82 protein-coding genes, 1 tRNA gene and 1 pseudogene are annotated in these 88110 nt (G+C 65.3%); 35 read left to right on the top strand and 49 right to left on the bottom strand.

Translation table 11 applies throughout. The annotated features are described in order from the left end of the window. Positions 1–182 precede the first annotated feature (182 nt). From GH664_RS17255 to GH664_RS17245, 3 genes and pseudogenes are all read right to left on the bottom strand, one after another. Positions 183–1244: pseudogene (locus tag GH664_RS17255) on the bottom strand (type I restriction-modification system subunit M); the annotation flags it as partial. After that, positions 1241–2992, bottom strand: a complete 1752-nt coding sequence (locus GH664_RS17250) for a DUF262 domain-containing protein (protein ID WP_153169301.1) — start codon at positions 2990–2992, stop codon at positions 1241–1243. The pseudogene GH664_RS17255 and the gene GH664_RS17250, both read right to left, overlap by 4 nt. Before the next feature lie 15 nt (positions 2993–3007). Then, positions 3008–3910, bottom strand: a complete 903-nt coding sequence (locus tag GH664_RS17245) for a WYL domain-containing protein (RefSeq protein ID WP_153169300.1) — start codon at positions 3908–3910, stop codon at positions 3008–3010. Positions 3911–4067: 157 nt separating this feature from the next. Here GH664_RS17245 and GH664_RS17240 point away from each other — a divergent pair, with 157 nt between their 5' ends. From GH664_RS17240 to GH664_RS17225, 4 genes are read left to right on the top strand one after another with little or no spacing between them, the layout of a single operon-like run. Further along, a complete protein-coding gene (locus GH664_RS17240) occupies positions 4068–5528 on the top strand; it encodes a DUF3375 domain-containing protein (RefSeq protein WP_153169299.1) in 1461 nt (486 codons plus the stop codon). After that, the gene (locus GH664_RS17235; protein ID WP_153169298.1) at positions 5515–6234 is read left to right on the top strand and encodes a DUF4194 domain-containing protein; all 720 of its coding nucleotides are present in this window, start codon (positions 5515–5517) and stop codon (positions 6232–6234) included. The genes GH664_RS17240 and GH664_RS17235 overlap by 14 nt, the downstream gene beginning before the upstream one ends. Next, positions 6231–9605, top strand: coding sequence for an ATP-binding protein (locus GH664_RS17230; RefSeq protein WP_153169297.1), 3375 nt, complete (start codon positions 6231–6233; stop codon positions 9603–9605). Before GH664_RS17235 ends, GH664_RS17230 begins: the two co-directional genes overlap by 4 nt. Beyond that, complete coding sequence (locus GH664_RS17225) at positions 9592–10761, top strand: Wadjet anti-phage system protein JetD domain-containing protein (protein WP_153169296.1); 1170 nt, start codon at positions 9592–9594, stop codon at positions 10759–10761. Before GH664_RS17230 ends, GH664_RS17225 begins: the two co-directional genes overlap by 14 nt. A gap of 344 nt (positions 10762–11105) precedes the next feature. Here GH664_RS17225 and GH664_RS17220 read toward each other — a convergent pair whose 3' ends face one another. From GH664_RS17220 to GH664_RS17195, 6 genes are all read right to left on the bottom strand, one after another. Next, positions 11106–11984 (bottom strand): plasmid partitioning protein RepB C-terminal domain-containing protein, encoded by an 879-nt coding sequence (locus tag GH664_RS17220; protein WP_153169295.1) that lies wholly within the window; start codon positions 11982–11984, stop codon positions 11106–11108. Next, the gene (locus tag GH664_RS17215) at positions 11981–12892 is read right to left on the bottom strand and encodes a ParB/RepB/Spo0J family partition protein (protein WP_150427978.1); all 912 of its coding nucleotides are present in this window, start codon (positions 12890–12892) and stop codon (positions 11981–11983) included. Before GH664_RS17215 ends, GH664_RS17220 begins: the two co-directional genes overlap by 4 nt. After that, positions 12889–14520: a recombinase family protein gene (locus GH664_RS17210; protein ID WP_228111589.1), complete on the bottom strand. Its 1632-nt coding sequence runs from the start codon at positions 14518–14520 to the stop codon at positions 12889–12891. Before GH664_RS17210 ends, GH664_RS17215 begins: the two co-directional genes overlap by 4 nt. Positions 14521–14602: 82 nt before the next feature. Continuing rightward, a complete protein-coding gene (locus GH664_RS17205) occupies positions 14603–15070 on the bottom strand; it encodes a hypothetical protein (RefSeq protein WP_153169294.1) in 468 nt (155 codons plus the stop codon). 82 nt (positions 15071–15152) lie between these two features. Continuing rightward, positions 15153–16016 carry a nucleotidyl transferase AbiEii/AbiGii toxin family protein gene (locus GH664_RS17200; protein WP_153169293.1) on the bottom strand — a complete coding sequence of 288 codons (864 nt, stop codon included), beginning with the start codon at positions 16014–16016 and terminating at the stop codon, positions 15153–15155. Then, positions 16013–16618: a type IV toxin-antitoxin system AbiEi family antitoxin domain-containing protein gene (locus GH664_RS17195; protein ID WP_062794306.1), complete on the bottom strand. Its 606-nt coding sequence runs from the start codon at positions 16616–16618 to the stop codon at positions 16013–16015. Before GH664_RS17195 ends, GH664_RS17200 begins: the two co-directional genes overlap by 4 nt. A 225-nt stretch (positions 16619–16843) precedes the next feature. On the opposite strand from GH664_RS17195, the gene GH664_RS17190 reads away from it, so the two are divergent. The 10 genes from GH664_RS17190 to grxD all read left to right on the top strand — a co-directional run bounded on the left by GH664_RS17190 (position 16844) and on the right by grxD (position 24121). After that, positions 16844–17500, top strand: a complete 657-nt coding sequence (locus tag GH664_RS17190) for an alpha/beta hydrolase (RefSeq protein WP_153169292.1) — start codon at positions 16844–16846, stop codon at positions 17498–17500. Next, the gene (locus tag GH664_RS17185; RefSeq protein ID WP_153169291.1) at positions 17497–18705 is read left to right on the top strand and encodes an XRE family transcriptional regulator; all 1209 of its coding nucleotides are present in this window, start codon (positions 17497–17499) and stop codon (positions 18703–18705) included. The genes GH664_RS17190 and GH664_RS17185 overlap by 4 nt, the downstream gene beginning before the upstream one ends. A 16-nt stretch (positions 18706–18721) precedes the next feature. Further along, positions 18722–18970, top strand: a complete 249-nt coding sequence (locus GH664_RS17180) for a hypothetical protein (protein WP_020200504.1) — start codon at positions 18722–18724, stop codon at positions 18968–18970. Between the two features lie 20 nt (positions 18971–18990). After that, complete coding sequence (locus GH664_RS17175) at positions 18991–19194, top strand: hypothetical protein (protein WP_228111588.1); 204 nt, start codon at positions 18991–18993, stop codon at positions 19192–19194. Between the two features lie 116 nt (positions 19195–19310). Further along, a complete protein-coding gene (locus tag GH664_RS17170) occupies positions 19311–19439 on the top strand; it encodes a hypothetical protein (protein ID WP_255424949.1) in 129 nt (42 codons plus the stop codon). 247 nt (positions 19440–19686) lie between these two features. Next, positions 19687–20160: a hypothetical protein gene (locus tag GH664_RS17165; protein ID WP_153169290.1), complete on the top strand. Its 474-nt coding sequence runs from the start codon at positions 19687–19689 to the stop codon at positions 20158–20160. A 276-nt stretch (positions 20161–20436) separates the two neighbouring features. Then, entirely contained in the window at positions 20437–21690 is a 1254-nt protein-coding gene (hemA, locus tag GH664_RS17160; protein ID WP_153169289.1) for a glutamyl-tRNA reductase, read from the top strand. A gap of 74 nt (positions 21691–21764) precedes the next feature. Then, entirely contained in the window at positions 21765–22844 is a 1080-nt protein-coding gene (prfA, locus tag GH664_RS17155; RefSeq protein WP_153169288.1) for a peptide chain release factor 1, read from the top strand. Continuing rightward, on the top strand, positions 22841–23707 hold the full coding sequence (gene prmC, locus GH664_RS17150) for a peptide chain release factor N(5)-glutamine methyltransferase (RefSeq protein ID WP_228111587.1): 867 nt from the start codon (positions 22841–22843) through the stop codon (positions 23705–23707). The genes prfA and prmC overlap by 4 nt, the downstream gene beginning before the upstream one ends. A 93-nt stretch (positions 23708–23800) precedes the next feature. Beyond that, complete coding sequence (gene grxD, locus GH664_RS17145) at positions 23801–24121, top strand: Grx4 family monothiol glutaredoxin (RefSeq protein ID WP_153169287.1); 321 nt, start codon at positions 23801–23803, stop codon at positions 24119–24121. A gap of 34 nt (positions 24122–24155) precedes the next feature. Here the strand turns inward: grxD and GH664_RS17140 are convergent, their stop codons facing one another. The 6 genes from GH664_RS17140 to argH all read right to left on the bottom strand — a co-directional run bounded on the left by GH664_RS17140 (position 24156) and on the right by argH (position 29919). Further along, the gene (locus GH664_RS17140; protein ID WP_153169286.1) at positions 24156–25262 is read right to left on the bottom strand and encodes a nucleotidyltransferase family protein; all 1107 of its coding nucleotides are present in this window, start codon (positions 25260–25262) and stop codon (positions 24156–24158) included. Further along, complete coding sequence (locus tag GH664_RS17135; protein WP_153169285.1) at positions 25259–26128, bottom strand: HprK-related kinase A; 870 nt, start codon at positions 26126–26128, stop codon at positions 25259–25261. Before GH664_RS17135 ends, GH664_RS17140 begins: the two co-directional genes overlap by 4 nt. After that, entirely contained in the window at positions 26125–26427 is a 303-nt protein-coding gene (locus tag GH664_RS17130; RefSeq protein WP_153169284.1) for a hypothetical protein, read from the bottom strand. The genes GH664_RS17135 and GH664_RS17130 overlap by 4 nt, the downstream gene beginning before the upstream one ends. Next, the gene (locus tag GH664_RS17125) at positions 26417–26947 is read right to left on the bottom strand and encodes a hypothetical protein (protein WP_153169283.1); all 531 of its coding nucleotides are present in this window, start codon (positions 26945–26947) and stop codon (positions 26417–26419) included. Before GH664_RS17125 ends, GH664_RS17130 begins: the two co-directional genes overlap by 11 nt. Positions 26948–27180: 233 nt before the next feature. Continuing rightward, a complete protein-coding gene (locus GH664_RS17120; RefSeq protein WP_153169282.1) occupies positions 27181–28470 on the bottom strand; it encodes a serine/threonine-protein kinase in 1290 nt (429 codons plus the stop codon). A gap of 3 nt (positions 28471–28473) precedes the next feature. Continuing rightward, entirely contained in the window at positions 28474–29919 is a 1446-nt protein-coding gene (argH, locus tag GH664_RS17115) for an argininosuccinate lyase (protein WP_153169281.1), read from the bottom strand. A 162-nt stretch (positions 29920–30081) separates the two neighbouring features. Between argH and GH664_RS17110 the strand changes: the two genes are divergently transcribed. Together GH664_RS17110 and GH664_RS17105 are read left to right on the top strand one after the other, a co-directional pair. Then, positions 30082–31068: a histidine kinase gene (locus tag GH664_RS17110; protein WP_308445472.1), complete on the top strand. Its 987-nt coding sequence runs from the start codon at positions 30082–30084 to the stop codon at positions 31066–31068. After that, a complete protein-coding gene (locus tag GH664_RS17105; RefSeq protein WP_153169279.1) occupies positions 31065–31820 on the top strand; it encodes a LytTR family DNA-binding domain-containing protein in 756 nt (251 codons plus the stop codon). The genes GH664_RS17110 and GH664_RS17105 overlap by 4 nt, the downstream gene beginning before the upstream one ends. Positions 31821–31826: 6 nt before the next feature. On the opposite strand, the gene ppc is transcribed toward GH664_RS17105, so the two are convergent. Continuing rightward, positions 31827–34586, bottom strand: coding sequence for a phosphoenolpyruvate carboxylase (gene ppc, locus GH664_RS17100; RefSeq protein ID WP_153169278.1), 2760 nt, complete (start codon positions 34584–34586; stop codon positions 31827–31829). Between the two features lie 215 nt (positions 34587–34801). Here ppc and hemC point away from each other — a divergent pair, with 215 nt between their 5' ends. The 4 genes from hemC to GH664_RS17080 are packed head-to-tail and all read left to right on the top strand — an operon-like array spanning position 34802 to position 38965. Beyond that, on the top strand, positions 34802–35734 hold the full coding sequence (gene hemC, locus GH664_RS17095) for a hydroxymethylbilane synthase (protein ID WP_153169277.1): 933 nt from the start codon (positions 34802–34804) through the stop codon (positions 35732–35734). 21 nt (positions 35735–35755) lie between these two features. After that, entirely contained in the window at positions 35756–36562 is an 807-nt protein-coding gene (locus GH664_RS17090) for a uroporphyrinogen-III synthase (RefSeq protein WP_153169276.1), read from the top strand. Positions 36563–36571: 9 nt separating this feature from the next. Further along, positions 36572–37759, top strand: a complete 1188-nt coding sequence (locus tag GH664_RS17085) for a uroporphyrinogen-III C-methyltransferase (RefSeq protein ID WP_153169275.1) — start codon at positions 36572–36574, stop codon at positions 37757–37759. 9 nt (positions 37760–37768) lie between these two features. After that, positions 37769–38965, top strand: coding sequence for a heme biosynthesis HemY N-terminal domain-containing protein (locus tag GH664_RS17080; RefSeq protein ID WP_153169274.1), 1197 nt, complete (start codon positions 37769–37771; stop codon positions 38963–38965). 57 nt (positions 38966–39022) lie between these two features. On the opposite strand, the gene hemF is transcribed toward GH664_RS17080, so the two are convergent. From hemF to dusB, 5 genes are all read right to left on the bottom strand, one after another. Beyond that, positions 39023–39931 (bottom strand): oxygen-dependent coproporphyrinogen oxidase, encoded by a 909-nt coding sequence (hemF, locus tag GH664_RS17075; protein ID WP_153169273.1) that lies wholly within the window; start codon positions 39929–39931, stop codon positions 39023–39025. A gap of 23 nt (positions 39932–39954) precedes the next feature. Then, positions 39955–41244 carry a phosphoribosylamine--glycine ligase gene (gene purD / locus GH664_RS17070; protein WP_153169272.1) on the bottom strand — a complete coding sequence of 430 codons (1290 nt, stop codon included), beginning with the start codon at positions 41242–41244 and terminating at the stop codon, positions 39955–39957. 31 nt (positions 41245–41275) lie between these two features. Next, positions 41276–42865, bottom strand: a complete 1590-nt coding sequence (gene purH, locus GH664_RS17065; protein WP_153169271.1) for a bifunctional phosphoribosylaminoimidazolecarboxamide formyltransferase/IMP cyclohydrolase — start codon at positions 42863–42865, stop codon at positions 41276–41278. Between the two features lie 66 nt (positions 42866–42931). After that, entirely contained in the window at positions 42932–43168 is a 237-nt protein-coding gene (locus tag GH664_RS17060) for a helix-turn-helix domain-containing protein (protein ID WP_153169270.1), read from the bottom strand. Then, entirely contained in the window at positions 43165–44187 is a 1023-nt protein-coding gene (gene dusB, locus GH664_RS17055) for a tRNA dihydrouridine synthase DusB (protein ID WP_153169269.1), read from the bottom strand. Before dusB ends, GH664_RS17060 begins: the two co-directional genes overlap by 4 nt. Positions 44188–44338: 151 nt before the next feature. Here dusB and GH664_RS17050 point away from each other — a divergent pair, with 151 nt between their 5' ends. The 3 genes from GH664_RS17050 to GH664_RS17040 are packed head-to-tail and all read left to right on the top strand — an operon-like array spanning position 44339 to position 46838. Continuing rightward, entirely contained in the window at positions 44339–45367 is a 1029-nt protein-coding gene (locus GH664_RS17050; RefSeq protein WP_153169268.1) for a methionine ABC transporter ATP-binding protein, read from the top strand. After that, entirely contained in the window at positions 45367–46026 is a 660-nt protein-coding gene (locus GH664_RS17045; protein WP_153169267.1) for a methionine ABC transporter permease, read from the top strand. Before GH664_RS17050 ends, GH664_RS17045 begins: the two co-directional genes overlap by 1 nt. 20 nt (positions 46027–46046) lie before the next feature. After that, positions 46047–46838, top strand: a complete 792-nt coding sequence (locus GH664_RS17040) for a MetQ/NlpA family ABC transporter substrate-binding protein (protein WP_153169266.1) — start codon at positions 46047–46049, stop codon at positions 46836–46838. An 84-nt stretch (positions 46839–46922) separates the two neighbouring features. Here the strand turns inward: GH664_RS17040 and GH664_RS17035 are convergent, their stop codons facing one another. Genes GH664_RS17035 through GH664_RS17020 form a run of 4 tightly spaced genes read right to left on the bottom strand, consistent with a single transcriptional unit; the run spans position 46923 to position 51220 of the window. Continuing rightward, positions 46923–48131: an FAD-dependent monooxygenase gene (locus tag GH664_RS17035; RefSeq protein ID WP_153169265.1), complete on the bottom strand. Its 1209-nt coding sequence runs from the start codon at positions 48129–48131 to the stop codon at positions 46923–46925. Then, positions 48115–49461 (bottom strand): Xaa-Pro aminopeptidase, encoded by a 1347-nt coding sequence (pepP, locus tag GH664_RS17030; RefSeq protein WP_153169264.1) that lies wholly within the window; start codon positions 49459–49461, stop codon positions 48115–48117. Before pepP ends, GH664_RS17035 begins: the two co-directional genes overlap by 17 nt. 11 nt (positions 49462–49472) lie before the next feature. Beyond that, on the bottom strand, positions 49473–50168 hold the full coding sequence (gene murU / locus GH664_RS17025; RefSeq protein WP_153169263.1) for an N-acetylmuramate alpha-1-phosphate uridylyltransferase MurU: 696 nt from the start codon (positions 50166–50168) through the stop codon (positions 49473–49475). An 11-nt stretch (positions 50169–50179) separates the two neighbouring features. Then, positions 50180–51220, bottom strand: coding sequence for an aminoglycoside phosphotransferase family protein (locus GH664_RS17020; protein WP_153169262.1), 1041 nt, complete (start codon positions 51218–51220; stop codon positions 50180–50182). A 94-nt stretch (positions 51221–51314) separates the two neighbouring features. Here GH664_RS17020 and lptD point away from each other — a divergent pair, with 94 nt between their 5' ends. From lptD to rsmA, 4 genes are read left to right on the top strand one after another with little or no spacing between them, the layout of a single operon-like run. Continuing rightward, positions 51315–53891 carry an LPS assembly protein LptD gene (lptD, locus tag GH664_RS17015; RefSeq protein ID WP_308445469.1) on the top strand — a complete coding sequence of 859 codons (2577 nt, stop codon included), beginning with the start codon at positions 51315–51317 and terminating at the stop codon, positions 53889–53891. A gap of 45 nt (positions 53892–53936) precedes the next feature. Further along, positions 53937–55253: a peptidylprolyl isomerase gene (locus GH664_RS17010; protein WP_153169261.1), complete on the top strand. Its 1317-nt coding sequence runs from the start codon at positions 53937–53939 to the stop codon at positions 55251–55253. Positions 55254–55264: 11 nt separating this feature from the next. After that, positions 55265–56257, top strand: coding sequence for a 4-hydroxythreonine-4-phosphate dehydrogenase PdxA (gene pdxA, locus GH664_RS17005; protein WP_153169305.1), 993 nt, complete (start codon positions 55265–55267; stop codon positions 56255–56257). 8 nt (positions 56258–56265) lie between these two features. Beyond that, positions 56266–57078: a 16S rRNA (adenine(1518)-N(6)/adenine(1519)-N(6))-dimethyltransferase RsmA gene (rsmA, locus tag GH664_RS17000; protein WP_153169260.1), complete on the top strand. Its 813-nt coding sequence runs from the start codon at positions 56266–56268 to the stop codon at positions 57076–57078. 72 nt (positions 57079–57150) lie between these two features. Here the strand turns inward: rsmA and GH664_RS16995 are convergent, their stop codons facing one another. From GH664_RS16995 to GH664_RS16945, 11 genes are all read right to left on the bottom strand, one after another. Next, positions 57151–57573, bottom strand: coding sequence for an Hsp20/alpha crystallin family protein (locus GH664_RS16995; RefSeq protein WP_153169259.1), 423 nt, complete (start codon positions 57571–57573; stop codon positions 57151–57153). Positions 57574–57692: 119 nt separating this feature from the next. Further along, complete coding sequence (locus GH664_RS16990) at positions 57693–58052, bottom strand: barstar family protein (protein ID WP_153169258.1); 360 nt, start codon at positions 58050–58052, stop codon at positions 57693–57695. Then, on the bottom strand, positions 58049–58456 hold the full coding sequence (locus tag GH664_RS16985) for a ribonuclease domain-containing protein (RefSeq protein ID WP_153169257.1): 408 nt from the start codon (positions 58454–58456) through the stop codon (positions 58049–58051). Before GH664_RS16985 ends, GH664_RS16990 begins: the two co-directional genes overlap by 4 nt. A 27-nt stretch (positions 58457–58483) precedes the next feature. Then, on the bottom strand, positions 58484–60121 hold the full coding sequence (locus GH664_RS16980; protein WP_153169256.1) for a response regulator: 1638 nt from the start codon (positions 60119–60121) through the stop codon (positions 58484–58486). Positions 60122–60264: 143 nt separating this feature from the next. Next, the gene (aspS, locus tag GH664_RS16975) at positions 60265–62064 is read right to left on the bottom strand and encodes an aspartate--tRNA ligase (protein WP_153169255.1); all 1800 of its coding nucleotides are present in this window, start codon (positions 62062–62064) and stop codon (positions 60265–60267) included. A gap of 77 nt (positions 62065–62141) precedes the next feature. Next, the gene (locus GH664_RS16970) at positions 62142–62765 is read right to left on the bottom strand and encodes a DUF502 domain-containing protein (RefSeq protein WP_153169254.1); all 624 of its coding nucleotides are present in this window, start codon (positions 62763–62765) and stop codon (positions 62142–62144) included. Between the two features lie 33 nt (positions 62766–62798). Then, positions 62799–63062 (bottom strand): FmdB family zinc ribbon protein, encoded by a 264-nt coding sequence (locus GH664_RS16965; RefSeq protein WP_153169253.1) that lies wholly within the window; start codon positions 63060–63062, stop codon positions 62799–62801. A gap of 154 nt (positions 63063–63216) precedes the next feature. Next, positions 63217–64068: an A24 family peptidase gene (locus tag GH664_RS16960; protein WP_153169252.1), complete on the bottom strand. Its 852-nt coding sequence runs from the start codon at positions 64066–64068 to the stop codon at positions 63217–63219. A 63-nt stretch (positions 64069–64131) separates the two neighbouring features. Then, complete coding sequence (locus GH664_RS16955; RefSeq protein WP_153169251.1) at positions 64132–65361, bottom strand: type II secretion system F family protein; 1230 nt, start codon at positions 65359–65361, stop codon at positions 64132–64134. A 22-nt stretch (positions 65362–65383) separates the two neighbouring features. Continuing rightward, positions 65384–67096 (bottom strand): type IV-A pilus assembly ATPase PilB, encoded by a 1713-nt coding sequence (pilB, locus tag GH664_RS16950; RefSeq protein WP_153169250.1) that lies wholly within the window; start codon positions 67094–67096, stop codon positions 65384–65386. 88 nt (positions 67097–67184) lie between these two features. Beyond that, the gene (locus GH664_RS16945; protein ID WP_153169249.1) at positions 67185–68012 is read right to left on the bottom strand and encodes an inner membrane protein YpjD; all 828 of its coding nucleotides are present in this window, start codon (positions 68010–68012) and stop codon (positions 67185–67187) included. Between the two features lie 50 nt (positions 68013–68062). On the opposite strand from GH664_RS16945, the gene ffh reads away from it, so the two are divergent. The 6 genes from ffh to GH664_RS16915 all read left to right on the top strand — a co-directional run bounded on the left by ffh (position 68063) and on the right by GH664_RS16915 (position 72893). After that, the gene (ffh, locus tag GH664_RS16940; protein ID WP_153169248.1) at positions 68063–69433 is read left to right on the top strand and encodes a signal recognition particle protein; all 1371 of its coding nucleotides are present in this window, start codon (positions 68063–68065) and stop codon (positions 69431–69433) included. A 14-nt stretch (positions 69434–69447) separates the two neighbouring features. Beyond that, positions 69448–70224, top strand: a complete 777-nt coding sequence (locus GH664_RS16935) for an EI24 domain-containing protein (RefSeq protein WP_153169247.1) — start codon at positions 69448–69450, stop codon at positions 70222–70224. Beyond that, positions 70221–70970 (top strand): molybdopterin-binding protein, encoded by a 750-nt coding sequence (locus GH664_RS16930; RefSeq protein ID WP_153169246.1) that lies wholly within the window; start codon positions 70221–70223, stop codon positions 70968–70970. Before GH664_RS16935 ends, GH664_RS16930 begins: the two co-directional genes overlap by 4 nt. Positions 70971–70978: 8 nt before the next feature. After that, positions 70979–71731, top strand: a complete 753-nt coding sequence (locus GH664_RS16925) for a M48 family metallopeptidase (RefSeq protein ID WP_153169245.1) — start codon at positions 70979–70981, stop codon at positions 71729–71731. Between the two features lie 133 nt (positions 71732–71864). After that, positions 71865–72404 carry a superoxide dismutase family protein gene (sodC, locus tag GH664_RS16920; RefSeq protein WP_194270431.1) on the top strand — a complete coding sequence of 180 codons (540 nt, stop codon included), beginning with the start codon at positions 71865–71867 and terminating at the stop codon, positions 72402–72404. A 72-nt stretch (positions 72405–72476) separates the two neighbouring features. After that, on the top strand, positions 72477–72893 hold the full coding sequence (locus tag GH664_RS16915) for a VOC family protein (RefSeq protein WP_153169244.1): 417 nt from the start codon (positions 72477–72479) through the stop codon (positions 72891–72893). Positions 72894–72970: 77 nt separating this feature from the next. On the opposite strand, the gene GH664_RS16910 is transcribed toward GH664_RS16915, so the two are convergent. The 4 genes from GH664_RS16910 to rpsU form a co-directional block, all read right to left on the bottom strand. Further along, positions 72971–73046 (bottom strand) — tRNA-Ile (locus GH664_RS16910). Positions 73047–73087: 41 nt separating this feature from the next. Beyond that, positions 73088–75073, bottom strand: a complete 1986-nt coding sequence (gene rpoD, locus GH664_RS16905; protein ID WP_153169243.1) for an RNA polymerase sigma factor RpoD — start codon at positions 75071–75073, stop codon at positions 73088–73090. A 58-nt stretch (positions 75074–75131) separates the two neighbouring features. Beyond that, positions 75132–76952, bottom strand: coding sequence for a DNA primase (gene dnaG / locus GH664_RS16900; protein ID WP_153169242.1), 1821 nt, complete (start codon positions 76950–76952; stop codon positions 75132–75134). Positions 76953–77087: 135 nt separating this feature from the next. After that, positions 77088–77300: a 30S ribosomal protein S21 gene (gene rpsU, locus GH664_RS16895; protein WP_002924646.1), complete on the bottom strand. Its 213-nt coding sequence runs from the start codon at positions 77298–77300 to the stop codon at positions 77088–77090. 137 nt (positions 77301–77437) lie between these two features. On the opposite strand from rpsU, the gene tsaD reads away from it, so the two are divergent. Next, entirely contained in the window at positions 77438–78484 is a 1047-nt protein-coding gene (gene tsaD / locus GH664_RS16890; RefSeq protein ID WP_153169303.1) for a tRNA (adenosine(37)-N6)-threonylcarbamoyltransferase complex transferase subunit TsaD, read from the top strand. Positions 78485–78555: 71 nt separating this feature from the next. Here tsaD and plsY read toward each other — a convergent pair whose 3' ends face one another. Then, on the bottom strand, positions 78556–79152 hold the full coding sequence (plsY, locus tag GH664_RS16885) for a glycerol-3-phosphate 1-O-acyltransferase PlsY (RefSeq protein ID WP_153169241.1): 597 nt from the start codon (positions 79150–79152) through the stop codon (positions 78556–78558). Between the two features lie 114 nt (positions 79153–79266). Here plsY and GH664_RS16880 point away from each other — a divergent pair, with 114 nt between their 5' ends. Continuing rightward, entirely contained in the window at positions 79267–79662 is a 396-nt protein-coding gene (locus GH664_RS16880; RefSeq protein WP_153169240.1) for a dihydroneopterin aldolase, read from the top strand. A 204-nt stretch (positions 79663–79866) separates the two neighbouring features. Here the strand turns inward: GH664_RS16880 and GH664_RS16875 are convergent, their stop codons facing one another. The 8 genes from GH664_RS16875 to leuS all read right to left on the bottom strand — a co-directional run bounded on the left by GH664_RS16875 (position 79867) and on the right by leuS (position 87852). Next, positions 79867–80274, bottom strand: a complete 408-nt coding sequence (locus GH664_RS16875; RefSeq protein WP_308445466.1) for an H-NS histone family protein — start codon at positions 80272–80274, stop codon at positions 79867–79869. Between the two features lie 102 nt (positions 80275–80376). Further along, entirely contained in the window at positions 80377–80865 is a 489-nt protein-coding gene (gene ybaK, locus GH664_RS16870) for a Cys-tRNA(Pro) deacylase (RefSeq protein ID WP_153169239.1), read from the bottom strand. Positions 80866–80910: 45 nt separating this feature from the next. Beyond that, entirely contained in the window at positions 80911–81843 is a 933-nt protein-coding gene (xerD, locus tag GH664_RS16865; protein WP_153169238.1) for a site-specific tyrosine recombinase XerD, read from the bottom strand. Continuing rightward, a complete protein-coding gene (locus tag GH664_RS16860) occupies positions 81840–82334 on the bottom strand; it encodes a methylated-DNA--[protein]-cysteine S-methyltransferase (protein ID WP_153169237.1) in 495 nt (164 codons plus the stop codon). The genes xerD and GH664_RS16860 overlap by 4 nt, the downstream gene beginning before the upstream one ends. After that, a complete protein-coding gene (locus tag GH664_RS16855) occupies positions 82315–83592 on the bottom strand; it encodes a glutamate-5-semialdehyde dehydrogenase (protein ID WP_153169236.1) in 1278 nt (425 codons plus the stop codon). The genes GH664_RS16860 and GH664_RS16855 overlap by 20 nt, the downstream gene beginning before the upstream one ends. A gap of 61 nt (positions 83593–83653) precedes the next feature. Next, complete coding sequence (gene holA / locus GH664_RS16850; RefSeq protein WP_153169235.1) at positions 83654–84661, bottom strand: DNA polymerase III subunit delta; 1008 nt, start codon at positions 84659–84661, stop codon at positions 83654–83656. A 28-nt stretch (positions 84662–84689) separates the two neighbouring features. Beyond that, the gene (lptE, locus tag GH664_RS16845) at positions 84690–85208 is read right to left on the bottom strand and encodes an LPS assembly lipoprotein LptE (protein WP_153169234.1); all 519 of its coding nucleotides are present in this window, start codon (positions 85206–85208) and stop codon (positions 84690–84692) included. Between the two features lie 10 nt (positions 85209–85218). Beyond that, positions 85219–87852 (bottom strand): leucine--tRNA ligase, encoded by a 2634-nt coding sequence (leuS, locus tag GH664_RS16840; RefSeq protein WP_153169233.1) that lies wholly within the window; start codon positions 87850–87852, stop codon positions 85219–85221. Between the last annotated feature and the right edge of the window lie 258 nt (positions 87853–88110).

The raw sequence follows: 88110 nt of genomic DNA, 5'->3' as shown, positions 1-88110 counted from the left end.
CGCAAGACCAGCATCAAGACCAAGCGATTGCTGGCTTCCGCTTCCGATGAACTCCGCGCCGAAATGCTCGGATTCCAACCGGAAGAGGAAGATGACGAATGATGAATGGGTAGCTGCGGCAGCCCTGCGCGATAGAGTACGCCGGGAAACTCGACAATCGCCGCCGTGCCGTTGACCGCCAGCCAGCTCAGGATGTGCAGGGTAAAGGCGAGGTCGGCCTTGCTCTTGGGGGCGAGCACACCCGCAGGGGCAAAGCGCGGATCGTTGATGAGCAGCGGGTTGGCATCGCCATCCCATTTGATCGAGTACGGCGGATTGGAGACGATGGCTTCAAACGGCTCGTCATCCCAGTGCGCTGGATCGGTAAGCGTGTCGCCATGGGCGATGTGGAACTTTTCATAGTTCACATCGTGCAGGAACATGTTGATCCGGCACAGGTTGTAGGTGGTCAGGTTGATCTCCTGCCCGTAGAAGCCCTGGCGCACCGCGTCATGGCCCAAGACCTTCACGAAATTGAGCAGCAACGAGCCGGAGCCGCAGGCGGGGTCGTAGACCTTGTTGACCTCGCTTTTGCCGACCACGGTGATGCGGGCCAGCAGTTCGGAGACCTCCTGCGGCGTGTAGAACTCACCGCCCGACTTGCCAGCGGTGGAGGCGTACATCTGCATCAGATATTCGTAGGCGTCGCCGAACAGGTCGATGGTGTTTTCCGTAAACCCGCCATCGCTGCTGGCCAACGGCAGGTCGCCGATGGCGTCGAGCAACTTGACCAGTTTTTCGTTGCGCTTGGCCACGGTGGGGCCGAGCTTGCTGCTGTTGACATCGAGGTCGTCGAACAGGCCCTTGATGTCGTCCTCGGAATCGCTGCCCGTGGCCGAGCCCTCGATGTCGGCAAAGATGCGTGAGAGCGTTTCGTTGAGGTTGGCATCATGCCGGGCGCGGGCGCGCACGTTGGCAAACAGTTCGGACGGCAGGATGTAAAAGCCTTTTTCCTTCACCGTCTCGGCACGACCGAATTCGGCATCGTTATCTGAGAGTTCTGCGTAGTCGAAGTCCGGGGTGCCCGCGCGGCGCTCCTGCTCATTGAGGTAGCTGGTCAGGTTCTCCGAGATGAAGCGGTAGAACAGCATCCCGAGCACGTAGGTTTTGAAGTCCCATCCATCGACGCTGCCGCGCAGGTCATTGGCGATGCGCCAGATGGTTTTGTGCAGCTCGGCGCGTTCGAGTTCTTTGTTGTTGCTCACGATGTCAAACCTCCCGCCGTTACCGCAGCAGCAGGAAGGCTGTTGTCAGCTGCAATCTCAAGATTCCAATGCGTGCTCAATACGTTTACAAGGCGCTTTTGCCGTGCAGTCAGCAGCGTGGGCGTCCACTCGCTTTCCGATCTGACTTCCTGCGTCAGCACGAAGGGTGAAGCGGTGCCCTTGCCTCTGAAGTAGGCATCTTTCTTCTTGGCAAAGTCGTAATTGCTGGCAGACGAGTTCTTGTTCCTATCCAGCGGAACCAGATTGGCCAAACGGTGCGTCCAGCCATCGCGCTCGTCTTCATCCGGGAACCACTTGATCCAGTCCGAACTGTCGGGCGGTGTTTGCGGCAGGACGTGCTCCAGCGACACGGCATCTTGAAGCTGCACGCCGGGCGCGCGCACCAAGGACTCAAGACGCAAGACGAGCGCCATCCGTGCCTTGGGCAGATCGTCGTACACGTCTCCATCGAGTGCCGCGACGAACTTGCGCTTTTGCGCGTCTGTCAGTGCCAGCGTGGTGAGCGCAACCAGATTTCCCTTGAAGGTCTCCGGTTCGATTTCCTTGGTGAGCGCAGCGTAGGTTTCGATGCGCTCGTTGATGCCGACCTTGGTGACCAGCAGGAAGTAGGTCAGGCGTTCCAGTGACTGGAAAAATTCGGCAAGCAGTTTGGGCTGCTGCCGGAAGCGCTTGAAATAAACAAGTGCTGGGGGCACCCAGTCCTTGAAGTCCACACGATTGAGCCACGACAAGTGCTCGTTGATGGTTTCAGCGTGCTCGGTGGCCTCGAAGTCGGCATCGCGCACGAAGTCCCACACTTCGGCATAGGGTTTGATGACCTTGTCGACGAGGTCGATAGGGGCCTTGTACTCGGTGACGTGCTCCTGGAACTCCTTGACCAGGATGTACTTCTGCTTCTTCTTGGCATAGATGCTGCGAATGTGGCCAAACAGGTCACCGAAGGCGTCGCGACCCAGTGAGCTTTCGATCCGGCTCCACTCTTTCGCGTATGCGCGGCTTTTGACTTCGCCTGCCGTGGTACGGATCAGGCCAAGCACCTGCGCCTTGATGATGTCGATAGGCGCGAGGTCGAGCCCCCGATTGTTGAGTACGGAGAAGATGCGGTATGCGGCTTCGAGGTCGGGCGTGGAGATGACAACCAGCGAACAGTCGTTGGCGAGGAACTGCCACAGCGCAATGAGGTCGGCAGGCGGAAGCGCCTTGGCCTTTTCGAGCAGCAGCGTGGCGTTTTCACGGTAACGCAGACGGCTGTCTTTCAGCTTGTCCGTACTGGCGACCAACTGTGCGATGCCACCCGGTTCCTGAATGTTGGTGCGGAAGAAGTCGGCATCCTCCTCGCGAGCTGTCAGGCGGTACTCGTTCTTCTCGCCAAGACTGACCTTGCCCTTTTTGTAGAGGAAGTCGGTGATGTCGTCTGCAGCATCCGGCATCACGGTGCGCAACACGGCGAATAGCATCGTGAGCGTAGACAGGCGTTGCTGGCCGTCGACCACCGATGACTTCGGGTCCCGGTCGTTCTTGATCAGAACAATGCTACCCAAGAAGTATTGGCTGCTGGCCCCCGAGACGCGCGCGTCCTGCATCGCCGAGTACAGATCATCGAACAGCTCTGTGGCCTGCTCGATTGTCCAGGCGTAGGGGCGCTGGTAGTCCGGAATCTCGAACTGGTAGCTGCCTTCGAAGATCTCTCGGATCAGTTTGTCGTGGGCTTCAAGTGTCTTGGCCATTGTGTTTTTCTTTCCCTATCGATTCTTTGCGCTGGTCGGCGCTTGGTAGCCAGGAGCCAGCTTTGCGTTTTCCACCCCGTACAAAGCCAGGGGATCACTGAGCCATAGTCGATACTGTTCCTCTCTGAGGCTGTGATCGGACGAGCAGTCCACACTCCAGCGAAGTAGCATGTAGCCCGCTACAGCGGCGCGAACACGCATCCGTATCGACCCGCCCGTCATCGCGTAATCCATTTGAGTGATCTCTGGGCGGGGCTGATCTGGATGCGGAACCAGCTCTAACTCGACAATCCGGGTCCACTGGATGTCTTGATCGCTTCTTTCATGGGGCAATACCGGTTGCCCCTTGAGGACGACAGGATTTTTGATTCGAGTGATGACGAAATCCCGGAACTCCTGCGACTTCCGGTCGAAGGCGCGTACGTGCCAACGCAGGCCGTTATCGATCAACGCGAATGGAACAATTTCTCGCCCGGACTTGCCGCTTGAGATTGAGTGATAGTCGACTGCCAGTGCGCATTCCTGATGGATTGCCCGGGTCACGCTCGCCAACACATCCAGATCCGGGTGCGTAAGCCGCGACGGACTCTCGCTGACCACCCACGCCTTGAGCCGCATCGGCTCGCCGTCACCAAAGCCTTGCGTCAGCCACGACATCACCCGCTCCGGAGGGTAATCGAACACGGGCCGGAAGTCCGGCCCCAAGACGTAGGCCTTGCCTTTGGGGTCATAGTCGATGTTGCCCGGAGACAACTCCTTATAGAGCGCCAAATCCCGGGTTGCCGCTGCGGACTGGATGCCAAACCGCGCAACCAAGTCCTGCCGACGGATCTCCCCCACGAAGCGCACACGCAGCTCAATGAAGGCGAGCCGGTCGCGCTGAGGCTGGGTCAGTTCTGCAAGTTGGTCTTTGGGCATTCCTGAGTGCTCTATCGGGTTAACGAATACTTGTGCGGGTTATTGCGTGAAGTATATAAGCTGCTCTAGAATGTGGCAATGCAATGTTTTTGAGTCTTGTATGCGTTGCATTGTGATTACCACATGACGGGCGATGCCCGCACTTTGGAGCATGGGAGTGAAAGCAGACAAAGCCATCGCGACCTACCGGCGCATGCGGGCGCAGCCGCTGTGGCGTCTGCTTGCCTCGACTACCGGGCCTACCGTCATTGGCCTGCTTCAGGCCCATCTGTATGAGGGCGAGCGAAGCCTCCCTGCCTCCATTTTTCACGAACGCATCGCAAGGGATCTCGAAGAGCTCCGCGCCCAAGGCGAAGACTTTCCCCAAACGGCACAGGCGTATGTCGCCAGCTGGCTCGCCGATGGGTTCCTCGAGCGACGCTTCCCGGCTGGCGCTTCCGAAGAGGAATATGAACTCTCCACGGCGGCCGTCGATGCCATTCGGTTTGTCTCTGGCCTGGCGCAGCCGCACTCCGCCGCGACCGAAAGCCGCCTGACGCTCGTCATCGAGGCTTTGGCCCGACTTGCCGAGGACACCGACACCGACAAATTCCGCCGCATCGACCGGCTCATGGCCGAGCAAGCACGCATCGACAAGGAGATTGACGCCATCCAGAAGGGGCAGATGCGCGTGCTGCCCCATACAACGGCGCTCGAGCGCACGCGGGAGATCATCACGCTGGCCGACGATCTGGCCGGTGATTTCCGCCGTGTCCGCGATCAGTTCGACCAGCTCAATCGCGATCTGCGTGAACGCATCATGGACAACGATGGCAATCGTGGAGATGTGCTGGATTCGCTGTTCGCCGGAATCGACCTGATTTCAGAGAGCGACGCCGGAAGGACTTTCTCCGCTTTCTGGCGATTGCTTACGGACCCAGAACAGGCCGCCACACTTGATCAGGCGCTCGATAGCGTGATGTCGCGGGAGTTCGTGGGGCAGCTCGAGGCCAAGGAGCGACGATTCCTTCTGCGGCTGACGCGCACCCTTCTTGAGCAGGGCGGCATGGTTCACGAGGTGCTCCAGACCTTCGCGCGCAGCCTGAAGCACTTCGTCCAGAGTCGTGAATACCTCGAGCAACGCCGACTCAATCACCTGCTGAAAGACGCCCAGCGCACAGCACTGGCCCTGAAGGATGAAGTCAGGGCCACAGAAACCCTCCAGTACACGCTGGAACTCACGAGCAGTCGGTTGCGCTCCTTGTCTCAATGGGTTCTGCACGACCCATCCCTACAAGCATTGCCCGGGCAGATGGCAGAAGGGGATGCGCCGCCCATCGATCTAGAGTCTGTGAGCGAACTGGTCGCACAGTCCGAGATCGACTTCCGAACCCTGAAGGCCAATGTGCTGGCAGTCCTGGAGCAACGCTCCCAGGCCTCGATTGCCGACGTGCTGGAACAGTTCCCCGCTGCACAGGGGCTGGGCAGCGTCGTCGGCCTGCTGGCGTTGGGCAGTCGGCATGGGTTCAAGGCCGACCACAGTGAAACCGTAGGCTGGGTTGGAGGCGACGACGAGCGTCGTAGCGCCCGAATTCCAAAGATCTTCTTTTTGAGGGAGCGGGCCAATGAACTGGTCTGAAAATGGGTCCATCAGCGACGAATCGGCAGTGCCAGCCGAAGCACAGGCTCCAGATGCTGCTCAGACACCTGCCAACACCCTGTTCTTGGGCGACAGTGGCGAGTTGGCACTGGATTCCAGGCGCGCCCTGGTGCAGCTACTGGCAGGGCCATCGCTCGACGGACGTCGACATCCAAAACTCTGGCCGATCTTGGTACGAGACGAAGCGGTGATCCGTCGGCGTCTTGCCGAGCTGTTTCTCGAACTGGTTATTGACCGAGACGTACAAGTGGCTTTCACGCGCCAGGCAGATACCGGCGACCTTGAGGTGCCTCTCCTGTTGCGCCGCGCCCAGCTGACGTTCATTGACTCCATACTGCTGCTCCACCTCCGCCAGCGATTGACCCAGGCGGACTCGCAGGGCGACCGTGCTGTGGTGTCGACAGACGAGATCACAGAGTTTCTCACCCTCTATGAGCGCGCCGCCAACACCGACCGTGCAGGATTCGTGAAACGGGTTCACGCCTCCGTCGAGAAGATCAAGAAGCACAGCATCCTGCAGAAAATTCGCTCGAGTGAGGATCGCTTCGAGATTTCGCCGACGCTGAAGCTCCTCTTCTCGGCAGAGGAAATTCAAGCGCTGACGCACCTGTATCAGCGCATGGCTGCCGGAGAAACGCCAGCGCAACTGGTTCAGACTGACGCCGATGAGGAGGCCGACCAATGATCTCGGAACCCCAAACCGCCTCCCTGTTTGCCCGCGAGCAGTTCCGGATGACCCGCCTGCAGGTTTACAACTGGGGCACTTTCTCCGGCCTACACGACGTGCCGATCAGCGAACGAGGCTTTCTGTTTGTGGGTCGATCCGGCGCAGGGAAGTCGACGCTTCTCGATGCGTTTTCGGCGTTGCTGACGCCACCTCGCTGGATCGATTTCAACGCTGCTGCGCGCGAGGCAGACCGCAGCGGTCGTGATCGGAACCTCGTTACCTACATACGTGGTGCGTGGGCTGAACAGAAGGATGGGGAGTCGGGAGAGATCGCGACCCGCTACCTGCGCGCAGGGACGACCTGGTCAGCCTTGGCACTGACCTACCAGAATGCCTTGGGTCAGTCTGTTGTGTTGGTTCAGGTGTTCTGGCTGCGGGGCAATGCAAACGGCAGCACCGACGTCAAACGCCACTACCTTGTCATGGAGCGGGCCTTTGACCTGGGCGAGCTGGAGGACTTTGGTCAGTCAAACTTCGACATCCGAAAGCTCAAGCAGTCCTTCCCGGAGGCATTCGCTCGCGACGAATTCCGCCCCTATTGCGAACGGTTCTGCCGTCTGCTCGGCATCGAGAGCGAAATGGCGCTGCGTTTGCTGCACAAAACCCAGTCGGCCAAGAACCTCGGTGACCTCAATACCTTCCTGCGCGACTTCATGCTCGACAAGCCCGAGACCTTCGAAGTAGCGGATCGCTTGGTTAGTGAATTTGGCGAACTCAATGCTGCCCACCAGGCGGTAGTCACGGCCCGCGAGCAGGTTCAAACGCTCGCGCCAGCACGGGAGCAGCATCAGCGTAGGGACTCGTTGATGCTGCAACGTAATGGACTGGAGGAGCTTCGGCTGGGCGTTGATGGCTACCGGGAAACCCGACGCATTGAGCTTCTCAAGGAGCACGTGGCAGCCCTGGAGGTGCAAGCCAACGGCTCAGAAGGTGAAGTGGGGCGGCGTCAAAGCACTCTGGAGAACCACGCCGCAATCTTGCGCGATCTGGAGCGACAGCACCGTGAAGCAGGCGGTGATCAGATCGAACAATGGGAAGCCGAGAAATCGGGGCTGGAGGGCCTGCGCACGGATCGCCTGCGCAAACGTGGTCAGGCTGAAGAGGCTTGCAAGAAGCTGGGCTGGAGCCTCCCTGATTCACCTCAAGCCTTCGCGGAACTGTTGGGCAACGCGCGGCAGGAGGTTGAAAACTGGGAGCAGCGCAGCAACGATAGCCGCGCCGAGCAGTTCCGCCTGGACAGAGAAAAGAAGGATGCCGAGACTGCGTTTTCGCAAGCACTGAAAGAGGTGCAGGCACTCCAGCGCCAGCCATCGAACATTCCGGCGGACATGCTGGAAATGCGTCGAGACATCGCTGCCGCCATCGGGATCTCGGAGTCGGCACTTCCCTTTGTTGGCGAACTTGTCGAGGTAAAGCCTGACGAGGCCGAATGGCAGGGGGGCATTGAGCGCGTACTGCACGGGTTTGCGCTCTCACTCCTGGTAGACGAGCGCCAGTATTCGGCATTGGCCAATCACATCAACACCACCCACCTTGGGCAGCGCTTGGTGTATTACCGGACTGGCCGCCCGGAGACGTGGCAGGCCAAGCCCATTGGTGCCAATTCGCTCGTCCTCAAGCTGAACGTCAAGGATGGGACGTATGCCGATTGGCTCCAGGCCGAACTACGGCAACGCTTCGATTACGCGTGCGTCGACTCTATTCAGTCCTTCAGGAGCGCAGATCGAGCCATCACCCGTGAAGGCCAGGTCAAGCACAGCAAAACCCGGCACGAAAAAGATGACCGTAGAAGTGTCGGCGACCGACGAAACTGGGTGCTCGGATTCGATAACAGGGAGAAGCTCGGGCTCTTTCAAGCTCAGGCGCAGGAGCTGGCTGACACCATTTCTCGCCTCGGCGGGGAGATCGACAAACTCTCCGACCAAGACAAGAATCGTGCGACCCGAGCGATGCAGTGCCAAACCCTGGTGAATCTCCAGTGGCAGGAAATCGATTTGCTCCCATTGCTGGATCGCATTTCCACCATTGAGCGGCAGATCCGCGAAGCTCGCGAGGGCAACACCACCCTACTGCAGCTCAGTGAGCAGATCGAGAAGCAAAAGAAACTCGTCGATGATGCTGATAAGGATCTTCGGCAGGCCACGCGTGCGCACGACTCGATTCTTGACCAGATCAAGACCAGTACGCAGAAACTGGAATCGATCCTGCAGGACGCGTCTATCGTTCCTTTGACGCCCCACCAGGTTTCCGGACTCGACGAGCGCTTCGCCAAGCAGTCAGATGCCGTCCGGCTCGACAACCTCGACAAGGTGACAACCTCTGTAGAACGCGCACTAAATGCGGAGATCGAAGAGGTCAACCGTGGGATTGGTGCCTGCGAGAAGGAAATAGAGGCGCGCTTCGCCGATTTCAAACGTCAGTGGCCCATGGACGCTGGCGACATGGACACGAGCCTCGCCAGCGCGCCAGACTTCTTCGCCAAACTGGTTCGGCTGGAAACGGATGGCCTGCCCGCCTATGAGCAGCGCTTCTTCGAACTGCTGCAGAACCAAAGCCACCAGAATCTGGCGGCGCTTTCCACCTACCTGAACGATGCGCGCAAAGCCATCCTTGAGCGAATGGATCTGGTCAACGATAGCCTTGGCCAGGTGCCGTTTAACCAAAGCGCCAATCAACGCACCTATCTACACATCGATGCCAGCGACCGGCAGCTTGTCGACGTCAAGGAGTTCAAGCAGGAAATCCAGCAGGCTCTGAGCCATGCGTGGACGGAGGACCGCGAGTTTGCTGAGGCACGGTTCCTGGCCCTACGCCGACTTGTTGATCGACTCGCCAGTCAGGACCCCGAGCAAAAACGTTGGCGTGAAACCGTGCTCGACGTTCGGCAACATGTGGAGTTCATCGGACGGGAAATCGATGAAAGCGGCGTCGAGGTCGAGATCTACCGCAGCGGAGCAGGCAAGTCTGGCGGTCAACGACAGAAGCTGGCCACCACGTGCTTGGCCGCTGCATTGCGGTATCAGCTGGGCGGGAACGACCACGGCGTGCCGATGTACGCGCCCGTCGTGCTTGATGAAGCCTTCGACAAGGCTGATAACGAGTTCACCGCTTTGGCGATGAACATCTTTACCAATTTCGGATTCCAGATGGTAGTCGCTACACCGCTGAAGTCCGTCATGACCCTTGAACCATTCATCGGTGGTGCCTGCTTCGTAGATATCAGCGACCGGCGCGTTTCAGGCGTCCTGCTGATCGAGTACGACGGTGACCGTCAGCGGTTGAAGCTCCCAGAGCACGCACGAGAGGAGGCTAGCGTTGAAGCTTCCTGAAGAAGTCAGGCAGGCCCTTGTCCGTCGCTTTCAGAGCAAGCACCGCGAGTGGTTGATCGGTGATGCGGGCGAAAGCCTGTGGCCGCTGGAGGTTGCGCTCGGTGCACCGACGGAACAGGCTGCGCTGAGACAAGTCGATGGTGTTCGTGCTTGGGTGAGCGCATGGCAAGGCTGGCAAGGGGTCGGCACCCTATCCTGGTGTGAGCGGCGGTGGAAGGCGCTTGGTGCCCAGCGACTGCCAGAGAAACTAGTGTTGCGCGGTCCCGAAGACGTTGCCATGTGGATTGGTGAATCCGCACGGTGGGAGCGCGCCCAGTCTCGCTACCGGTCGCTCATTGCCCGCTGGCCGGTAGTGGCGCAGCAGTTGCCGAGATACTTTGATGTCCTCGCAGACTACAGCGATGCCGACTATCAAAGGCTGACAGAGATGCTGGATTGGATTGCGAGCCATCCGAACTCCAACCTGTATCCCCGCCAGCTGCCGGTATCAGGACTGGACAGCAAGTGGCTTGATGGGCGCAAAGGGCTGCTGACGGATCTGGTGGCCGCAATACAGGAGGACTCATCCAGCGACCTGGATTTTTATCAGCGGTGTGGCCTGAAGGCTCCACCACTCCTTGTGCGCATGAGGGTGCTGGATCAGTCGTTGCGAGTTCATGTCGGAGGCGTGGGTGACATCACTGCGCCGGTTGACGACCTCGCAGGTATCAGTTGGCCTGTCTCGCATGTGTTCATTGTTGAGAACCTTCAGACGGGACTGGCAATGTCCGACATGCCGGGCGCTGTCGTGTTCATGCGCCTAGGCTATAACGTTGACGTGTTGGCCCGGCTACCTTGGCTTGCCCGTGCGAGGTGCATCTACTGGGGTGACTTGGATACCCATGGATTTGCCATTCTGCATCGCGCCCGTTCATACATTCCAGAGTTGCAATCCGTGCTCATGGACGAAGAGACTTTGCTTCGACACAAGGCACTGTGGGTGGACGAGGCGGCGCAGCATTCAGCAGCGGAACTGACGCTCCTGACCAAGGATGAGCAGGAGCTTTATCGGGATCTCAAGCAGCAGCGCTGGGGACAAAACGTTCGCTTGGAGCAGGAGCGAATCGACTGGACTACCGCATGGAACGTGTTGCAACGGCTTGGCGTCCGCACCTAGTCAAGGTCTGTGGTGCGTTGGGCATTGCCCGATGCACATCGCCGTAGTACCGTAGTTGCTGCATCTGGCCTAACTACTTGCAGTCGTTATGGCGAATGAATCGGATGAAAGCACCCTGGATAGGTGCCGCTGTTCGCTCATCCGTACGCCCGTCTACGAATGGGCAGGCCAGCGGCGAGCCTGTCGGCCATCGCTCCTGGTCGCGGACGAAAAAGGGACGTCCGCCTCAGGGGTGATGACCCTGATATATCCAGATTGTTAAAGAACAACGTATCGCCCACACGGGCAGCACTACGACCTTCTGGCAGGAAGGATTTGGCTCACCATTTCTGAGTACGTGCCATTCACTTGTCCAGCGTCACCATACGAACGATGCTGTCAAACTCGTTCAGCACGTCAGGGTGATTCCTCGTCAAGTGACGCAGAATGGCTTCGTTGGCCATGAGCTTGGCGAGATAGCCCTTGGCCAGCACCAGGTTGAGGATGTCCTGACCGTAGGTTTGCTCGGCGAGCTTGAACTGCTCTTGGAGGTTGCCCATCTCCCTCTCCATCTTGGCCATCTGGTCGGCGCTGACGCCGGTCATCTTCTTGGGCTTGGTCTCACCGACGAGCAAGTTGCTGGGTGTCGCCGCAACCAAGGCTTGGGCATAGGCGACCGTAATGTTGTTGGCGCTGACCATCAGTTCGACGCACTCAACCTGACGCGTCGGCTTGAGCTTACGCAGCACCGCACCAAGGTTTGCCGAAAACGTCTGGTCCCGCAGCAACTCGGCGGCCTCCGGGCAGATCCCTTCCAGCAGGTTTAGCTTCTTGATGATGTGGCTGATGTCCACGTCCAAGGCCTTCGCCAGCTTTTCCGGGGTGACGCCCCGTTCGACAGCGCGACGGATCATGAGGTGCTCCTGAATGCTGGAGAGGCGATTGATCCGGTTGTTGTAGGTGTAGCTTTCGTCATCCGTGGCCACCAGGCAGGGAGCCTTGTCGAAGCCCAGTTGTTTCAGCGCGACCAGTCGTGTGTGCCCGTCCAGCAAGATGTGCTGCCCCTCGCGGTTGGGCTTTCCCACCGACAGGGGTTCGATCAGCCCGACCGCCTCAATAGATGCGGTGATCTGCTTGAATTTCCGTGAGGCAAGCAAGCCTTCTGGCGTCTTACGCGAGGGCAGGACGGAAGAGAGGGACAGAACCAATGGCTCCGGAACGAAGCCCAAGGGCAGTTTGCTCATGCGCCGCTCCCTCGAGCCCAGACCCGCTCCGCCAGATACTGGGGCAGTGTGTCCAGCCCCTCCGCGCGCAGCAGGGTGGTGAAATTCTCGTCGGCCAGCAGTTGGCGCAGGGCCCCGACAATGAACAGCAAGTTGCGTTGAGCGGTCTCTGCTTTCCTGACCAGCAGCTTTTGTCGCTCGACTTCGCGCTGGTAGTTCCTCACCAGGCTGGACGTGGTGACATCCTCATTGGTCTTGCGGGAGGTCATCCTGCCGCCGATGGACTTGCCTTGGGTGCGGCGACGTTCGATCACACGACGGGCTTGGATCAACTGGCTGCCACGCAGCTTTCCAGTTTCGTAGGCATCTTGCAATGCGGCTTGAATGGCTTTCTCGTCGCTGCCCGCGCCTGCGATGGTGATCGCCGCATTGAGGGGGATGCGCCCGCTGCCGACGGCCATCAGCAGTCGTTGCTCACCGTTCTGCAGCAACTGCAGGATGCCCTGCACGTACTCCGGACTCAGGCCTGTTTTCTGGGCAATGGACTTCTTGTCGTAGCCCTGATCCCGCAGCTGCTCGATGCCGGACAGCAATTCCAACGGGCTGAACTTTCGCCGGGCGATGTTCTCGGTGAGGCTCATGATGAAGGCCGATTCGTCATCGACGTTAATCACCATTGCCGGGATCTCTTGATGCCCGAGCGTCTTGAAGGCCTTGAACCGCCCCTCGCCGCAGATGAGGAGATAGTGCTCGCCATTGCTCCCTGGACGCGGCGTCACGATGATTGGCTTTTTCAGGCCAATGTTCTGGATGTTGCCGACGATCTGCTCGAAGACCCGGCTGTTGCGCTCGCGGGGGTTGAGAACCTCAATCCGGTTGAGCGGAATCATCCGCAACTCCGAATGCCGATGCTCTTTGTCTTGACTCATGCGGCCCTCCGTATGCGGATGCGCCGCGCCATGCCGTAGAGGTAGTCCAGACTGTCGAAGCGATAGCACTCAAACTCGATGCCGTTGTGGTCGGCTAAATGGATGCGTGCCTGACCGAAGTCCAGTCGCGGCAGCAGGTAGTAGTCCAGGGCAGCCTGGTTGCTGTCGTCCAGCCGAACGGCCACCGTGATGTCGGGCGCGAGGCTGGTGTCGAAGCGCACCTTCCAGCGCCGTCGCCCGTTGTCGAGCAATTGGCACCGCGCCAGCACCAGTGAAACGGTGAACTCGCGATTCACCGTGAGAAGGTCGGTGGCCGGGTCACGTTCGACGTTGCCGCCGACCTCGGCAATCGTGCGTTCGGTCTGGCTGACGATCTCTGGATGCAGTCTGCGCAGAAACTGATTCACCTCCAGATACTGGTAGTCGCGATCCGGAGTGAAGCCCACCGCCTGGTAGGCGCGAACCAAACTGCCGAATCGATGTGCATAGGCCGCCGCAGACGGCATGCCATCTGCCTCATCGATGATCAGGCCGGAGAGGTACCCGTGGCGCTGGTACAGATTGCGCAGCTTCTCGATCAACTCCTCGTCGCTGTAGCGATGTGCCCTTGCGCGCAAGATGCCCTGCGCCGTGTAGAAGAGCTCCGGCGGCACGATGCCCTCGAACGCACCTTCCTTCTTGATCCACATGTCGGGGCTGTTAACCACCCGGTGCTTCTTGAGCTTGAAAGACCGCCTGTTGTAGATGTTGTTGCCGATGTATTTCTCGTTGGACAGTACCTCGCGGACGGTTGCTCGCGTCCAATCCCGCCCAAGGTCAGTGCGCGTTCCTTGTGCGTTCAGCCGTTCGGCAATGTCCAGCTCCGTCAGGTTGTCGGTGACAAACCAGCGGTAGATCTGGTTGACCACGGCGACCTCATCATCCGGTCCCGGCTGAAGAATGACACGGTCGGTTTGCAGGCTCTTGTGCTCGCCGCGAGCCAATTCACCTTTGAGCGTGCCGGACTGATCGATCAGCACACGTCGCAGCCCATAGCCAGCCGGGCCACCCTGGCGGAAACCCAACTCGATCAGGCGGCACTGCCCGGCAAACACCTTGGCCGACAACTCCCGGCTGTATTCGCCAGCCATCGCACGCTTGACGCCCTTGACGATGGTCGACACAGGCGAGCCGTCGTTTTCGAACTGCTCTGCGCAGTACGCGACCTGGATTCCGGCGCGGCGGCAAATGTATTCGTAATAGGCGCTCTCATCGGCATCCTGAAACCGGCCCCAGCGGCTGACGTCGTAGACGAGAATGATCTGGAAGTCCGCGATGCCTGCCTCGACGTCCTTGATCAGTTGCTGCAGCGCTCGCCGCCCATCGATGCGCAAGCCGCTCTTGCCCTCGTCGGCATAGGTGCGAACGATTTCGATGTTGCGCCGAGCCGCGTACTCGCGGATCTTGTCGGCTTGGTTTTCCGTCGAATACTGCTGGTGCTCGGTCGACATCCGCACGTACTCGGCGGCCCGAAATGTCGGTGGCTGATCCGCCCCCGGAATGGAGAACTCTTCTGCCTGCATAGACCCGATCACTTTATGTTGTGTGAACTTGCTCTCGGGCCTGCCTTTCACCTCATTGGCATACACGTGGCCTGCAATGCGCGGCCGGAATGCACATGGTTGAAATTGTTGCCATCCAGGATGATCGAGAGCCCATTTGGGCTTGAAGTTAAGGCTGTATTCCCCGGGTGTCGATCAAGTCATCTCTTGACGCATCCATCTTGCATTCACAGGTTTCGCACAGCAGCGTGATTTCAACTACCCAAGAGCCCGGTGTTCCATTGGGAAATTCCGGACGTCTTGTGATCCGGTAGATGCCGGAAGGCAGCGCTGACACGTCCATCTTTACAGGATCGATGACTGCCTGCCGATGGGCGGCGGTAGGTTGTTCCCCTTGATCGCCATTGGCCTGTTGTTCGTCTCGGTGATTGCGCCAATAGTCGTGATTGCGCTGTGACCACGCGCGTTGGGCCGCCTGCTGATTGATGCGGTAGTCAGGATCGGATTGGAGTTTTGCCCGCTGCCAGTCGCGCTTGCGAGCCCGCTGGCATTCAGGGGCGGAGCAGAACGCTTGGTCGGGAACCTGTGGGCGGGGTTCGAAGGGGTGGCCGCAGTGTGCGCAAAGTCGAGTAGTCATCGTGGTCTCCATGCAAAGTCCGTATGGAGACCGCCACTGACCGTGGCGAAGGGCGCGAAGCGGCTGCCCTATGAAGGGATATTCAACGAGCGACGGTGTTCAACGCGGGTGCCAATGCCACGCTCAAGCGGCCAACGATGGCGGCCAAGGGTTCTGGCGGAAGTTCGTTCTTCTTGAGAAATGCCAGCCACAGCGCCTGGCGCGAAGCGTCGTGCGCAAACTCGTCCGTCAGGCCGACTGGCAGCGCATCAGGAAGCGCCATGCCCCGTCTTTCGAACGTGGCCTTGATCGCCTGGGCCAGCAGATCAGTGTCCAGAGTTTCTCGTTCCAACAGCACAGACAGATCGAAGTAGTCCTTCAAGCGGCTGTTGGTCATGCCCAGCAACGCGATGGCGTGGAGCTTTTCTGCGATGACGGTGTACGTTGGGTAGGCCCGCAGCCGTGGCGCGGGCATTTCCTCCAGCAGTACTGGGTAGACCGAATCAACAGGCGCAGGGGTGACGGCGTCGCCGAAGCCGACATCGATTTGGGTCTTGCAGCGTGCTCTGGCCAGGTCGCCTGCAATCATCACGCGAACGCCACCGTAGCCAGCTTCCTTGCGGATCTCCTCGACCGTGACGGAGGCTGGGTCGAACACAATGCCGTCGTCGACTGGTACAGCTGCGATGTCCCGGAATACTTGGGCCACTGACTCCAGATCACTGGCACCGAAACCCAAGAGGTCGGCATCGCGTGTGGCCCGGTGTGGCATGTCGTACCAGAGCGTGAACAGCAGCGCACCTTTGAGCAGAAAGCGGTCCGCGTGCGGCGACTGGGTCAGCCGGTAGAGGATGCGCTCCAAGGCGAAGCGCACCAGCACCTGATTGAAATCGACGCCTTGCGCCTTGGCGACATTGAGCAGACGCGCACGGACGGATGCCGCGACATTTGGGGTAGCCGCACTCATCCGACACTCTCCAGATAGGGTCGCATCACATTGGCCACGCGGCATATCTTGGCGAAACGCCAGATGTCGTCGACGGAGGCTTTGCTGCGCGCCCGGGCGTCCTTCAGCGCCTCAAGCGCCACATCCAGCCCGATCTTGTTGCGGTGCTTGAAGCAGTCCGCCACGGTCTTGGCCACGCCGTACACCCGGAGCCTGACACCGTCGCGTTCGACTTCCTCAATCCCTGCCGAGTAGGCATCACCCGTGAACTGCACCATCTTGACGGGCGGGTAGTCGACCCGGGGCGGGTGGCTGCCCCGAGGCATGGCGATCCAGATCTGACGCGGCAGCTGTGTGGTCAGCTCATGAAACTGCAGCGCCGTAAGCAGGCAGAACACCGCTTGAGGTACCTTGGTGGCGATGGTGCCAAGGCTCTCGAATTCCGAAACCTGTGCATCCGGCAGACGGTACAGGCCACGCCCCACCTTCTCTAGTAGACCCGCAGCGGTCAGGCGCGTCAGAACGACCCGCGGCGCACTGATGGCGTCCAGATCGCTGGCGCGCAGTAGCCCCTTCTGGCTGGCCAGATCGAGGACGCGTTGATTGTGGGTACTGGAGAGCATGGGTGGAGTATGTTCCGTTATTTCGTCGAATGCAACTTCTGGAAGACAAAACGAAACATTTAGCCCACGTTCTCCCGTTATCGCTGTTGGCAAACGATCCGCTGGGCGCGCTACAAATCGGGGGTGTGGCCGCTTCAATCGCAGCATCCCCTACACGAAAACCTTTTAAGCGAAATTATTTGATGATAGAATCCGCTTGAACGAAATACGATGACGGAGTTGCCAATGGCCCAGCCGAACCAAGAAACGATCCATGACCTGCTTGTGAGGAATATCCCGCGTGAGCTTGTCATGGGCCTCGAAGAAGCCAAGCTGGTCGGCGCTCAACGTGCCTATGCTGCGGCGCGAGGGATGGATGACGGGCACTTGCCCAGCGTGGTGGGGCAGTTGCGCCACTTCCATATGAACGAGTCCTTCCATCGCGCTCTCGCCGTTGCAGACGCATCTCCCTCACCGCTACGCGGCAATCAGATCGTCACAGGCCGGTCTGGGATATTCACCTTGGCACGGTTCAACACCAAGTATGGGGTCTGGAACAGCGGGCGGCGTAGCGAAACCCGAAAACAGATGTCCCTGGCGAACGCAGCCATCGAGCCGCTGGTTCAACCCGGACTCTTTTCAGGCTACGTGGAGCCATCCCAAGCGGTTGTGTTCGTCGTGGCCTGCTTTGCAGGATCGCTGCACAGCCAGCCGGACACACCCGTCTCCATCGAAATCGCGGTTCCAGATCGCCACATGCAAGGCTGGCTTTTCCGGGAACCCATTGACGCATTCATCAAGCACTACGACCAGCAGCCGACAGCAGGCCAGGACGATTTGGCTGTGCCGAAGCTGAAGAAGAACATTGGCAAACAACAAGACAAAGACGGAACAGGATCATGAGTAGGGGTGGTGTACAAGGATTTCAGAAAGATCGACTTAGCCAAATTCTTGCGGCCCGTCGTCTGACTCAAGTCCAGCTGGCCTCAATGGTCGACGTGTCTCCGGCGACCGTCAGTAAGTGGCGCGCAGGAACGCAAGCCCCCGAGCGTGACGCGCTTGAACGCCTTGCTGGCGTGGTCAACGTCACGCCGGAATGGTTTACGCGTGCGCCCGGGGCGAAGTTGTCGTTGCCGCTTTTTCGCAGCAACGCGTCAGCGCACGTCGCTGCACGAGCCATGCTGGAGGCCCGCCTTGAGTGGGCCCAGGACGTGGCGGCTGCCCTGATGGAGTACGTTGACTACCCCGATGTCAATTTGCCCTCTCGTGATTACACCGAGCCGGAGCAGATCACTAACGAGGACATCGAGAAGGCTGCCTGCGAATGCCGGGATCTGTGGCGTTTGGGCCGCTCGGCGATTCAAGACTTGGCACTGGCCGTGGAAGGCGCTGGGGTCATCCTCGTTCGGGAAGAAACCGGCGTTGCCCAGATTGAAGGACTGTCGGCTTGGAGCGAGGTATTGGGCCGACCGTTGATTCTCCTGTCCGCCGACAAGGACAATGGTTACCGCAGTCGCTTCGACCTTGCCCACGAAATCGGGCATCTTGTTCTGCATCGTCACATTCAGCGCACGACTGACAGCGCACGCCACAAACTGATGGAGCAGCAGGCGCACCGCTTCGCAGGCGCATTTTTGCTGCCCGCCGAAACGTTCGCCAGCGAAGTTCGTGTGCCACCGACTCTGGATGACTTGTTGCTGTTGAAGCGCCGTTGGGGCGTGTCGGCAGCGGCGATCATCATGCGGCTCAAAGCACTTGAGATGCTGGATGAAGATGGTGCTCTGATGCTTTTCAAGCGTCGCTCTGCTCGGTGGGGTGCGAAATCGGAGCCCGGAGACGAGGATCGTCGCCCAGAGCAGCCACGTCTGCTTCGTCGCACCATTGATCTGTTGGTCGAAGAGAAGGTCATGCCTTTGGACGCTATCCCGAGACACATCGGACTGGCTGCGGGCGACGTGGAAGCACTCGCCGGATTACCTGAAGGCTACTTCCAGGGCAAAACCAATGTCGTGGAGTTTGCGCGACTGAAAGCAACCCAGAAGCAGGTTGATGACCAACCAGCCCAAGGCAATAAGGTGGTGCCATTCCGGCCCGTCTCCAAATCCTGATGTGAAAGGAGCAGCGATGTCCAAGAACACAAAGCAGACGTCCTCACGAATTGGTCGGCTGGCGTCGGAAACGCTGCAAAGCAGCAGTTCGTCGCAAGTGGCCAAGAGTCTGGCCGCCTCGGCACTGTCTCAGCGCAGCGGCGACAAACAGACTGGTGCCCAGATGGAGGACAAGGCCGCACGCGTTTTGGCCAGCGACCGATACGCCAAAGAGACGAAAGAACTGGCGGCCTCGGTCCTGTCTCAAGCCAACAAGCAGCGCTGAGCCAGGGATTCGAGTCCCTCATGTCACAGGATCTGAGCGACTCGCAACTGAAGGATCTCTGGCGGCAGGGAAAAATCCCGGTCATCTTCAAGCGCAATAAGCCACTCCCGGTCTTGGCGCGCATTCCGTTTGCCGAAGGGAACATGGAGTGGCTGCGGGATGGCCGACGCTTGAAGCCCGATTGGTGTGCGCAGTTCAAGGCCTGGGAAATTCCGACGGCGTGATCAAACTTGCGCTGAGGCGACACCAAGAGGTCTACGTGATCCAGTTGTACCGGGAGCACCAGAAATGCGCTCCGGCATGCTGGAACGCTGAGGGCTTTCACTGCGAATGCTCCTGCATGGGGGAGAACCACGGCGGTGGTCATCCAGGCGGCAACTGGTACGAGGTTTCCGAAACCTTTGCCGTGTCCTGGGGGCAGCAGCGCTATTCATGCCGCCATCTGAAGGTCAAGAACCTCGGGCGCTGACCGTGGCAGCGCAAGCTATCGAAGGTCGGAAATGCGCGGAGACAGCCAAAGTTCACCCGGACCTCCGCATCGTATATAATCTCGCCTACGGTGTCCTCGCCGGTGAGGCAGGAAGGTTCTTTCTAGTAGGGGACTACACCACCAAAAAAAAGCAAAAACGCCGATCGTATTGATCGGCGTTTTTGCGTTCACACAGCGCGCTTTTACGCGGCTGTGCCGTCCCACCACGAATGCAGGTTGCCTGGCCATGTACAAAGCGACGCGGGATTTCATCGACGCCAGGCAGAAGTTCGCCCGCTTCGAGGTGAAGGCGGTCAGCGTGAAGCAGATCGGTGGAGGCACTGCAGACAGTGGCTACATGAACGCCCATGGGCGCATCGATCGCGAGCGCAACATCAGGATCGTCAGCGGCTGGCTGGTGAAGCCCTACGACAGGATGCTGAGGAAGACGGAAATCCTGCAGCACTGGTGGAACGTGGATGCGACCGCGAAGATCTATTTCGACGTTTCGCCGGACGTCGGGAAGGACTGCGAGTACGTGCTCGACATGGATCTGGCCGAGTTCGGCATCAAGAACTTCGACGACCCGGCGGGCAACGTCTGTTACGCCGTGCACCTGCGCGATGGCAAGTACACGATGGTCGATCGCATTTTCGGCGAGCTGTTCTACAAGTCGATCGAGACGCTGGAGACCGCCTCGCTGTTCAAGAAGGTGATCTGAGCCCATCTCCCCGAGGGGCATCGGCAGCATATGGCCGGTCGTGCAATGCCCTCCCGAAGTCGTTCAAAACATGTGGGTTTTTGCCGCGCGCGGGTGAATTTCGGGGCTGTCGCCATGTCTCCAGCAGGGTGGTCCGGGCACAGGAGGGTGCGCCGGCGTCGCCCCGTTCCGCTCGCCCTTCGCGCCCGGCGACGACGAAGTGGCTGATTTTGCTCAATTTTTGTGCGGCTTGCGGGGTGCTATAATGCGCTCCCGATTGGTCGTCCCCTGTTACGCATGCAGCTCTACGCCCTTGGCCTGAACCACCACACCGCACCGCTTGCGATCCGCGAGCGGGTGGCGTTTCAGCCCGAGCACATGGGACAGGCCTTGCACGATCTCGCGCGTGCGGATTCGGTCCGCGAGGCCGCCATCCTCTCCACCTGCAACCGCACCGAGCTCTACTTCGCCGCGGAACACCCGCAGTACGCCGCCGACTGGCTGGCGCGCTTCCATGACCTGTCGCTGAACGACATGTCGCCCTACCTGTACGCCTACCCGCAGCGCGATGCGATCCGCCATGTGTTCCGCGTTGCCAGCGGGCTGGATTCGATGGTGCTGGGCGAGCCGCAGATACTCGGCCAGGTGAAGGAAGCCGCGCGCCGCGCGGAAGAGGCGGGCACGGTCGGTACTTTGCTGCACAAGCTGTTCCAGAACACCTTCGCGGTGGCGAAGGAGGTGCGCTCGACCACCGCGATCGGCGCCAATACGGTGTCGATGGCTGCGGCCGCGGTGCACCTGACCGAACGCATCTTCGAACGGGTCTCCGACCAGCACGTGCTGTTCATCGGCGCCGGCGAGATGATCGAACTCTGTGCGGCGCACTTCGCCGGGGCCAGACCGAAGTCGATGATGGTGGCCAACCGGACCGCCGAGCGCGCTGCCTTGCTGGCGTCGCGCTTCGGTGCCGGCACCATGCGCATCGACCAGATCGGCGACATGCTGCCGCGCTTCGACGTGGTGGTGTCCTGTACCGCCGCGCCCCTGCCCATCGTCGGCCTGGGCATGGCCGAGCGCGCAGTGAAGGCGCGCCGCCACCGCCCGATGGTGATGGTGGATCTCGCCGTGCCGCGAGACATCGAGCCCGAGATCGGTGAACTCGATGACGTGTTCCTGTACACGGTGGACGACCTCGCGCAAGTGGTCGACGCCGGCATGGAATCGCGCCAGCAGGCGGTGGTGGAGGCCGAGCAGATCATCGACACCCGTGTCGATGGCTTCCTGCACTGGATGGAGGCGCGCGATGCGGTGCCGACGATCCGCGCGCTGCGCGAGCACGCCGAGGCCTTGCGCCAGCACGAAATGGAGCGCGCGCTGCGCCTGCTCGCCAAGGGCGAGGACCCGCAGCGGGTGCTTGAGGCGCTGTCCCATGGCCTCATGAACAAGCTGATGCATGGACCCTCGCGCTTTCTGAACCATGCCGAGGGCGAGGCGCAGGCGGAGGCTGGACGCTTGGTGCAGCAGTTGTTCAATCTGCCGCGCAACGGCTAGCCGCGCAGGCTTCGAATCGCCTTTCGCCGCGGGCGTGGTAGCCGCGTCGCGACCCCGACCCAGATCCCGAAACGATGAAGCAAAGCATCCGAGACAAACTCGAACACCTCGCCAGCCGCCTGGAAGAGCTTGACCGCGCGCTCGCCGCGGAGACGGCGGCGCAGGACATGAACGCCTTCCGCGAGCTGTCGCGCGAGCGCGCGGAGATCGAGCCGGTGGTGCTGCTCTATCGCGCCTACCGCCAGGCCGAGGCGGATTGCGACACCGCGCGCGAGCTGCTCGACGACCCCGACATGCGCGAGCTCGGCGAGGCCGAGCTGCAGGCCGGAGAGGCGCGCATCGTCGAGCTCGACGGTGAACTTCAGCGCGCGCTGCTGCCGCGCGACCCCAACGACGAGCGCAATCTTTTCCTGGAGATCCGCGCAGGCACCGGCGGCGACGAGGCAGCGCTGTTCGCCGCCGACCTGCTGCGCATGTACGCGCGCTACGCCGAGCGCCAGCGCTGGAAGCTGGAGATCGTGTCGGCCAGCGAATCCGACCTCGGCGGCTACAAGGAAGTGATCGCGCGCGTCGTTGGCGCCGGCGCGTATTCCAGGCTGAAGTTCGAGTCCGGCGGACACCGCGTGCAGCGCGTGCCGGTCACCGAGACCCAGGGGCGCATCCATACCTCGGCGTGCACCGTGGCGGTGCTGCCCGAGGCGGATGAAGTCGCGATGGTGGATATCAATCCGGCCGACCTGCGCATCGACACTTTCCGCGCCTCGGGCGCCGGCGGTCAGCACATCAACAAGACCGATTCGGCGGTGCGCATCACCCACATCCCCACCGGCATCGTCGTCGAGTGCCAGGACGACCGCTCGCAGCACCGCAACAAGGCGCAGGCGATGTCGGTGCTGGCGGCGCGCATCCACGATGCCAAGGTGCGCGCGCAGCAGAGCGCCGAGGCCGCGACGCGCAAGAGCCTGGTCGGCAGCGGCGACCGCTCCGAGCGCATCCGCACCTACAATTTCCCGCAGGGGCGCGTCACCGATCACCGCATCAACCTGACCTTGTACAAGCTCGATGCGGTGATGGCGGGCGAGCTCGACGAGCTCATCGCCGCGCTCACGCTGGAGCACCAGGCCGATCAGCTCGCTGCCCTGGCCGAAGAATGAACCAGCCGACGATGCGCAACGGCCTGCCCGACGATCTGCCGGACATCGCGCATGCCCTGAGGTGGGCGCGCGAGTGCGTCGACGTCATGGATGCGCGGGTGCTGCTGCGCCATGTGCTGCAGTGCCCGGCCTCGCGCCTGGCGGCCTGGCCCGAGCAGATCCTCGATGCCGAGGACTGGGCCCGGTTCCGCGAACTGGTCGAGCGTCGTGCGGCGGGTGAGCCGGTGGCCTATCTCACCGGCGAGCGCGAGTTCTACGGGCGCAACTTCATGGTCACGCCGGCGGTGCTGATCCCGCGCCCCGATACCGAGCTGCTGGTCGAGCTCGCGCTCGCCCACGTGAGTGGCCGGCGCCAGGTGCGCGTGCTCGACATGGGCACCGGCAGCGGAGCGCTGGCGGTCACGCTGGCGCTGGAGCTGGGCGAGGCCGACGTCACCGCGCTCGACCGTTCGCGCGAGACGCTGTGGGTGGCGATGGCCAATGCCGCGCGCCTCGGCGCCAGCGTGTCCTTCGTGCAGAGCGACTGGTTTTCCGCGCTGGGGGAGGAGCGCTTCGAGCTCATTGTGTCCAACCCGCCCTACATCGCTTCCGCCGACCCGCATCTGGAGGAGGGCGACCTGCGCTTCGAGCCGCATGCCGCGCTGGCCGCCGGTCCGGCCGGGCTCGACGACCTGGCGGAGATCGTCGCCGGTGCGGCGCGGTATCTGGAGGCAGGCGGCTGGCTGTTGTGCGAGCACGGCTACGACCAGGCCTTCGCGGTGCGCGGCCTGCTGGCCGATGCCGGCTTCGCTTCGATCACGTCGTGGAAGGACCTTGCCGGCATCGAGCGGGTGTCGGGCGGGCGCTGGCTGGGGCGCGCGTGAGATCGGTGGCGGGCCGGGCGCGCGCTATTGACGCCGTCGATCGCGCTCCCTAGAATTACCCGACTAATTCACTCAGCTTTTCAGAGGCATCAAATGAGCATCCAGGACGTCATCCGCGATCAGGTCACCAGCAACGACGTGGTCCTCTACATGAAGGGCACGCCGCAGTTTCCGCAGTGCGGTTTTTCGTCCGCCGCCGTGCAGATCCTGAAGGCCTGCGGCGTGCCGGACGTGCTCGCCGTCAATGTGCTCGCCGACGACGAGATCCGCCAGGGCATCAAGGAATATTCCAACTGGCCGACCATCCCTCAGCTCTACGTCAAGGGCGAGTTCGTCGGCGGCAGCGACATCATGCGTGAGATGTACCAGAACGGCGAGCTGCAGCAGATGCTGCAGGACGCCGGGGTCGTCTAAGCGGTTCGCGACGGCTCGGGTGCCCGCCCGAGCTTCAGGGGGCGCCGTCTTCCGACGGCGCTTCCGTCCTGTGGTCGAGCCGCGCCTTGAGGCGCCGCAGGGTCTTGCGTGCCAGGTGCGGCAGCAGCAGATGCAGCGGCATGCGCAGCAGGTGATAGCGGGTCCGCATCAGCGTGCGCGCCACGCGCACGCGCAACGGCGGCGGAAAATCCGGGTCGGGCGGCAGCATCGCCAGCGGCACGAGCGCGGCCATCGCCGCGCGGCTCAAGGTATGCGGAGCCGGCAGCGCATCCGACACTGCCGACGGAACCGGGCAATCGAGCCAGTTCCGCGCGAAATGCAGTCCATACCATAGCGGCCGCTGCAGCCCCAGTTCCGCGGCTCGCGCCTCCAGCCGGTCCCAGAAGCCTTTGTGCGCGGCGAAAGTCCGCAACAGCCCGTCGATGTCGACCACCTCGCGCACCCGCAGGTCCAGCTCACCGTCGTGAAAGCAGTGCAGGCAGGCGTGCAGCACCTGGTCTTCGGCGCAAAGCACGCGGAAAGGCGTGCCGGGGATCGCCTCGCTGCGTTCGAACAGGCTGGCCGGATCGAAGGCCAGCGAGCCGGTGACCGGCGTGATCGCGTGGTGCAGATCCACCTCCAGGCTGTGGCCGGGGAAGCGCATCGGCGGCGTCTCGTGGCTCCAGTCGCGGTAGTAGCGCTCATCGTACGGGTCCAGCTTTTCGGGTTGCCAGCCTGCCGCTCGCAGGCGGCTTTCCATCGGGCGCAGGTGCTCGTTCGGCACCAGCAGGTCGACGTCGGACACGAAACGCCCTTCTGCCAGTGCGCGCCCTTGCAGGATATAGGCGCCGCCCTTGAGCACGATCACCGGGAAGTCGTCAGTGACGAGCGGGGTGAGATGGAACAGCTCGGCACGCACCATCTGCGCGCGATAGGCGGCAATGCGCGCCGACGACAGCAGATGGCGGCGCACGACGTCGGTCGTAGTCGCCTTGGCGAGGTTCGCGGCGGCCAGCCGTGCATGCAGGCCGCTGGCGCGGGCGATGCGCAGCAGGCGCTCCCAGCGCGCTTCGCCGATGTCGAGCGGCTCGCGCACGCCTCGCATCAGCAGTTCGATGTCGGACAGGGCGTTGCCGCTCAAGAGACTTCCCCGAACAGCGTTTCGATGTGGGCGATTGCGTCGTCGAGATCGCCATAGACCAGCTCGAAGGCGGCCGTACGCCGCGCTAGCGCGACCGCGGCCTGGAAGCCGAGCGGGCCCAGGGCCTGGTAGTTGAAACTGTTGAGGCCGATCCGCATCACCGCCTGCGCGCGATGCACAGGCGTGCATTGCAGCGCCGCGCCGGCCTGGAAGCGCGGGAACACCACCAGGGCGGGTGTCGCGCGGCGGTGGCGGGCGAGGAAGCTGTCGCGGTCCGGCACGAAGTGCGACACGTCGCCCTTGCGCGTCTTCGGGAACAGCGGCCCGAGCACGGCGCCCGGACGCGTTCCGATGACGTCGATCGAGCGATTCTTGAGCGGCGCCGGTCGCACCATGGGCAACAGTTCCCCGCTGTCCATGTCGATGACGCCGAACTCATCCGACAGGAAGCGCCAGCCTGCCAGATGCAGCGCGCAGGTCAGCGTGGTCTTGCCCGAGCCCGGTGCGGCCGGCAGGATCAGCGCGCGATCGCCGCGCGCGACCACGCCGGCGTGCAGCAGCAGGTAGGCGTTCAGGCGCTGGGAAAGCAGGTAGTTGCTGCCCCATTCGAACAGCGGCAGCGCGCAGTCGTACGGGTAGGGCTCGAACGGACGCTGGCCATCGGCCCACAGCACGACCTGGCGACCGCGCACGCGCCATCTCGATCTGGGCAGCAGCGCGACGCGGACATCGGCGAAAGCCGGATCGGCGATCGGTTCGTGGTGGGGATAGATCCGATCGAGGTGGGCATGAAAGCCTTCGATCGGCGACGCCACGGCCAGTCTGGCCGCACCGACGTCCAGCAGCCGGTATGCGATTTCAGTCATTCACCAAGCAGGACTTCGTCGGGCGTGGCCAGCGAGTTCAGCGAGCGCGCAAGGGGCTCCAGTTCCGGCGGCCAGCCGCCGGCTTCGTCCACTTCCGCCAGAAAGGCGCTGAAACGGCCTTGCTCGATGGCACTCGCGGCTTCGTGCAACACTGTCACGGCGCCTTCCGACAACTGGAAGGTCTGCCACGAGAGCGGATCCAGAAAAAGAAACTGCCCGTCGAGCGCCGGGCAGAATTGTTGCAGCCATTGATGCGGAGTGAGGTTTGATATGGGCAGACCCTTCTGCTCAACCGCCATACAAAATATTGGTCGTAACCAAATTTGGGTTTAGTGAAGTGAGGCAAGACCCTTGCGCAGGATAGTCCGAGCCCGTTACCGGCGTATAAGTTGGGAAAAAACCGGCGATGGAGCCGTCAATCTTGAAATAGATGATCACATACGCGAACGTATTTGAAATGGGCAGTCTCAGGTTAGTCCCGTTCTGAATTGTCGTGAGAAGGGGATTGGTCAGCGAGTTATCGTACTGATAAGTCGCCGTATTGATGCTCGCCGGATTGGCATCAACGGGGATCTTTACAGCACGGATATTCGTCTTGTTCGTGTCATACACCTGCAACTTCAACCATGCCCAGTTGGAGGTGGTGTTGATCGATTTCTTGAAACCGACGCCGACGTAGGGGGTTGTGCTTGTGATGCACTGGAATGAGGCCAGGGCAGCGCTGCTGTATCCCATGCCCATTACCGTGGAGGCCCCCAAGGCTCCCTTCAGCAGCTTGCGTCGCTGCTCGGTCGAATTCGTCGATTGGCCCTGATCCATGATGTTCCCCGGGGAGTGCTGAGTCCTTTCCCCTGATTATATCGATGGGCCCGGGTTCGGGCCCTTTTCCTGTCGGGAGGTGATGCAAATTTCACGCCTGGTGCAACCTTGCTCTGCAAGTCAATGATTTCAAAGGAGCGGAAGCGCCGTGCGGGAGCAGTCTGCGCAGCGTGTGTCAAAATTCCCGACAGCTTTGGCCCGCTCTCGTCCCGGTTCGGAGGACCGGTCGGCAATCAGATGTTCGCGATCCGCGCGCTCGCCAGCGACAGCCGCGTCGCCAGCACTTCCAGAAAGGCCTTGTAGAAGTGCATGCGGCAGGTATTGGAGGCGCGCTGCAGGGCGCGCGCGCGGATGGTGATGATGGAGACGTCGGTTTCCGCTTCCACCGAGGCCGAGCGCACGCCGCTCGCGGCCGAGAACAGCGCGACTTCGCCGAAACACTCGCCGGCGGTCAGCACGTTCAGCAGGCGGCCGCGCTTCCTGACGCGCGCCTCGCCGCTGGCGAGGAAGCATACGTGGTTGCCGGCCTCGCCTTCCTTCATCAGCACAGTGCCCGGCTGCGCCCGGCTCCAGTGCGAAAGGGCGACCACTTCCCACAGTTCCGCGTCGGTGAAGTCGCGGAAGAAGGGCATGCCGCGCAGGGTCTCGAATTTCTCCGTGTCGGGCACGCGCTCGCGGTCGGCGTGGATGCTGCGGTTGCGGAACGCCAGCGCGAGGTCGTGAGAGAACTCGGCCCAGTTCTGGTAGCGGCGGTCCAGATCCTTTTCCATCGCGCGCCGCACGATGGCGTCGAGCGGTTCGGGTACTTCCGGGCGCAGCGCGGAGGGCAATGGCGCCGGCTCGTTGGCGATGCGGTAGAGCAGGGCGTAGTTGTTGTCCGACTCGAACGGCAGGCGACCGGTCAGCAACTGGAACATCACCACGCCGAGCGAATAGATGTCGGTGCGATGGTCGAGCGGCATCTCGCGCACCTGCTGCGGCGACATGTAGGCCGGCGAGCCGACGCCCGCGACCTGGGTGGTGTCGCTGGCGGTGTGCAGCGCGGCGCCGAAGTCGGTGATGCGGATGTCGGTGCCGTCCGGCGTGGCGAGCAGGATGTTGGCCGGCTTGATGTCGCGGTGGGTGACGCCCTGGTGGAAGGCGTAGTCCAGCGCCCGCGTGCATTTGAAGATGATCTCGATCAGCCGGTCGAAGGCGGGAAGCCGGTCGGGCCGGGTCAGATCCGCCAGCGTGCCGCCCGCAACGTAGTCCATGACGATGCAGGCCATGTCCTCGCTCACTACCGCGTCGTGGATCTGCACGATGTGCGGATGAACCAGCTTGCCGGCGAAGGCGGCCTCGTTTTGCAGCAGGTGGCGGTAGAGGCGCCCGCTTTCACAGTTGCGCAGGGCTTCGGGGTGGAGCTGCTTGATCGCGACTTCGCGCTGGTTGAAGGGGTCCCAGGCCAGGTAAACGGCGCTGGTCGCCCCTTCACCGATCAGCCGGCGAATCTCGTACTTGCCGAGGCGCGCCGGCAGGGCCATCGCCTAGCCCTGGCGCTGGCGCGCACGCGCGATGGCGGCGCGCACCTGCTCGGGCGCGGTGCCGCCGACGTGGCTGCGCGAAGCGAGCGAGCCTTCCACCGTCAGCACGGCAAACACGTCGTTTCCCAGGCGCTCGGCGGCGCCGGGTACGTGCGCCATGGCGATGCGCAGCTCGTCGAGCGTGAACTGCGGCAGGTCGCAGCCCTTGACGTCGGCTGCGCGCACCGCCAGCGCGACCGCTTCGTGTGCGTCGCGGAAGGGCAGGCCCTTCTTCACCAGGTAGTCGGCAAGGTCGGTGGCGGTGGCGTAGCCCTGGCTCAGCGCGCCGCGCATCGCCTCGGCCTTGACCCGGATGCCGGTGATCATGTCGGCGTAGATGCGCAGCGTGTCGATCACCGTGTCGGCGGTGTCGAACAGTGGCTCCTTGTCTTCCTGGTTGTCCTTGTTGTACGCCAGCGGCTGGCCCTTCATCAGCGTCAGCAGCGCGATCAGGCTGCCATTGACGCGGCCGGTCTTGCCGCGCACCAGCTCGGGCACGTCGGGGTTCTTCTTCTGCGGCATGATCGAGCTGCCGGTGCAGAAGCGGTCGGCGAGGTCGATGAAGCCCACGCGCGGGCTCATCCACAGGATCAGCTCTTCCGACAGGCGCGACAGGTGCGTCATCAGCAGCGCGCTGGCGGCGCAGAACTCGATGGCGAAGTCGCGGTCGCTGACGGCGTCGAGCGAGTTGTAGCAGACCTCGTCGAAGCCCAGTTCTGCCGCCACGAATTCGCGGTCGATCGGGTAGCTGGTGCCGGCGAGCGCCGCCGACCCCAGCGGCAGGCGGTTGACGCGGCGGCGGCAGTCGGCGAAGCGTTCGGCGTCGCGTCGGCTCATTTCGTAGTAGGCCATCAGGTGGTGGCCGAAGGTGACCGGCTGCGCGACCTGCAGGTGGGTGAAGCCGGGCATGGGCGTGGCGGCGTTGGCCTCGGCCACATCCAGCAGGTTCTTCTGGAAGTCGGCGATCAGCGCGATGATCTGGTCGATCGCGTCGCGCAGCCACAGGCGGATGTCGGTGGCGACCTGGTCGTTGCGGCTGCGCCCGGTGTGCAGGCGCTTGCCGGCGTCGCCCACCAGCGCGGTGAGGCGCTTCTCGATGTTGAGGTGCACGTCCTCGTCGTCGAGGTTCCACGCGAATTGACCGCGCTCGATCTCACCGGCGATCTGCGCCATTCCGCGCTCGATGTCGGCGAGGTCCTGCGCGCCGATGATGCCTTGCCTGGCCAGCATCTTCGCGTGCGCGAGCGAGCCGCGGATATCCTGCTTCGCCATGCGCTGGTCGAAGAACACGGAGGCGGTGTAGCGCTTGACGAGGTCGGAGACGGGTTCGGTGAAGCGGCCGGACCAGGCCTTGGCGGAAGCATCGGTGGCAGGGTTGGCGCCGGCGGCCGGCATCGTGGTGTCTGTCATAATGTGCGAGTCGAGAAATGATGCCGCCGGGCGGTGCTGTGTTGCCCGGAAGGCCTGTGGCTTGCGGGCGGTTCGGCGCCCGAAGGAACGATGGAAAGTATAAGGCAAAAGGCAGCACCCCTTTCCCCGCCGGGATTGCCGGATTTCCGCAATCTCGGGGTGATGCTGCGCCTGCTGCTCGTGATGAATCTGCTGGGTGTGCTCACCGTCCTCCTGCGGGTTGACGACCCGGCGATGCTGGCTTCCGAGTTCGTCCTCGCCGGAGGCCGGCTGGAACTGCCGCTGCTGCTCGTCGTGCTCATGCTCTACCTGGCGGCGCCACGCCTCTCGCGGCTGGGCCCGGGCGCCGGACTCGGCGCCGTGTTCGGCATCGTCGCCTTGGTTGTCATCGCCAGCTTCCCGCTGCTGGAAGGCCTGGAGGGCGTCGATGCACGTGCGTTGGCGCGGCGCCTGGCGTGGGCGCTGGGCGCGACGGTGCTGTGCCTGGCGTATTTCGACTATCGCAACCGTCGCTACTCGCCCGCCGTGGCCGAGGCGCGCCTGCTTGCGCTCACCGCCCGCATCCGCCCGCACTTCTTCTTCAACAGCCTCAACGGCGTACTCGGCGTGATCCGCAGCGAGCCCCGCCGCGCCGAGCGTGCGCTGGAGGAGCTGGCCGACCTCTTCCGCGCGTTCATGCAGGAGAATCGCGATCTCGTGGCATTGGGCGAGGAGGTCGCGCTGTGCGAGCGCTACGTGGATCTCGAGCGCCTGCGCCTGGGCGACCGGCTGGAGGTGCGCTGGGAGCTGGACGACGACGGCGCCGTGGGTGGCGTCGCCGACGCGCCGCCGGCGCTGATGCGCGCGCGGGTGCCGCCCTTGATGTTGCAGCCGCTGCTGGAGAATGCCGTCTACCACGGCATCGAGCCGGCCACCGAAGCGGGCGAGGTGCTGGTGCGCATCGCGCGCCGCGGCGGCGAGCTTCGTATCGAGGTGGATAACCCGGTGTGCGACGTGTCGCGTCACCAGGCCGGTAACCGCATGGCGCTGGACAATATCCGCGAGCGGCTGATGCTCTTCTTCGACCTCGAGGCCTCGCTCGACATCGTCACCGGTGACGGCCGCTACCGCGTCTGCATCCGCCTGCCCTTCAGGAGCGCGCAGCCATGAATCTGAGTCCGCTTCGCGTGCTGATCGTCGACGACGAGGCGCCGGCCCGCAGCCGCCTGCGCGATCTGCTGGGCGACATCGAGGCCGAGCAGCCGACGGTGCTGCTCGGCATGGCGGCCAATGGTGTCGAGGCCATGCGGCTGCTCGAATCGGAGGCCGCCGATGTGGTGCTGGCCGACATCCGCATGCCGGCGATGGATGGTGTGGAGTTCGCGCGCCGGGCTGCGCGCCTGTCCGATCCGCCCGACGTGGTCTTCGTGACGGCCTACGACGGCTACGCGGTGGAGGCGTTCGAACTGACCGCTGCGGATTACCTCCTCAAGCCGGTGCGTGCCGAGCGCCTGGCCGCTGCGCTGGCGAAGGTGAGGGCGCGCCGACGCAGCGCCGCCCCTGCCGCGGAGCCGGCCGCAGGACGGCGCCACCTGAGCGTGAACGAGCGCAACCGCACGCTGCTGCTGCCGGTGGTCGACGTGCTCTACCTGCGCGCCGAACTCAAGTACGTGACCGCGCGCACTGCCGAGCGCGACTACCTGCTCGACGAGTCGCTGGTGAATCTCGAGCGCGAGTTCTGCCACAGCTTTCTGCGCATCCATCGCAACTGCCTCGTCGCCCGCGCGGCGGTGAAGGGTGTCGAGCGGGTGGGCGAGGACGACGGCGATGCGCATTGGCAGATCCTGCTCGCCGGCTGCGATGAGCGCCTGCCGGTCAGCCGCCGCCAGTGGCCGGCGGTGAAGCAGGCGCTGGGGCTGTAGGCCGGCTCAGCCGCTGTTGCGCAGTCCCGCGGCGATGCCGTTGATGGAGATCTGGATGCCGAGGCGGATGCGCTCGTCGTCCCCCTGGTCACGATGGCGACGCAGCAACTCGACCTGCACATGGTTGAGCGGGTCGAGGTAGGGAAAGCGGTTGCGGATCGAGCGCTTCAGCAGCGGGTTGCCGTCGAGCAGCTCCTGTTGCCCGGTGATCGCCAGCAGGGCGTCCACCGTGTCCTGCCACTCGCTGCGGATGCGGTTGAAGATCGTCTCGCGCAGTTCCACGTCCTTCACCAGGCCGGCGTAACGCGAGGCGATCGCCAGGTCGCTCTTGGACAGCACCATGTCCATGTTCGACAGCAGCGTGGCGAAGAACGACCACTCGCGATACATGCGCTGCAACAGCGCCATGCCGTCGTCCGGCCGCGCGGCGAGGAAGCGCTTCACCGCGCTGCCGAAGCCGAACCAGCCGGGCAGCATCAGCCGGCACTGTGCCCACGAAAACACCCACGGAATCGCGCGCAAGTCCTCGATGCGCGTGCCCTTCTTGCGCGAGGCGGGGCGCGAGCCGATGTTGAGGCCGGCGATCTCGGAGATCACCGTCGACTCCCAGAAGTATTGCTCGAACCCCGGCGTCTCGTAGACCAGGCCGCGGTAGGCGGTGAAGGCCTCGTCGGACAAGGCCTGCATCGCGTCGAGGAAGGACTGTGGCGTGGGCCCGGCGCCCGCCGGACGCAGGCTGGTTTCGAGCGTGGCGGCGACCAGCACTTCGAGGTTGCGGCGGCCGACTTCCGGGTTGCCGTACTTGGCGCCGATCACCTCGCCCTGCTCGGTGAGGCGGATCTGCCCCTGCACCGCGCCTTCGGGCTGCGCCAGGATGGCCTGGTAGCTCGGCCCGCCGCCGCGGCCCACCGAGCCGCCGCGACCGTGGAACAGCCGCAGGCGCACGCCGTGGCGGGCGAAGACCTCGACCAGCTCGCCTTCGGCCTTGTACAGCGCCCAGCCGGAGGTCATGAAGCCGCCGTCCTTGTTGCTGTCCGAGTAGCCCAGCATCACTTCCTGGGTGTCGTTGCGCGCGCCAGCGAGCAGTTCGCGGTAACCCGGCAGCGAGAACAGGCGGTCCATCACGCGGGCGGCATTCTCCAGGTCGCCGATGGTCTCGAACAGCGGCACGAGGTTCACGTCCAGCGCCTTGTCGACCGGGCGCAACAGGCCGGCTTCCTTCAGCAAGACTGCAAGTTCGAGCAGGTCCGAGACGTCGTCCGCCTTGGAAATGATGCACTGGCGGATCGCCGCGGTGCCGTAGCGCAGGTGCGCGCGGCGGGCGGCGTGGAAGATTGCGAGCTCGGATTCGGTCTCGTCCGAATACTTTACGTGCGGCGAGGCGAGCGGGCGCGCAGTGGCGAGCTCCTCCAGCAGCAGCTCGCAGCGCCCGGCTTCGTCGCGGGCGCGGTAGCCGGTGCCGGGGCGCGCGACTTCCAGCAGTTCGGCGACCACCCGCTCGTGCACGTCGGAGTTCTGGCGCAGGTCGATCGGCGCCAGGTGGAAGCCGAACACCTTCACCGCGCGCCGCAGGTGGCGCAGCCGGCCGCGGGCGAGCGCGGCGGAGCCGTTGCACACCAGCGAGCGGTGCAGGACGTCGAGATCCTCGCTCAGCGCCTCGACGTCGGGGTAGGGCTCGGCCTCGGCGACGGCGTGGCGCGCCGGTGCGTGGCCCAGCAGGGCGCGGTAGGTTGCGGCGAGGCGCGCGTAGATCCCCGAGATGGCGCGCCGGTAGGGCTCGTCGCTGCGGTGTGGCGACTGGTCCGGCGAGCGCGCGGCCAGCGCCAGCAGGGCGTCGGAGGCGCTGACGAGGCCGATGGCGAGCGAAAGCTGGGAACCGAGGATGTGCAGTTCCCTGAGGTAGTAGTCGAGCGCGACCTCGGCCTGCATCGCCAGTGCGCGCTCCAGCACCTCGGCGGTCACATAGGGGTTGCCGTCGCGATCGCCGCCGATCCAGCTTCCCACCTGCAGGAAGGCGGGTAGTTCGACCGGCGCGGTGGCTCCGGCTCGGCTTGCGCTGGCGAGATGATCCTCCAGGCTGGCGTACAGGCGTGGCAGCTCGCGCAGGAATGTGGTCTCGAAGTACGACAGGCCGTTGTTCACCTCGTCGATCACCGACAAGCGGGCCGAGCGCAGCATGCGCGTCTGCCACAAGGTCAGCACCGCGCGGCGCAGTGCCTCGAGATTGGCCTCGGCCTCCTCCGGCGTAAGCTGCATGCGGTCGCGCTCGTCGAGCAGGCGGGCGAGCACCGTTTCGCAGTTGAGGATGCTCTTGCGCTGCACTTCGGTGGGGTGAGCGGTCAGCACCGGCGACACCAGGGCCGTCTCGAGGAAGGCCTGCAGGCTGGCAGCGCTCGCCGATCCGCTGTCGAAGGCGCGCTGCAGCGCATGCGCCAGGCTGCCCTCGCGCGGCGCCGAGCCGGCGATCAGGTGGGCGCGGCTGCGGCGGATGTGGTGCTGATCCTCGGCGATGTTGGCCAGGTGCGAGAAGTAGCTGAAGGCGCGCACCACCTGGATCGTCTGTTCGCGCGAGAGGGCATCGAGCATGTCCTCGAGCTCGCGCCGCGCGGCGATGTCGTCGTCACGGCGAAACCGCACCGAGTTCTGGCGGATGCGCTCGATCAGATCGAAAACGGCGGCGCCTTGCTGGTCGCGCACGGTGTCTCCGAGCAGGCGGCCGAGCAGGCGGATGTCGTCGCGCAGGGGGGCGTCCTTGTCCTGGGTCATGGGCGTGTGGGTCGGCAAAGGGGAAATGGGGCTGGGCGCGTCGCGCGTGCAGTGCAGCGTACCGCTCCGGCAGCAGGGGGCACGGCCCTGCATGCTAGAATCGGCGCCCGTCAGGGTACCATTGGTGCGAACCCGCATGCTGCAGTGCGGCGAGTATTCGCGCAAGCTTGGCCAGCCCGGTCCGTCCATCCAGTCCATTGTCCGAGTCATCCAACGTGAGCCCAGCAATCCCCGAGCGCATCGTCATCGCCACCCGTGAAAGCCGCCTCGCCCTTTGGCAGGCAGAGCACGTCAAGGCGAGGCTGGAATCCCTGTATCCGGGCTGTCGCGTCGAGCTGCTCGGCATGACCACGCGCGGCGACCAGATCCTCGACCGCCCGCTGGCCAAGGTCGGCGGCAAGGGGCTGTTCGTGAAGGAGCTGGAAACGGCGCTGCTCGATGGCCGTGCCGACATCGCGGTGCATTCGATGAAGGACGTGCCGATGCAGATGGGCGAGGAGTTCGCGCTCGCCTGCATCTCGGCGCGTGAGGTCCCGCTCGACGCCTTCGTCTCCAACCGCTACGCATCGCTCGCCGAGATGCCGCCGGGCGCGATCGTCGGCACCTCGTCGCTGCGCCGCGAGTCGCAGCTCCATGCCCAGTTCCCCTTCCTCGGCGTCACCAGCCTGCGCGGCAACCTCGACACGCGGCTGCGCAAGCTCGACGAGGGCCAGTACGACGCCATCATCCTCGCTGCTGCCGGCCTGACGCGGCTCGGCCTGACGGACCGCATCCGCAGCGTGCTGCCGTCCGAGGTGTCGCTGCCGGCGGCCGGGCAGGGCGCGCTCGGCATCGAGTGCCTCGCGGCGCGAACCGACATCATCGGCTGCCTGCAGCCGCTCAACGACGACGCGACGGCTGCCTGCGTGCGGGCCGAGCGCGCGGTGGCGCGAGCCCTTGCCGGCAGTTGCGAAGTGCCGCTCGGGGCCTATGCCGAGCTGCGTGATGGCCGCGTCTGGCTGCGCGGCTTCGTCGCGCGGCCCGACGGCAGCCGCATCGTTCGTGCCGAAGGCGAGGGCGCGATGGCCGAGGCCGAGGCACTGGGCAGCGCGCTGGCCGAAGAGCTGCGCGCCCAGGGCGCGGACGAGATCCTCGCTGAACTCGGCTGACGACCCGGTCTTCACCGCTCCATGAGCCAGGCGATCTCGTGCCCTGGGGCCGGCGCGGGCGGCGGGCCGCTCGCGGGCCGCAGCATCGTGGTGACGCGGCCGCAGGATCAGGCCGCGAGCCTGTGCCGGGCGATCCGCGAGGCGGGCGGTGAGGCCGTCCTGTTTCCCGTCATCGCCATCGGTCCGGCGCCGGACGACGCCGGGCTGCGCGCGATCGCGCAACGGCTGGAGGACTACGACCTCGCCTTCTTCGTCAGCCCAAATGCGGTGCGCCACGCGCTCGACAGTCTTCTGCCCCAGCGCCCCTGGCCGGCGCGCCTGCGCGTGGCGACGGTGGGCAAAGGCAGTGAGCGTGAACTGGCGCGGTATGGCCTCACCGCGGTCATCGCGCCGCAGGCGGGGTTCGACAGCGAGGCGGTGATCGCACTGCCCGAGTTTGCGGCCAGCGCGGTGGCCGGGCGCCGCGTGGTGATCTTCCGCGGCGACGGCGGCCGTGATCTGCTCGCAAACACCTTGCGCCAGCGTGGCGCCGACGTGGAGTTCGTGACCTGCTATCGCCGCTCGCGGCCGGAAGTCGATCCCGCGCCCCTGCTGTCGCGCGCGCTGGAGAAGCGACTCGACGCGCTGTTGCTGACGAGTAGCGAAGGCGTGGATAACCTCGCCACCATCGTCGGCGCCGCGGGCATGGAAGTACTCAAGGCAGTGCCCGTCTTCACTCCACATCCGCGTATCGCTGCGCGCGCGCGCGATGTGGGCTTCCTTGCCGTGGTCGAGACCGGCGCCGGTGACGACGGCATGGTGCAGGCGCTTGTGAGCCACTTTGGTTAAACTCTTGCCATGAACGAAGAAAAACCTGTTCTCACCGCCTCGCCCATCCCCGGCGAGCGCGAGTCTGCCGCCCTCCCGCCCGGCATGGCCGCGGGGGGACGCGCCAGTTACGCATATGACCAAGCTTCTCCGGCAGGCTCGTCGCTGTCGGGGTGGGCGCTGCTGGTCGCCATCCTTGCTGCGGGCACGGCCGGCTGGGCGGGCTGGCAGTCCTGGGACATGCGCTCGCAGGCGGTCGGCCTGAGGGAGGAAGTGGCGCGTCGCGTGAGCGAGGGCGACACGATCGCCGCCGAGGCGCGCGGCATCGCGCGGCAGCAGCAGGAGACGATCGCCGCACTGCAGGGCAAGCTGGGGGCGATCGAGGCCAAGGTCGAAGCCACCGAAGGCCAGGCCGCCGCGCTGGAAGCCCTGTACCAGTCCTTCTCGCGCACGCAGGAAGATCAGGTGATGGCCGAGGTCGAGCAGACGGTGGCCGCCGCTGCGCAGCAGTTGCAACTGGCCGGCAACGTGCATGCCGCCTTGATCGCGCTGCAGGGTGCCGAGCAACGCCTCGCCATCCAGGACAAGGGCCAGCTCGCGCCCCTGCGTCGTGCCCTGGCGAAGGACATCGAGACCCTCAAGCTGCAGCCGGCGATCGACGTCCCGGGCCTGGGCCTGCGCCTGGAGCGCCTGCTCGAGCGCGCGGATGCGATGCCGCTGGCCTTCGAGGGCCAGTTGCCCGCCGCCGAGCCTTCGGCCGCTTCGTCCCCGGCCACGGCCGAGGGGGGCGACATGACGGCGCGGGCGATGAGCTATGCACGTGCGCTGCTTGCGGACGTATGGCGCGAAGTGAAGTCGCTGGTGCGGGTGGAACGGCTCGATCAGCCCGACCCGGTGTTGCTGGCTCCGGCGCAGAACACCTTCCTGCGTGAAAACCTGAAGATCCGGCTGCTCACGGCGCGGCTGGCGCTCCTCGCGCGCGATGGACGCACCTACGCAGCCGATGTCGCCCAGGCACGCCAGTGGGTGGAGCGCTACTTCGATCCGCGCGACGAACGTGTGCAGGCGACGCTGGCGGAGTTGAACGAGCTTGGTCGCGTCGCGTTGGGCGCCGAACTGCCTGCGCTGACGGAGAGCTTCGCTGCGCTGCGGCAGTTGCAGTCGCGCGGCCGCGAGGTCGCGCCGCCGGTCGGCGCGACGTCGGCGCCGCGGCGCTGAGGGGCGGCCATGCGTGCATTGATCTGGCTGATTGGCATCTTCGCGCTGGCGGCCGGCCTGGCCATGGCTGCCGGCCTGAACGAGGGCTACGTCCTGCTGGTGCTGCCGCCCTGGCGCGCGCAGTTGTCGCTGAACCTGTTCGCGGTGCTGGCGGTACTGGGCTTCGTCGTCGCATACCTCCTCGTCAGGCTCGTCCGACGCACGCTGGAACTGCCCGGGCGCGTGGCGCAGTGGCGGGAGCGGCGGCGGCGCGAGAAGGCGGGCCTGGCACTGCGCGAGGCCTTGCGCACGCTGTTCGAAGGCCGCTTCGCGCAGGCGCTCAAGTTTGCCTCGGCGGCGTTTTCGTCCGGCGAGAGTGCGGCGATGGCCTCACTGGTGGCGGCGCGCGCAGCCCACGCGATGCACGACGATACGCGTTACCGCATCTGGCTGGGACATGCGGCGGAACAGGGCGACGATGCGCGTGTCGCGCGCCTGATGACCGAGGCCGAGCTCGCCATCGACGGACGTCGTTTCGACGAGGCGGCCGAGCGCCTGGAGACCCTGCGCCAGGCCGGGCATCGGCACATCGCGGTGCTGCGCATGTCGCTGACGGTGGCCTCGGCCCTGGAGCAGTGGGACGAACTGCTGCGCGCCACACGACAACTGCTCAAGCACAAGGCGCTGACGGCTGACCAGGCCGCGCCGCTGTTGCGCCGAGCCCATCTCGAGCGCATGCACGAGCTGCGCAGCGATCCGGTCGCGCTGGCCGGCTACTGGAACGCCATTCCGGTCGACGAGCTACACGATCGCCGGCTCGTCGAGCGGGCGGTGCCGATGCTGGCCGCCGCTGGGCATGGTGCGCTCACGCGCCGCACGCTGGAGCGTTTACTCGACAATGAATGGGATGGTGCGCTGGCACGCCTCTATGCGCATTGTGGCGACGGCGAAGGCGATGCCGTGGCATGCCTGGCCAAGGCCGAGGGCTGGCTGAAACGCCAGCCCAACGACGGCGGCCTGCTCTTTGCCCTCGGTCGCCTGTGCATGGGCGCGCAACTGTGGGGCAAGGCGCAGAGCTACCTGGAAGCCTCGCTCAATCGCACGCCCACTGTCGATGTCCGCCTCGCCCTGGCAGGGTTGCTGGAGCGGCTCGGTAGACAGGAAGAGGCGCAAAAGCACTATCGTGCAGCGGCGGAAATGGTCGCCGGGGGCGCGTCGGCGAAATGACAGGGCGGCGGGGGAGCGCGGCGTCGCAGGACGGCGTCGCGACCCTGCCTGCTCGGCTCAGGTCCAGTCGCGCGGCTGCAGGAAAGTCTCGTACAGTTGTGCTTCCGCCGTGCCTGCTTCGGGCTTCCAGTCGTAGCGCCATTTCACGATCGGCGGCATCGACATCAGGATGGATTCGGTGCGCCCGCCTGATTGCAGGCCGAACAGCGTGCCGCGGTCGAAAACCAGGTTGAACTCCACGTAGCGCCCACGGCGGTAGGCCTGGAAGTCACGCTCGCGCTCGCCGTAGGCCAGGTTGCGGCGGCGCTCGACGATGGGAAGATAGGCATCGAGGAAGGCGTGACCAACCGAACGAGTCAGCCCGAAAGCCTGTTCGAAGTCGATCTTGCCGTCCGCGCCGAGGTCATCGAAGAACAGGCCGCCGACGCCGCGCGGTTCGTTGCGGTGCTTGAGGAAGAAATAGCGGTCGCACCATTCCTTCAGCCTGCGGTATTCCGCTTCGCCACCGTAGGGCAGCACCGCCGCCTTGCAGGTGGCGTGGAAGTGGCGCACGTCTTCCTCGAAACCGTAGTAGGGCGTAAGGTCCATGCCGCCGCCGAACCACCACACCGGCGGCTTGCCGGCGGCCGTGGCGATGAAGAAGCGCACGTTCATGTGCACCGTGGGGCACCAGGGATTGCGCGGGTGCAGCACCAGCGACACACCCATCGCCTCGAAGCGGCGCCCGGCGAGCTCGGGGCGATGCGCAGTGGCTGAGGCCGGCATGCCGTCGCCCAGCACATGCGAGAAGTTGACCCCGCCGCGCTCGAAGAAATTGCCTTCCTCGATCACCCGGGTGATGCCGCCACCACCCGCAGGGCGCTCCCAGGTGTCGGTGTGGAAAGGCTTGCCGTCGAAGCCAGCGAGTCGGTCGACGATGCCTTGCTGGAGTTCGAGCAGGAAGGGCTTGACGCGGCTGGAGTCCATCGGATCTTGGGGCGGCAGGTGGGTCAGGTCTTGCGTGTCAGGGCGCGGTGGCCGATGTCGCGGCGATACTGCTTGCCGTCGAAATGGATGCCGTCAGCCAATTCGTAGGCGCGCTTCTGCGCCTGGCGCACGTTGTCGCCCAGCGCGGTGACGCACAGCACGCGGCCGCCTGCGGTGACGACCTGCCCGTCCTGCTCGGCGGTGCCGGCATGGAACACGTGCACGTCGTCCGCACTGCCGACGGGCAGGCCGCCGATCACGTCGCCCTTGTGCGGGCTGTCGGGGTAGCCCGCGGCCGCGAGCACGACGCCGAGCGCGAAGCGACGGTCCCACTGTGCCTCGATCTTGTCCAACTGGCCTGCAATGGCAGCTTCGACGAGGTCGGACAAGTCCGTCTTCAGCCGCATCATGATGGGCTGCGTTTCAGGATCGCCCATGCGGCAGTTGAATTCGACCACGCGCGCCTTGCCGGCGGCATCGATCATCAGGCCGGCGTAAAGGAAGCCGGTGTAGGGCAGGCCCTCGGCGGCCATGCCAACGAGCGTGGGCTGGATGATCTCGCGCATCACGCGCGCGTGAACTTCCGGCGTCACCACCGGGGCCGGCGAGTAGGCGCCCATGCCGCCGGTGTTGGGGCCGGTGTCGCCGTCCTTCAGGCGCTTGTGGTCCTGACTGGTGGCCAGTGGCAGCGCGTGTTTGCCGTCGGCCATGACGATGAAGCTGGCCTCCTCGCCCTGCATGAACTCCTCGATGACGACGCGCGCGCCGCCGTCGGCGTACTGCACGCCCAGCCTGTTGTCGAGCAGCATCATGTCGATCGCGGCGTGGGCTTCGTCGGCCGTCATCGCCACGACGACGCCCTTACCGGCGGCCAGGCCGTCAGCCTTGATGACGATGGGCGCACCTTCGGCGTCGACATAGGCGTGCGCCTGCGCGGCGTCGGAGAAGGTGCGGTACTTCGCCGTCGGGATGTTGTGGCGGACGAGGAACTGCTTGGCGAAGTCCTTCGAGCTCTCCAGTTGCGCTGCAGCCTTGGTCGGTCCGAAGATCGGCAGGCCCGCGGCGCGGAAGGCATCGACGACGCCGGCGGCGAGCGGCGCCTCGGGCCCGACGACAGTGAAGCCGACCTGCTCGCGGCGCGCCAGCTCCACCAGCTCGGGAACGGCGCTCACCGCCACGTTCTGCAGCTTGGGCTCACGCGCGGTGCCGGGGTTGCCCGGCGCGACCAGCACGCGGGTCACCTTGGGCGACTGGGCGAGCTTCCAGGCCAGCGCGTGTTCGCGTCCGCCGGAACCGATGACGAGGACTTTCATGTGATGCTCCGAGTTTCTGCTGGGTCTGCGCTTAGTGCCGGAAGTGGCGGAAACCGGTGAACACCATGGCGATGTTCTGTTCGTCGGCCGCGGCGATCACCTCGGCGTCGCGCATCGAGCCGCCCGGCTGGATCACCGCGGTGGCGCCGGCCTGGGCGAGCACGTCCAGTCCGTCGCGGAAGGGGAAGAAGGCGTCGGACGCGACCACGCAGCCGGCGATCTGCAAACCGGCGTTCTCGGCCTTGATCTTCGCGATGCGGGCCGAATCGACCCGGCTCATCTGGCCGGCGCCGACGCCTACCGTCATGCCGTCCCTGCAATACACGATGGCGTTGGACTTCACGTACTTCGCCACGCGCCAGGCGAACAGCATGTCGCGCATTTCGGCTTCCGTCGGCGCGCGGCGGGTGACGACCTTGAGGTCGGTGAGCTGGATGCGCGCCTCGTCGGCGCTCTGTACGAGCAGGCCGCCGCCCACGCGCTTGTAGTCGAAGGCGCCGGCAGGCTGGCCGAGCGGGCAGCTGAGCACGCGCACGTTCTGCTTGGCGCGCAGCAGCTCGAGTGCGTCGGCGGTGTAGGACGGCGCGATCAGCACTTCGAGGAACTGCGCCGACACCGCTTCGGCGGCGGCACGGTCGACTGCACCGTTGAATGCGATGATGCCGCCAAAGGCCGAGGTCGGGTCGGTGGAGAACGCCTTTCTGTACGCCTCGAGCGGACTGGCAGCGACGGCCACGCCGCAGGGGTTGGCGTGCTTGACGATGACGCAGGCCGCGGCGGAACTGTCGAAGGCCTTCACGCATTCCCAGGCGGCGTCGGCGTCGGCGATGTTGTTGTAGGACAGCTCCTTGCCCTGCAACTGGGTGTAGCCGGCGATGCCGCCCTCGGCCGCGCCCGGCTGGCGATAGAAGGCGGCGGTCTGGTGCGGGTTCTCGCCGTAGCGCAGGTCCTGCACCTTGTCGAAGGCCAGTTGCAGGCGCTTCGGGTAGGTCTGCAGCGAGACGTCGCCGGCCTCGTTGGTGACCAGCGCGGTGAGGTAGTTGGAGATCGCCGAGTCGTAGCGCGCGGTGTGGGTGAAGGCCTTCACCGCCAGAGCGAAGCGGGTCTTGTAGCTCAGCTTGCAGGCGTTGCTCTTCAGCTCGGAGACGATGCCGTTGTAGTCCTCCGGATCGGTGACGATGCCGACGCCGCCCTGCTCGTTGCCGTGGTTCTTGGCGGCGGCACGCACCATGGCCGGACCGCCGATGTCGATGTTCTCGATCGCATCTTCCAGCTTGCAGTCGGGCTTCGCGACCGTCTGCTGGAAGGGGTAGAGATTGACGACGACGAGGTCGATGCGGCCGATGTCGTGTGCCGCGATCGTGTCCATGTGCTCCGCCAGGTCACGGCGCGCGAGGATCCCGCCATGCACCTTGGGATGCAGCGTCTTGACGCGGCCGTCGAGCATTTCCGGGAAGCCGGTATGCTCGGACACATCCTTCACTTCCAGCCCCGCCTCGCGCAGCAGGCTGGCGGTGCCGCCGGTCGACAACAGCTTGATGCCGAGGCCGGCGAGTTCGCGCGCGAAATCGAGCACGCCGCGTTTGTCGGAAACACTGATCAGGGCTTGGGTGACGTTCATCGTTGTCTGGATGCGAAGAAATGAAAGCGTGGGGATTGGGGAACTCGGCCAGGCGCGCGCGGCGTCTCAGAGCAGGTCGTACTCGGTCAGCTTGCGGCGCAGGGTGTTGCGGTTGATGCCGAGCAATTCAGCCGCCATGGTCTGGTTGCCGTTGGTGCGCTGCAGGACGAATTCGAGCATCGGGCGTTCGACGTTGCGCATCACCATGTCGTAGATGGCGGCCGGCTTCTCGCCGTCCAGGTCTCGGAAGTACTGGTCCAGCGTGCGGAAGACGGATTCTGCGATCTCGTTGCTGCGGCTCATGCGGCGAGCTCCTGAGGCGGTTCGGCTTCATAGCGCAGGCGCGTGTCGGCTTCGGCCAGCTTGCCGAAGAACTCGTCGACCGCGGTGAGCTGCGCCGGGATGTCGGGGATCTGGTTCATCGCGAAGCGGAAGGCCGCGGAGCCGACGAGGCCCCTGGTGTACCAGGAGATGTGCTTGCGCGCGATCTTCACTCCCCTGGCTTCGCCGTAGAACGCATACAGGTCATCGATGTGGTCGCGGCAGACCTGGTGGATCTCGCTCACCAGCGGCGGCGGCAGTTCCTCGCCGGTGGCGAGGAAGTGTTCTATCTCGCGGAAGATCCACGGCCGGCCCTGCGCGGCGCGGCCGATCATCACGCCGTCGGCGCCGGTGTAGTCGAGCACGTGCTTCGCCTTCTGCGGCGAGGTGATGTCGCCGTTGGCGATGACCGGGATCGTCACCCGCGACTTCACGTGGGCGATGGTGTCGTACTCGGCGTCGCCCATGTACTGGTCGGCACGGGTGCGACCATGGATGGCGATGGCGCGGATGCCGGATTCCTCGGCGATGCGCGCGATCGTCGGTGCGTTCTTGTTGGCGCGGTTCCAGCCGGTGCGGAACTTGAGCGTGACGGGCGTTTCGGGCACCGCCTTCACCACCGCCTCGAGGATGCGTGCGACGAGCGGCTCGTCCTGCATCAGCGCCGAGCCGGCCATCACGTTGCACACCTTCTTCGCCGGGCAGCCCATGTTGATGTCGATGATCTGCGCACCGCGCTCGGCGTTGTGGCGCGCGGCCTCGGCCATCATCGCCGGATCGGCGCCGGCGATCTGCACGGAGATCGGCTCCACCTCGCCGTCGTGGTTGGCGCGACGCTGTGTCTTCTCGCTCCCGTACAGCAGCGAGTTGGACGTGACCATCTCGGACACCGCCAACCCGGCGCCCATCTTCTTGCACAACTGGCGGAACGGACGGTCGGTCACTCCGGCCATGGGAGCGACGAAAAGGTTGTTGCGCAGCGTGAATCCGGCGAACTGCATGGGCGTCAGGCGTCTGGAAAAACCGCCATTTTACCCCATCGCTCAAGCCCTTGGGCGCCGCGTTCCGCCGTGGACCGCCCGGAAAGCGTGGTGCAGCTCACGCCGGCGGGGTACACTCCACCGCTTTTCTTCAGATTCCGGACGCCCCGTCGTGATCCGCATCGAAAACCTGCACAAGACTTACCGCGCCGCCGACGGCCGCGAAGTCCAGGCGCTTGCCGACATCGACCTCGAGATTGCGGGCGGCGAAGTGTTCGGCATCATCGGCCGCTCCGGCGCGGGCAAGAGCACGCTGATCCGCACACTGAACCTGCTCGAGCGGCCGAGCTCGGGTCGGGTGCTGATCGACGGCGAGGACATCACCCGCCTCGACCGCGAGGCCTTGTACGCGTTGCGCCGCCGCATCGGCATGATCTTCCAGCACTTCAACCTGCTCAACGCCAAGACAGTGGCGCAGAACATAGATTGGCCGCTGAAGGCGACCGGGCATGGCAATGCGGTCGAGCGCGCGGCGCGGGTGGCCGAGCTGCTGGAGCTGGTGGGCCTGGCTGAACATGGCCACAAGTATCCGGCGCAGTTGTCCGGCGGGCAGAAGCAGCGCGTGGGCATCGCGCGTGCGCTGGCCAACCGGCCGCGGCTGCTGCTGTGCGACGAGGCGACGTCCGCGCTCGATCCCGAGACCACGCAGTCCATCCTCAGGTTGCTGCTCGACATCAACCGCCAGCTCGGTCTCACCATCGTGCTGATCACGCACGAGATGCAGGTCATCCGCACGATCTGCGATCGCGTCGCGGTGATCGACGGCGGGCGCATCGTCGAGTCCGGCAAGGTGGCGGACGTCTTCCTGCACCCGCAGCATGCGGTGACGCGCAGCATGGTGGCGCAGAGCGACGCGCTGGCGGCGGCCAGCCTCGATCCTGCGCACGCCTACATGAGCGACAAGCTGCGCGGCACGCTGGTGCGCCTGACCTACCTCGGCGATGTCACCTACCAGCCCATCCTGAGCCGCATCATGGCAGGCGCCCGGGTGCAGGTGACCATCCTGCAGGGCGAGGTGTCGAGCATCAAGGACGTGCCCTTCGGCCAGTTGCTGCTCGAGCTCGAAGGTGGCGAGGAGGCCATCCGCGCGGTATTCGCCGAGCTCGACCGCCACCGCATCCATCACGAGGTGCTGCAGTAATGGACCTTTCCGTCATCGACTGGAGCGACATCTGGCAGGCGACCTGGGAAACCCTGGTCATGACCGGCGTGTCGCTGCTGTTCACCGTGCTGCTGGGTCTGCCGCTGGGCATCCTGCTGTTCGTCACCGCCCGACGCCAGTTGCTGGAGCAGCGCGCGCTGTATGTGGTGCTGTCCTTCGTCGTCAATGTATTGCGCTCGGTGCCCTTCCTGATCCTGCTGATCGTGATGATTCCGGTCACGGTGATCCTGATCGGCACTTCGCTTGGCGTGGAAGGCGCCATCCCGCCGCTGGTGGTCGGCACCGCCCCCTTCTTCGCGCGCCTGGTCGAGAACGTGCTGCGCGAGGTCGACCGCGGCGTGATCGAGGCCTGCCAGGCGATGGGCATCCGCACCAGCCGCATCATCTTCGGCGCGCTGCTGCCCGAGGCGCTGCCCGGGCTGATCGCCGCCGTGACGGTGACCGCGATCACGCTGATGTCCTACGCGGCGATGTCGGGCGTGATCGGCGGCGGCGGCCTGGGTGACCTCGCCATCCGTTTCGGCTACCAGCGCTTCCAGACCGAGGTGATGGTGATCACCGTCGTGCTGCTGGTGGTGCTGGTGCAATTCATACAGTACGCAGGTGACCGCCTCGTGCTGTACTTCACCCGCAAGTGATCCTCACAAAGGAGCTTTTCATGTCTCGTACCCTTCGCACGCTGCTCGCTGCCGCCCTCGGCACGCTCACCCTCGCTGCCGCACACGCGGCCGACCGCCTCGTCATCGCAGCCACACCGGTGCCGCATGCCGAGATCCTCGAATTCGTCAAGCCGATGCTGGCCAAGGAGGGCGTGGAGCTGGAGGTGAAGGTGTTCACCGACTACGTGCAGCCGTCGATGCAGACCAACGAGAAGCGCGTCGATGGCAACTTCTTCCTGCACAAGCCCTATCTCGACGAGTTCAAGAAGAAGCAGAAGAACGACATCCAGACCGTGGTGACCAAGGTGCATGTCGAGCCGCTGGGCGCCTATTCGACCAAGCACAAGGACGTCGCCGCAATTCCCGAGGGTGCGACGGTGGCGATTCCCAACGACCCGTCCAACTCCGGTCGCGCGCTGCTGCTGATGGCGCGCAAGGGCCTGATCACGCTCAAGGACCTCAACAACATCTCGGCGACGCAGAAGGACATCGCCGCCAATCCGAAGAAGCTGAAGATCCGCGAGCTGGAAGCGGCGACGCTGCCACGCATCCTGAACCAGGTGGACCTGGCGGTGATCAACACCAACTATGCGATCGAGGCCGGGCTGAACCCGCTGAAGGATGCGTTGTTCATCGAGGACGCGAGCTCGCCCTACGCCAACCTGCTGGTCGCGCGCGAAGACAATGCCAACAGCCCGGCGATGAAGAAGCTGGCGGCAGCGCTGAATTCGCCCGAGGTGAAGAAGTTCATCGCCGACAAGTACAAGGGTGCGGTGGTGCCGGCGTTCTGATCGCCAGGCAAGCCCCGGCCATGAAAAAGGCCCGCGTCCACTCCGGTGGCGCGGGCCTTTCGCTTCTGGTGAGGGGCAGGGTGTTCAGGGCCAGGCGCGGGCACCGAACATCATGCGCCGGGCGATGAAGTTGCGCAGCGGCGATACCGCATCGAGCGCGAACAGCGCTGCGCCGCGGGCGTGGCGCAGCGGCGCGAGCTCATTGCTGAACACGCGTACCAGGGTGTCGGTGAAGCGGATCGTGCCGAGGCGGTCGAGCTCGCGGCTCGCCGCATAGCGCTGCAGCAGGGCGGGGGCGCCCGGGTCGAGGCGCCCGGCCGGGGCCGTCGTTGCGGGCGCTGCGTCTGCGCGCGGTGCGGCCATGTTCGCTTGGCGCAGGATGTCGGCCAGGGCCCACACATCCCGCAGCGCGAGGTTGAAGCCTTGTCCGGCGACGGGATGCAGCGTCTGTGCGGCATTGCCGAGCCACACCGTGCGCTCGCCGATCGCCGAACGGCGGTAGCGCAGCACCAGGGGGTAGCGCAGGCGCGGGCCGACGCCGGTGAGGCGCACGCGGCCGCCGAGGTGGGTCTGGAGCCGTGCCAGGTAGGCCGCGTCATCGAGGGCGAGCAGGGTATCCGCGGTGTCCGGCCGCGCGACGTGCACCAGCGCGTAGCCGTCGCCGCGCGGCAGCAGCGCGACCGGGCCTTCGCCGGTGAAGCGCTCGAAGGCGGTGTGGCGATGGCCGCCATCCGCCTCGACATGGGCGATCAGCGCATGCTGGCGGTAATCGTGCTCGACGATGTTGGCGTCGCCGGTGCGCAGGCCACCTTCGGCGCAGGCGGCGAGGCGCGCATGCAGCGTGGTGGCGATGGTGCCAGCACTGGCCAGGCTGGCGACGACATCGTCGGCGCCTGGGGCGAGGTGGGTGACTTCGGTCTCGTCCAGCACCGGGATGCCGGCAGCGTCGACCGCGCTGCGCAACGCAGCGGCCAGCGCGCCGGCTGCGGCGACGTAGCCCAGCGCGGGCAGGTCGTGATCGGCGGCGTCGATCAGGGTGCGGCCGAGTCCGCCCTGCTGCGAGATGTGGATATGCTCGATCGCAGTCTTGGGGAAGGCGTCCCACACGCCGAGGCGCTGCAGCGTCAGGCGGCTGCCGTGGGCGAGCGCGAGGTCGCGCGGGTCGGCGGCGACCGCCTCGCGCGTCCGGGCGTCGGCCAGCACGATGTTGAGCCCGCTGTCCTTCAGCGCGAGGGCGAGCGCCAGGCCGACGGGACCGGCGCCGACGACGAGCAGGTCAACCACGGTTCGCATCCCGCATCAGGGCTTCGATGTCAGCCACTTCGCGCGGCACGTCGTTGGTGAGGTAATCGCAGCCGTCGGCAGTGACCAGCGCGTCGTCCTCGATGCGCACACCGATGTTCCAGAAGGCCTGTGGCACGTCGGCGGCGGCGCGGATGTAGCAGCCGGGCTCCACCGTCAGCACCATGCCAGGCTCCAGCGTGCGCCAGTCGCCGCCGAGCTTGTACTCGCCGGCGTCGTGCACGTCCATGCCGAGCCAGTGGCCGGTGCGGTGCATGTAGAAGCGGCGGTAGTCGCCTTTCTCCAGCACGTCGTCGAGGCGGCCCTTGACCAGGCCGAGGTCGATCATGCCCTGCGCCAGCACCTTCACCGCCGCTTCGTGCGGCTGGTTCCAGTGCGCGCCGGGGCGGATCTCGGCGCATGCTGCATGTTGAGCGTCGAGCACCAGTTGGTAGATGTCGCGCTGCGGCCCGCTGAAGCGTCCGTTCACCGGGAAGCTGCGGGTGATGTCCGAGGCATAGCCGTCGAGCTCGCAGCCGGCGTCGATCAGCAGCAGGTCGCCGTCTTCCATGCGACGGTCGTTCTCCACATAGTGCAGCACGCAGGCGTTGGCGCCGCTGGCGACGATGGAGGTGTAGGCGGGGTACTGGCTGCCGGCGGCGCGGAAGGCGTGCAGCAGTTCGGCCTCGATCTCGTATTCGAAACGCCCGGGGCGCGCGGTGCGCATCGCGCGGCAATGCGCCTCGGCCGAGATCTGGCCGGCACGTCGCATGGTGGCGATCTCGCTGGCGTCCTTTATCAGGCGCATTTCGTCGAGATCGGCGCGCAGGTCGCGCACCGAGTGCGGCGGCGTGACGCCAGTGCGCGAATTGGCGCGCACCGTGTTGAGCGCCGCCATCACCTTCCCGTCCCAGTCGTTGTCGTAGCCCAGGCCGCACCACAGCACCGGCTGGTTGGCGAGGAAGTCGGGAAGGCGACGCTCGAGGTCACCGATGGTCCAGGCCTCGTCGAAGCCGAACTTGTCGCAGGCGGCGTCGGGGCCGTGGCGGAAGCCGTCCCAGATCTCGCGCTCCTCGTCCTTCTGGCGGCAGAACAGGATCTGCTTGCGCTCGGCGCCAGCCACCAGCACGACGACCGCCTCGGGCTCGCGGAAACCGGTCAGGTAGTAGAAGTAACTGTCGTGGCGGTAGGGATAGTGGGTGTCGCGATTGCGCGCGCGCTCCGGCGCCGTGGGCAGGATGGCGACGCCGCCGCCGGCGGCTTCCATGCGCGCGAGCAGGCGCTCGCGACGGGCGCGGAAGGGCGCGACATCGAAGAGGGGAAGGTCGTTGGGGGCGTTCATGGTCTGGTCACTCACTCGCCGGAGGTGGGGTGTTGTCCGTATTCGATGCGCAGGCTGCGATCCAGTTCGGCGAGCCGCGCCGGCGTGCCGACGTCGACCCAGCAGCCGTCATGGCGGGCGCCGCCGACGCGGCCGGCTGCGATCGCGGTGCGCAGCAGTGGTGCGAGCTTCGCCCTGCTGCCCGGTGCCAGGTCGGCGAAAAGCGCAGGGTCATACACGCCGATGCCGGAGAAGGTCAGGCATTGCGCGGCGGCGCCCTCATCGTCGGCGACGATGCGCGTGCCACGCAGCAAGAAGTCGCCCGCGGTGTGGTGCGCCGGATTCGGCACCAGCAGCAGCTGCGCGAAGTCGCCCGGCTGCAGCCGCACCGAGGCGAAATCCACATCGCAGAACACGTCGCCGTTCACCACGAGAAAGGGGTGATCGCCCAGCAGCGGCAGCGCCTGGCGGATGCCGCCAGCCGTCTCCAGCGCCTCGCGCTCGGGTGACCAGGCGATGTGCACGCCGAGCCGGCGGCCGTCGCCGAGCGCCGCCTCGAGCAGATGGCCGAGATGGGCGTGATTGATCACCAGTTCGGTGAAGCCGGCCTCGCGCAGGCGCTCGATGTGCCACACGATGAGCGGCTTGCCGCCGGCTTCGAGCAGCGGCTTGGGCGTGTGGTCGGTGAGCGGGCGCATGCGTTCGCCGCGGCCCGCGGCCAGGATCATCGCCTTCATCGTCAGAAGGTGTAGCCGACCTGGACGTCCTCGGGTTCGAGGCGGTCGAGCAGCTTCAGCAGCGGGCCGAGGTCGCGGTAGCGCTTGCAGGCGCGGCGCAGGTAATCCATCACCAGCGGCATGTCGGCCAGGTAGCCGTCCTTGCCGTCGCGGTGATACAGGCGCGCGAAGATGCCCAGCACCTTGATGTGGCGCTGCACGCCCATCCACTCGTAGTCGCGGTGGAAGTCTGCAAAATCCTCGCGCACCGGCAGGCCCAGCTTGCGCGCCGTCTCCCAGTAGCGCACCAGCAGGTCGAGCACGAACTCCTCGTCCCAGCGGATGTAGGCGTCCTTGAACAGCGATACCAGGTCGTAGCTGATCGGGCCGTACACCGCGTCCTGGAAGTCGATCACCCCCGGGTTGGCGCCCCGGCTTTCGCCGGGCTCGATCAGCATCAGGTTGCGCGAATGGAAGTCGCGATGCACGAAGACGCGCGGCTCGGCGAGGTTCGCCGTGAGGATGCGCTCGAAGCAGGCCTGCAGCATCGCGCTCTCGGTGCTGCTCAGTTCCACGTCCTTGTGGCGGGCGATGTACCACTCCGGGAACAGCATCATCTCGCGCAGCAGCAGCGCCCGATCGTACTCGGGTAACTCGCCCGGGCGGCTGGCGAGCTGGATGGAGGCGAGCGCGCCGAGCGCATCGGCATACAGGTGGGCGACGCGCTGCGGGTCGCGCGGCGGTGTCCCTTCTGCCTTCAACGCCGAAAGGTAAGTGGTCGAGCCGAGGTCGGACAGCAGCAGGAAGCCCTGCTCCAGATCCTGCGCCAGTACGTCGGGGACATGGGCGCCGGCCTTGCGGAACAAGTCGGCGACATGCAGCCAGGGGCGGCAGTCCTCGTGGGCGGGCGGGGCATCCATGACGATGCGCGACGGAGTGCCGTCATCGAAAGCGACGCGGAAGTAACGGCGGAAGCTCGCGTCGGCCGAGGCGGGGGCGAGCTGGAAGTTGCGGCCGGGCATGGCGGAAGCCAGCCAGGCGTGCAGTTGTTCGAGGCGGTGCAAACGGGTTCTCCGCGGGCGTTCGTGTACAATCCGCGAGTTTATCAATACGGTCGTTCCGGTGGGCGGCCTGCCACTGTGAATGTCGGGGAGCACTGTGTCTGAGAAGGTCTTGAACACCCGGCTGCGCGCCATCCCCCTGTTGTTGTTCTGGATGTCGGGCGCTTTCGGCGCAGCGGACATGCCTGCGCTCGTGGTATCGCCAGATCTGGTGCGAGGCGGCGCATCGGCGACACCATCGCAGCCTGCACCGCAGCCTGCCGCCAGCCCCGGGCCTGCAGTAGCCGGAACCGGGACGGCCAGCGCCGGCTTGCCGGCGGTGGGTGTCGACGCAAGATCGCTCAAGACGCCTCCTGCGAAGGCGGCGGATGGATCGGCGCGTGAGCGCGTGTCGTCAACGCCCTCCGCGCCGGTGGCGAAGGAAGCTGCGCCCGGGGCGCGAGCGGGGTCGGGAACGTCGGGCATTGTGGCCGCTCCCGCTCCTGCCAGTCCGTCCGAGGCACTGGCGCCGGGCGCCACCTCGATCACCGCGCTGCGGCTGCGCGGCACGCGTACCGTCGAACTGGTCGCCGAAGGTGAGGCCGAACTGCAGCGCGACGACGTCCTGCTGACCGCGGACAAAGTGACTTACCGCGAGGTGAGCGATCAGGCGATCGCCGACGGAAACGTGAGACTGAAGCGGGACACTGCGCTGGTGACCGGTCCGCATGCCGAGCTCATCGTTGGCGAACAGGTGGGTGCGTTCGACTCCCCCTCCTATTCGATGACGCGCGAACGCGAGGCGGATGAACCAGGCGGCCCGGCGCGCGCAGTGTCCGGCAGCGGCCACGCCGATCTGATGAATCTGGAAGGCGAGAATCATTACCGGCTCACGAACGCGACCTGGAGTACCTGCCAGGCGAGCGATCCCGACTGGTACATCAAGGCCCGTGACCTCGAACTCGACTACGACCGCGAGGTCGGCACCGCTCGCGGCGCGTCGCTGGTGTTCATGGACACGCCCATCCTGTGGATGCCCTGGGCCGATTTTCCGCTGGTCGCTCAGCGGCAGTCGGGCTTCCTGCCACCCACCTTCGGCGTATCGACCAAGACGGGCGTCGACCTGTCGGTGCCCTACTACTGGAACATCGCGCCGAATTACGACGCGACCATCGCGCCGCACTTGATGTCCAAGCGCGGCATGCAGCTTGCCGGCGAATTCCGCTACCTCGGTGACACCTATCGCGGGGAGAGCCGCGTCGAGTGGCTTCCGCAGGACAGCATGCTCGGCAAGGAGCGCGCGCTGGGTTCCTTCCAGCACCAGCAGTGGCTGACCCCCACGCTGTATGGCGCGCTGGACGTGAATGCCGTTTCGGACGACCAGTACTTCCAGGATCTGTCCTCGCGCATCGTGATGTCCTCGCGGGTGAACCTGTTGCGCCAGGGGCAACTCGTCTACACCGGCGGCGGATGGTGGACGGCATCGGCGCTGATGCAGGCCTACCAGACCCTGAACCCCGACCCCGCGGTCAGGAACGCTTCACCGTACCGGCGACTGCCGCAGCTCAAGCTCGACGCCTTCCGTCCCGACCTTCCGGCCGGGCTGACTTTCGCCTTCAACAGCGAGTACGTGCGCTTCGAGGGACCGGAGAACAATCAGGTCGATGGCACGCGGGTGACGGCCTATCCTCAGGTTTCGCTGCCGATTCGTGGCGCGGCGTATTTCCTTACGCCCAAGGTCGGGATCCATCAGACGACCTACGACTTGCAGCGGCCGCAGGATGTGGCCGGCGAACGCAACTCGATCACGCGCACGATGCCGATCTTCTCGATCGACAGCGGCCTGTTCTTCGAGCGCGATACCACGCTGTTCGGCAGCGACTTCACGCAGACGCTCGAACCGCGACTCTATTACCTGAACGTTCCCTATCGTCGGCAGGACGACATCCCGCTGTTCGACACCAGCCGCTACGATTTCGGCTTCGCGCAGATCTTCTCGGAGAACCGCTATACCGGCGGCGACCGCATCGGCGATGCGAACGACCTCACCGCCGCGGTGACCTCGCGACTCATCGATCCGGCTACCGGCGCGGAGCGCATCCGCGCCCTCGTCGGCCAGCGCTACTATTTCGAGGATCAGCGCGTGACCGCCGGCGAGGTCGCGCGTACCAGCCGTCGGGCCGACATCCTCGGTGGGCTCAATGGCCGCCTGACGCGCACGACTTCCGTCGACTCCCTGCTGCAATACAACCCCAACGACAGCCAGATCGAGCGCTTCAATGCCGCGCTGCGCTACCAGCCCGAGTTCGCCAAGGCGCTCAACGTCAGCTACCGTTATGCGCGCGACCTGCGCAGCACCGATGGCACGCTCGGGTTGCGCGATGTGGACGTGTCGGGGCAGTGGCCCTTGTGGAACAACTGGTATGGGGTCGGACGGGTCACGCATTCGCTCAAGGAGGATCGTGTCACCGAGGCCATCGGCGGGCTGGAATTCAATGGCGGCTGCTGGGTGTTCCGCGCGGCCGTGCACCGCTATGCGCTCACCGCGGACAAGTCGAACAAGGCTCTTTTCTTCCAGCTCGAATTCAACGACCTCACCAGCATCGGCTCGAGTCCGCTGGCCCTGATCAAGCGCAGCGTGCCGGGCTATGGCAAGATCAACGATCCGACGGCCAACCGCGTCTTCGGCTATTGACCGGATATCCCGCGCGATTCGCCCCAGCAAACCCAACCATCGAACATGAACCGACTCTTTTCACGTAGCTGCGCTGCCCTCGCCATCGGCTTTTCCTGCGCGATGCTCGCCATGCCGCTCGCCGCGGCGCCACGTGCAGTGGATGTGGACCGCATCGCTGCCGTGGTCAATAACGAAGTGATCACGCGGCAGGAGCTGCGCGTGCGTGTCGACCAGGCGACGCGCCAGTTGAAGCGTCAGAACGTCGAGTTGCCGCCGGCCGACGTGCTCGAACGCCAGGTGCTCGAGCGCCTGATCCTCGAGCGTGCGCAGTTGCAGCTTGCGCGTGACACGTCGTTGCGGGTCGATGACGCGACGCTCGAACGCGCGATCGCCCGCATCGCCGAGAACAACAGGATCGGCATCGACCAGTTGCGCGCGACGCTGGAAAAGGACGGCGTCTCGTGGACCCAGTTCCGCGACCAGATTCGCACCGAAATCCTGCTCACCCGATTGCGCGAGCGTGAGGTGGACAACAAGGTGGTCGTCACCGATGCGGAAGTCGACAACTTCCTCGCCAGCAACCCCGATGCCTTCTCCAATCAGGAGTACCTGCTGTCCCACATCCTGATCGGCGCACCCGAACGTCCCACGCCCGAGCAGATCGAGCGGCTCCGCGCGCGGGCCGAAGCGGTGATGGCGCGTCTGCGTGCCGGCGAGGATTTCTCGCGCGTCGCTGCGGCGACCTCCGATGCACCCGACGGCATCAACGGCGGCAGCCTCGGCTGGCGTCGCCTGGACCGTGTGCCGGCGCTGTTCGCCGAGGTGGCGCGCAATCTCAAGCCGGGCGAGGTCTCCCAGCCGATGCGCAGCGCCGCTGGCATCCACATCGTCAAGCTGATGGATCGGCGTGGCGGCGAGGGCACCGCGGCGCTGACGCTGGAGCAGACCCACGCGCGTCATATCCTGGTCAAGACTTCCGAAGTGCTGTCGGATGCCGAAGCCGAGTCGAGGCTGCGCGGCTTGCGCGAGCGCATCGTCAACGGGGCGGATTTCGGCGAACTGGCGAAGGCGAGTTCGGCGGACCTTTCGGCTGCGAAGGGTGGCGATCTGGGTTGGGTCAATCCGGGCGATACGGTGCCGGAGTTCGAGCGCGCGATGAACGCCCTGAAGCCCGGCGAAGTGAGCCAGCCGGTGCGCTCGCCGTTCGGCTGGCACCTGATCCAGGTGCTGGGGCGCCGCGTGCAGGATGTCACCGACGAGCGCAAGCGCGGCCTTGCGCGCGCCGCCCTGCGCGAACGCAAGGCGGAGCAGGCTTACGAGGACTGGCTGCGTCAGTTGCGCGACAGCACCTACGTCGATAATCGCCTGGGCCGCGAGTGAGCGCCGATGCCATGCAGCCGGTGCTGGCCGTCACCAGCGGCGAGCCCGCCGGTGTCGGTCCGGAACTCTGCGCGCGCCTCGCAGAGAAGGACTGGCCTGCGCGGCTCGTGGTGCTGGGCGACATCGACCTGATCCGGGAGCGCGCTGCGCTGACGGGCCGGCCGGTCGAGGTGCAGCGCTATGAAGGCGAGGGGAGCGCGAGGGCAGGCTGTCTCGAAGTCCTGCACCTGCCGCTGGCCGTGGCGTCGAAGCTGGGCATGCCCGACCCCGCCAACGCACGCTACGTGCTCGATCTGCTGGACCGTGCGCTGGCCGGCTGTGCCAGCGGCGAATTTGCCGGCATGATCACCGCGCCGGTGCACAAGGGCGTGATCTGCGATGCGGGCGTGCCCTTCTCCGGCCATACCGAGTACCTCGCCGACCACACCCTCACGCCGCGCGTGGTGATGATGCTGGTCGGCGGTGGCCTGCGTGTCGCGCTGGTCACGACCCACCTTCCGCTGTCGGCGGTCCCGGCGGCGATCACGCAGGAGGCGGTGGAACAGACGCTCCGCATCCTGCATGGCGATCTGGTCCGCCGCTTCGAACTCGCCGCGCCCCGCGTCCTGGTGGCCGGGCTCAACCCGCACGCGGGCGAGGGTGGGCACCTCGGGCGCGAGGAAATCGAGGTCATTGCCCCGGTGCTCGAGCGCTTGCGTGCCGAGGGCATGCAGCTCGTCGGGCCGCTGCCGGCCGACACGCTTTTCGTGCCGCACACGCTGTCGACCGGCGATGCGGTGCTGGCGATGTACCACGACCAGGGCCTGCCGGTGCTCAAGCACGCCAGCTTCGGCGGCGGGGTCAATGTGACGCTCGGGCTGCCGATCATCCGCACCTCGGTGGACCACGGTACGGCCTTCGATCTTGCCGGGACGGGGCGGGCCGACCCCGGCAGCCTGTATGCTGCCGTCGAGCTCGCGCTGGCCATGTCGGCGGCCGGCGGCGCAAGCGCTGCGGCACATTGAGGATCGGCATGCAGGACAGAAACACCGACGGTCACCGCGCGCGCAAGCGCTTTGGCCAGAACTTCCTGTCGGACCCGAACATCATCCGGCGCATCATCGACGCCATCCGGCCGCAACCGGGCGAGTGCATGGTGGAGATCGGCCCTGGGCTGGGGGCGATGACCATGCCCTTGATCGAACGCCTTGGCCACCTCCACGTGGTCGAGATCGACCGCGACCTGATCGCGCGCCTGCGTGAATCCTGGACTCCGGATCAGATCACGATCCACGAAGGCGACGCGCTGAAATTCGATTTCGGCGCCCTCGTTGGCGGGGGCGGCGGCGAAGCGCCTCCCGGACTGCGCATCGTCGGCAACCTGCCCTACAACATCTCGACCCCCATCCTGTTCCACCTCGCCGAATTCGCGGAGCGGGTCAAGGACATGACCTTCATGCTGCAGAAGGAGGTCGTGATGCGCATGGTGGCCGAACCGGGGACCGAGGAGTACGGACGCCTGTCGGTGATGCTGCAGTACCGCTTCCGCATGGGGCGGCTCTTCGATGTGCCGCCGGGGGCGTTTCGCCCTGCGCCGAAGGTGATGTCGAGCATCGTGCGCCTGGTGCCCCTGCCGCCCGAGCAGCTCGGCGCCTCGGACCATGCCCTGCTGGGCCGCATCGTCACCGCGGCCTTCGGCCAGCGGCGCAAGACGCTGAAGAACACCTTGCGCGACTTCATGGACGACGAGGATTTCGCCGCCCTGGGGCTGGACCCCGGCCTGCGCGGCGAGCGCCTGTCCGTTGCCGATTTCGTCGCCATCGCCAACCACTGCGCGGCGCGGTGATCCGTCCCGACGCAAGAAGGCCCGCCGATCGAGGACCGGCGGGCCTTTGCGACGGCAAGCGAGTGTCGGTCGTCAGTCGATCGTCAGCCGTTTCGCCTGTGCTTCGGCTTTCTTCGGCAGCGTCAGCGCAAGCACGCCGTCGTTGAATTTCGCCGTCGCCCTGGATTCGTCTACGTCCTGGCCGAGCTGGAAGCTGCGCGACACCTTGCCGAAGTAGCGCTCGGTCCGCAGTACGCGCTCGCCTTCCTTCACTTCCTTCTCCTGCTTGCGCTCTGCGCTGATCGACACCACCGGGCCGTCGATGTGCACATGGATGTCTTCCTTCTTCATGCCGGGCAATTCGGCGTGCACTTCGTAGGCATCCGGATTTTCCTTCACGTCCACCCGCATCTGCGGTGCCTCGGTCGTCATGTCCCCGGTGCCGAAATCGACGGGGCGCACGAAGAAGCCGCGGAAGAAGTCGTCAAGAGGGTCACGACGCGTGATGTTGCTCATGTCTCACTCTCCTTTGCATGGAAGGCCTTGCCTGAAATCTGCCGGAAATCCGGCTTCAACAGGAATATAGGCGCGGAGTACGCGTTTTCAAGGGGGAAGCGGACAGACTTTGACCTGGCTCAGGAAGCGGGTGTCGAGCGCGTCGGCTCGTCGCCGGCGAGACTGAAGCCGATCCCCTGGTCGGCCCAGTAGGCGGCCGCATCGGCGAGGATCTCGAGCAGGGTCGCAACCACCTCGGGCGCCGCTGCGCGCAGATCGCCCAGGTGCTGCAGCTCGATCACGTAGGCAGGCGCCGGCAGCCAGGAGAGGTCCGTCAGGCAGTCGGCCAGTGCATCCCAGTTGTGCCCGAACCAGGGCGGAAAGCGCATTGCCGTGGCAATGCGCGACAGCAACTCGGCCTTGGTGCGGCAGCCGGCAAGCTCGATGGCGACGAGGGCGGCGCCCGGCGTCGCAGAATGGGCGGAAGAGGGCGTGCTCATGGAAGAGGCTCGATGCGGCGGAAGCTTCGATAGTGGTCTGCAGTGTAGTAGTACACCTCGGGGGGATTGCCGCCGCTGATGATGCGGCGCGCGCCTCTGTGTTGCGAGCCGGGTGTCGGCACGGTGTATTCGCGGTAGTAGCCGCGTGGCATGGCGGGCAGCAGGCGCTCGCGGTTCTGGAAGATGGTGCCGTCCTTGCGATACGGGAAGGGGCCGCCGCGCTGGATCAGGGCGAGCGTCTCCAGCGCCTCGGGCGGAAGGCCGCGCGGCGTCGCAGACTGGGCACGTGCGGCTGGGCCGGCGCTGCCGTCGGAGGCCGCAGGCCCGCAGCCGGCGGTGAGACCGACGAGCAGGAATAGCCACAGCAGGCGGGTGATCAGGCGGGTGAGGAGGTGTCGGGCCATGTCGGATGAACGAACTTTTGGCGGGGCTCAGGTCCGCGCCATGATACGGCCAGGGCGTATGCCGTAGCGCTTGATCTGTTGATGCATGAACTCCGTCAGCGCGGCCAGTCGCGGGCTTGCTGGCGACAGCTTGCGGGCGCGGTCGATCAGGCTGCGCGCTTGCGCGGCGAAGGCGTCGTTCCAGCCGCGGTGCTCGATATGGCGCATCAGCGCAAGTGCCGCATTGAACAGCACCTGCGGGTTGCCCGGCATCTTGCGGGCAGCGTTCATCATCTCGGCGACAGCGCCGTCGAAGTCACCGGCGCGCGCCTTTTCCGCACCCACGGTGATCAGCGACTTGACCTCCGCCTGCACGCGCGCCTCGATCTGCCGCGACAGATTCTCCAGGCCGCGCGCCTTGAGCAGTTCGCGCGTGCTCTCGATGGAGCGTTCGTCCGCTGCGGTGCGCAGGATGTCCACCACCAGTTCGCTGCCCTCGTCGCCCAACTGATGGTCGAAACAGGCTTTCACCAGTTCCTGCCGCAGGCCCACCGACAACTGGGCGCCCCGGCGGCTGGCGCGCGAGGCCTGCTGCAGCGCCTCGCGGGCGCGCTCCAGGTCCCCCGAGCGCGCGTGCAGAAGGGCGGTGCTCAGCGCCTTGCACAGCTCGCCGCGGGGCTGGCGCCCCATGCTCCGGTCGAGGTCGGCGATGCTGTTGCCGGCCTGCTCCAGCTTCATCTGCGCGAGCTGCGCCTGAACCAGGCGCACGTGATCCTCGGGGTCGGCAAACTCTGAATACTTGCCCTTGCGCACCACCTCGGCGAAGGTGGTTTCGGCGGCGGCGGCGTCGCCCACTGCCAGCGACAGCTCGCCGAGGTGCCGCAGGCGCTTGATGCGATAGGGCGAGCGTTCGGTCGCGACGAGCAGGGTCTCGTGCGCGGCGGCAGTGCGGCCGGTGTCCTCGCGCAGTTGCGTCAACAGCTCGTAGGCTTCGATGAAGCGCTCATGCGCGCCCACCAGGCGGACGAGGATGTCCTCCGCCTCCTGGTAGCGTTTGCGCAGCATCAGCGTGCGCGCAAGCCCGAGTTCGGCCCAGGGAATGGTCTTGATGTCGAGGATCCTGTGATACAGGTTCTCGGCCTGCTCGAACTGGCCGATGGACAGGTGCAGCTCCGCCTGCAGTCGCAGGAAATCGATCTGGTACTGTGGATAGGTCTCGCAGCCTTCCCGGCAGTGCGCGATGGCGCTGACGGTGTCGCCGATGCCGATGGCCTGCCACGCGGGCAGGAAGGCGTCACGCTTGTCGAAGGCGCGCTGCAGACGCACACGCAGCGTCTCGGCGGTGAGCGGCTTGAGGATGTAGTCGTTCGGTGCCAGTTCGCAGGTGCTGACGACGCGCGCGTAGTTCATCTCGCCGCTGATCATCACGAACAGCGCGTCGAGTGGAATGATCTCGTGCTGGCGCAGGTCCTCGAGCAAGTGCTGGCCGTCCTGACCGTCGCCCAGATGGTATTCGCACAGGATGAGCTCATAACGCCGCTCGCGCAGCCGCCGCATCGCGACGTTCGCGGAACTCGCGAACTGCGCCGCATCCAGGCCGATGGATGCCAGCATCGTGCGCAATTGCGCGCGCATGGTGGGCTGGCTTTCGACGACGAGGACGCTGGTCGATTCGGAAAGAGGCATGGGCGCGGGCTTGGACTCTATGCGGCGGGTAGGCCGATGACAAGATTACGGCATCGATGCCGCTTGCTGAAGCGGCAGGTGACCGCGAAAAAAAAGCGGATGGATCACCCATCCGCTTTTCGATCGGACCCGCGGCGACCCGCTCAGCTCTTGCCGACCTCGACCTGGGTTTCCACCTTCTGGCGCAGACGGATGTGCAACTCGCGCAACTGCTTCTCGTCCACACCGCTCGGCGCATCGGTGAGCAGGCATTGAGCGCGCTGGGTCTTGGGAAAGGCGATGACGTCGCGGATGGACTCGGCGCCGGTCATCATGGTGACGATGCGATCCAGACCGAAGGCCAGGCCGCCATGCGGCGGCGCGCCGTACTTGAGCGCGTCGAGCAGGAAACCGAACTTGGCCTGCTGCTCCTCGGGGCCGATGTTGAGCGCCTCGAACACGCGCGCCTGCACGTCGGCGCGGTGGATACGCACCGAGCCGCCGCCGATCTCCCAGCCGTTCAACGCCAGGTCGTAGGCCTTGGCCAGGCACTCGCCCGGGTTGGATTCGAGCAGGTCGATGTGCTCGTCCTTGGGGCTGGTGAAGGGGTGGTGACAGGCGGTCCAGCGCTTGTCGTCCTCGTCGTACTCGAACATCGGGAAGTCGACCACCCACAGCGGACGCCAGGCCTCGCCGGTCACATAGCCCTTCTCGTGACCGAGCTTGATGCGCAGCGCGCCCATGGCGTCATTGACCACCTTGGTCTTGTCGGCACCGAAGAAGATCAGGTCGCCCGACTGCGCGCCGGTGCGCTCCAGGATGGTGCGCAGCGCGGTCTCGTGCAGGTTCTTGACGATCGGTGACTGCAGGCCCTGCTCGTTGGGCTGGGTGACGTCATTGACCTTGATGTAGGCCAGGCCTTTGGCACCGTAGATGCCGACGAACTTGGTGTATTCGTCGATCTCGCCGCGGGTCAGGCTGTTGCCGCCCGGCACGCGCATCGCGGCGACGCGGCCGCCCGAGGTGGCGGGGCCGCTGAAGACCTTGAAGGCGACGTCCTGCACCGCATCGGTGACGTCGGTGAGTTCGAGCGTGACGCGCAGGTCGGGCTTGTCCGAGCCGTAGCGGCGCATCGCCTCGGCGTAGGTCATGCGCGGGAAGGGCGCGGGCAGCTCGACGTCCATCGCCTCCTTGAACACGAAGCGGATCATCTCCTCGACCAGCGCGGTGATCTGGTGCTCGTCCATGAACGAGGTCTCCAGATCGACCTGGGTGAACTCGGGCTGACGGTCGGCGCGCAGGTCCTCGTCGCGGAAGCACTTGACGATCTGGTAGTAGCGGTCGTAGCCGGCGACCATCAGCAGCTGCTTGAAGAGCTGGGGCGACTGCGGCAGCGCGAAGAACTGGCCTGGGTGCACGCGCGAGGGCACCAGGTAGTCGCGCGCGCCTTCCGGCGTGCTCTTGGTCAGCATCGGCGTCTCGACGTCGATGAAGCCGGCGCCGTCGAGGAAGCGGCGGAAGGCCATCGTGGTCTTGTAGCGCAGCATCAGGTTCTTCTGCATCTGCGGGCGACGCAGGTCGATGACGCGGTTGGTCAGGCGCACCGTCTCCGAGAGGTTCTCGTCGTCGAGCTGGAAGGGCGGCGTGGCGGCGGCGTTGAGCACCTCGATGTCGTGGCACAAGATCTCGATCTCGCCCGAGGTCAGGTTGGCGTTCTCGGTGCCGGCCGGACGGCGGCGGACCTTGCCGCTCATCTTCAGCACGAACTCGTTGCGCACGGATTCGGCGATCTTGAACATCTCGGCGCGGTCGGGGTCGCATACCACCTGCACCAGGCCCTCGCGGTCGCGCAGGTCGATGAAGATGACGCCGCCGTGGTCGCGGCGACGATGTACCCAGCCGCAAATGGTGACGATCTGGTCGAGGTCGGCGGCGGTGACCTTGCCGCAGTAGTGAGTTCGCATGGTTTGGACTGGTGAGGTTTCGTGGGGGCGCGACCGATGTCGCGCCGGGAAGTGTTGATGCGCTTGAGCGGGGCAGGTCAGTCGAGCAGGGCCGCAGTGCGCACCGGCTTGCGCTGTGGCGGCGCGACCACGCCCATCGAGATGATGTACTTCAGCGCCTCGTCGACGCTCATCTCGAGCTCGACGACGTCGTTCGCGGGCATCATCAGGAAGAAGCCGGAAGTCGGGTTGGGCGTGGTAGGCACGTACACGCTGACGAATTCGCCCTCGAGGTGGTTTGCCGCATCCCCGCCCGGCTTGCCGGTCAGGAAGGCGATCGTCCATGAACCCTCGCGCGGATACTGCACCAGCAACGCCTTGCGGAACGCCTGGCCGCTGCTCGAGAACAGCGTGTCCGAGACCTGTTTGACGCTGTAGTAGATCGACTTCACCACCGGGATGCGCGACAGCATCGCTTCCCAGACCTGCACCAGCTTCTGGCCGAGCACGTTGGCGGCGATCAGTCCGGTGCTGAACACGATGAACAGCGTCAGCAGGACGCCGAGGCCGGGAACGTTGAAACCGAAGATCTCGCGCGGGTGCAGGCCATTCGGCAGCAGCAGGATGATCTGGTCGAGCGTGCCGACGATCCAGGCGAGCACCATGAAGGTGATCGCCAGAGGAATCCAGATCAGCAGGCCGGTGATGAAGTATTTCTTCACGTAGTGGTCTTTGTCGATGTCGCGTCGTGTCAGTCAGTGGCAGCCGCAGCCGCCACCGCCGCAACTGTGGGCGGGGGCACTGCTCTCGCTGGTGGAAGAAGCCTTGGCACCGCTTCCGCCTTTGAAGTCGGTGGCGTACCAGCCGCTGCCCTTGAGCTGGAAGCCGGCTGCGGACAACAGCTTGGTGTAGGTTTCCTTGCCGCAGGACGGGCAGGTGGAGAGCGGCGCATCGCTCATCTTCTGCATGTGTTCCTTCTGGAATCCACAGGCGTCGCAACGATATTCGTAAATGGGCATGACAAGCTCCCGAAAGGCAAGTGCGCAAGTCTAACGCAATGCAGCATAAGGAAAAAGCCGCGTCCGGCACGCGCCGCACGCGCGACCAAGTTGGGGGCGCGTGCGTCGTTTTTCAAGCCTGCGGGCAGGCGTCGCGGTGCGCGAATGTCCCGCCTCAGGAGGCGCCAAGGTAGCGGCTGGTGATCTCCCGCCCCCAGAACAGGGCAATCACGCCGGCCGCGGCGAGATAGGGGCCGAAGGGAATCGGGACGTTGCGGCCATGGCGCGCGAACACGATCAGGCTGATTCCGACGACGGCCCCCACCACCGACGACAGCAGGATGGTGAGCGGCAACATCTGCCACCCAAGCCACGCACCGATGGCAGCAAGCAGCTTGAAGTCGCCGTAGCCCATGCCTTCCTTGCCGGTGGCGAGCCGGAACAGCCAGTAGATCGTCCACAGCGCCAGGTAGCCGGTCATCGCCCCGATCACCGCGCTGCCCAGGCTCGCATACGTGGCGCCGAGGTTGAGCGCCAGCCCCAGCCACAACAAGGGCAGCGTCAGGTCGTCGGGCAGCAACTGGGTGTCGAGGTCAATGAAGGCGAGCGCGATCATCGCCCACAGGAAGAGCAGCGCACCCAGGGCGGCGATGCCGAAGCCGAAATGCCAGGCGGCGTAGCCCGAAAGCGCGGCCGTCAATACCTCGACCACCGGGTAGCGTTTGCCGATGGGCGCGCCGCAGTGGCTGCATCGCCCGCGCAGCACCACGTAACTGATGACGGGAATGTTCTCCAGCGCAGTGACCAGATGGCCGCAATGCGGGCAACGCGACCGCGGCACGGCGAGATTGAAGCGCTCGGTCTGCGGCGGCGGCTCGCCACGCAGTTCCGCCGCCTGCGCGTGCCAGTCGTGCTCCATCATCCTGGGCAGGCGGTGGATCACGACGTTGAGGAAGCTGCCCACGAACAGGCCGATCAGCGACGCGAGGGGAACGAAGGCGGCAGGGTCGCGGAGGAAGTCGAGCATCGGGCGAGGAGGGCTGGGGGCCGCCCCGCCTGCGCGCGGACGGCCGGTGAGTGGAAGCGGCTTTCAGACCACCGAGCCGAGCTTGAAGATCGGCAGGTACATCGCGACGACCAGGCCGCCGATGACGGTGCCGAGGAAGACCATGATCAAGGGCTCGAGCAGTTGCGACAGGCCGGCCACCGCGTCGTCGACCTCCTGCTCGAAGAAGTCGGCCACCTTGCTGAGCATCGAGTCGAGTTGGCCGGATTCCTCGCCGATCGACACCATCTGCACCACCATGCTGGGGAACACGCGCGAGTTCTGCATCGCAACAGTGAGGCTGCTGCCGGTGCTGACCTCGCTCTGGATCTCGCGCGTCGCCGTGACATAGACATGGTTCCCGGAAGCGCCGCCGACCGAGTCCAGCGCCTCGACGAGCGGTACGCCGGCGGCGAACATCGTCGACAGGGTGCGTGTCCAGCGCGCGACGGTCGCCTTGCGCACGATGTCGCCGACCACCGGCAGCTTCAGGATCATGCGGTCGACGGCGATCTGCACCGCCTGCGAGCGTTTGTAGGTGAAGATGATGCCTGCGATCACGGCGATCACCAGGCCGAACAGCACATACCAGTATTTGACGAAGAAGTCGGACATGCCGATCACGAGCAGCGTCGGCCCCGGGAGGTCCGCGCCGAAGCTGGTGAACACGTTCTTGAACTCTGGGATCACGAACAGCATCATCACGGAAACGACCAGGGCGGCAACGACCACTACGGCGGCCGGGTAGAACAGGGCCGACTTGATCTTGCCTTTGATCGCGATGATCTTTTCCTTGTAGGTCGCGATGCGGTCGAGCAGGTTGTCGAGGATGCCGGCCTGTTCGCCGGCGGCCACCAGGTTCACGAACAGACGGTCGAACTGCACCGGATGCTTGGCGAAGGCCTGCGACAGGCTGGAGCCCGTCTCGACATCGCTGCGGATGTCGTTGAGCAGCCTGGCGAGCGCCGGATTGCCCGAGCCCTTGATGCCGATGTCGAAGGCCTGCAGCAGCGGTACGCCCGATTTCATCATCGTGGCCAACTGGCGAGTGAAGAGCGCGATGTCCTTCTCGCCGATGCGCCCGCCGCGCGACAGCGCCTGCTTCTTGATCCGGGTGACGAGGATGCCCTGGCGGCGCAGCGTCGCATGCACGACGGTCTCGCCGGTCGCACGCATCTCGCCGCGCACCACCTTGCCGGTCTTGTCCTTGCCCTCCCAGTTGTACAGGTCTTCCTTGGGTGGAGTGACGCGCGCCGCGCGGCTAGCTGTGGCCATAGGTTTCGATTCCCGTGTTGCCTTATTCGTTGGTGGTGGCCAGCACTTCTTCCAGCGAGGTGACGCCCTGCCTGACCTTGAGCAGCCCCGACTGGCGCAGGTCGCGGACGCCTTCGCGCTGGGCCTGTGCGGCGATATCCATCGAGTTGCCGTTGGTCATGATGATGTGTGCGATTTCCTCGGTGATCGGCATCACCTGGTAGATGCCGACGCGCCCCTTGTAACCCGATCCCTTGCATCGATCGCAGCCGACCGGCCCCTGCGGCTGCCATGTGCCGTCGAGATCCTGATCGCTGAATCCGGCCTCGAGCAGGGCCTCGAGCGGGATGTCCACCGGCTTCTTGCAGGTGCACAGGCGACGCGCCAGGCGCTGGGCCGTGATCAGGATGACCGACGACGCAATATTGAACGGCGCGACGCCCATATTCTTTAGACGTTCCAGCGTCGTGGGCGCGTCATTGGTGTGAAGCGTTGACAGCACCAGGTGGCCGGTCTGTGCCGCCTTGATGGAAATCTCCGCCGTTTCGATGTCACGGATCTCACCCACCATGATGACGTCCGGGTCCTGGCGCAGGAAGGCGCGCAGTGCGGCAGAGAAGGTCAGGCCGGCTTTCTCGTTGACGTTCACCTGATTGATGCCGGGCAGGTTGATTTCCGCCGGGTCCTCTGCGGTGGAGATATTGACGCCGGCCTTGTTGAGCAGATTGAGGCAGGTGTAGAGCGAGACCGTCTTGCCCGAGCCCGTCGGACCAGTCACCAGGATCATGCCATAGGGGCGCTCGACCGCGTCGAGCAGGGCCTTGCGCTGATCCGGCTCGTAGCCCAGCGCATCGATGCCGAGCATGGCGGAGCTCGGATCGAGGATGCGCATCACGATCTTCTCGCCGTGCAGAGTCGGCAGCGTCGAGACGCGGAAATCGATGGCCTTGTTCTTCGACAGCACCAGCTTCATGCGACCGTCCTGCGGCACGCGGCGCTCGGAGATGTCGAGACGCGAGATCACCTTGATGCGGGCAGCGATCTTCTCCTTCAGCACCAGCGGCGGCTGCGCGATGTCGCGCAGGATGCCGTCGGTGCGCACGCGGATGCGGTAGAACTTTTCGTAGGGCTCGAAGTGGATGTCCGACGCCCCTTCGTTGATCGCGTCGATGAGCACCTTCTGGATGAAGCGCACGACCGGCGCATCGTCGACTTCGCTCGCCTCCTCCTCGGTCTCGTGGGTCGGGCCCTCCTGCTGCAGCAGGTCCATGTCGAACTCGTCGCCCGTCATCTCCTTCAGCGCCTGCTGCGCGTTTTCGAGCAAGGAGTCGATCAGGCGGCCCAGCTTGTCCGCTTCCGCGATGACGAGATCGAGCTGCAGGCCCGTCTGGAAGCGGATCTCGTCGAGCGCGCGCATGTTGGACGGATCGGCGACCGCCAACGTGACGCGGTTGTGGCGCTTGGTGAGGCCCACGACCTGATGCTTGGACATCAGCTTGCGGTCGACGATGTCGCGCGGCACCATGCTCTTGTCTATCGCGCCGACATCCAGCAGCGGGTAGCCGAAGGTTTCAGCGGCAAAGCGGGCGGACTCCCGCGCGCTGAGCAGCCCGCGGCTTGAAAGTTCGAGCAGGAAGGCGTTCGCGCTTTCGGATTTGACCTGCGAACAGGCGATCGCGTCCGCCTCGGCGAGGCGTCCATGCTGGATGAGAGCCCGGGCGAGTCCGCTCAGGGCGACGTTGGCGGTTGCGGCCATTTCCCGTTATCGACGAGGTGATGCCTGATGTTGCATGGCGCGCAGGGGCTTGTAAATCCTGCTTCGGGGCGCTCGGGTGTGCACCGTGTCAATTTGCGCGATGCAGTACGACTTCGATCACGAATCGGCTGCCGACATAGGCCAGCATCAGCGCGATGAAGCCGGCCAGCGTCCAGCGCAATGCCACACGTCCGCGCCAGCCCCACAGCCATCGGCCCAGCAGCAGCCCGCCGAACAGGAACCACGAGATGAAGGCGAAGATCGTCTTGTGGTCGAAGGCGAAGGCGCGGCCGAACAAGCTCTCGGAAAACAGCACGCCGGTCACGAGCGTCAGCGTCAGCAGCACGAAGGCGATGCCGATCAGGCGGAACAGCAGGGCTTCCATCGTCAGCAGCGGCGGCAGGCTGCCGAGCGCGCGGCTGAAGCGCGCGTCATGCAACTGCTTGCTCGCCACCGACATCAACAGGGCGTGCAGCGCGGCCAGCGTGAACAGGCTGTAGGCCAGCATGGCGATGATGAAATGCGCGCGGAAGGCGGGCGAGGCTGCATTCGCCAGCACGTGCTCGCCCGGGAAGGCCAACGGCAGCAGGCTCGCGACGACGCCCGCCGGCATCGCGACCGCATGCAGCCCGTCGAGGCGGGTGTACAGCGCCTCCACCCAGTAGAAGCAGATTGCCAGCCACACCATCATCGACACCGCGACCCCGAAGCCAAAGCGCATCTGCTCGCCGGGAAACAGCGCGGCCTGCAGCGCGGCGCCATGTGCGACGATGGCGACGAGCAACGTGATGCGCTCGGCAGTCGATACGCAGGGCCGCGCCTGTGCGTTGTCGGTCGTGCGGCAGTTGTGCCAGAACTTCAGGCCGAGGGCTGCATAAAGCGAGGCAGGAATGAGATGAAGTAGAATCGTGCGCATGGTTGGTTGAATTTTACTCCAAGTCACTCGGCTCCAAGGTTTCCGCAAACATGCTCGACAATCTCACGCAACGCCTGTCCAAAGTCGTCAAGACCCTGCGCGGTCAGGCGCGCCTGACCGATGACAACATCCAGGAGGCGATGCGCGAGGTGCGCCTCGCGCTGCTCGAGGCCGACGTCGCGCTGCCGGTCGTCAAGGATTTCGTGGCGCGCGTGAAGGAAAAGGCGGTCGGCCAGGAAGTCATCGGCTCGCTCACTCCCGGCCAGGCGCTGGTGGGCGTCGTGCACGACGAGTTGAAGGCGCTGATGGGCGGCGCGCACGAGGGCCTGAACCTCGCCACCCAGCCGCCGGCGGTGGTGCTGATGGCCGGCCTGCAGGGCGCGGGCAAGACCACCACCACCGGCAAGCTCGCCAAGCTGCTGCACGAGCAGCAGAAGAAGAAGGTGCTGGTGGTGTCCACCGACGTGTATCGCCCGGCCGCCATCGAGCAGTTGAAGGCGGTCGCTGCCCAGGCGGGCGTCGGCTTCTTCCCCTCGACGCCGGACCAGAAGCCGGTCGACATCGCGCTCGCGGCGGTAGATCACGCGCGCAAGCATCACGTCGACGTGCTGCTGGTGGACACCGCCGGTCGCCTCGCGATCGACGAGGCGATGATGGCCGAGATCCAGGCGCTGCACGCTGCGGTGAAGCCGATCGAGACACTGTTCGTGGTCGATGCGATGCTCGGCCAGGACGCGGTGAACACCGCGCGCGCGTTCAACGATGCGCTGCCGCTCACCGGCGTCGTGCTCACCAAGCTCGACGGCGACGCGCGCGGCGGCGCGGCGCTGTCCGTGCGCCACGTCACCGGCAAGCCGCTCAAGTTCGCCGGCGTGGGCGAGAAGCTCTCCGGCCTCGAGCCCTTCCACCCCGACCGCATGGCGAGCCGCATCCTTGGCATGGGCGACATCCTGGGCCTGGTCGAGGAGGCGCGCCGTGGCGTGGATGAGGAGAAGGCGCGCGACTTCGCGCAGAAATTGAAGAGCGGCAAGGGATTCGACCTCAACGACTTCAAGGATCAGATCGGCCAGATGCGCAAGATGGGCGGGCTGTCGTCGATGATGGACAAGCTGCCGGCGCAGTTCGCGCAGGCGGCCGGCAAGCTGCAGGGCGGCGTGGAAGAGAAGGCCATCGGCCGCATCGAGGGCATCATCAATTCGATGACGCCGCTCGAGCGCGCCAAGCCCGAGATCCTCAAGGCCAGCCGCAAACGCCGCATCGCCGCAGGTGCCGGGGTGACGGTGCAGGAGGTCAATCGCCTGCTGAACCAGTTCGAGCAGACGCAGAAGGTGATGAAGCAATTCTCCAAGGGTGGAATGCAGAAGATGATGCGTGCGATGAAGGGCATGCTGCCGGGTGGCCTCCCCGGCATGCCGCGCTGAGGAGGCGAGGTTCCTTGAAGGAGATCCTGCTCGCATTCGGCCGTGCCTTCCGCAGCCTTTGGCGGCGCGACATCTTCTGGCACCTGGTATGGCCGGGGCTGGTTGCGGTTGCGCTGTGGGTCACCATTGGCGTGCTGCAGTGGGACACGATGATCGGCACCTTGCTCGCGTGGCTGCATGCAGTGCCGCTGATCGGCGATTGGCTGACGACGAGCGAGGCGGCGGCGGCCATCGTGCTCGTGCTGCTCAAGCTGGGGCTGGCGCTCGCCTTCGTTCCGCTGATCTACGTGACGGCCGCGTTGCTGGTGGCGGTGATCGCGCTGCCCCTGATGCTCGAGCGCGTGGGCCGCAAGGACTATGCCGACCTCGAGCAGCGGCGCGGCGGCTCGAACGTCGGCAGCGCGCTCAATGCCATCGCCTCGACGCTGTTGTTCATCCTCGCGCTGGTGCTGTCGCTGCCTTTCTGGCTGATTCCAGGTGTGGGACTCATCGTGTCGGTGCTGCTGACGGGCTGGCTGAACCAGCGCGCCTTCGGCTATGACGCCCTGATGCTCCACGCCGACGCCGACGAGCTGCGGCGCCTTCGCGCCGAGCAACGCCTGCCGATGCTCGCCCTCGGCGGCGCCTGCGCGCTGCTGGCCTACGTCCCCATCCTCAACCTGATCGCACCCGCCTATTCGGGTCTCGCCTTCGTGCATTTCATGCTCGAGGCCTTGCGGCGCGAGCGGACACGCAACGGCGTCACCATCGTCGACGCCCCCCCAAAGAACCTGCCTCGGACGAACGCATGAACTTCGGTGCATTGATCATCGGCGACGAGATCCTCTCCGGCCGCCGCAGCGACAAACATCTTGCGAAGGTCATCGAGTTGCTCGGCGCGCGCGGTCTCAAGCTGTCATGGGCGCGCTATGCGGGCGACGACGGCGACCGGCTGACCGAAACCCTGAAGCAGACCTTCGCCAGCGGCGACGTCGTGCTGTGCTTCGGTGGCATCGGCGCCACGCCGGACGATCGCACCCGGCAGTCGGCGGCAGCGGCACTGGGGCTGGATCTCGCGCTGCACTCCGAGGCCGAGGCCGAGATCCGGGCGCGCTTCGGCGACGAGGTCACGCCCGAGCGCCTGCAGATGGGCGTGTTTCCGGTAGGCAGCGAGATCATTCCCAACCCGTTCAACCGCATTCCGGGTTTCACCATCCGCCAGCACTATTTCGCGCCGGGTTTCCCGGTGATGGCGTGGCCGATGATGGAGTGGGTGCTGGATACGCACTACGCCCATCTCTTCCATGCCGAGGACTACGTCGAGGCCGCGGTCACCGTGTGGGATGCGTACGAGGGCCAGCTCATCTCGCTGATGCAGGAGGTCACGCTTGCCTTTCCACGCGCGACCCTCTTCAGCCTGCCCACGATTGCCGCGGAAGGGCAGCGGCGCTCGCTCGAGCTGGGCATGAAGGGGCCGGCGGCGGACGTCACCGACGCCATGGCGCGCATTCGTACCGCATTGTCGGAGCGCGGGCTGGAGTGGGAGGACAAGGCCTGAGCAGCGGCATGCGTGCCGTTCCGGCTGCATCCGAGGTGCCGCATGCGGTGGACATCGACGGCACCCGGGTCGCACTGACCTTGCGGCGTTCGACGCGGCGCTCGTTCGCGCTGCAGGTCGATCATCGCGGTGCGCGTGTCGCGGTGCCCTTTCGCGCCACGCTCGCGGACATCGACCGTTTCGTGCGTCATCACGGGTCCTGGCTGCTGGACAGGCTGCGGGCGCATGCTGCGGCTGCACCTGCGGTCTTCCGCGTGGAAGATGGTGCACGTCTGCCGCTGCTCGGGCGTGATCTGTGCGTGCGTCTGGGCAATGGGCGCCGCGTGCTGTGGCGCGACGGACAGGAAGACGCCGGAGAGATCCTGCTGCCGGCGTCGGGCGACCCGCGACGCGAGCTGATCCGGGCTCTCAAGGCGCGTGCGCTGACGTGGCACCGCAATCGTGTCGAGGAGTACTGCCTGCGGCTCGCCCTGCCAGTTCCCGCCGTGCGCCTGTCGAGCGCTCGCACGCGCTGGGGGAGTTGCAGCAGCGCAAGCGGAATCCGGCTGCACTGGCGTCTGATCCATCTTCCGCCCGCGCTGATCGACTATGTCGTCGCCCACGAAGTCGCCCACCTCGTCGAGATGAATCACTCGTCGCGCTTCTGGGCGGTGGTTGAGTGCATCTACCCCGACTGGCGCCGGGCGCGGCAGGCGTTGCGTGCGGCGTCGGCGCACCTGCCGGTGCTGGACGGGCAGGTCGCGGTCGACGTCGAAGAATGATCTTGCCCGCATCGACTTTGCGGCCGGTGATAGCATCGACCGCGCCGCGGCGATCGCGGCCTGACGGTGGGCGTGTTGCGGGCGCTACCCGGCGTCACGGCGCACCCCTGTCCACCCCCACAGGAGAGCAGAGATGAAGCGCATCGAGCAGCGAACTCTACGAAGTGTCGTCCTGGCGCTGTCCATGACGGCGACAGCAGTTTGGGCCGCACCGGACAAGGTCATCGAGATGCTGGTGGTCTCGGCGTCGGGCACGGGCGCGGCAGCGGGCAAGGTCGTCGCCACCGAAACCCGCTATGGCGTCGTGTTCACGCCCGAGCTCAAGGGCTTGCCGCCGGGTCTGCATGGTTTCCATGTGCACGAGAAGCCGAGCTGCGCCGCCCTCGAGAAGGACGGCAAGTCGGTTGCGGCGCTCGCGGCCGGCGGGCACTACGACCCGCAGGGGACGAAGAAGCATGACCTGCCGTGGGGCGAGGGCCACCTCGGCGATCTGCCACCGCTGTATGTCGATGCTGCGGGGAACGCGCTTCAACCTGTCCTCGCGCCCAGGCTCAAATTGTCCGATCTGGCTGGCCGCTCGTTGATGGTGCATGCAGGTGGCGACAATCACAGCGATCACCCCGAGCCGCTCGGTGGCGGTGGGGCGCGCATCGCATGTGGCGTCATCGACTGATCCGATCCAGCCGGCGGCGCCCATCGCGCACCCCGGCTGGAACTCAAGACTTCTTTCCGGAGATCCGGCTGCATGAAATATCTTCACACCATGGTGCGCGTGCGTGATCTCGACGCATCGCTCGACTTCTACCACACCCTGGGCCTGCGTGAGGTCCGCCGCACGGAGCACGAAAAGGGGCGCTTCACCCTCGTCTATCTGGCCGCCCCGGGCGACGAGGACGCGCAGGTCGAACTGACGTACAACTGGGATGCCGAAGACTACGGCAGTGCACGCAATTTCGGCCACATCGCCTACCAGGTCGATGACATCTACGCTACCTGTAAGCGCCTGCAGGATGCGGGTATCACGATCAACCGGCCGCCACGCGATGGCCACATGGCCTTCGTCCGTTCGCCTGACCTGATCTCGATCGAGTTGCTGCAGAAGGGCGCCCCGCTGCCGGTCCAGGAGCCGTGGGCCTCGATGCCCAACGTCGGCGTCTGGTAAGCAGCCGGTCGAAAGCTCGCCAGCGCAAGAAGAGTGAAACGCCGACCTGACGAGGTCGGCGTTTCGTGTGATGCGGTTGGTGGGCCCTGCGGGATTCGAACCCGCAACCAAAGGATTATGAGTCCTCTGCTCTAACCGTTGAGCTAAAGGCCCGCCGTGCCCGGCGGCGTTCGGCCGGCGGGCGGGACGGGACTTTACGCCTCGTTGTCGAGGAAGCTGCGCAGCTTCTCGGAACGGCTCGGGTGGCGCAGCTTGCGCAGGGCCTTGGCTTCGATCTGACGGATGCGTTCGCGAGTGACGTCGAACTGCTTGCCGACCTCTTCCAGCGTGTGGTCGGTATTCATTTCGATGCCGAAGCGCATGCGCAGCACCTTGGCTTCGCGCGGGGTGAGCGAGTCGAGCACTTCCGAGGTGGCGTCGCGCAGGCCCGAGTAGACAGCGGCGTCCGACGGGGCCAGCGTGGCGGTGTCCTCGATGAAGTCGCCCAGGTGCGAGTCGTCGTCGTCGCCGATCGGCGTCTCCATGGAGATCGGCTCCTTCGAGATCTTCATGATCTTGCGGATCTTCTCCTCGGGCATCTCCATCTTCTCCGCCAGCGTGGCGGGATCGGGTTCCTGGCCGGTTTCCTGCAGGATCTGCCGGCTGATGCGGTTCATCTTGTTGATCGTCTCGATCATGTGCACCGGAATGCGGATGGTGCGCGCCTGGTCGGCGATCGAGCGCGTGATCGCCTGGCGGATCCACCAGGTGGCGTAGGTCGAGAACTTGTAGCCGCGGCGGTATTCGAACTTATCGACCGCCTTCATCAGGCCGATGTTGCCTTCCTGGATCAGGTCGAGGAACTGCAGGCCGCGGTTGGTGTACTTCTTGGCGATGGAGATCACCAGGCGCAGGTTGGCCTCGGTCATCTCGCGCTTGGCGCGACGCATCTTCGCTTCACCGGTGGACATCTGGCGGTTGATGTCCTTGAGCTCCTTCAGCGGGATGCCGATCTTGTCCTGCATGTCGATGAGCTTCTGCTGCTCTTCGAGGATCGCAGGATGCGCGCGCATCAGCCCGTCGGCGTAATCCTTGCCCGCGGCGATTTCGTGCTTGAGCCAGTCGAGGTTGGTCTCCTGGCCCGGGAACACCTTGATGAAGTGCTGGCGCGGCATGCCGGCGCGATCCACGCACAGGTGCAGGATGTGGCGCTCGTGCCCGCGGACCCGCTCGACCATCTGGCGTACGGAGTCGCACAGCCGCTCGATCGCCTTGGCGGTGAAGCGGATGTTCAGCAGCTCGTCGGAGATCTGCTGCTGCAGCAGCAGATAGTTGGTGTCCTGCGAGCCCTTGCGCGCAAGCACCTGCATCTTCTTGTCGTACAGGCCGCGGATGATGTCGAAGCGCGCGAGCGCATCGGTCTTCAACTGCAGCAGGGAGGCGGCGTTGGCGCTTTCGGCGCTGGCACCGTCGTCGTCTTCTTCCTCTTCCTCTTCGCTTTCCGCTTCGGCTTCATCGGCCGTCGCGGCCTCATCTTCGGCCGCGGCGAGCTCGGCTTCGTCTGCAGCGGCGTTCGGGTCGATCAGGCCGTCGACGAGCTCGTCGATGCGCATCTCGTCCCTGGCCACCTTGTCGACGATCTCGAGCATCTCGGCGATCGTCGTCGGGCAGGCGGAGATGGCCTGCACCATGTGCTTGAGGCCGTCCTCGATGCGCTTGGCGATCTCGATCTCGCCCTCGCGGGTGAGCAGCTCGACGGTACCCATCTCGCGCATGTACATGCGCACCGGGTCCGTGGTGCGGCCGAACTCCGAGTCCACGGACGACAGCGCCTGCTCGGCCTCTTCCTCGGCGACGTCTTCGTCGACGGTGGTGGCGACGCTGTCGGACATCAGCAGGTCTTCGGCGGCCGGTGCCTCGTCGTAGACCTGGATGCCCATGTTGTTGAAGGTGGCGATGATGCCTTCGATCTGTTCGGCATCGGCCACATCGTCGGGCAGGTGATCGCTGATCTCGGCGTACGTGAGGTAGCCGCGCTCCTTGCCGAGCGTGATCAGGGTCTTCAACCGGGTGCGGCGCACCTCGGCGTCAAGCGGGGCAACTTCGGGGCTTTCGACGACCTGGGCGGTCTTGTCCTTGGCCTTGGAGACTCGTCCTTTCGGGCTGTCCTTGCGCGAATCCTTGGCTTTTTCGCGTGCCATGGCACTCCTCAAGTCAGGGCGGAGGTAAATAGGGAAACGTTAAACTATATCACAGAAATCAGAGCTTTGCTGCGCTGCGAAGGCTTAGCTTCTCGTGTAGGAGTTCCGCAAGGCGATGACGTTCCGTCGAATTCAGCCCGAGCTCGCGCTCCTGCTGCTGCAGCGCACTGATCTCCATGTTGATAGCGTCCGCTTGAAGCTTGCGCAGCGTGTCATGGAAGTGTGTTTCGATCACCGCGTCATCGAACTCTTCGTCGATCATCTCCCCCGCGACGCGCGACAGCGTGTCGCCATGCGGGGTATCTCGGAAGCGCTCGATGAGGGCGCCAAGGCCGCCGCCAGGGATGGGTTCGCCGAGGCTGAGCATGTCGATGATGGCGATCAGGGCGCGTCCTTCCGCGCTGTCTGCCGGTACCAGGTCGACCGGCAGGCGGGCGGCCCAGGCGGGGTGCTGCATCACCAGGCGCAACAGGGTGCCGATGGCTGAAGGTGGCTTGCGCCGGGCTGCGCTGCGTGCGACGAAGGCTGCGCGGCCAGGGGGGCGTCCGAATCCCGTCGCGGGCGGCATGTCCTTGCCGCCGGATCTTCTTGCGCTGCGGTTTGCGGAGTGCAGGCCATAGGCGTCCTCGACTTCCGCCTGCGTCAGTTCGCCCGCTTCGGCCACCGCCTTGACCAACTGCAGCCGCAGCAGCGGCGCCGCCACGCGCGTCACCAATGGCCGGGCCTCATGCACCAGCGCGGCGCGGCCTTCCGCCGTGCCCAGGTCGTTGCTTGCGGCCAGCTCCTGCAGCAGGAAGCGTGCGAGTGGCATTGCCGTCGCGGCGGCCTTGCGGAAGGCCTCGGCGCCTTCGGCGCGCACGAAGGAGTCGGGATCGTGCTCGGCGGGCAGAAACAGGAAGGCGAGCGTGGCGTCGTCGCGCAGGCTCTCGAGCGAATTTTCCAGTGCCCGCCACGCCGCCCGGCGCCCGGCGGCGTCGCCGTCGAAGCAGAACACGATGCGATCGGTCTGCTTCAACAAGGTGTTGACATGCTGCGGAGTGGTCGCGGTGCCGAGCGTCGCGACGGCGTTCTCGATGCCGTATTGCGCCAATGCCACCACGTCCATGTAGCCTTCGACCACCACCGCGAAGCCGGTGTCGCGGATGGCCTTCTGCGCCAGGAACAGGCCGTACAGCTCGCGCCCCTTCTCGAACAGCGGCGTTTCCGGGGAGTTCAGGTATTTCGGCTCGCCCTTGTCCAGGATGCGCCCGCCGAAGGCAATGATGCGCCCGCGCCGGTCGTGGATCGGGAACATGATGCGGTCGCGGAAGCGGTCGTAGCGGCGCCCCTGGTCGTTGTCGATCACGAGGCCGGCGTCGGCGAGCGTCTTGGCCTGGTAGTCGGGGAAGGCGCGCTGCAGGCCCTGCCACTCTTCGCGCGCATAGCCGAGCCCGAAGCGCGCGGCGATTTCGCCCGACAGGCCGCGGCGCTTGAGGTAATCGATCGCGTCGGGCGCGTGCTTGAGCTGCTCGCGGTAGAAGCGCGCGGCGGTCGTCATTGCCTCGTATAGGCGTTGGCTGTCGTCGGCAGGCAATGCCACGTGGCGGCCGTCATCGGGCACCTGCAGGCCGGCCTGTCCGGCGAGCTCCTTCACGGCCTCGACGAAACCGAGACCGCTGTATTCCATCAGGAAGCCGATGGCGCTGCCGTGCACGCCGCAGCCAAAGCAGTGGTAGAACTGCTTGGTCGGGCTGACCGAGAACGAGGCGGATTTTTCGCCGTGGAAAGGGCAGCAGGCGAAATAGTTCGCGCCACTCTTCTTGAGCGGCAGGTAGCGCTCGATGACGTCGACGATGTCGACGCGCGACAGCAGTTCCTGGACGAAGGACTGAGGGATCATCCGGCGCGGCCCCTCATGACAGTTGCCTGCACATGGGGCGAGGAAACAAAAACGACTCGCCGGGCGGAGGCCTCAAGGCTTCCGCCCGGCGAGCGGGCATCGGTGAGTTCGTCGAACTCTTCCGGCGCGGAGCGATCAGTACAGCTTCGGCGGCAGCGTCTGGCTGCGCAGGCGCTTGTGGTTGCGCTTCACTGCGGCGGCCAGCTTGCGCTTGCGCTCGGCGGTGGGCTTCTCGTAGAACTCGCGCGAACGCAGCTCGGTCAGCACACCGGTCTTCTCGATCGTGCGCTTGAAGCGGCGGATCGCAACTTCAAACGGCTCGTTCTCTTTTACGCGAATACCGGGCATTGCGTACTTCCTTGGGTGTCTGGTGGGCGGAAAGCGCAGAAATATAAACGACGAATCGCCTCTTTGCAAGTGCGCGCAAGTTCGAAACGGCCCGTGGCGTGGTTAAAATGCCGCATCGAATCAGGTGGATGGACGCGATGAAAGTGCTGGGTATCGAGACCTCATGCGACGAAACCGGCGTCGCGATCTACGAGACGGGCGAGGGCAGTGGCCGGCTGCTGGGCCATTGCCTGCACTCGCAGGTGGATCTGCACGCGGCGTACGGTGGCGTCGTGCCGGAGCTCGCCTCGCGTGACCACATCCGCCGCTTGCCGCTGCTGCTCGAGCAAGTGCTGCAGTCTACCGCGCTGCGCATCGAGGACATCGACGCCATCGCCTACACCGCTGGCCCCGGGCTGGCGGGTGCGTTGCTGGTCGGTGCCAGCGTGGCCGAGTCGCTCGCCCTGGCGCGCGGCGTGCCGGCTCTGCCGGTGCATCATCTCGAGGGGCATCTGCTGTCGCCCTTGCTGTCGGCCGATCCCCCTGCCTTTCCCTTCGTTGCGCTGCTGGTTTCCGGCGGACATACGCAGTTGATGCGGGTGCGCGGCGTGGGCGAGTACGCGCTGCTGGGCGAATCGGTCGACGACGCGGCTGGCGAGGCCTTCGACAAGACGGCCAAGCTGCTCGGGCTGGGCTATCCGGGTGGTCCGCAGCTCGCGCGCCTGGCGCAGGAGGGGGATGCGCGACGCTTCAAGCTGCCGCGACCGATGCTGCATTCGGGCGATCTCGACTTCAGCTTCAGCGGCCTGAAGACGGCGGTGCTGAACATCGTCTCGGGCGCGGACTGGCGGCCGGCGCAGGCGGCCGATCTCGCAGCGGCCTTCCAGGAGGCGGTGGTCGACGTCTTGTGCGCGAAGGCGCTCGGCGCGCTGAAGAAGACAGGATTGAAGACGTTGGTCGTTGCCGGTGGTGTCGGTGCGAACCGTCGCTTGCGCGACGTGCTGGATGCTGCCGTCGGCAAGCGTGGCGGGCGGGTGCATTACCCCGAACCGGAGTTGTGCACCGACAATGGCGCGATGATCGCATTCGCCGGTGCCATGCGCCTGGCCGCCGGCGAGACGCGCCATGCGTCGCCGGCCGTGCGCATCCGGCCGCGCTGGCCGCTGACCGAGCTGACTGCTCCCGGCGCCACGCGGGATCAATGATGCAGCGACGAAGTGCCTGAGGGCCGGCGCGGCCGGCACAAGCGCCGCCCGGCCCGCGGGATCGCCTCGCGTCAGCCTTTCTTCTTGCCGCCGATGCGGCCTTCGGTACCGGCGATCAGGCGCTTGATGTTGGCCGCGTGGCGCCAGATCAGCACCGCCGACATGCCGGCGAGCACGCCGACGACCGGGCCGAGGCCGAGAAACACGGCGGCAGCCAGCGGTGCGACGATCGCCGCGGCCAGGGCTCCGGCGGACGAATAACGCGAGCCGAAGGCAACCAGCAGCCAGACCGCCAGGCTGGTGAGGGCGATGCGCCAGTCGACGCCGGCAAGCACGCCCAGCGCGGTGGCGACACCTTTGCCACCGTTGAAACGCAGGAAGATCGTGAATACGTGTCCGAGGAATGCGGCAATGCCGGCGAGTGCCGCGCCGAGCGCGTCAAAGCCCAGGCGCGTGGCGGCCCAGACGGCCAGCCAGCCTTTCAGGCAATCGCCGATCAGCGTCAGCGCCGCCGCAGCCTTGTTGCCGCTGCGCAGTACGTTTGTCGCCCCGGGATTGCCCGAGCCGTAGCGCCGCGGATCTTCGAGGCCGAAGAGACGGCTGCTGACGATCGCGAATGGAATCGAGCCGAGCAGATACGCGGCAACGAGCAGAATCAGGAGGGACATCTTTTCTCCAGCCGCCGAATGGCGGAACAGTGGCAGACGGAGGTCGGGCCGGCACGATTGCGGAATGCGAGAACATCCGCGCTAAGATGGCGCCGATTCTAATCGGGAACCAGCATGGATTTCATCTTCATCGAGGAATTGCGGGTGCAGGCGTGGATCGGCATCTACGCGCGGGAAAAGGCCGCACCGCAGACCGTCGAGCTCAATCTGACCTTTGGCGTGCCCGATGCGGCCGCTGCGCGCGATGACATCTCCGACACCATCGACTATGCAGTCGTAATCGAGCGCATTCGCACCGAGCTGGTGCAGCGGCATTTCAATCTGATCGAGACGCTGGGTGAGTTCGTCGTCGAGCTGTTGTTGAACGATTTTCGTGCGCCGTGGGTGAAGCTGAGGCTGGCCAAGATCGGCGTGATGAAAGGCGTGCGCCGCGTCGGGGTATTCATCGAGCGCGGGCGTGATGGAGAACATCCGCCCGCTGGCGCAATGGCTGTCATGCCGAGTGAATGAAAACCGAATTTCAGCGCTTCTGAAAAAAACCGCGATTCCCGTCCGGTGCGGGCACTACGGTGCATGGCGAGGTCGGGTTTGAATTGCGGCGTCGGGTGCCGATCGCCTCGGCGGGGCGCAAGGAGGGTGTTCGCCTCATCAGCGATCACTCCATGCGAATGCGACTTCCGGCTGTGATCGCGCCGATACGATCCGGCGCGCGGATCAGACGGCGAGTTCGTCCAGCGATTTGCCTTGCGCGACCCAATCCATTGCCCATTGCGGTTTGCGTCCGCGGCCGCTCCAGCCTTTCGACGGATCTTCCGGGTGACGATACTTGATCACCGGTGCGGGCTTCTTTTCGGCCGTGCCAGCGGCGCGGCGAACGCGCTTCGGCGCCTCGGCCTTGGCTTCAGCAGCCGGCGCAGCTTCGAGCAGGTCGTCGAGCGACAGCCCTTCGTCGGCCGCCATCTTCTGCATCTTCTTCAGCAGAGCGCGCCGGGTAGTATCGGTGCGGCGACGGAGTTCGCTTTCGACGCGACCTTGCAGGCGGCGCAGGTCGCTCAGCGACAGAGATGAAAGGTCCATGTTCTCTCCCAATTCTTGCCCGGAATCTCGATCCGGGCTGGACATTGGCCCCATTGCAAGGCAGCGGGGCAGGCGAAAAATCAACGACGCAATTCTGCCATTAATTCTAGCCGTTTAAAATCATTGTCAAGAAATTGGGAGAAAGAATTAAACGGCGACATCGACGAGGGTGGGTTGCAGAATGCGCAGGATATCGTGTGGATGAATTCCGACCAGAAACCCGCGGCGTCCGCCGTTGATGTAGATGAGCGGGATTTCGAGGATCGTGCGCTCCATGAACACCTGCATTTTCTTGCGTGTGCCGAAAGGTGAGGTGCCGCCGACGAGAAAGCCGGTATGCCGGTTGGCGATTTCCGGTCGGCAGGGTTCGATCCGCTTGCGTCCGGACTGGCGCGCCAGTTCCTTGGTGGACACCTTCTTGTCGCCGTGCATCAGCACGATCAGCGGTGCAGCATCCTCGTCTTCCATGATCAGCGTCTTGATCACCGCGTGTTCGCTGACGTTGAGCTCGCGAGCCGAAACGGCCGTGCCGCCGTGCTCCTCGTAAGCATAGGGATGGCTGGAATAAGCGACGCCGTGCTGGCGAAGAAATCGCGTTGCCGGTGTTTCGGGCACGTGCAGTTCGGTTCTGGACATGATCACGAATCCGTGAATCGTAAAAGGATGGATCGGGCTCGGTATTCAGGCGCGTGGATGATGGGCCGAATGAAGTTGCTTGAGCCTTTCTCTGGCGACATGCGTGTATACCTGGGTCGTCGAAATGTCGGCATGGCCAAGGAGCAATTGCACTACGCGCAGGTCGGCACCATGATTGAGCAGATGGGTGGCAAATGCATGGCGCAGGGTGTGGGGCGAAACCCGCTCCGGCGCGATTCCGGCGGCAAGGGCATGCTGTTTGATGATGCGCCAGAACATCTGGCGTGTCATCGGTGCGCCGAATCGCGTCACGAACACCGCGTCGCTGCTTCGGCCCGCGAGCAGCAGCGGCCGCCCCTCGCGTACGTAGCGCGTGATCCATTCGGCAGCAATCTGCCCCAAAGGCACGAGCCGTTCCTTGCTGCCCTTGCCCATCACGCGAACCAGGCCGTCGTTGAGGCTGACTTCGAACAGGCGTAGTTCGACGAGCTCCGATACACGCAGGCCCGCAGCATAAAGGACTTCGAGCATGCAGCGGTCGCGCAGACCGAGCGGAGTGCCCAAATCGGGCGCTGCGAGCAGTGCCTCCACCTGTGCCTCGCTCAGCGTGCGGGGGAAGCGCTGTGTCGGCATGGGCGGTTCAAGCAGCAGCGTCGGGTCTTCGCCGATCAGGCCGTGGCTTGCGAGATGCCTGTAATAGCGACGCCAGGCCGCCAGCAAGCGGCGCTGGCTCGCCGGTTTCGCCCGCTGGCTGAAGTCGGCGAGATACGCTGCAAGGTCGGCGGCGTCCGCATGCGGCAGCGCGGTGCCGCGTGGTGCGAGCCAGGCTGCGAACAGCGCGAGGTCGCTGCGATAGCCGGCGAGCGTGTTGCGCGCCAGTCCATGTTCCAGCCACAGGGTGTCGATGAAAGTGTCGAGTTCGGTGCGTGCCTCGGGCGACAGCGTCGCCTCCACCGAGGATGCCGCCCGGCTGCTCATCGGCGGCCCTCATGGGCCAGCAGCCAGCGCTTGGCCTCGATCAGCCAGCCGCCACGGGCGTTGGCGAAGCCGCCGATGCCCGCTGCCGCAGTGACGCGATGGCAGGGCACCAGCAGCGGAAAGGGATTGGCGCCGCAGGCCTGGCCCACGGCGCGTGCGGCGCTGCCCAGCTCTTGCGCCAGCGCGCCATAGGTGCGCGTTTCTCCTGCCGGGATGCTGCAGATGGCATGCCAAACACGTTGCTGGAACGGCGTCCCGCGGCGCGAGAAGGGCAGCTCCTCCACGCTGGCGGGGTCTTCCAGCCACGCCTGGATGGCGGCTGCGGTGCGGTGCGCCAGCTCGCTCCGAGGGGGCCTCAATGACGTGCCCGGAGGCAGGAAGCAGAGCTCCTCGATCCGTTCATCCGCAAGGCAGATGCCGAAGGGGCCGAACGGCAGCGCGAGGACGGCGTCGCATTCGCGGGTCACGCGCTTACTTGCGGACCTCGCCATTCCCGAACACGATCCATTTCTGGCTGGTCAGGCCTTCAAGTCCGACCGGGCCGCGGGCGTGGATCTTGTCGGTCGAGATGCCGATCTCGGCCCCAAGACCGTATTCGAAGCCGTCGGCGAAGCGCGTCGAGGCGTTGATCATCACCGACGCCGAATCGACTTCGCGCAGGAAGCGCATCGCCGTCGTGTAGTTCTCGGTGACGATGGCCTCGGTGTGGCCCGAGCTGTAGGTGTTGATGTGCGCGATTGCCTCCTCGGCGCCGTCCACCAGCTTTACCGCGATGATGGGTGCGAGGTATTCCTCGCGCCAGTCGGCCTCGGTCGCGGCGACGAGCTTGGCGCCGTCGATGGCGGTCTCGCGCAACAGCGCCAGCGATTCGTCGCAGCAGCGCATCTCCACGCCCCTGGCGGCGAGCATGCGTGCGATCGCAGGCAGGTAGAGATCGGCGATGCCGCGTGCCACCAGCAGCGATTCGGCGGTATTGCAGGTGCCGTAGCGCTGCGTCTTGGCGTTTTCGACGATGGGCACGATCTTGGCTGGATCGGCCTCGTCGTCGATGTAGACGTGGCAGTTGCCGTCGAGGTGCTTGATCACCGGCACGCGCGCATCCCTCGAGATTCGCTCGATCAGGCCCTTGCCACCGCGTGGCACGATGACGTCGACGAATTCCGGCATGGAGATCAGCGCGCCCACCGCCTCGCGGTCGGTGGTCTCCACCACCTGCACCGCATGCTCGGGCAGTTCGGCGGCCAGCAGGCCGGCGCGCACGCAGGCGGCGATCGCGCGGTTGGCGTTGATCGCTTCCTTGCCGCCGCGCAGGATCGCGGCGTTGCCGGATTTCAGGCACAGCGCCGCGGCATCCGCGGTGACGTTGGGCCGCGCCTCGTAGATGATGCCGATCACGCCCAGCGGCACCCGCATCTTGCCCACCTGGATGCCGGACGGCCGGCGCTTGACGTCGGTGATCTCGCCTATCGGATCGGGGAGGGCGGCGACCTGCTCCAGGCCGGCGGCCATCGCCTCGATGCCTTTTTCGTTCAGCGTGAGGCGGTCGATGAGGGCCGCCTCGAGACCGGCGGCGCGCGCCGAATCGAGATCCTGCGCATTGGCCGCGAGCAGCGCGTCGCGTCGGGCGCGGATCTCCGCGGCCATGGCAAGCAGCGCGTTGTTCTTGGCTTCGGTCGAGGCCGCGGCGACGACGCGCGAGGCGGCGCGGGCCTGGCGGCCCAGGGTCTGCATGTAGTGCTGGATGTCCATGTGCGGGTCGGTAAGACGTTGTCTGATGCTGAATTAAAGCACCGAAAAGGCGGTGTCGTCTTCAGCGGCGGGCCAGCCGGAGGCTGAGCTGCAGGAATTCGTCCCACACGTCGCCCGGGACCAGACCCTTGATCATGCGGTCGATCCGGGCTGCGTGCAGCAGGGTGGCGCGCAGGGCCGGCGAACCCAGGCGCGCGAGGGCGCGGGTGACGGCCTGCTTGCGGCGCTCGTCGAACACCCGCTCGGCCTTGAGCAGGGCCGGCAGCGGCTGGCCTTCGTCCTGGCCGGCGCGCAGGGTCGCCAGGCTGCGCGCCTCGTTCGCCAGCGCCCACAGCACCAGGGGTGGGGCGGCACCTTCGGCGCGCAGGCCCTCGAGGAGACGGGCGCAGCGCGCCGGATCACCCTCCAGCACCGCCTGGCGCAGCATGTCGATGTCGTAGCGTGCGACGTTGAGCACCGCGTCCTGAACCTGCTCCAGGCTCAGTGCGCCCTTGGGGTGCAGCAGCCCGAGCTTGAGGATCTCCTGGTGTGCGGCGAGGAGGTTGCCTTCGACGTGGTCGGCGATGAAGGCGAGCGCCTCGGGCGGCGCGCTCTGTTCCTGCACGGCGAGGCGGCGCGCGATCCAGTCTGGCAGCCGCTCGCGCTCGGGTGCATTGAACTCGAGCGCGGCGCCCGCGTCGGTGAGCGCCTTGAACCAGCCCGTCTTGCGTGCCTGCCAGTCGAGCTCGGGCAGGGTCACCAGGGTCAGGGTCTGTTCCGGCAATGCGGCGGCGTAGCGCTGCAGCGCCTCGCCGCCGTCACGGCCCGGCTTGCCGGTGGGAATGCGCAGGTCGATCAGTTTTTCGCCGCCAAACAGGGAAAGGTTGCCCGCTGCCAGCGCCAGGCTGTCCCACTTGAAGCCCTGGCCGACGACCAGCGTCTCGCGCTCGTCGTAGCCCTGCCTGCGCGCGGCCGCGCGGATGGCATCGGCGGCCTCCAGCACCAGCAGCGGCTCGTTGCCGTGCACGATCCATAACGGACCGAGTGGCTTTGCGAGCGCAGCGGAGAGCTGGTCGGGGCGCAGGATCATCGCAGGGCAGCGGTGGGTGGAACGCCGCTCAGCGCTTGAGCCTGACCGTCGCGAGTCGCCGCATCAACTGCTGGATGAGATCCTCCTGCATGTCGCGGTAGAGCAGCGCCTCTTCCTGTTCCTTGCCGAGGATCTGCGAGTCGTCGAAGGTGTATTCGCGCCTTGCGACGAGTTCGGTCGGGGCAACGATGGCGACTCCGGCCTTGTCCAGCAACTGGAAACGCAGGCGCTGGATGAGCTGGTATTCACGCACCGTACCGCGGCCGGTCAGACTGAGGATCTCGCGCGAGCGCGAATCGACGAGGATCTGCAGGCGGACCTCGGCCTGCGCGGGGTCCTCGACCACCCTGGTGGTCTCGGTGGTCGCGAACTGGCGCCTCAGCGCAGCGCCGAAATCGGACAACGCACTCACGCCGATATGAATGGTGGTGAAGTCCATGCGCTGCGGACCGCGCAGGTGAAAGCCGCAGCCGCCGAGGGCCAGGCCGAAGAGCCCCGCGCCGGCAAGCAGCAGGCGGCGGCGGGGCAGGGCGGGAGCTTCGAGCATGGGCGCCTCCTCAGACGACGATGTTGACGAGGCGGCCAGCCACCACCACCACCTTCTTCGGCGGCTTGCCTTCCATGAACTTTTGCGCGGCTTCCGAGGCAAGGGCAAGCGCCTCGATCTGGCTCTTCGAGGCGTCGGCCGCCACCTTGATGTTGCCGCGCAGCTTGCCATTCACCTGCAGCACCAGCTCGAGTTCGTCCTGCTTCAGCGCGGCCTCGAGCGGCTCCGCCCAGCGGGTGGAGAGAATGTCGGTGCCGAAGCCGCAGTCGACCCACAGCGCATGGCAGATGTGCGGCGTGATCGGCGACAGCAGGCGCAGCAGGATGGAGAAGCCTTCCTCCGCCACTTCGGCGTGGGCGGCGGGCGCGCTCGCTGCGAGGTCCTTCTGTGCCTTTTCGAGCGCGTTGAGGATCTTCATCGCTGCCGACACGACGGTGTTGAACTGGTGCTTGCCGAAGTCGTAGTTGGCCTGTTTGAGGTGCGTGTGGATCTCCCGGCGCGCGTCGGCGAGGGCGGAGGGAATGTCGCCTGAGGCGAGCTTGCGCTCGGCTGGCAGGGCGGGCCGCGTCTCGGTGACGAAGGCATGGCCGTAGTTCCACACCCGGCGCAGGAAGCGCGACGCGCCTTCGACGCCGGAATCGGACCACTCGAGCTGCTGGTCGGGCGGCGCGGCGAAGATGATGAACAGGCGCGCGGTGTCGGCGCCATACTGGTCCACCAGCGACTGCGGATCGACGCCGTTGTTCTTCGACTTGGACATCTTCTCGGTGCCGCCGATGACCACCGCCTGCCCGTCGGCCGCAAGCTTCGCGGAGACGATGCGGCCGCGCTCGTCACGTTCGATGGCGACGTCCGCCGGGTTGATCCACTGCTTCTTGCCGCCGTCGAGCTCACGGTAATAGGTCTCGGCCACCACCATGCCCTGGGTGAGCAGGTTGGTGAAGGGCTCGGACACGTTCACCAACCCGCAGTCGCGCATCGCGCGGGTGAAGAAGCGCGAGTACAGCAGGTGCAGGATGGCGTGCTCGATGCCGCCGATGTACTGGTCCACCGGCGCCCAGTAGTTGACGCGCTCATCCACCATTGCCGTGCTGCTGTCGGCGCAGGCATAGCGCAGGAAGTACCACGAGGACTCGACGAAGGTGTCCATCGTGTCGGTTTCGCGCTTCGCCGGTTTTCCGCACTTGGGACAACTGCACTCGTAGAACTCGGGCATCTTGGCCAGCGGCGAGCCGCGGCCGGTGATCTCGACGTTCTCGGGCAGCACCACCGGCAACTGGTCGTCGGGTACCGGAACGTCGCCGCAGTCGGCGCAGTGGATCATCGGGATCGGGCAGCCCCAGTAGCGCTGGCGCGAGATGCCCCAATCGCGCAGGCGGAACTGCACGCGCTTGGCGCCCAGGCCCTTGGCGTCGAGGTCGGCGGCGATGGCGTCCACCGCGTCCTGGAAGTGCAGTCCGTCGTACTTGCCCGAGTTCACCAGTCGGCCGTGCTCGGCGTAAGCGTCGTTCCACGGCGCCACGGTGTCTTCGTAGGCATCGCGCGTGGAGCGCACCACCATCGCGATCGGCAGGCTGTATTTGGTGGCGAAGGCGAAGTCGCGCTCGTCGTGCGCCGGCACCGCCATCACCGCGCCTTCACCGTAGCCCATCAGCACGTAGTTGGCGACCCATACGTCAAGGTATTCGCCGGTCAGCGGATGCACCACGCGCAGGCCGGTGGGCATGCCCTTCTTTTCCATCGTTGCGAGGTCGGCCTCGGCGACGCCGCCGTGCTTGCACTCGTCGATGAAGGCGGCGAGTTCAGCGTTACCGGCGGCGGCCTGCGTGGCGAGCGGATGCTCGGCAGCCACTGCGACGTAGGTGGCGCCCATCAGCGTGTCGGCGCGGGTGGTGAACACCTTGAGCACGCCGGCGTGGCCGATCGTCGACAGATCGTAGGGGAAATGCACTTCCACCCCTTCCGAGCGGCCGATCCAGTTCTTCTGCATCAGCTTCACCTGCTCGGGCCAGCCGGGCAGGTCGTCCAGCGCAGCCAGCAGCTCGTCGGCATAGGCGGTGATCTTCATGTAATACATGGGGATCTCGCGCTTCTCGACGAGCGCGCCGGAGCGCCAGCCGCGGCCGTCGATGACCTGCTCGTTGGCGAGGACCGTCTCGTCGACCGGGTCCCAGTTCACCGTGCCGAGGCGCTTGTAGATCAGGCCCTTCTCGTACAGGCGGGTAAACAGCCACTGCTCCCAGCGGTAGTACTCCGGCGTGCAGGTGGCCAGCTCGCGCGACCAGTCGATGGCGAAACCCAGCCGCTTCAACTGCGCCTTCATGTAGTCGATGTTGGCGTAAGTCCACTTCGCCGGCGGCACATTGTTCTGGATTGCCGCGTTCTCGGCCGGCATGCCGAAGGCGTCCCAGCCCATCGGCTGCAGCACGTTGTAGCCGCGCATGCGGTGATAGCGCGCCAGCACATCACCGATGGTGTAGTTGCGCACGTGCCCCATGTGCAGCTTGCCCGACGGATAGGGGAACATCGACAGGCAGTAGTACTTGGGCTGGCTCGCGTCTTCGGTCACTCGGAAGGCGTCGGTGGAGTCCCAGTGCTGCTGGGCGGCCGTCTCGACGGCGGCGGGCTGGTATTTGTCCTGCATGAGCGTGCGCGTGGGGGCGGAAAGCGTTGAAAACGCGAGAGTATACCGCGAAGCCGCGATCGACCGCGAAGCGGCGACGCCATGCAGGCGAGGCGGCCTGGCGTCGGCCGCTGCTGTGCGGACAAAAAAATGGTTCTTCGCGCGATCCGGGGGAGGTAGTGGTTGACGGGTCGGAGGTTGGTAGATTGGCAGTCGCCAAACAAACCGATCCCCTTCCTCTTTCCCGTCATGCGCGATGCTATGTTGGGCGTGGTCCTC

The organism is Thauera sp. 2A1, from assembly GCF_009469595.2.
Taxonomy (GTDB): Bacteria; Pseudomonadota; Gammaproteobacteria; order Burkholderiales; family Rhodocyclaceae; genus Thauera.
The sequence above is the reverse complement of the archived record's forward strand: the minus strand, read 5'-3'. Positions and strand labels throughout refer to the sequence as shown.

What these genes read in the sequence shown, in the direction of transcription:
- GH664_RS16995 (WP_153169259.1), bottom strand. Translation starts at nt 57,573, where the DNA reads ATGAGCAACATCACGCGTCGTGACCCTCTTGACGACTTCTTCCGCGGC.
- sodC (WP_194270431.1), top strand. Translation starts at nt 71,865, where the DNA reads ATGAAGCGCATCGAGCAGCGAACTCTACGAAGTGTCGTCCTGGCGCTG.
- GH664_RS17245 (WP_153169300.1), bottom strand. Translation starts at nt 3,910, where the DNA reads ATGCCCAAAGACCAACTTGCAGAACTGACCCAGCCTCAGCGCGACCGG.
- GH664_RS17230 (WP_153169297.1), top strand. Translation starts at nt 6,231, where the DNA reads ATGATCTCGGAACCCCAAACCGCCTCCCTGTTTGCCCGCGAGCAGTTC.
- dusB (WP_153169269.1), bottom strand. Translation starts at nt 44,187, where the DNA reads ATGCAGTTCGCCGGATTCACGCTGCGCAACAACCTTTTCGTCGCTCCC.
- prfA (WP_153169288.1), top strand. Translation starts at nt 21,765, where the DNA reads ATGAAGCAAAGCATCCGAGACAAACTCGAACACCTCGCCAGCCGCCTG.
- GH664_RS16990 (WP_153169258.1), bottom strand. Translation starts at nt 58,052, where the DNA reads ATGAGCACGCCCTCTTCCGCCCATTCTGCGACGCCGGGCGCCGCCCTC.
- GH664_RS17165 (WP_153169290.1), top strand. Translation starts at nt 19,687, where the DNA reads ATGTACAAAGCGACGCGGGATTTCATCGACGCCAGGCAGAAGTTCGCC.
- GH664_RS17220 (WP_153169295.1), bottom strand. Translation starts at nt 11,984, where the DNA reads ATGAGCAAACTGCCCTTGGGCTTCGTTCCGGAGCCATTGGTTCTGTCC.
- GH664_RS17190 (WP_153169292.1), top strand. Translation starts at nt 16,844, where the DNA reads ATGGCCCAGCCGAACCAAGAAACGATCCATGACCTGCTTGTGAGGAAT.
- GH664_RS16925 (WP_153169245.1), top strand. Translation starts at nt 70,979, where the DNA reads ATGCGTGCCGTTCCGGCTGCATCCGAGGTGCCGCATGCGGTGGACATC.
- GH664_RS17085 (WP_153169275.1), top strand. Translation starts at nt 36,572, where the DNA reads ATGAACGAAGAAAAACCTGTTCTCACCGCCTCGCCCATCCCCGGCGAG.
- purD (WP_153169272.1), bottom strand. Translation starts at nt 41,244, where the DNA reads ATGAAAGTCCTCGTCATCGGTTCCGGCGGACGCGAACACGCGCTGGCC.
- GH664_RS17125 (WP_153169283.1), bottom strand. Translation starts at nt 26,947, where the DNA reads ATGGATCAGGGCCAATCGACGAATTCGACCGAGCAGCGACGCAAGCTG.
- GH664_RS17170 (WP_255424949.1), top strand. Translation starts at nt 19,311, where the DNA reads ATGGGGGAGAACCACGGCGGTGGTCATCCAGGCGGCAACTGGTACGAG.
- GH664_RS16980 (WP_153169256.1), bottom strand. Translation starts at nt 60,121, where the DNA reads ATGCCTCTTTCCGAATCGACCAGCGTCCTCGTCGTCGAAAGCCAGCCC.
- GH664_RS17250 (WP_153169301.1), bottom strand. Translation starts at nt 2,992, where the DNA reads ATGGCCAAGACACTTGAAGCCCACGACAAACTGATCCGAGAGATCTTC.
- GH664_RS17135 (WP_153169285.1), bottom strand. Translation starts at nt 26,128, where the DNA reads ATGACTGAAATCGCATACCGGCTGCTGGACGTCGGTGCGGCCAGACTG.
- GH664_RS16915 (WP_153169244.1), top strand. Translation starts at nt 72,477, where the DNA reads ATGAAATATCTTCACACCATGGTGCGCGTGCGTGATCTCGACGCATCG.
- GH664_RS17035 (WP_153169265.1), bottom strand. Translation starts at nt 48,131, where the DNA reads ATGCGAACCGTGGTTGACCTGCTCGTCGTCGGCGCCGGTCCCGTCGGC.
- GH664_RS17180 (WP_020200504.1), top strand. Translation starts at nt 18,722, where the DNA reads ATGTCCAAGAACACAAAGCAGACGTCCTCACGAATTGGTCGGCTGGCG.
- dnaG (WP_153169242.1), bottom strand. Translation starts at nt 76,952, where the DNA reads ATGATCCCTCAGTCCTTCGTCCAGGAACTGCTGTCGCGCGTCGACATC.
- GH664_RS17090 (WP_153169276.1), top strand. Translation starts at nt 35,756, where the DNA reads ATGAGCCAGGCGATCTCGTGCCCTGGGGCCGGCGCGGGCGGCGGGCCG.
- GH664_RS17200 (WP_153169293.1), bottom strand. Translation starts at nt 16,016, where the DNA reads ATGAGTGCGGCTACCCCAAATGTCGCGGCATCCGTCCGTGCGCGTCTG.
- ffh (WP_153169248.1), top strand. Translation starts at nt 68,063, where the DNA reads ATGCTCGACAATCTCACGCAACGCCTGTCCAAAGTCGTCAAGACCCTG.
- GH664_RS16985 (WP_153169257.1), bottom strand. Translation starts at nt 58,456, where the DNA reads ATGGCCCGACACCTCCTCACCCGCCTGATCACCCGCCTGCTGTGGCTA.
- GH664_RS16945 (WP_153169249.1), bottom strand. Translation starts at nt 68,012, where the DNA reads ATGCGCACGATTCTACTTCATCTCATTCCTGCCTCGCTTTATGCAGCC.
- rpsU (WP_002924646.1), bottom strand. Translation starts at nt 77,300, where the DNA reads ATGCCCGGTATTCGCGTAAAAGAGAACGAGCCGTTTGAAGTTGCGATC.
- GH664_RS17080 (WP_153169274.1), top strand. Translation starts at nt 37,769, where the DNA reads ATGCGTGCATTGATCTGGCTGATTGGCATCTTCGCGCTGGCGGCCGGC.
- hemA (WP_153169289.1), top strand. Translation starts at nt 20,437, where the DNA reads ATGCAGCTCTACGCCCTTGGCCTGAACCACCACACCGCACCGCTTGCG.
- GH664_RS17195 (WP_062794306.1), bottom strand. Translation starts at nt 16,618, where the DNA reads ATGCTCTCCAGTACCCACAATCAACGCGTCCTCGATCTGGCCAGCCAG.
- GH664_RS17045 (WP_153169267.1), top strand. Translation starts at nt 45,367, where the DNA reads ATGGACCTTTCCGTCATCGACTGGAGCGACATCTGGCAGGCGACCTGG.
- GH664_RS16955 (WP_153169251.1), bottom strand. Translation starts at nt 65,361, where the DNA reads ATGGCCACAGCTAGCCGCGCGGCGCGCGTCACTCCACCCAAGGAAGAC.
- GH664_RS17010 (WP_153169261.1), top strand. Translation starts at nt 53,937, where the DNA reads ATGAACCGACTCTTTTCACGTAGCTGCGCTGCCCTCGCCATCGGCTTT.
- GH664_RS17105 (WP_153169279.1), top strand. Translation starts at nt 31,065, where the DNA reads ATGAATCTGAGTCCGCTTCGCGTGCTGATCGTCGACGACGAGGCGCCG.
- GH664_RS17110 (WP_308445472.1), top strand. Translation starts at nt 30,082, where the DNA reads ATGCTGCGCCTGCTGCTCGTGATGAATCTGCTGGGTGTGCTCACCGTC.
- murU (WP_153169263.1), bottom strand. Translation starts at nt 50,168, where the DNA reads ATGATCCTGGCCGCGGGCCGCGGCGAACGCATGCGCCCGCTCACCGAC.
- plsY (WP_153169241.1), bottom strand. Translation starts at nt 79,152, where the DNA reads ATGTCCCTCCTGATTCTGCTCGTTGCCGCGTATCTGCTCGGCTCGATT.
- GH664_RS17205 (WP_153169294.1), bottom strand. Translation starts at nt 15,070, where the DNA reads ATGACTACTCGACTTTGCGCACACTGCGGCCACCCCTTCGAACCCCGC.
- GH664_RS17120 (WP_153169282.1), bottom strand. Translation starts at nt 28,470, where the DNA reads ATGGCCCTGCCGGCGCGCCTCGGCAAGTACGAGATTCGCCGGCTGATC.
- GH664_RS16965 (WP_153169253.1), bottom strand. Translation starts at nt 63,062, where the DNA reads ATGCCCATTTACGAATATCGTTGCGACGCCTGTGGATTCCAGAAGGAA.
- tsaD (WP_153169303.1), top strand. Translation starts at nt 77,438, where the DNA reads ATGAAAGTGCTGGGTATCGAGACCTCATGCGACGAAACCGGCGTCGCG.
- holA (WP_153169235.1), bottom strand. Translation starts at nt 84,661, where the DNA reads ATGATCCTGCGCCCCGACCAGCTCTCCGCTGCGCTCGCAAAGCCACTC.
- pilB (WP_153169250.1), bottom strand. Translation starts at nt 67,096, where the DNA reads ATGGCCGCAACCGCCAACGTCGCCCTGAGCGGACTCGCCCGGGCTCTC.
- argH (WP_153169281.1), bottom strand. Translation starts at nt 29,919, where the DNA reads ATGACAGACACCACGATGCCGGCCGCCGGCGCCAACCCTGCCACCGAT.
- GH664_RS16930 (WP_153169246.1), top strand. Translation starts at nt 70,221, where the DNA reads ATGAACTTCGGTGCATTGATCATCGGCGACGAGATCCTCTCCGGCCGC.
- pepP (WP_153169264.1), bottom strand. Translation starts at nt 49,461, where the DNA reads ATGAACGCCCCCAACGACCTTCCCCTCTTCGATGTCGCGCCCTTCCGC.
- grxD (WP_153169287.1), top strand. Translation starts at nt 23,801, where the DNA reads ATGAGCATCCAGGACGTCATCCGCGATCAGGTCACCAGCAACGACGTG.
- hemF (WP_153169273.1), bottom strand. Translation starts at nt 39,931, where the DNA reads ATGGACTCCAGCCGCGTCAAGCCCTTCCTGCTCGAACTCCAGCAAGGC.
- GH664_RS16880 (WP_153169240.1), top strand. Translation starts at nt 79,267, where the DNA reads ATGGATTTCATCTTCATCGAGGAATTGCGGGTGCAGGCGTGGATCGGC.
- aspS (WP_153169255.1), bottom strand. Translation starts at nt 62,064, where the DNA reads ATGCGAACTCACTACTGCGGCAAGGTCACCGCCGCCGACCTCGACCAG.
- rsmA (WP_153169260.1), top strand. Translation starts at nt 56,266, where the DNA reads ATGCAGGACAGAAACACCGACGGTCACCGCGCGCGCAAGCGCTTTGGC.
- GH664_RS16855 (WP_153169236.1), bottom strand. Translation starts at nt 83,592, where the DNA reads ATGGACATCCAGCACTACATGCAGACCCTGGGCCGCCAGGCCCGCGCC.
- GH664_RS16960 (WP_153169252.1), bottom strand. Translation starts at nt 64,068, where the DNA reads ATGCTCGACTTCCTCCGCGACCCTGCCGCCTTCGTTCCCCTCGCGTCG.
- purH (WP_153169271.1), bottom strand. Translation starts at nt 42,865, where the DNA reads ATGAACGTCACCCAAGCCCTGATCAGTGTTTCCGACAAACGCGGCGTG.
- GH664_RS17215 (WP_150427978.1), bottom strand. Translation starts at nt 12,892, where the DNA reads ATGAGTCAAGACAAAGAGCATCGGCATTCGGAGTTGCGGATGATTCCG.
- rpoD (WP_153169243.1), bottom strand. Translation starts at nt 75,073, where the DNA reads ATGGCACGCGAAAAAGCCAAGGATTCGCGCAAGGACAGCCCGAAAGGA.
- GH664_RS17175 (WP_228111588.1), top strand. Translation starts at nt 18,991, where the DNA reads ATGTCACAGGATCTGAGCGACTCGCAACTGAAGGATCTCTGGCGGCAG.
- GH664_RS17185 (WP_153169291.1), top strand. Translation starts at nt 17,497, where the DNA reads ATGAGTAGGGGTGGTGTACAAGGATTTCAGAAAGATCGACTTAGCCAA.
- prmC (WP_228111587.1), top strand. Translation starts at nt 22,841, where the DNA reads ATGAACCAGCCGACGATGCGCAACGGCCTGCCCGACGATCTGCCGGAC.
- ppc (WP_153169278.1), bottom strand. Translation starts at nt 34,586, where the DNA reads ATGACCCAGGACAAGGACGCCCCCCTGCGCGACGACATCCGCCTGCTC.
- GH664_RS17060 (WP_153169270.1), bottom strand. Translation starts at nt 43,168, where the DNA reads ATGAGCCGCAGCAACGAGATCGCAGAATCCGTCTTCCGCACGCTGGAC.
- ybaK (WP_153169239.1), bottom strand. Translation starts at nt 80,865, where the DNA reads ATGTCCAGAACCGAACTGCACGTGCCCGAAACACCGGCAACGCGATTT.
- GH664_RS17130 (WP_153169284.1), bottom strand. Translation starts at nt 26,427, where the DNA reads ATGGCGGTTGAGCAGAAGGGTCTGCCCATATCAAACCTCACTCCGCAT.
- GH664_RS16875 (WP_308445466.1), bottom strand. Translation starts at nt 80,274, where the DNA reads ATGTCCAGCCCGGATCGAGATTCCGGGCAAGAATTGGGAGAGAACATG.
- xerD (WP_153169238.1), bottom strand. Translation starts at nt 81,843, where the DNA reads ATGAGCAGCCGGGCGGCATCCTCGGTGGAGGCGACGCTGTCGCCCGAG.
- pdxA (WP_153169305.1), top strand. Translation starts at nt 55,265, where the DNA reads ATGCAGCCGGTGCTGGCCGTCACCAGCGGCGAGCCCGCCGGTGTCGGT.
- lptE (WP_153169234.1), bottom strand. Translation starts at nt 85,208, where the DNA reads ATGCTCGAAGCTCCCGCCCTGCCCCGCCGCCGCCTGCTGCTTGCCGGC.
- GH664_RS17235 (WP_153169298.1), top strand. Translation starts at nt 5,515, where the DNA reads ATGAACTGGTCTGAAAATGGGTCCATCAGCGACGAATCGGCAGTGCCA.
- GH664_RS17040 (WP_153169266.1), top strand. Translation starts at nt 46,047, where the DNA reads ATGTCTCGTACCCTTCGCACGCTGCTCGCTGCCGCCCTCGGCACGCTC.
- GH664_RS16860 (WP_153169237.1), bottom strand. Translation starts at nt 82,334, where the DNA reads ATGGCGAGGTCCGCAAGTAAGCGCGTGACCCGCGAATGCGACGCCGTC.
- leuS (WP_153169233.1), bottom strand. Translation starts at nt 87,852, where the DNA reads ATGCAGGACAAATACCAGCCCGCCGCCGTCGAGACGGCCGCCCAGCAG.